General features: G+C 68.1%; 125 protein-coding genes, 2 tRNA genes and 2 pseudogenes (2 of these 129 running past the window's edge). 48 read left to right on the top strand and 81 right to left on the bottom strand.

The genetic code is table 11. The features are described 5' to 3' along the window. Together rlmB and cysS are read right to left on the bottom strand one after the other, a co-directional pair. Window positions 1-751, bottom strand: partial view of a 23S rRNA (guanosine(2251)-2'-O)-methyltransferase RlmB gene (gene rlmB / locus Pph01_RS23550; protein ID WP_204075313.1) — the 5' portion only. Its footprint begins 209 nt before the window's first position; the window shows 751 of its 960 coding nt (coding positions 1-751); its start codon is at window positions 749-751; the stop codon falls past the left edge of the window. 22 nt (window positions 752-773) lie between these two features. Continuing rightward, window positions 774-2,168, bottom strand: a complete 1,395-nt coding sequence (cysS, locus tag Pph01_RS23545) for a cysteine--tRNA ligase (RefSeq protein WP_204075312.1) — start codon at window positions 2,166-2,168, stop codon at window positions 774-776. Between the two features lie 359 nt (window positions 2,169-2,527). Here cysS and Pph01_RS23540 point away from each other — a divergent pair, with 359 nt between their 5' ends. Beyond that, a complete protein-coding gene (locus Pph01_RS23540) occupies window positions 2,528-3,898 on the top strand; it encodes a DUF2637 domain-containing protein (protein ID WP_204075311.1) in 1,371 nt (456 codons plus the stop codon). A 92-nt stretch (window positions 3,899-3,990) separates the two neighbouring features. Here Pph01_RS23540 and Pph01_RS23535 read toward each other — a convergent pair whose 3' ends face one another. From Pph01_RS23535 to Pph01_RS23525, 3 genes are all read right to left on the bottom strand, one after another. After that, window positions 3,991-4,260: a GlsB/YeaQ/YmgE family stress response membrane protein gene (locus Pph01_RS23535; RefSeq protein WP_204075310.1), complete on the bottom strand. Its 270-nt coding sequence runs from the start codon at window positions 4,258-4,260 to the stop codon at window positions 3,991-3,993. A gap of 178 nt (window positions 4,261-4,438) precedes the next feature. After that, a complete protein-coding gene (ispF, locus tag Pph01_RS23530; RefSeq protein ID WP_204075309.1) occupies window positions 4,439-4,909 on the bottom strand; it encodes a 2-C-methyl-D-erythritol 2,4-cyclodiphosphate synthase in 471 nt (156 codons plus the stop codon). 17 nt (window positions 4,910-4,926) lie between these two features. Then, complete coding sequence (locus Pph01_RS23525) at window positions 4,927-5,409, bottom strand: CarD family transcriptional regulator (protein WP_030510364.1); 483 nt, start codon at window positions 5,407-5,409, stop codon at window positions 4,927-4,929. A gap of 257 nt (window positions 5,410-5,666) precedes the next feature. On the opposite strand from Pph01_RS23525, the gene Pph01_RS23520 reads away from it, so the two are divergent. Then, the gene (locus tag Pph01_RS23520; protein ID WP_239116947.1) at window positions 5,667-6,290 is read left to right on the top strand and encodes a copper chaperone PCu(A)C domain-containing protein; all 624 of its coding nucleotides are present in this window, start codon (window positions 5,667-5,669) and stop codon (window positions 6,288-6,290) included. 78 nt (window positions 6,291-6,368) lie between these two features. Here the strand turns inward: Pph01_RS23520 and Pph01_RS23515 are convergent, their stop codons facing one another. Beyond that, complete coding sequence (locus tag Pph01_RS23515; RefSeq protein WP_203887062.1) at window positions 6,369-7,058, bottom strand: response regulator; 690 nt, start codon at window positions 7,056-7,058, stop codon at window positions 6,369-6,371. Further along, entirely contained in the window at window positions 7,055-8,194 is a 1,140-nt protein-coding gene (locus tag Pph01_RS23510; protein ID WP_204075361.1) for a sensor histidine kinase, read from the bottom strand. Before Pph01_RS23510 ends, Pph01_RS23515 begins: the two co-directional genes overlap by 4 nt. A 153-nt stretch (window positions 8,195-8,347) precedes the next feature. Between Pph01_RS23510 and phoU the strand changes: the two genes are divergently transcribed. Beyond that, window positions 8,348-9,007 carry a phosphate signaling complex protein PhoU gene (phoU, locus tag Pph01_RS23505; protein ID WP_204075308.1) on the top strand — a complete coding sequence of 220 codons (660 nt, stop codon included), beginning with the start codon at window positions 8,348-8,350 and terminating at the stop codon, window positions 9,005-9,007. A 265-nt stretch (window positions 9,008-9,272) separates the two neighbouring features. Here phoU and Pph01_RS23500 read toward each other — a convergent pair whose 3' ends face one another. The 3 genes from Pph01_RS23500 to mshA are packed head-to-tail and all read right to left on the bottom strand — an operon-like array spanning window position 9,273 to window position 11,846. Beyond that, the gene (locus tag Pph01_RS23500; protein ID WP_204075307.1) at window positions 9,273-10,016 is read right to left on the bottom strand and encodes a phosphoglyceromutase; all 744 of its coding nucleotides are present in this window, start codon (window positions 10,014-10,016) and stop codon (window positions 9,273-9,275) included. A gap of 51 nt (window positions 10,017-10,067) precedes the next feature. Further along, the gene (locus tag Pph01_RS23495; protein WP_204075306.1) at window positions 10,068-10,553 is read right to left on the bottom strand and encodes a type III secretion system chaperone family protein; all 486 of its coding nucleotides are present in this window, start codon (window positions 10,551-10,553) and stop codon (window positions 10,068-10,070) included. A gap of 9 nt (window positions 10,554-10,562) precedes the next feature. Next, window positions 10,563-11,846 carry a D-inositol-3-phosphate glycosyltransferase gene (gene mshA / locus Pph01_RS23490; protein WP_204075305.1) on the bottom strand — a complete coding sequence of 428 codons (1,284 nt, stop codon included), beginning with the start codon at window positions 11,844-11,846 and terminating at the stop codon, window positions 10,563-10,565. 134 nt (window positions 11,847-11,980) lie between these two features. Here mshA and Pph01_RS23485 point away from each other — a divergent pair, with 134 nt between their 5' ends. From Pph01_RS23485 to Pph01_RS23475, 3 genes are read left to right on the top strand one after another with little or no spacing between them, the layout of a single operon-like run. After that, complete coding sequence (locus Pph01_RS23485; RefSeq protein ID WP_204075304.1) at window positions 11,981-12,730, top strand: SDR family NAD(P)-dependent oxidoreductase; 750 nt, start codon at window positions 11,981-11,983, stop codon at window positions 12,728-12,730. Next, window positions 12,727-13,536 (top strand): class I SAM-dependent methyltransferase, encoded by an 810-nt coding sequence (locus tag Pph01_RS23480; RefSeq protein WP_239116946.1) that lies wholly within the window; start codon window positions 12,727-12,729, stop codon window positions 13,534-13,536. Before Pph01_RS23485 ends, Pph01_RS23480 begins: the two co-directional genes overlap by 4 nt. Before the next feature lie 35 nt (window positions 13,537-13,571). Beyond that, the gene (locus tag Pph01_RS23475; RefSeq protein ID WP_239116945.1) at window positions 13,572-14,075 is read left to right on the top strand and encodes a GNAT family N-acetyltransferase; all 504 of its coding nucleotides are present in this window, start codon (window positions 13,572-13,574) and stop codon (window positions 14,073-14,075) included. A gap of 37 nt (window positions 14,076-14,112) precedes the next feature. Here the strand turns inward: Pph01_RS23475 and Pph01_RS23470 are convergent, their stop codons facing one another. Continuing rightward, window positions 14,113-14,628, bottom strand: a complete 516-nt coding sequence (locus Pph01_RS23470; RefSeq protein WP_204075302.1) for an O-acetyl-ADP-ribose deacetylase — start codon at window positions 14,626-14,628, stop codon at window positions 14,113-14,115. Window positions 14,629-14,679: 51 nt separating this feature from the next. On the opposite strand from Pph01_RS23470, the gene Pph01_RS23465 reads away from it, so the two are divergent. From Pph01_RS23465 to Pph01_RS23440, 6 genes are all read left to right on the top strand, one after another. Further along, entirely contained in the window at window positions 14,680-15,036 is a 357-nt protein-coding gene (locus Pph01_RS23465; protein ID WP_204075301.1) for a BlaI/MecI/CopY family transcriptional regulator, read from the top strand. Next, the gene (locus Pph01_RS23460) at window positions 15,033-15,950 is read left to right on the top strand and encodes a M56 family metallopeptidase (protein WP_204075300.1); all 918 of its coding nucleotides are present in this window, start codon (window positions 15,033-15,035) and stop codon (window positions 15,948-15,950) included. Before Pph01_RS23465 ends, Pph01_RS23460 begins: the two co-directional genes overlap by 4 nt. Window positions 15,951-16,019: 69 nt before the next feature. Then, entirely contained in the window at window positions 16,020-16,454 is a 435-nt protein-coding gene (locus Pph01_RS23455; protein ID WP_203958447.1) for a helix-turn-helix domain-containing protein, read from the top strand. 3 nt (window positions 16,455-16,457) lie between these two features. Continuing rightward, window positions 16,458-16,919 carry a hypothetical protein gene (locus Pph01_RS23450; RefSeq protein WP_204075299.1) on the top strand — a complete coding sequence of 154 codons (462 nt, stop codon included), beginning with the start codon at window positions 16,458-16,460 and terminating at the stop codon, window positions 16,917-16,919. Window positions 16,920-17,081: 162 nt separating this feature from the next. Beyond that, entirely contained in the window at window positions 17,082-17,426 is a 345-nt protein-coding gene (locus Pph01_RS23445) for a DUF2516 family protein (protein ID WP_204075298.1), read from the top strand. 69 nt (window positions 17,427-17,495) lie between these two features. Then, entirely contained in the window at window positions 17,496-18,230 is a 735-nt protein-coding gene (locus Pph01_RS23440) for an alanyl-tRNA editing protein (RefSeq protein ID WP_204075297.1), read from the top strand. 8 nt (window positions 18,231-18,238) lie between these two features. On the opposite strand, the gene Pph01_RS23435 is transcribed toward Pph01_RS23440, so the two are convergent. Together Pph01_RS23435 and Pph01_RS23430 are read right to left on the bottom strand one after the other, a co-directional pair. Beyond that, complete coding sequence (locus Pph01_RS23435) at window positions 18,239-19,210, bottom strand: magnesium transporter CorA family protein (protein ID WP_204075296.1); 972 nt, start codon at window positions 19,208-19,210, stop codon at window positions 18,239-18,241. Between the two features lie 59 nt (window positions 19,211-19,269). Continuing rightward, complete coding sequence (locus Pph01_RS23430; protein ID WP_204075295.1) at window positions 19,270-20,217, bottom strand: asparaginase; 948 nt, start codon at window positions 20,215-20,217, stop codon at window positions 19,270-19,272. A gap of 45 nt (window positions 20,218-20,262) precedes the next feature. On the opposite strand from Pph01_RS23430, the gene dtd reads away from it, so the two are divergent. Next, the gene (gene dtd, locus Pph01_RS23425) at window positions 20,263-20,697 is read left to right on the top strand and encodes a D-aminoacyl-tRNA deacylase (RefSeq protein ID WP_204075294.1); all 435 of its coding nucleotides are present in this window, start codon (window positions 20,263-20,265) and stop codon (window positions 20,695-20,697) included. A gap of 79 nt (window positions 20,698-20,776) precedes the next feature. Here the strand turns inward: dtd and ygfZ are convergent, their stop codons facing one another. The 3 genes from ygfZ to Pph01_RS23410 all read right to left on the bottom strand — a co-directional run bounded on the left by ygfZ (window position 20,777) and on the right by Pph01_RS23410 (window position 23,200). Beyond that, window positions 20,777-21,817: a CAF17-like 4Fe-4S cluster assembly/insertion protein YgfZ gene (gene ygfZ, locus Pph01_RS23420; RefSeq protein ID WP_204075293.1), complete on the bottom strand. Its 1,041-nt coding sequence runs from the start codon at window positions 21,815-21,817 to the stop codon at window positions 20,777-20,779. Window positions 21,818-21,868: 51 nt separating this feature from the next. Continuing rightward, window positions 21,869-22,279, bottom strand: coding sequence for a Fur family transcriptional regulator (locus Pph01_RS23415; RefSeq protein ID WP_204075292.1), 411 nt, complete (start codon window positions 22,277-22,279; stop codon window positions 21,869-21,871). Window positions 22,280-22,702: 423 nt separating this feature from the next. Then, a complete protein-coding gene (locus Pph01_RS23410) occupies window positions 22,703-23,200 on the bottom strand; it encodes a heme-binding beta-barrel domain-containing protein (protein WP_204075291.1) in 498 nt (165 codons plus the stop codon). 125 nt (window positions 23,201-23,325) lie between these two features. Between Pph01_RS23410 and Pph01_RS23405 the strand changes: the two genes are divergently transcribed. Then, a complete protein-coding gene (locus tag Pph01_RS23405; protein WP_204075290.1) occupies window positions 23,326-23,688 on the top strand; it encodes a DsrE family protein in 363 nt (120 codons plus the stop codon). Window positions 23,689-23,758: 70 nt separating this feature from the next. On the opposite strand, the gene Pph01_RS23400 is transcribed toward Pph01_RS23405, so the two are convergent. From Pph01_RS23400 to Pph01_RS23385, 4 genes are all read right to left on the bottom strand, one after another. Further along, window positions 23,759-24,472 (bottom strand): type 1 glutamine amidotransferase, encoded by a 714-nt coding sequence (locus tag Pph01_RS23400; protein ID WP_204075289.1) that lies wholly within the window; start codon window positions 24,470-24,472, stop codon window positions 23,759-23,761. After that, window positions 24,462-25,718 (bottom strand): Mur ligase family protein, encoded by a 1,257-nt coding sequence (locus Pph01_RS23395; protein ID WP_204075288.1) that lies wholly within the window; start codon window positions 25,716-25,718, stop codon window positions 24,462-24,464. The genes Pph01_RS23400 and Pph01_RS23395 overlap by 11 nt, the downstream gene beginning before the upstream one ends. Before the next feature lie 192 nt (window positions 25,719-25,910). After that, entirely contained in the window at window positions 25,911-29,003 is a 3,093-nt protein-coding gene (locus Pph01_RS23390; RefSeq protein ID WP_204075287.1) for an ATP-binding protein, read from the bottom strand. A gap of 96 nt (window positions 29,004-29,099) precedes the next feature. Then, window positions 29,100-31,028, bottom strand: coding sequence for a hypothetical protein (locus Pph01_RS23385; RefSeq protein WP_204075286.1), 1,929 nt, complete (start codon window positions 31,026-31,028; stop codon window positions 29,100-29,102). Window positions 31,029-31,173: 145 nt separating this feature from the next. Here Pph01_RS23385 and Pph01_RS23380 point away from each other — a divergent pair, with 145 nt between their 5' ends. From Pph01_RS23380 to Pph01_RS23370, 3 genes are read left to right on the top strand one after another with little or no spacing between them, the layout of a single operon-like run. Then, window positions 31,174-31,830, top strand: a complete 657-nt coding sequence (locus Pph01_RS23380) for a hypothetical protein (protein ID WP_204075285.1) — start codon at window positions 31,174-31,176, stop codon at window positions 31,828-31,830. Beyond that, window positions 31,830-32,498: a DUF4352 domain-containing protein gene (locus tag Pph01_RS23375; RefSeq protein ID WP_204075284.1), complete on the top strand. Its 669-nt coding sequence runs from the start codon at window positions 31,830-31,832 to the stop codon at window positions 32,496-32,498. The genes Pph01_RS23380 and Pph01_RS23375 overlap by 1 nt, the downstream gene beginning before the upstream one ends. Window positions 32,499-32,553: 55 nt before the next feature. After that, the gene (locus Pph01_RS23370; RefSeq protein ID WP_204075283.1) at window positions 32,554-33,441 is read left to right on the top strand and encodes a hypothetical protein; all 888 of its coding nucleotides are present in this window, start codon (window positions 32,554-32,556) and stop codon (window positions 33,439-33,441) included. Here Pph01_RS23370 and Pph01_RS23365 read toward each other — a convergent pair. The 10 genes from Pph01_RS23365 to Pph01_RS23325 all read right to left on the bottom strand — a co-directional run bounded on the left by Pph01_RS23365 (window position 33,425) and on the right by Pph01_RS23325 (window position 39,448). Beyond that, on the bottom strand, window positions 33,425-34,723 hold the full coding sequence (locus Pph01_RS23365) for a hypothetical protein (RefSeq protein WP_204075282.1): 1,299 nt from the start codon (window positions 34,721-34,723) through the stop codon (window positions 33,425-33,427). The genes Pph01_RS23370 and Pph01_RS23365 overlap by 17 nt on opposite strands. 133 nt (window positions 34,724-34,856) lie before the next feature. After that, window positions 34,857-35,162: a DUF1416 domain-containing protein gene (locus Pph01_RS23360; RefSeq protein WP_204075281.1), complete on the bottom strand. Its 306-nt coding sequence runs from the start codon at window positions 35,160-35,162 to the stop codon at window positions 34,857-34,859. Further along, window positions 35,162-36,001 carry a sulfurtransferase gene (locus Pph01_RS23355; RefSeq protein ID WP_203887031.1) on the bottom strand — a complete coding sequence of 280 codons (840 nt, stop codon included), beginning with the start codon at window positions 35,999-36,001 and terminating at the stop codon, window positions 35,162-35,164. The genes Pph01_RS23360 and Pph01_RS23355 overlap by 1 nt, the downstream gene beginning before the upstream one ends. Continuing rightward, complete coding sequence (locus Pph01_RS23350; protein WP_204075280.1) at window positions 35,998-36,408, bottom strand: DUF4395 domain-containing protein; 411 nt, start codon at window positions 36,406-36,408, stop codon at window positions 35,998-36,000. The genes Pph01_RS23355 and Pph01_RS23350 overlap by 4 nt, the downstream gene beginning before the upstream one ends. 55 nt (window positions 36,409-36,463) lie before the next feature. Further along, complete coding sequence (locus tag Pph01_RS43725; protein ID WP_372446775.1) at window positions 36,464-36,547, bottom strand: putative leader peptide; 84 nt, start codon at window positions 36,545-36,547, stop codon at window positions 36,464-36,466. 32 nt (window positions 36,548-36,579) lie between these two features. Then, window positions 36,580-37,044, bottom strand: a complete 465-nt coding sequence (locus Pph01_RS23345; RefSeq protein WP_373315681.1) for a thioredoxin family protein — start codon at window positions 37,042-37,044, stop codon at window positions 36,580-36,582. A 107-nt stretch (window positions 37,045-37,151) separates the two neighbouring features. Further along, window positions 37,152-37,919: an anti-sigma factor family protein gene (locus Pph01_RS23340; RefSeq protein WP_204075279.1), complete on the bottom strand. Its 768-nt coding sequence runs from the start codon at window positions 37,917-37,919 to the stop codon at window positions 37,152-37,154. After that, complete coding sequence (locus Pph01_RS23335; protein WP_275412860.1) at window positions 37,916-38,431, bottom strand: sigma-70 family RNA polymerase sigma factor; 516 nt, start codon at window positions 38,429-38,431, stop codon at window positions 37,916-37,918. The genes Pph01_RS23340 and Pph01_RS23335 overlap by 4 nt, the downstream gene beginning before the upstream one ends. Window positions 38,432-38,480: 49 nt before the next feature. After that, a complete protein-coding gene (locus Pph01_RS23330; protein WP_204075277.1) occupies window positions 38,481-39,158 on the bottom strand; it encodes an LmeA family phospholipid-binding protein in 678 nt (225 codons plus the stop codon). A 41-nt stretch (window positions 39,159-39,199) separates the two neighbouring features. Continuing rightward, complete coding sequence (locus tag Pph01_RS23325; protein WP_204075276.1) at window positions 39,200-39,448, bottom strand: MoaD/ThiS family protein; 249 nt, start codon at window positions 39,446-39,448, stop codon at window positions 39,200-39,202. A 243-nt stretch (window positions 39,449-39,691) separates the two neighbouring features. Here Pph01_RS23325 and Pph01_RS23320 point away from each other — a divergent pair, with 243 nt between their 5' ends. After that, a complete protein-coding gene (locus Pph01_RS23320; protein WP_204075275.1) occupies window positions 39,692-40,405 on the top strand; it encodes a winged helix-turn-helix transcriptional regulator in 714 nt (237 codons plus the stop codon). Between the two features lie 68 nt (window positions 40,406-40,473). On the opposite strand, the gene Pph01_RS23315 is transcribed toward Pph01_RS23320, so the two are convergent. The 3 genes from Pph01_RS23315 to Pph01_RS23305 form a co-directional block, all read right to left on the bottom strand. After that, entirely contained in the window at window positions 40,474-40,929 is a 456-nt protein-coding gene (locus Pph01_RS23315; protein ID WP_204075274.1) for a hypothetical protein, read from the bottom strand. A gap of 14 nt (window positions 40,930-40,943) precedes the next feature. Beyond that, window positions 40,944-42,605 carry a vanadium-dependent haloperoxidase gene (locus tag Pph01_RS23310; protein ID WP_204075273.1) on the bottom strand — a complete coding sequence of 554 codons (1,662 nt, stop codon included), beginning with the start codon at window positions 42,603-42,605 and terminating at the stop codon, window positions 40,944-40,946. A 226-nt stretch (window positions 42,606-42,831) separates the two neighbouring features. Next, complete coding sequence (locus tag Pph01_RS23305; RefSeq protein ID WP_204075272.1) at window positions 42,832-44,649, bottom strand: bifunctional metallophosphatase/5'-nucleotidase; 1,818 nt, start codon at window positions 44,647-44,649, stop codon at window positions 42,832-42,834. 130 nt (window positions 44,650-44,779) lie between these two features. On the opposite strand from Pph01_RS23305, the gene mshD reads away from it, so the two are divergent. After that, entirely contained in the window at window positions 44,780-45,697 is a 918-nt protein-coding gene (mshD, locus tag Pph01_RS23300; protein ID WP_204075271.1) for a mycothiol synthase, read from the top strand. On the opposite strand, the gene Pph01_RS23295 is transcribed toward mshD, so the two are convergent. From Pph01_RS23295 to dcd, 3 genes are all read right to left on the bottom strand, one after another. Next, on the bottom strand, window positions 45,698-46,696 hold the full coding sequence (locus Pph01_RS23295) for an inorganic phosphate transporter (protein ID WP_204075270.1): 999 nt from the start codon (window positions 46,694-46,696) through the stop codon (window positions 45,698-45,700). Further along, on the bottom strand, window positions 46,697-47,314 hold the full coding sequence (locus Pph01_RS23290) for a DUF47 domain-containing protein (RefSeq protein WP_204075269.1): 618 nt from the start codon (window positions 47,312-47,314) through the stop codon (window positions 46,697-46,699). 167 nt (window positions 47,315-47,481) lie between these two features. Then, window positions 47,482-48,057: a dCTP deaminase gene (gene dcd, locus Pph01_RS23285; protein ID WP_204075268.1), complete on the bottom strand. Its 576-nt coding sequence runs from the start codon at window positions 48,055-48,057 to the stop codon at window positions 47,482-47,484. 178 nt (window positions 48,058-48,235) lie between these two features. On the opposite strand from dcd, the gene Pph01_RS23280 reads away from it, so the two are divergent. Continuing rightward, window positions 48,236-48,309, top strand: a tRNA-Gly gene (locus Pph01_RS23280). 92 nt (window positions 48,310-48,401) lie between these two features. Here Pph01_RS23280 and Pph01_RS23275 read toward each other — a convergent pair. The 7 genes from Pph01_RS23275 to Pph01_RS23245 form a co-directional block, all read right to left on the bottom strand. Beyond that, window positions 48,402-49,565 carry a tyrosine-type recombinase/integrase gene (locus tag Pph01_RS23275; RefSeq protein ID WP_204075267.1) on the bottom strand — a complete coding sequence of 388 codons (1,164 nt, stop codon included), beginning with the start codon at window positions 49,563-49,565 and terminating at the stop codon, window positions 48,402-48,404. Continuing rightward, window positions 49,565-49,816, bottom strand: coding sequence for an excisionase family DNA-binding protein (locus Pph01_RS23270; RefSeq protein WP_204075266.1), 252 nt, complete (start codon window positions 49,814-49,816; stop codon window positions 49,565-49,567). Before Pph01_RS23270 ends, Pph01_RS23275 begins: the two co-directional genes overlap by 1 nt. A gap of 23 nt (window positions 49,817-49,839) precedes the next feature. Continuing rightward, window positions 49,840-50,136 (bottom strand): replication initiator, encoded by a 297-nt coding sequence (locus Pph01_RS23265; protein WP_204075265.1) that lies wholly within the window; start codon window positions 50,134-50,136, stop codon window positions 49,840-49,842. Between the two features lie 948 nt (window positions 50,137-51,084). Further along, window positions 51,085-51,660: a DUF4240 domain-containing protein gene (locus Pph01_RS23260; RefSeq protein ID WP_204075264.1), complete on the bottom strand. Its 576-nt coding sequence runs from the start codon at window positions 51,658-51,660 to the stop codon at window positions 51,085-51,087. 303 nt (window positions 51,661-51,963) lie between these two features. Further along, complete coding sequence (locus Pph01_RS23255; protein ID WP_204075263.1) at window positions 51,964-52,110, bottom strand: hypothetical protein; 147 nt, start codon at window positions 52,108-52,110, stop codon at window positions 51,964-51,966. A 77-nt stretch (window positions 52,111-52,187) separates the two neighbouring features. Beyond that, entirely contained in the window at window positions 52,188-52,607 is a 420-nt protein-coding gene (locus Pph01_RS23250) for a VOC family protein (RefSeq protein ID WP_204075262.1), read from the bottom strand. A 428-nt stretch (window positions 52,608-53,035) separates the two neighbouring features. Continuing rightward, window positions 53,036-53,542: a tyrosine-type recombinase/integrase gene (locus tag Pph01_RS23245; protein ID WP_204075261.1), complete on the bottom strand. Its 507-nt coding sequence runs from the start codon at window positions 53,540-53,542 to the stop codon at window positions 53,036-53,038. 409 nt (window positions 53,543-53,951) lie between these two features. On the opposite strand from Pph01_RS23245, the gene Pph01_RS23240 reads away from it, so the two are divergent. Next, entirely contained in the window at window positions 53,952-54,341 is a 390-nt protein-coding gene (locus tag Pph01_RS23240; protein ID WP_204075260.1) for a hypothetical protein, read from the top strand. A gap of 328 nt (window positions 54,342-54,669) precedes the next feature. On the opposite strand, the gene Pph01_RS23235 is transcribed toward Pph01_RS23240, so the two are convergent. Next, window positions 54,670-55,098, bottom strand: coding sequence for a tyrosine-type recombinase/integrase (locus tag Pph01_RS23235; protein WP_204075259.1), 429 nt, complete (start codon window positions 55,096-55,098; stop codon window positions 54,670-54,672). 361 nt (window positions 55,099-55,459) lie between these two features. Between Pph01_RS23235 and Pph01_RS23230 the strand changes: the two genes are divergently transcribed. Further along, complete coding sequence (locus Pph01_RS23230; protein ID WP_204075258.1) at window positions 55,460-55,609, top strand: hypothetical protein; 150 nt, start codon at window positions 55,460-55,462, stop codon at window positions 55,607-55,609. A gap of 353 nt (window positions 55,610-55,962) precedes the next feature. After that, window positions 55,963-56,499 carry an SMI1/KNR4 family protein gene (locus tag Pph01_RS23225; protein WP_204075257.1) on the top strand — a complete coding sequence of 179 codons (537 nt, stop codon included), beginning with the start codon at window positions 55,963-55,965 and terminating at the stop codon, window positions 56,497-56,499. Between the two features lie 196 nt (window positions 56,500-56,695). Here Pph01_RS23225 and Pph01_RS23220 read toward each other — a convergent pair. The 7 genes and pseudogenes from Pph01_RS23220 to Pph01_RS42895 all read right to left on the bottom strand — a co-directional run bounded on the left by Pph01_RS23220 (window position 56,696) and on the right by Pph01_RS42895 (window position 60,994). Next, window positions 56,696-56,792 (bottom strand) — tRNA-OTHER (locus Pph01_RS23220). A gap of 45 nt (window positions 56,793-56,837) precedes the next feature. Beyond that, window positions 56,838-57,041 (bottom strand): annotated as a pseudogene (locus Pph01_RS43835) (transposase); the annotation flags it as partial. 137 nt (window positions 57,042-57,178) lie between these two features. Beyond that, complete coding sequence (locus Pph01_RS23210) at window positions 57,179-57,694, bottom strand: cupin domain-containing protein (protein ID WP_204075255.1); 516 nt, start codon at window positions 57,692-57,694, stop codon at window positions 57,179-57,181. 159 nt (window positions 57,695-57,853) lie between these two features. Continuing rightward, on the bottom strand, window positions 57,854-57,982 hold the full coding sequence (locus tag Pph01_RS43410; protein ID WP_275412859.1) for a hypothetical protein: 129 nt from the start codon (window positions 57,980-57,982) through the stop codon (window positions 57,854-57,856). Window positions 57,983-58,866: 884 nt separating this feature from the next. Next, entirely contained in the window at window positions 58,867-59,511 is a 645-nt protein-coding gene (locus Pph01_RS23205; protein ID WP_204075254.1) for a hypothetical protein, read from the bottom strand. Then, window positions 59,508-60,041, bottom strand: a complete 534-nt coding sequence (locus tag Pph01_RS23200) for a SigE family RNA polymerase sigma factor (RefSeq protein WP_204075253.1) — start codon at window positions 60,039-60,041, stop codon at window positions 59,508-59,510. Before Pph01_RS23200 ends, Pph01_RS23205 begins: the two co-directional genes overlap by 4 nt. Before the next feature lie 314 nt (window positions 60,042-60,355). Then, window positions 60,356-60,994 carry an aldo/keto reductase gene (locus Pph01_RS42895; protein ID WP_239116944.1) on the bottom strand — a complete coding sequence of 213 codons (639 nt, stop codon included), beginning with the start codon at window positions 60,992-60,994 and terminating at the stop codon, window positions 60,356-60,358. On the opposite strand from Pph01_RS42895, the gene Pph01_RS23190 reads away from it, so the two are divergent. Next, window positions 60,964-61,704 (top strand): hypothetical protein, encoded by a 741-nt coding sequence (locus Pph01_RS23190; protein ID WP_505866655.1) that lies wholly within the window; start codon window positions 60,964-60,966, stop codon window positions 61,702-61,704. The genes Pph01_RS42895 and Pph01_RS23190 overlap by 31 nt on opposite strands. Window positions 61,705-62,035: 331 nt before the next feature. Here Pph01_RS23190 and Pph01_RS23185 read toward each other — a convergent pair whose 3' ends face one another. From Pph01_RS23185 to Pph01_RS23175, 3 genes are all read right to left on the bottom strand, one after another. Continuing rightward, on the bottom strand, window positions 62,036-62,956 hold the full coding sequence (locus Pph01_RS23185; RefSeq protein ID WP_204075251.1) for a DUF6891 domain-containing protein: 921 nt from the start codon (window positions 62,954-62,956) through the stop codon (window positions 62,036-62,038). 113 nt (window positions 62,957-63,069) lie between these two features. Then, window positions 63,070-63,978: an NAD(P)-dependent oxidoreductase gene (locus tag Pph01_RS23180; protein ID WP_204075250.1), complete on the bottom strand. Its 909-nt coding sequence runs from the start codon at window positions 63,976-63,978 to the stop codon at window positions 63,070-63,072. Continuing rightward, window positions 63,975-64,844, bottom strand: a complete 870-nt coding sequence (locus tag Pph01_RS23175; protein ID WP_204075249.1) for an NAD(P)-dependent oxidoreductase — start codon at window positions 64,842-64,844, stop codon at window positions 63,975-63,977. Before Pph01_RS23175 ends, Pph01_RS23180 begins: the two co-directional genes overlap by 4 nt. A gap of 140 nt (window positions 64,845-64,984) precedes the next feature. Here Pph01_RS23175 and Pph01_RS23170 point away from each other — a divergent pair, with 140 nt between their 5' ends. Further along, window positions 64,985-65,344 carry a winged helix-turn-helix transcriptional regulator gene (locus Pph01_RS23170; RefSeq protein ID WP_239116942.1) on the top strand — a complete coding sequence of 120 codons (360 nt, stop codon included), beginning with the start codon at window positions 64,985-64,987 and terminating at the stop codon, window positions 65,342-65,344. 73 nt (window positions 65,345-65,417) lie between these two features. Here the strand turns inward: Pph01_RS23170 and Pph01_RS43405 are convergent, their stop codons facing one another. The 5 genes from Pph01_RS43405 to Pph01_RS23145 form a co-directional block, all read right to left on the bottom strand. Continuing rightward, complete coding sequence (locus Pph01_RS43405) at window positions 65,418-65,708, bottom strand: UTRA domain-containing protein (RefSeq protein WP_275412862.1); 291 nt, start codon at window positions 65,706-65,708, stop codon at window positions 65,418-65,420. Between the two features lie 260 nt (window positions 65,709-65,968). Continuing rightward, window positions 65,969-66,364, bottom strand: coding sequence for a VOC family protein (locus tag Pph01_RS23160; protein ID WP_204075247.1), 396 nt, complete (start codon window positions 66,362-66,364; stop codon window positions 65,969-65,971). A gap of 333 nt (window positions 66,365-66,697) precedes the next feature. Next, the gene (locus Pph01_RS23155; protein WP_204075246.1) at window positions 66,698-67,582 is read right to left on the bottom strand and encodes a phosphotransferase family protein; all 885 of its coding nucleotides are present in this window, start codon (window positions 67,580-67,582) and stop codon (window positions 66,698-66,700) included. Window positions 67,583-67,692: 110 nt separating this feature from the next. Further along, window positions 67,693-68,205 carry an isochorismatase family protein gene (locus Pph01_RS23150; RefSeq protein ID WP_204075245.1) on the bottom strand — a complete coding sequence of 171 codons (513 nt, stop codon included), beginning with the start codon at window positions 68,203-68,205 and terminating at the stop codon, window positions 67,693-67,695. Between the two features lie 207 nt (window positions 68,206-68,412). Further along, window positions 68,413-68,742: an alpha/beta fold hydrolase gene (locus Pph01_RS23145; protein WP_204075244.1), complete on the bottom strand. Its 330-nt coding sequence runs from the start codon at window positions 68,740-68,742 to the stop codon at window positions 68,413-68,415. Window positions 68,743-69,027: 285 nt separating this feature from the next. Between Pph01_RS23145 and Pph01_RS23140 the strand changes: the two genes are divergently transcribed. The 3 genes and pseudogenes from Pph01_RS23140 to Pph01_RS23130 all read left to right on the top strand — a co-directional run bounded on the left by Pph01_RS23140 (window position 69,028) and on the right by Pph01_RS23130 (window position 71,633). Further along, entirely contained in the window at window positions 69,028-69,567 is a 540-nt protein-coding gene (locus Pph01_RS23140; RefSeq protein ID WP_239116941.1) for a DUF1062 domain-containing protein, read from the top strand. Window positions 69,568-70,006: 439 nt separating this feature from the next. Further along, a pseudogene (locus tag Pph01_RS23135) lies at window positions 70,007-70,422 on the top strand (YciI family protein). Then, window positions 70,422-71,633, top strand: a complete 1,212-nt coding sequence (locus Pph01_RS23130; RefSeq protein ID WP_204075241.1) for an RNA polymerase sigma factor — start codon at window positions 70,422-70,424, stop codon at window positions 71,631-71,633. Before Pph01_RS23135 ends, Pph01_RS23130 begins: the two are co-directional and overlap by 1 nt. Here the strand turns inward: Pph01_RS23130 and Pph01_RS23125 are convergent. Further along, window positions 71,598-71,759: a hypothetical protein gene (locus Pph01_RS23125; protein WP_204075240.1), complete on the bottom strand. Its 162-nt coding sequence runs from the start codon at window positions 71,757-71,759 to the stop codon at window positions 71,598-71,600. The two genes, Pph01_RS23130 and Pph01_RS23125, sit on opposite strands and share 36 nt — an antisense overlap. A 241-nt stretch (window positions 71,760-72,000) precedes the next feature. On the opposite strand from Pph01_RS23125, the gene Pph01_RS23120 reads away from it, so the two are divergent. The 5 genes from Pph01_RS23120 (at window position 72,001) to Pph01_RS23100 (ending at window position 77,088) form a co-directional block, all read left to right on the top strand. Further along, window positions 72,001-72,765: a phytanoyl-CoA dioxygenase family protein gene (locus tag Pph01_RS23120; protein ID WP_204075239.1), complete on the top strand. Its 765-nt coding sequence runs from the start codon at window positions 72,001-72,003 to the stop codon at window positions 72,763-72,765. Then, complete coding sequence (locus tag Pph01_RS23115; protein ID WP_204075238.1) at window positions 72,762-73,670, top strand: helix-turn-helix domain-containing protein; 909 nt, start codon at window positions 72,762-72,764, stop codon at window positions 73,668-73,670. The genes Pph01_RS23120 and Pph01_RS23115 overlap by 4 nt, the downstream gene beginning before the upstream one ends. 399 nt (window positions 73,671-74,069) lie before the next feature. Then, window positions 74,070-74,936, top strand: coding sequence for an alpha/beta fold hydrolase (locus tag Pph01_RS23110; protein WP_204075237.1), 867 nt, complete (start codon window positions 74,070-74,072; stop codon window positions 74,934-74,936). Beyond that, complete coding sequence (locus Pph01_RS23105) at window positions 74,933-76,036, top strand: GlxA family transcriptional regulator (protein ID WP_239116940.1); 1,104 nt, start codon at window positions 74,933-74,935, stop codon at window positions 76,034-76,036. Before Pph01_RS23110 ends, Pph01_RS23105 begins: the two co-directional genes overlap by 4 nt. Before the next feature lie 134 nt (window positions 76,037-76,170). Then, window positions 76,171-77,088 carry an aminoglycoside phosphotransferase family protein gene (locus Pph01_RS23100; RefSeq protein WP_204075236.1) on the top strand — a complete coding sequence of 306 codons (918 nt, stop codon included), beginning with the start codon at window positions 76,171-76,173 and terminating at the stop codon, window positions 77,086-77,088. Between the two features lie 13 nt (window positions 77,089-77,101). On the opposite strand, the gene Pph01_RS23095 is transcribed toward Pph01_RS23100, so the two are convergent. Then, window positions 77,102-78,067, bottom strand: a complete 966-nt coding sequence (locus Pph01_RS23095; protein WP_204075235.1) for a zinc-dependent alcohol dehydrogenase family protein — start codon at window positions 78,065-78,067, stop codon at window positions 77,102-77,104. Window positions 78,068-78,233: 166 nt separating this feature from the next. Between Pph01_RS23095 and Pph01_RS23090 the strand changes: the two genes are divergently transcribed. Beyond that, a complete protein-coding gene (locus tag Pph01_RS23090; protein ID WP_239116939.1) occupies window positions 78,234-78,896 on the top strand; it encodes a TetR/AcrR family transcriptional regulator in 663 nt (220 codons plus the stop codon). 121 nt (window positions 78,897-79,017) lie between these two features. Here Pph01_RS23090 and Pph01_RS23085 read toward each other — a convergent pair whose 3' ends face one another. Then, window positions 79,018-79,968, bottom strand: coding sequence for a patatin-like phospholipase family protein (locus Pph01_RS23085; protein ID WP_204075234.1), 951 nt, complete (start codon window positions 79,966-79,968; stop codon window positions 79,018-79,020). Between the two features lie 205 nt (window positions 79,969-80,173). On the opposite strand from Pph01_RS23085, the gene Pph01_RS23080 reads away from it, so the two are divergent. Beyond that, window positions 80,174-80,965: a helix-turn-helix domain-containing protein gene (locus Pph01_RS23080; RefSeq protein ID WP_204075233.1), complete on the top strand. Its 792-nt coding sequence runs from the start codon at window positions 80,174-80,176 to the stop codon at window positions 80,963-80,965. 184 nt (window positions 80,966-81,149) lie between these two features. Continuing rightward, entirely contained in the window at window positions 81,150-81,869 is a 720-nt protein-coding gene (locus tag Pph01_RS23075; protein ID WP_204075232.1) for a VOC family protein, read from the top strand. Window positions 81,870-82,225: 356 nt separating this feature from the next. Here Pph01_RS23075 and Pph01_RS23070 read toward each other — a convergent pair whose 3' ends face one another. The 5 genes from Pph01_RS23070 to Pph01_RS23050 form a co-directional block, all read right to left on the bottom strand. Next, window positions 82,226-82,777: a GNAT family N-acetyltransferase gene (locus Pph01_RS23070; protein ID WP_204075231.1), complete on the bottom strand. Its 552-nt coding sequence runs from the start codon at window positions 82,775-82,777 to the stop codon at window positions 82,226-82,228. A gap of 206 nt (window positions 82,778-82,983) precedes the next feature. Further along, window positions 82,984-83,451, bottom strand: coding sequence for a DUF4260 domain-containing protein (locus Pph01_RS23065; RefSeq protein WP_204075230.1), 468 nt, complete (start codon window positions 83,449-83,451; stop codon window positions 82,984-82,986). A gap of 29 nt (window positions 83,452-83,480) precedes the next feature. Next, window positions 83,481-84,047: a TetR/AcrR family transcriptional regulator gene (locus Pph01_RS23060; protein ID WP_204075229.1), complete on the bottom strand. Its 567-nt coding sequence runs from the start codon at window positions 84,045-84,047 to the stop codon at window positions 83,481-83,483. Continuing rightward, a complete protein-coding gene (locus Pph01_RS23055) occupies window positions 84,040-84,873 on the bottom strand; it encodes an alpha/beta fold hydrolase (RefSeq protein ID WP_204075228.1) in 834 nt (277 codons plus the stop codon). The genes Pph01_RS23060 and Pph01_RS23055 overlap by 8 nt, the downstream gene beginning before the upstream one ends. Continuing rightward, window positions 84,870-85,307, bottom strand: a complete 438-nt coding sequence (locus Pph01_RS23050; protein ID WP_204075227.1) for a hypothetical protein — start codon at window positions 85,305-85,307, stop codon at window positions 84,870-84,872. The genes Pph01_RS23055 and Pph01_RS23050 overlap by 4 nt, the downstream gene beginning before the upstream one ends. Here Pph01_RS23050 and Pph01_RS23045 point away from each other — a divergent pair. The 7 genes from Pph01_RS23045 to Pph01_RS23015 all read left to right on the top strand — a co-directional run bounded on the left by Pph01_RS23045 (window position 85,300) and on the right by Pph01_RS23015 (window position 91,901). After that, entirely contained in the window at window positions 85,300-85,713 is a 414-nt protein-coding gene (locus tag Pph01_RS23045; protein ID WP_204075226.1) for a cytidine deaminase family protein, read from the top strand. The two genes, Pph01_RS23050 and Pph01_RS23045, sit on opposite strands and share 8 nt — an antisense overlap. 183 nt (window positions 85,714-85,896) lie before the next feature. Next, entirely contained in the window at window positions 85,897-86,784 is an 888-nt protein-coding gene (locus tag Pph01_RS23040; protein ID WP_204075225.1) for a LysR family transcriptional regulator, read from the top strand. 141 nt (window positions 86,785-86,925) lie between these two features. Then, window positions 86,926-87,306, top strand: coding sequence for a VOC family protein (locus Pph01_RS23035; protein WP_204075224.1), 381 nt, complete (start codon window positions 86,926-86,928; stop codon window positions 87,304-87,306). Between the two features lie 285 nt (window positions 87,307-87,591). Beyond that, window positions 87,592-88,824: a serine hydrolase domain-containing protein gene (locus Pph01_RS23030; protein ID WP_239116938.1), complete on the top strand. Its 1,233-nt coding sequence runs from the start codon at window positions 87,592-87,594 to the stop codon at window positions 88,822-88,824. 253 nt (window positions 88,825-89,077) lie between these two features. Next, window positions 89,078-89,485 (top strand): hypothetical protein, encoded by a 408-nt coding sequence (locus Pph01_RS23025; RefSeq protein WP_204075223.1) that lies wholly within the window; start codon window positions 89,078-89,080, stop codon window positions 89,483-89,485. Window positions 89,486-90,027: 542 nt separating this feature from the next. Next, window positions 90,028-90,792: a hypothetical protein gene (locus Pph01_RS23020; protein WP_204075222.1), complete on the top strand. Its 765-nt coding sequence runs from the start codon at window positions 90,028-90,030 to the stop codon at window positions 90,790-90,792. 101 nt (window positions 90,793-90,893) lie between these two features. Next, on the top strand, window positions 90,894-91,901 hold the full coding sequence (locus Pph01_RS23015; protein WP_204075221.1) for a hypothetical protein: 1,008 nt from the start codon (window positions 90,894-90,896) through the stop codon (window positions 91,899-91,901). Between the two features lie 24 nt (window positions 91,902-91,925). Here the strand turns inward: Pph01_RS23015 and Pph01_RS23010 are convergent, their stop codons facing one another. After that, window positions 91,926-93,152 carry a PAS domain-containing sensor histidine kinase gene (locus Pph01_RS23010; protein WP_204075220.1) on the bottom strand — a complete coding sequence of 409 codons (1,227 nt, stop codon included), beginning with the start codon at window positions 93,150-93,152 and terminating at the stop codon, window positions 91,926-91,928. A 596-nt stretch (window positions 93,153-93,748) separates the two neighbouring features. Here Pph01_RS23010 and Pph01_RS23005 point away from each other — a divergent pair. Beyond that, window positions 93,749-94,150: a hypothetical protein gene (locus tag Pph01_RS23005; protein WP_204075219.1), complete on the top strand. Its 402-nt coding sequence runs from the start codon at window positions 93,749-93,751 to the stop codon at window positions 94,148-94,150. Window positions 94,151-94,408: 258 nt separating this feature from the next. Here the strand turns inward: Pph01_RS23005 and Pph01_RS23000 are convergent, their stop codons facing one another. Next, window positions 94,409-94,879, bottom strand: coding sequence for a hypothetical protein (locus Pph01_RS23000; protein ID WP_204075218.1), 471 nt, complete (start codon window positions 94,877-94,879; stop codon window positions 94,409-94,411). Between the two features lie 42 nt (window positions 94,880-94,921). After that, on the bottom strand, window positions 94,922-95,419 hold the full coding sequence (locus tag Pph01_RS22995; protein WP_204075217.1) for a hypothetical protein: 498 nt from the start codon (window positions 95,417-95,419) through the stop codon (window positions 94,922-94,924). A 635-nt stretch (window positions 95,420-96,054) separates the two neighbouring features. Here Pph01_RS22995 and Pph01_RS22990 point away from each other — a divergent pair. Beyond that, window positions 96,055-96,624: an RNA polymerase sigma factor gene (locus tag Pph01_RS22990; RefSeq protein ID WP_204075216.1), complete on the top strand. Its 570-nt coding sequence runs from the start codon at window positions 96,055-96,057 to the stop codon at window positions 96,622-96,624. Further along, a complete protein-coding gene (locus Pph01_RS22985; RefSeq protein WP_204075215.1) occupies window positions 96,621-97,721 on the top strand; it encodes a hypothetical protein in 1,101 nt (366 codons plus the stop codon). The genes Pph01_RS22990 and Pph01_RS22985 overlap by 4 nt, the downstream gene beginning before the upstream one ends. 172 nt (window positions 97,722-97,893) lie before the next feature. Here Pph01_RS22985 and Pph01_RS22980 read toward each other — a convergent pair whose 3' ends face one another. After that, window positions 97,894-98,145: a hypothetical protein gene (locus Pph01_RS22980; protein WP_204075214.1), complete on the bottom strand. Its 252-nt coding sequence runs from the start codon at window positions 98,143-98,145 to the stop codon at window positions 97,894-97,896. A gap of 209 nt (window positions 98,146-98,354) precedes the next feature. Further along, entirely contained in the window at window positions 98,355-99,005 is a 651-nt protein-coding gene (locus Pph01_RS22975) for a LysE family translocator (protein ID WP_204075213.1), read from the bottom strand. 146 nt (window positions 99,006-99,151) lie between these two features. Between Pph01_RS22975 and Pph01_RS22970 the strand changes: the two genes are divergently transcribed. Then, window positions 99,152-99,904 carry an MBL fold metallo-hydrolase gene (locus Pph01_RS22970; RefSeq protein WP_486357940.1) on the top strand — a complete coding sequence of 251 codons (753 nt, stop codon included), beginning with the start codon at window positions 99,152-99,154 and terminating at the stop codon, window positions 99,902-99,904. Window positions 99,905-100,025: 121 nt separating this feature from the next. Here the strand turns inward: Pph01_RS22970 and Pph01_RS22965 are convergent, their stop codons facing one another. From Pph01_RS22965 to Pph01_RS22940, 6 genes are all read right to left on the bottom strand, one after another. Then, window positions 100,026-101,054, bottom strand: coding sequence for a WD40 repeat domain-containing protein (locus Pph01_RS22965; RefSeq protein WP_204075211.1), 1,029 nt, complete (start codon window positions 101,052-101,054; stop codon window positions 100,026-100,028). Further along, on the bottom strand, window positions 101,051-102,085 hold the full coding sequence (locus Pph01_RS22960) for a CobW family GTP-binding protein (protein ID WP_204075210.1): 1,035 nt from the start codon (window positions 102,083-102,085) through the stop codon (window positions 101,051-101,053). The genes Pph01_RS22965 and Pph01_RS22960 overlap by 4 nt, the downstream gene beginning before the upstream one ends. A gap of 41 nt (window positions 102,086-102,126) precedes the next feature. After that, window positions 102,127-102,588, bottom strand: coding sequence for a Fur family transcriptional regulator (locus Pph01_RS22955; RefSeq protein ID WP_204075209.1), 462 nt, complete (start codon window positions 102,586-102,588; stop codon window positions 102,127-102,129). Window positions 102,589-102,737: 149 nt separating this feature from the next. Further along, on the bottom strand, window positions 102,738-103,772 hold the full coding sequence (locus Pph01_RS22950; protein ID WP_204075208.1) for an ABC transporter substrate-binding protein: 1,035 nt from the start codon (window positions 103,770-103,772) through the stop codon (window positions 102,738-102,740). After that, entirely contained in the window at window positions 103,769-104,557 is a 789-nt protein-coding gene (locus Pph01_RS22945) for an ABC transporter ATP-binding protein (protein WP_204075207.1), read from the bottom strand. The genes Pph01_RS22950 and Pph01_RS22945 overlap by 4 nt, the downstream gene beginning before the upstream one ends. Continuing rightward, on the bottom strand, window positions 104,554-105,663 hold the full coding sequence (locus Pph01_RS22940; protein ID WP_239116937.1) for a FecCD family ABC transporter permease: 1,110 nt from the start codon (window positions 105,661-105,663) through the stop codon (window positions 104,554-104,556). The genes Pph01_RS22945 and Pph01_RS22940 overlap by 4 nt, the downstream gene beginning before the upstream one ends. Before the next feature lie 201 nt (window positions 105,664-105,864). Here Pph01_RS22940 and Pph01_RS22935 point away from each other — a divergent pair, with 201 nt between their 5' ends. Continuing rightward, window positions 105,865-106,368 carry a nucleotidyltransferase domain-containing protein gene (locus Pph01_RS22935; protein WP_204075206.1) on the top strand — a complete coding sequence of 168 codons (504 nt, stop codon included), beginning with the start codon at window positions 105,865-105,867 and terminating at the stop codon, window positions 106,366-106,368. A 39-nt stretch (window positions 106,369-106,407) separates the two neighbouring features. Here Pph01_RS22935 and Pph01_RS22930 read toward each other — a convergent pair whose 3' ends face one another. The 3 genes from Pph01_RS22930 to Pph01_RS22920 form a co-directional block, all read right to left on the bottom strand. Continuing rightward, complete coding sequence (locus Pph01_RS22930; protein WP_204075205.1) at window positions 106,408-106,797, bottom strand: cupin; 390 nt, start codon at window positions 106,795-106,797, stop codon at window positions 106,408-106,410. Window positions 106,798-106,864: 67 nt separating this feature from the next. Further along, entirely contained in the window at window positions 106,865-108,310 is a 1,446-nt protein-coding gene (locus tag Pph01_RS22925; protein WP_204075204.1) for an MFS transporter, read from the bottom strand. Between the two features lie 154 nt (window positions 108,311-108,464). Beyond that, window positions 108,465-108,615, bottom strand: the 3' portion of a protein-coding gene (locus tag Pph01_RS22920; RefSeq protein ID WP_204075203.1) for a VanZ family protein. The gene runs 368 nt beyond the window's last position; 151 of the gene's 519 nt are visible here — the last part of the coding sequence; its start codon lies off the right edge, out of view — the gene reads right to left on this strand; it ends in the stop codon at window positions 108,465-108,467.

Below are 108,615 nucleotides of genomic sequence, written 5' to 3'. Positions count from 1 at the left end.
TGCCGTCCAGCCCGATGACGAACAGGCCTTCCTCCCGGTACGCCTGGAGGGTCTGGGTCAAGTTCGCCGCCCGTGCGACCCTCAGGTTGGCGAGGGTCCCCGCCGAGGTCTTCCATGCTCCGGCGGTGACGCCGGCCGAGCGGCGCGACGGGACCACGAGCCCGTGGGCGCCGAACGCCGTCGCCGATCGCGCGATCGCCCCGAGGTTGCGCGGGTCCGTCACACCGTCGAGAGCGACGATCAGCGGCACCTCCGCGGCGTCGCGCGCCCTCTCGACGAGCTCTTCGGGGTGGGCGTAGTCGTAGGCCGGGACCTGCAGCCCCACACCCTGGTGGACTCCGCCGTCGGTCAGCCGGTCGAGCTTGTCGCGGGAGACCTCGAGCAGTGCGATCCCCCGGTCCGCCGCGATCCTGATCGACTCACGTACCCGGTCGTCGTTCTCGATCCGCTGCGCCACGTAGAGCGCGTTGGCGGGCACACCGGCGCGCAACGCCTCGAGCACGGGGTTGCGCCCGCCGATGACCTCGGGCGCGTCCTCCCGACGGGGCTTGGCCGCGGCACGTGCGGGCCGACCGGGACGGCCGGCGGCCTCACGCTCGAGCCGCTCGGCCCGTGCCTTGTCCTTGTACCAATGCCTCATGTGCGCAGGGGGGGTCGCGCCCCTGCCCTCCAGGGAGCTCCGGCCCTTGCCGCCCGTGCCCCTGGTGGGGCCCTGCTTCTTCGAGGGCTTCCCTGAAGCCTTGCCAGCCATGGTCTCTAGGGTACGGGCACGCCTAGCGTGCCAGTTCCCAACGAGGACCCTCAGGGGTGTCCTCGACGACGATCCCCGCGGCGGCGAGTTGGTCACGGATCGCGTCCGCGGCGGCGTAGTCCTTGCGCGCCCGCGCCGCCTGGCGCTGCTCGAGCGCGACGGCGACCAGCGCGTCGACGACCTCCCGGAGACCGTCGTCCCCGGTCGTACGCCACTGCTCGGACCTCGGGTCGAGCCCCAGCACGTCCAGCATGTTCTGCGTCTCGGCCAGCAGCCGGGCGACCTGCTCCTTGTTGCCGTGTGCCAGGGCGACGTTTCCCTCGCGCACCACCTCGTGGATCACGGCGAGCGCCTGGGAGACGTTGAGGTCGTCGTCCATGGCGTCCACGAAGGCCTGGGGCAGCGGGGCGGCGGCGTCCACGTCGTGGATCACCTCGGCCGCCCGCGTGACGAACCCCTCGATGCGCCGGTAGCCGGCCGCGGCCTCCTGGAGCGCCTCCTCGGAGTAGTCGATCGCCGAGCGGTAGTGCGCCGCGACCAGGTAGTAGCGCAGCTCGACCGGCCGCACCTTGCGCAGCATCTCGGGGATCAGCAGCGAGTTGCCCAGCGACTTGCTCATCTTCTCGCCGCCGAGCTTCAGCATGCCGTTGTGCAGCCAGTAACGGGCGAACCCGTCGCCGGCCGCCTGCGACTGCGCGATCTCGTTCTCATGGTGCGGGAAGATAAGGTCGACGCCTCCGCCGTGGATGTCGAAGGTCCCGCCGAGGTACTTGGTGGCCATCGCCGAGCACTCCAGGTGCCAGCCGGGACGGCCCCGGCCCCATGGAGTCGGCCACGTCGGCTCACCCGGCTTGGCGCCCTTCCATAGGGCGAAGTCGCGGGGGTCGTGCTTGAGCGAGTCGGTGTCGGTGTCGGCCGCCGCCCGCATGTTCTCCAGCTTCTGGTTGGAGAGCTTGCCGTACCGGTCGGCGTAGGACATCACGTCGAAGTAGACGTCCCCGCCGGCCGCGTAGGCGTGTCCCTTGTCGATCAGCCGCCGCATCAGCTCGACCATCTCGGGGACGTGGCCCATCGCACGCGGCTCGACGGTCGGCGGAAGGCAGCCGAGCTGGTCGTACGCCCAGCTGAACGCCCGCTGGTTGCGCTCGGCGACGACGAACCACGGCACGTCCTCGGCGGCGGCCACCTTGATGATCTTGTCGTCGAGATCCGTCACGTTGCGGCAGAAGGTCACGTCGTACCCCTCCCGCATCAGCCACCTGCGGAGCACGTCGAAGTTGACGCCGGACCTGATGTGGCCGATGTGCGGCGGAGCCTGAACGGTCGCACCACACAGGTACATCGAGACCCGGCCGGGCTCGACCGGTACGAATTCACGGACCGTACGCGTGCTGGTGTCGTAGAGGTTCAGGCTCACGAAGGCAAGGCTAACGCCTAATGCCACAGCACAGAGCTACTTGCGTGCCCGTGAGCGGTCCATGAGCCGCCTTTCCCTCACCTGCGGCTGACACTTCTGACTCATAAGTCACGTTATAAGCGGCGATAACTCCGTTAGAACAGATTTACTTTCCGTCGACGCGGGCCGAACGATCACGCCAGCGGTGTCCGGATGCGGCTCTCCGCGCCCCTCCGGCGACGCGAAGCCCGCCGTACGGCGGAGCCCCGGGGGCGGGCACCCGAGGATCGCGGACCCCGACATGACGCCGCATTTCAGGAGACATCCAACCTCACAGGGCCGGTCAAACGGTCGGCGTGATTCTGTAGGCTCGGAACGCCATGGACGCGAATCCCCCCGGAGCGGCAGGCACCACCTCCCGCCCGTCCACATCGACCTCCGCCGGAATCCCGCTCGTGCTACGCCGTCTGGTGATCGGCCTCGCCGGCCTCATCGTGGCGGTGCTCGCGGGTGCGGCCTGCGCGCTCTCCTTCGACGATCTTCGTGCCCTCGCCGTCATCGGTAAGGCGGAGCCCCGACTCGCCTACCTGTATCCGACGGCTTTCGACGCCCTGCTGGTACTCTCCCTGGTCAGCGTGCCACTGCTGCGCGGGGGGCGCTTCCTCGTCCGGGCGCAGGCCGCTCTCGTCCTGCTCGCCCTGTTCGCGGCGGCCGCGTCGGCGACCGTGACGACGGCCACAGACGTGACCTTCGACCAAGGCAAGGCCGCGATCGTCGTCGCGCTGCTGCCGTGGGCGTTGCTCGCGGTCGGGCTCTGGATGCTCCTCCTCCTTCTGAAGCACGCGCGGGCGTCCCGGACCGCCCTGGACGGCCTCGTCGAAGAGAGCGACATCGTGCCCTTCGCCGAGGAGCGCGGTTCTCGGGACCGAGGTGAGAGCGAGGAACCTACCGCGCCATATTCGGTCGTCCCCGCGGTCGCGACGTCGCCCGAGCAGGCTCCGCCGCTTCCGGTGGCGCCGCATCCCTACAGCGCCGGCGTCGTCGACGACACGCACGCGGGCTCCGACTCGGCGCAGGAGCCCGAGGCCCTGCCCGTGGTCCCTCCCACGGCCGCGCCCGAGACGCCGGAGGTCACCGAGCCCTCCTCGCCGCCCGAGCCCGTACGGCCCCCCTCGCCCCGGCGCAACCGGCCCAACCGGCCCATCACCTGGGGAGACTTCGTCCGTCCCTCCACAGGCGACGTGCTGGTCCACCCCCGCCTTCCGCAGCCCGGCGCGCCCGTGGCCGAAGAGCTGCCTGCGCCGACATCCCCGGTCACCGAGGAATCCACACCGGAGCCCGCGGCGCCGGCGTTCGGCGAAGGCACGCGCGAAGCGTCCTCTCCGGTCACCTGGGAGGCGGCGACGCTCCAGAACGCCCCCGTGGCCGATCCCCCGCATGAGGACCCTGCACCCGTCGCCCCGGCTGAATCCCCGCATGAGGATCCTGTGCCCGTCACCCCGGCCGATCTCTCCGAGGCCGACGTGGCCGAGGTCGAGGCGGCCGAGGTGGACACGCAGCCGTTACGCCTGCTCGAAGACGATCCCGACCCCGCCCATAAAGCCGAGCTCGCCGACCCGGAGGAGAGCTCGGCGGCGCGGCGACAGCCGTACGGCGCTGAGGCCGGCGGCGGGGAGAACACCGTCCCGCTCGCGCCTCCCTCAGGACGGATGCGGAGCACCCCGCTTCCGCCCGACGAGGAATCAGACTGAGGTACGACATGTGACAGGCCCCTCTCGGAGCTCCGAGAGGGGCCTGTCACGTTTGGTCATGTCTTGAGCGGTGAATCCCGCCTACGGCGGTCCTACACGCGTGTCCGGCCACGGATGGCGGCGACGAGGCCGACACCGACAACCGCCAGCACCACCTGCATGATCAGTTCGATCCAGTCGATGCCCGGGGTGGTGGCCACGCCCAGGTGCTGGGCGATGAACGTTCCGATCAGCGCCGCCACGATGCCGACGACGATGGTCAGAATCAAGCCGATCGGCTGCCGGCCCGGCAGGAACAGACGGCCCAGGGTCCCGATGATCGCACCGATGATGATGGCGCCAATGATGGACTCGATTGTCATATCGACCTCCCGTTGGGGGGGTTGCCCCCTTCACTCTCAGGAGATGAGCTACCCTGGCCCGGCGAAATATGCGCCCATGGGAGAGAAAAGAGGACGGCGACCCGTTCCGCGCCTGGTTTGAGTCGCCGCCCACGTGCTAATGAGACGCAGCTGAACCCATTCCGGTTGACATGTCCGATTAGGCGGAGCCGTCCAACGGGAAAACGATCGCGTTGGCGATCGCCGCGATGCCCTCTCCACGGCCGGTGAGGCCGAGCCCGTCCGTGGTGGTGGCGCTGACGCTCACAGGAGCCCCCGCAGCGGCTTCCAGGGCCTTCTCAGCCTCTGTACGGCGGGGTGCCAGCTTGGGCCGGTTTCCGATGATCTGAACCGCGACGTTGCCGATTTCGAAGCCCGCGGCCCGTACCTGACGTGCCGTCTCCTCGAGGAGGGTGACACCCGACGCGCCGGCCCACCGAGGGTCCGACGTCCCGAAGAGCCCGCCGATGTCACCCAGGCCGGCCGCCGAGAGAAGGGCGTCGCAACACGCATGCGCGGCGGCGTCCCCATCCGAATGACCGGCGAGCCCGGTCTCACCGGGCCAGTGAAGCCCCGCCAGATGGAGCTCCCTACCGAACGCAAAAGGGTGGACATCGATACCGACGCCCACCCTTGGCGATGTCGTGTTCAGGAGTTCAGCACCTCGTCGAGCAAGGCCTCGGCCTTGTCCTCATTCGTCTTCTCCGCCAGCGCGAGCTCGCTGACCAGTATCTGCCGCGCCTTGGCGAGCATTCGCTTCTCACCCGCGGAAAGGCCGCGCTCCTTGTCGCGTCGCCACAGGTCGCGGACGACCTCGGCCACCTTGTTGACGTCGCCGGACGCCAGCTTCTCGAGGTTGGCCTTGTAGCGGCGGGACCAGTTGGTGGGCTCCTCGGTGTGCGGCATGCGCAACACGTCGAAAACTCTCTCGAGCCCTTCTTGACCGACGACGTCGCGTACACCGACGAGTTCGGCATTTTCTGCTGGCACTTGGACGGTGAGGTCGCCCTTGTCAACCTTCAACACCAAGTAGGTCTTTTCCTCACCCTTGATGGTTCGGGTCGTGATTGCCTCGATCCGAGCAGCCCCATGGTGGGGGTAGACGACAGTGTCGCCGACCTGGAAAGTCATGTGACGAGTACCCCTTCCGCTGTACTTAAGAGTACCACGCGATTACAGGGTCCCGGAACAGTGAAATGAACATAACTGCAGGTCAAAGCCCCGTTTTGGGACTTGACAACCGGTCGGCTCTGTGAATGGCATTCCCGACATACCGGGTGACCTGCGTCGCAGCCGACCCGGCGACGGGGTACCGAGTGAGGACCGCCGGAGTGCACAGATAGGCTGATTCCCGCCCATATACGTGCGCACCAAGGAGTACTCGAACCGTGACCAGCACCAGCCATCGCAGGGCGATCGCCGTTGCCGCGTTCCTCGCCTCAATCCCTGCCCTGGCCGCGTGTGGCGCCGGGTTCGACGCCAACACCAACAAGGCCTACGCGCCGACCGAGGCCGGCGTCCTCATCCAGGACGACGGCACGACCAGGAGCTACGGCCAGAACGGCGTCATGATCAGCCAGGCGTTCATCCTCGGGCCCGACTCGGGTGGACAGATCGCCGCTGGAGGCTCGGCACCGCTTTACCTCAGCATCGTGAACCGCGCGAGCACGCCCGACACCCTCACCGGAGTCGTATCCGACGGCCAGGAGGTCACCTCCGTCAAGCTGCCGGCCCCGGTGCCGCTGGCCACCGACCAGCTCGCCAAGGCGCCTCAGGCCGCGGTCGAAGGCCTCAAGCAGCCTCTGCTCGGCGGCGAGAGCGTGCGGCTGACGTTCCAGTTCACGAACGCCGGCGACGTCACCATGTGGGTGCCCGTCATCGCCCGGAGCCGGGAGTACGCCACGCTGCCGCCCGCTCCTCAGCCGACGCCGACTCCCACCGCCACGGCGAGCCCCTCGGCGACGGCCACCGAGACGCCGACCCCGGACACCACGGAGACCCCGCAGACGTGACACGGGGCTCCGCGAACGTCTGAGGCCCTGTCCGGTACGGCATGCCGTACCGGACAGGGCCTCAAGCGTTTCAGGCGATCATTCCTCAGTGGGGTCGAACTTGTAACCGAGACCGCGCACGGTCAGGATGCAACGCGGGTTCGACGGGTCGGACTCGACCTTGGCCCGCAACCGCTTCACGTGGACGTCGAGCGTCTTGGTGTCGCCGACGTAGTCCGCACCCCAGACGCGGTCGATCAGCTGGCCTCGGGTCAGCACCCGGCCGGCGTTGCGCAGCAGCACCTCGAGCAGCTCGAACTCCTTCAGCGGAAGCTGCACGTGCTCGCCGCGCACGGCCACGATGTGCCGGTCGACGTCCATCCGCACCGGCCCCGCGGCGAGGATCGCCGACTCGAGCTCCTCGACGTCGCCCTGACGGCGCAGGACGGCCCTGATGCGCGCCACCAGCTCCCGCGACGAGAAGGGCTTGGTCACGTAGTCGTCGGCGCCCAGCTCGAGCCCCACGACCTTGTCGATCTCGCTGTCCTTCGCGGTCAACATGATCACGGGAACCTTGGACCGCTGCCGGAGCGAGCGGCACACCTCCGTGCCCGGCAGACCCGGGAGCATCAGGTCGAGCAACACGATGTCGGCACCGTTCCGGTCAAAGGTGTCCAGAGCCTCAGGACCGGTGGCCGCGACCGCGACCTCAAACCCTTCCTTGCGCAGCATGTAGGACAAGGCGTCGGAAAACGACTCCTCGTCCTCCACGACGAGTACTCGAGTCACTTCGTGGCCTCCAGGGGGCTGGTAGTGCGTGGTGCGGCGATCGCCGTCCCGCCGAATGCGGGCAGGCGAAGCGTGAAGGTCGACCCGGAGCCTTCCTTGCTCCAGACCGTCACCTCGCCGCCATGGGCGACGGCGACGTGCTTCACGATGGCGAGCCCGAGCCCCGTGCCACCGGTCGCTCGGGACCGGGCCGCGTCGACCCGGAAGAATCGTTCGAAGATGCGCTCCTGGGCGCTCTCGGGAATCCCGATGCCCTGGTCGCTGACGCTCACCTCGACGGAACGGCCCGCGGGCCTGGCGCTCACCACGACCCGGGTGTGCTCCGGGCTGTAGGCCACGGCGTTGTCGATGAGGTTGCGCAGCGCGGTGACGAGAAGCTCGTCGTCACCCCAGATCTTCAGGCCCTCGGCGCCACCGGCCACCAACGTGATGTCCTTCGCGGACGCCTTGGTGTTACACCGGTCGATGGCCTCGTGGACGGCCTCGTCGATCGGGACAGGGCCGGGAGTCGGCACCGGCTCTCCGCCCTGGATCTTGGACAGCGTGATCAGGTCCTGCACCAGGTACGTGAGGCGGGCGGCCTCGTGCTGCATCCGGCCGGCGAACCGGGTGACGGCCTCGGGGTCGTCGGCCGCGTCCTGGATCGTCTCCGCGAGCAGGCTCAGCGCGCCGACGGGCGTCTTGAGCTCGTGGCTCACGTTGGCGACGAAGTCCCTGCGGACGGCCTCGACCTGGCGGCGCTCGGTCTGGTCCTCGGCGAGGACGAGCACCTGCCCGTTGGAACCCAGCGGGGCCACGCGGACGGCGAAGGTCGTCGACGCCTGGCCGAACTTGCGGCCGGCGGTCTCGATCTCGCTCTCGCGGATCTCGCCGTCCCTGCGGACCTTCCTGGCCAGGGCCAGCAACTCGGCGGCCATGAGGGAGTCGCCCCGCACCAGCCCGAAGGCTCGGGCCGCGGAGCTGGCCCGCAGGACGCGGTCGTCGCGGTCCAGGACGACCGCGGAGGAGGGGAGGACGGCCAGTACGGACGCCACACCCGGGGACAACATGTCGTCGACGGGCTCGGGATCCTGGTCCTTGTCGGTCTGGCGACGAATGGCCAGCATGACGAAGGAGCCGAGGACGAAACCGCCCATCGCAGCCAAGCTCGCCAGCAACTCGTTCACGCTTGAATGCTAGGCGGCGTTTCCCGTTATCTGACCAGTGGGATAGCCCATGACCATGCTGTTTCCAGGAATGTTCATTTGACGGCAGGGATTCGTTCACGAAATCCCGCGTAGCGTGGCCGCATGCGCGACGCCTATCACGATGAGCTGGAATCCCTGACGGACCGGCTGGTGGAGATGACCCGGCTGGTCAGGTCGGCCATGTCCCGGGGCACCACTGCACTTCTCGACGCCGACCTGCAGCTCGCCGAGAGCGTGATCTCTCAGGACGCCGAGGTCGACCGGATCTACAACGAGCTCGAGTCCTCCATTTACGAGTTGATGGCGTTGCAGCAGCCCGTCGCCGTCGACCTGCGCACCGTGGTGACGGCCCTGCGGATGGCATCGGACCTGGAGCGCATGGGCGACCTGGCCGAGCACATCGCCAAGATCGCACGGATGCGCCACCCTGACTCGGCCATCCCCGCCGAGCTCCGCGACACGATCGTGGAGATGGGCGCCATCGCCGAGAACCTGATCACCAAGACGGGCAGCTGCATCGCCTCCCGCGACATCGAGCTCGCCAAGGAGCTCGAGGAGGACGACGACGCGATGGACCGCCTGCACCGGCGGCTGTTCCGCGTCCTGCTCTCCGACAACTGGAGCCACGGCGTCGAGGCCGCGATCGACATCACGCTGGCCGGCCGCTACTACGAGCGCTACGCCGACCACGCCGTACGCGTCGCTCAGGACGTGGTCTACCTGGTCACCGGATCGCGTACGGACGACGTCGCCGCCGACTGACCTCCCTCAAGGGCTCGAAAGCCCCGGTCCTCGGGGGGCCGGGGCTTTCGCGTGTTTGATTGCCTCGCCTTCGGCGAGGCGGGCTCAGTACTTGATTGCGCTCGCTCCGCTCGCGCGGGCTCGGGGCGCCCTTAAGGCCCCTCGCATCCAGCCTGACCGCCGCAGGCCCCACGAACGCCACAGCGCGACGGCGCGACGGCGTCGAGCCTCCCGGGCCTCGCGGGCCTCGCGGGACCGTGTCCTGGTCCCGCGAGGGGGAAGTGGGCTACTTCTTGCCTTGGTTGGCGACGGCTTCGATCGCGGCCTTGGCCGCCTCGGGGTCGAGGTACTCCCCTGCGCCCGTCGGGCGGAAGTCGCCGTCCAGCTCGTAACGGAGCGGGATGCCGGTCGGGATGTTCAGCTGTGCGATGTCCGCGTCGCTGATCCCCTCCAGGTGCTTGACCAGTGCGCGCAGCGAGTTGCCGTGAGCCACCACGAGCACGGTCTTTCCGGCCGCCAGGTCCGGCACGATCTGGTCGTACCAGTACGGCAGCATGCGCTCGACGACGTCCTTCAGGCACTCGGTCCTGGGCATCAGCTCAGAGGGGAGCTCGGCGTAACGGGCGTCGCCGTACTGGGAGTACTCGTCGTCGTCCGCGATCGGCGGCGGGGGCACGTCGTAGGAGCGGCGCCACAGCATGAACTGCTCGTCGCCGAACTCCGCCCGGGTCTGGGCCTTGTCCTTGCCCTGGAGGGCGCCGTAGTGGCGCTCGTTCAGCCGCCACGAGCGGCGCACCGGCAGCCACGACAGGCCGGCCGCCTCCAGCGCGAGGTTGGCCGTCTTGATCGCGCGGGTGAGCACCGACGTGTGCACCACCTCGGGCCTGATGCCCGCGTCGAGCAGCAGCTGCCCGCCCCGCCGCGCCTCGTCCTCACCGGTCGGCGAAAGGGTCACGTCCACCCAGCCCGTGAACAGGCCCTTGACGTTCCATTCGCTCTCGCCATGCCTCAGCAGCACCAAAGTAGCCATGCCGGCAATCCTAACGGCGCGCTGCTTTCGTCTCCCTTGACGTCGGCCCCGTCAGGAGTCGATCACCCGGGCGAAGGGACGCAGGTTCGCGAGGGACTCGCCCCGCTTGACCCGCCAGTCCCACTCGCGGCGGATCGAGGACGCGAAGCCCAGCTCCAGCGCCCGGTCGAACGACTCGTCCGAGTAGGTCAGCACGCAGCCGAGCACCCGGTCGATCTCCTCCTCGGTCACGGCGTCGAGGGGCAGGCGGCCGACCAGGTGGACGTCGCCGATGGGATCGATCGCGAAGTGCACGCCGTACATCGAGCCGTTCTTGAGCAGCAGCCATCGATAGAACTCGGCGTGGTTCTCATCAGGCTGGCGGCAGAAGAACGCCTCGACGTTGAGCGCCTGGTCGCCGATGATGAGCCAGGTCAGCGTGGCGAGCTTGTGCTGGCCAGGCAGTTTGACGAGGAAGGCGCCCGGCTTGGGCCGCTCGTAGGAGAGCTCCGCGGACACGAGCGCGGACGCCACCACGCCTTCCAGATCGGGTCTCATGGTCCCAGCCTACGAGTTGACCGCGACGGGAGCCCATTGCCGCTGGGCCATGGCGCCCGCGTACACCTCGGCCAGGCGGGCGGCCGTCTCCGACCAGCCGAAGCCCACGGCGTGCCGTACGGCGTTGGCGGACAGGAAGTCCAGCCATCCCGGGCGGTCGACCAGCCGGGCCAGGGCCCGCGCCCAGGTGTCCGGATCATGGCCGTCGACGAGGAGGCCGGACAGGCCGTCGCGTACGGCCGTGCGCAGGCCGCCGACGGACGCGGCGACGACGGGTGTGCCGCAGGCCTGCGACTCCAGCGCGACCAGGCCGAACGACTCGTTGTAGGAGGGCACCACGGTCATGTCGGCCGCCCGGTACCAGTCGGCGAGCTCGTCCTGGGGGGCCGGCGGGGCGAGCCGGACGATGTCGCTGATGCCCAGCTCGGCGGCGAGGTCGGTCAGCAGGGCGGGGCGGGCGAGTCCGTTGCCGCTGGGACCGCCCACGCAGGCGACGATCAGGCGCGAGCGCAGGGCCGGATCGTGCTCGATCATCCGTGCCGCGGCCTTGAGCAGGACGTCTGGGGCCTTCAGCGGCTGGATGCGGCCGACGAACAGCAGCACGTGGGCGTCCTGTGGCAGGTCGAGCCTGTGCCGCGCGGCGCCCTTGGACGCGGGCTGGAAGACCTTCAGGTTCACTCCGGGGTTGACCACGGCCACCCGGTCGGTGGGCGCGTCGTAGAGCTCGATCAGCTCCTGGGCCTCCGCGGCGGTGTTGGCCACGAGGCGGTCGGCCACGTCCACGACCTGCTCCTCGCCGAGCACCCGAATGCCAGGTTCGGGCTTGTCCCCCGCCGCGAGCAGCGCGTTCTTGACCTTCGCCATGGTGTGCATGGTGTGCACGAGCGGCACGCCCCAGCGCTCCTTGGCGAGCCATCCGACCTGGCCGGACAGCCAATAGTGGGAGTGGATGACGTCGTAGTGGCCCGGGTCGTACATCGCCTCGGTGCGCAGCACGCCGGACAGGAAGCCGCAGAGCTGACCGGGGAGGTCGGCGCGGTCCAGCTCCTCGTACGGCCCGGCGGTGACGTGACGGACCAGGACGCCGGGAGCGAGCTCCGCCACGGGAGGCAGGTCACGGGCCGTCTGGCGGGTGAAGATCTCCACCTCGATGCCCAACTCGGCCAGCCGTTTCGCGACCTCGACGATGTAGACGTTCATGCCTCCCGCGTCGCCGGTGCCCGGCTGGTCGAGCGGGGACGTGTGGACACTGATCGTCGCGACCCGGTTGACCCGACGCCGTCTGAGCGTCACCCGAACCACCTCCGAGATCGTTATAACCGAAAGGATCTCAGCGAGATTCCCTGGCCCCTCAGCGACCGACTCCGGGGCGCGACCCTGAGAGAATGTCGGCCCTTGACGGATTTTTCCAGGGGCGCGGAGGGGACATGACGAAGACCGCAGTGGTGACCGGGGCGAGCAGCGGCATCGGCGAGGCGACGGCCCGCCGCCTGGCTGCCGAGGGGTTCGACGTCGTCGCGGCGGCACGGCGGCGTGACCGGCTCGACAAACTGGCCACCGAGGTCCCGTCGATCCGCCCCGCCACGCTCGACGTGACCTCCGAGGAGTCCGTGGCCGCCTTCGCCTCCTCGCTGGACCGTTGCGACGTGCTGGTCAACAACGCCGGCGGGGCCTTCGGCCTGGAGTCGGTGGCGCAGGGCCGGCTGGACGACTGGCAGCGCATGTACGACGTGAACGTGCTCGGCTCCCTGCGGATGACGCAGGCGCTCCTGCCCAAGCTGATCGAGTCGGGCGACGGCGTCCTGCTGATGCTCACTTCGGTGGCCGGGCTCGTCTCCTACGAGGGCGGCGGCGGCTACTGCGCGGCCAAGCACGCCCAGACGTCGATGACCGAGACCCTCCGGCTGGAGCTCGTCGGCGAGCCGGTACGGATCATCGAGGTGGCCCCGGGGATGGTGCAGACCGAGGAGTTCTCGCTGACCCGCTTCCGCGGCGACGCCGAGAAGGCCGCCAAGATCTACGAGGGCGTCCCGAACCCGCTGACCGCCGACGACATCGCCGACGTGATCGCCTTCGCCGTCACACGGCCCTCCCACGTGAACATCGACCGGCTGGTCGTCCGGCCGCGCGCCCAGGCGGCCCAGCACAAGGTGTACCGCGTCCCACAGGGCTCGTGACGGCGCGGCCGGTCCGGCGGCCGGTCGGGGCGATCACCCGCGGGACCACGGGCCACAACAGACTGCGGCGGTCCGATCGATGGATCTCCGCCGTCTGCGGCCCGCTGCTCCGGTCCTCGTCGGATGCGCGGCCGCTGGTGGTGGATCTCGGCTACGGCGCCTCGCACATCACGACCTACGAGTTGTTCACCCGGCTGCGGCGGGTGCACCCGGCCGTCGAGGTCGTCGGCGTGGAGATCGATCCCGCGCGGGTCACCGCGGCCAAGCCGTACGAACGGGAGGGGTTGTCGTTCAGGAGGGGCGGCTTCGAGCTGCCGGTCTCGCGGTCCCCGCTGGTCGTGCGGGCGTTCAACGTGCTCAGGCAGTACGGCGAGGCCGAGGCCTGGGAGCACTGGGACCTGATGCGGTCGAGGATCGACCCCGCCGGAGTGATCGTCGAGGGAACCTGCTCGGAGGTGGGTCATCGCGCGGTGTGGGCCGCGCTCGGCGCGGAGGGAGCCAGGACGCTGACCTTCGCGGCCCGCTTCACCGGCTTCGAGCGTCCTTCCGACCTCGCGGAGCGGCTCCCCAAGACGCTCATCCACCGCAACGTGCCCGGCGAGCGCGTCCACGCGTTCCTGACCGACTGGGACCGCGCCTGGGCCGCGTCCGCCCCCTACGGTTCGTACGGCCGGCGCCAGCGCTGGATCAGGACGGCCGAGGCGCTGACGGGCGACTGGCCGATCGTCACGGCGGCCCCGGCCGGGGGTCCCGGACGATGGCGGCTCGGCGAGCTCACGCTGCCCTGGACCGCCGTCGGCCCGTAGTTCGCCGTTCACCATCGATTGGTAACGTCCGATTCATGCGTTTCGTCCTTGCCCCCGAGATGACCGCCGAGCTGTTCGAGGAACTCCTCGACTGCTGGACCGAGGTCACCAACGCGGGCGGCGCCGTCGGATTCGTCCCTCCCGTGACACCGGACGACATCAGGCCGACGGCCGAGAAGGCGTTCGCCCGGACCTCCGACGATCTGCTGGTCGGCTTCGACGACGAGGGCCGCGTGGCCTGCTGGCTCATCCTGGCGGACAACGGGTCCGGGTTGCGGGCGCACTGGCGGTGGGTGGTGCGGGTCATGGTCCACCCCAAGCACCAGGGCAGGGGCTACGGCAGGGCACTGATGCTGGCGGCGGACGACGCCGCGAGACGGCTCGGACTGGAGGCGCTTCAGCTCACCTGCCGGGGCGGCACGGGCGTGGACGGCTTCTACGCGAGCGTGGGCTACCACGAGGTCGGCCGGGTCGCGCGCTCCATCCGGCTCGCGCCCGGCGAGGAACGCGATGAGATCTACCTGATCAAGTGGCTCTGACCGTTTCGATACCCAAAGACGAGACTTGGCAGAACACTTACCCCATGTCCCCCAAGGCCTGCTCGAACTCCGCATAAGCTGCGGGACTGAATAGCACGAAACGGACCTCGGTGACACTGGACCCGGCCTGCCGTACCGCCGTGAGGGCGATGCGGGCGGCGTCCGCCATCGGCCATCGGTAGATTCCCGTCGAGACGGCGGGGAAGGCCACGGTCGAGGCGCCCAGCGAGTCCGCGACGTTCAGCGACTCCCGATAGCAGGAGGCCAGCAGATGGGACCGGTCCTCGCTCCGCGAGTACACGGGCCCGACGGTGTGGATCACCCACCGGGCCGGAAGCCGGCCGGCCGTGGTGGCCACCGCCGCGCCCACGGCAAGCCCGCGTCCGTACTTCGAGGCGCGCAGCGCCCGGCACTCCTCCAGGATCTCCGGACCACCGCGCCTGTGGATCGCGCCGTCGACCCCGCCGCCCCCCATCAACGAGGAGTTGGCCGCGTTGACGATCGCGTCCACGCGCTGTTCGGTGATGTCGCCCTCGACCAGAACGAGCTTCATCTGTCTTACCTCTCTACGGGACGTAGTACTACCCCGGGTAGGCTGAACGTCGTGAAGGGTCTCGGCGAGCTTGAACGCAGCATCATGGACATCCTCTGGGCGGAGAACGCCCCACTGACCGCCCGCGAGGTCGGGCGCATGATCGAGGACCGCGATCTCGCGCCTACCACTGTGATGACCGTACTCGATCGGCTCTCTCGCAAGGGATTCCTCACCCGCACCAGGGACGGGCGCGCCTGGCGCTACCAGCCCGCCGCGAGCCGCGACGCCTACGTCGCCGAGCTCATGCTCGAAGCCCTGGACATGACCGGTGACCGCGACGCGGCGCTGACGCGCTTCGCGCAGGCCGTCTCCGGCTCCGAGGCCGAGATCCTGCGAAAAGCCCTCACGGAGCTGGAGGAGGAGTGATCGCGGCGGCGGTCTTAGCGGCCCTGGCCACGATCTGCGCCCTGGCCGCCTGGCGGCTGACGTCGGCGCGCTGGACGTGGCGTGCCCCGCGCACGGCCATCCTCCTGTGGCAGTCGCTCGGGGTGACCTGGGGGCTCGCCTCCACCGGGGCCCTGCTGGCCTACGCGCTCGAGCCGTACAGGCGGGGTGTCGTCCACGGTCTCGCCGCCCTGCTCACCACGCTGGAGTACGGCGTCGCCGAACCGCACGACGTGGTACGGCTCGGCTCGCTCGCCGCAGGGCTGGCGCTGCTGGCCGTACTGGTCGTCGTCCTGCTCGCCGCCGGAACCCAGACGCTGCGTGCCAGGCACCGGCACCGCGTGCTGCTCTCGCTGATCGCCAGGGACGAGCCCGCCGTGCCGGGAGTCCGCGTGGTGGACTTCCCCGGCGCCGCCGCCTACTGCCTTCCGGGGCTGAAGAAGTCACACGTGGTGATCAGCGACGGGACGCTGAGCCTGCTGTCGCCCGACGAGCTCGACGCGGTGCTCGCGCACGAGGCCGCCCACGTGCGGGAGCGGCACGACCTGGTGCTGCTGCCGTTCGCCGCGCTTCGCCGGGCGCTGCCCTGGTCGGCCGTGGTCCGCGACGCCCACGCGTCGGTGAGCCTGCTGATCGAGATGGCGGCCGACGACCGCGCCCTGCGCCACTGCTATCCCAAGCCCCTGGCGACGGCCCTGCTCCGGTTCGGCTCCGCCTCGTCGCTGCCCACCCCGCAGGGGGCCCTGGGCGCCTCCGCCGTGTCGAACGTGATGGCCCGCGTCAACCGCCTCGTCAATCCGGCGGTGGAGCTGCCGGCCCACACCCGCTACCTGATCCTTTTCGGGTCGGCCCTGCTGACCGCGTCCGCCCCGCTGCTTTGGCTGATTCCTGGCTGACCGTTGGGTGCTAGCTGGTGTTTATCAGCTAGTTTGCAATTGCAAGCACCCTGCGGCAGACTTTGGGGCATGGAACTGCCCAAGGTCGGCTCGCTCGGCGAGTACATCCGCCAGCAGCGGCAGCAGGCGAAGATCTCTCTCCGTCAGCTCGCCGCTCAGGCGGGGGTGTCGAACCCCTACCTGAGCCAGGTCGAAAGAGGCCTGCGTAAGCCGAGCGCGGAGATCCTGAACCAGATCGCCAAGGGGCTGCACATCTCGGCCCAGGCGCTGTACGTGCAGGCCGGCCTCATCGAGGACCGTGAGCCGCACAGCGACGTGCTCGCGGCGATCCGAGCCGATGTCACACTCACCGGGCGGCAACGCCAGGTGCTCATCGATATCTACGAATCGTTCCACAAGGAGAACCGGGCCGCTGATTCCGCTCGGCCGCCGCAATCGGCCGATGATCTCGGGGACGACCCGGTTCCCCCACGTAACGGCATCACGCCGGAGAAGGAAGGATAGTCCATGACCCTCGCGACCGAGGTCAAGAAGATCACCGAGTCCAAGCCCTTCTACGCGCTGACCGGCGCCGGGGACTTCGCCGTGGAGAAGATCCGCGAGCTGCCCGAGCAGCTGCAGAGGTTCCAGTCCCGTCAGGGCGACCTGCGGGAGACCGCCAAGGACCTCCCCGTCAAGGCGCGGGAGTACGCCACCACCGTGCAGGACAGGGCCGAGGCCGCCGCCAAGGACTTCCCCGAGAAGGCCAAGGCGTACGCCGACACCGCCGCCGCCAGGTTCACCGAGCTCTACGAGGAGTTCGCGCTGCGCGGCCGCAAGATCGTGAGCAAGGTGAGCGGCGAGGCCGCCCACGAGCTCGCCGAAGTCTCCGAGTCCGCGAGCACCACCCGCGCGACCGCCAACGGCGCCCCCAAGCGGACCACCACCGGAACCGCCAGGAAGTCCGGCGCCAAGCGCTCGCACTCCTGACGACGGAACCGCGATGCGACGCGTCGCCCGGCCCGCCCCTAACTGACCCGGGGGCGGGCCGTTCGCCGTTTCCGGGGTGATACGGCTCTCTCGCTCGCGACACGGGTCCTCTCCGCGCATTAGTGTGGGGACGACAGCGTCGATGACCGTCTGGGAGAGTCCATGCTCGGGAGCACGTACAGCGTGCTGGATCTCATTTTCTGGCTGCTCAGCGTCCTCGCGTTCATCATGTCCGGGTGGGCGCTGATCCATGCGATCCGCATCCCCAAGGGCGCCTTCCCCGCCGCCGGCAAGCAGACCAAGCCGCTCTGGCTCGTCATCCTGGGCCTCGCGGCTCTCTTCACGTTCGCCGCCGCCGTCAACTGGCGGGGCGCAGGGCTTGGGCTGCCGAACATCTTCACGATCGCGGCGGTCATCGCCGCGGGCATCTATCTGGCCGACGTCAAGCCCGCGGTGAACGGCTACCGCAGGGGCGGCGGCAACCAGGGTCCCTACGGTCCCTGGTAGGCCACTGGCAGGTCTCCCCGGCAGGCCTCGGCGGGCGAGGCGTCCGGGGTTGGCCCTAGGCTGCCGACCATGGGAACCGATGCTCTCGGGCGCACCGAACGCCTCGAACTCGCCGACCAGAACCTGCGCGACTGGGAGGCGGTCGTCCTCGCCTCCTCCCCTGACGGGATCGTGCTCGACCGCTCGGCGTTCTATCCGGGAGGCGGCGGCCAGCCCGCCGACGAGGGCACCCTCCTCTGGCAGGGGGTGGAGACCCGCATCGCGGGCGTGCGCAAGGGCGACGACCTCTACCTGATCCCCGCCGAGGACGAGCCGCTTCCCGTTCCCGGCACCGTGGTCAGGGCCGCCCTCGCCGACGACAGGCGTTCGGCGCTGATGCGCACGCACTCCGCGCTGCACGTGCTCTGCGGGGTCGTGTTCCGGGACTTCGGCGCGCTGGTCACCGGCGGCAACATGGAGCCGCTGGTCGCCCGGATGGACTTCAACCTCACCGAGGTGCCCCCCGGCTTCAAGGAGGCCGTCGAGGCGGCGTGCAACTCGGAGGTGACCGCCGACCGGCGCATCGACATCCGGGTCCTGCCCCGAGCCGAGGCGTTCGCCATCCCGGACATCATCCGCACCGCGACGAACCTGGTGCCCGAGTCCGTCCAGGAGGTCCGCATCGTGGACATCGTCGGTCTCGACTGCCAGGCGGACGGCGGCACCCACGTGGCCTCGACCAAGCAGATCGGCAGGATCCGGGTCGCCAAGATCGAGAACAAGGGCAAGGGCTTCCGGCGGCTAAGGATCGCCGTCGAGGAGTGACGCTTCCGTCAGAGCCAGTCGCGCTTGCGGAACGACCGGTACAGCACGGCTGACACGAGCACGATGGCGACGCTGGACACCCAGAAGCCCCAGGAGTGCTCGAATCCGGGGAAGGGGACGTTCTGCCCGTAGAAGCCGGTGATCAGAGTGGGGACGGCGATGATGGCCGCCCAGCTCGTCACCCGCTTCATGATCAGGTTCATCTTGTTGCTCTGCATCGTGAGGTGCGCCTCACGGATGTTGCTGAGCAGGTCCCGTAGGGACTCGGTCCACTCGGTGGCCCGCAGCACCTGGTCGTACACGTCCTGGTAGTACGGGGCCATCGCCCCGTCGCCTATCTCGTCGTTCCTGCGGATGAGGGTGTTGACGACCTCGCGCATCGGCATGACGACGCGGCGCAGGGTCACCAGGCTCTTGCGGATCTCGAACGTCCGGCGCTGGTCGCCCTGGGTGATCGCCCGTTCCCCGAAGACGCTCTCCTCCAGCACCTCGATCTGCTCGTCGATCGCCTCGACGGTCTCGAAGTGAGTGTCCACCACATAGTCGAGCAGGCCGTACAGCAGGAAGGCGATGCCGTGCTCGGTGAGGCCCGGCGCCTCGTCCCACCGCCTGATGACCTCCTCGATCTCGAACCGGCGAGAGTTCCGGACGGTCACCAGGGCGTTGGGCGTGATGAACGCCGCGGCCTCGGCGACGTCCAGCCGGCCCGAGCCGGTGTCGAACCTCACGGCGTAGACGTTGAGGAACTTGTGGCTTTCGTAGACGTCCAGCTTCGGGCGCTGCTTGTGCTGCAGGGCGTCTTCGACGGCGAGCTCGTGGATGCCCAGTTCCTCGCTGATCGCCCGCAGGTCCTCCTCGTTCGGCTCGCACATGTCGAACCACACCACCGCGGACGGGTCCTTCACATGCTCCGACACATCGGCGACGGGAAAGCCCTCGGCCTCGAGCTTCCCGTTCCGATACAGGCGCGTACGTCCCATGTCCAGCAAGCGTAGTCAGTGATCCTGGCCGTACAAGGTGGGCCGTTCGAGAGGGTTCGTCACTGGGAGGCCGGCCGGACCCGGATCTCACCGACGGGCTCTCCCCCACCCTTCACCGGGGCGGTGGCGAGCTCGGTCAGCTCGGGGGCGTCGAGACCGAGGGCGCGCAGGGCCGCGACGGTGACGGGGACTCGGGCCCGCGTGCCGCCGTCGTCGACCTTCACCGCGCCGGCGCTCCCGTCCGTGAAGGCGAAGGCGTCGAACGCCTCCGCGCCGGCCTTGACCATCAGGCCGGGGATCGCCCGCATGAGCACGGCCTCGGGCCGCGCCGTGCCGCTGGTCCACTCGGGATACGCGCGCATGGCGTCGGCGATGCGGCGCTCGGGGCTGCCGGGGTCCGCCAGGGTGAACCGGCGGAAGGCCCGCACGACGCCGGTCATGGAGACGAAGAACAGCGGGGCGCCGCACCCGTCGACGCCGGTGGCCGCGACGCGCTCCCCGGTGAGCTCCTCGACCGTGGACCTGATCGCCCGCTGCAGGGGATGGCCGGGGTGCAGGTAGCCGTCGACGGGCCACGCGTTCGCCACGCAGGTGGCGAGCATGGCCGCGTGCTTGCCCGAGCAGTTCATCAGGATCCTGCTCGGCCCACCCTGTTCGCGGAGGACCTGGTGAAGTGCCTCGGTGTCCAGGGGCAGGTCCTCCGGACAGCGCAGGGCGGACTCGTCCAGGCCGGCTCCGGCGAGGATCTTCCGTACCCCGTCGATGTGGAACCGCTCCCCGCCGTGGCTGCCGCAGGCGAGCGCGAGCAGTTCGTTCTCCACGGGCAGGCCGGCCCGGACCATGGCGAGCGCCTGCAGCGGCTTCATCGACGAACGGGGGGACACCAGGCTCGACGTGTCACCGTGAACCATGACGGGAGAACCGTGGGCGTCCACCGCGTACACCCGGACGCTGTGGACGGACTCGACGAACCCTGAGCGGACCACTTCGACGATCAGATCGGACATAGCGGGCAGTCTACGAAGCGCCCGGACGTGGCAGAATGCGGGGCCATGCGTGCGGTGGTCCAGCGAGTCAGCTCAGCGTCGGTCACGGTGGACGGCAAGGTGGTCGGGGCGATCGACGAGCCCGGCCTCCTCGTCCTGGTGGGCGTCACCCATTCCGACGGGCCCGCCGAGGCGGCGCGGCTGGCCGGCAAGCTGTGGGGGCTGCGGATCCTCCACGGCGAGAAGTCCTGCTCGGACGTCGGCGCCCCCCTGCTCGTGATCAGCCAGTTCACCCTGTACGGCGACGCCCGTAAGGGGCGCCGCCCCACCTGGCAGTCGGCGGCCCCCGGGCCCGTCGCCGAGCCACTGGTGGAGGCCGTCGTCGCCGAGCTCAGGGCGCAGGGGGCACGCGTCGAGACGGGCGTGTTCGGGGCCGACATGCAGGTCTCCCTGACCAACGACGGCCCCATCACGCTCGTGCTGGACGTCCCCGGGCTCTGAAGCAGGGCCGCTCACGGCCGGTCGCTCTGGGCGGGCCACTCACCGGCCGGTCGCCCTGGGACGGGGTGCTCTCGGCCGGTCAGCGAAGCCGGCGCCGGAGGGCCGGGTCGATCTTCACGTTGCGACCGGCGTCCGGCGGCACGATGACCTCCTGCGTCGCCGCGACGCCGCCCGCGAGCAGTTCGGCGTCGACGGGCACCGTCCGCTTCACGACCGCGAGGGCGATCGGACCGAGCTCGTGGTGGCGCGCCGAAGAGCCGACGAAGCCGATCTGACCGGGCACGGCCGTCTCCGCATCCGCCTCGGCCGGAGTCCCGGAGCCGAGCGTGACCGGGGAGCCGTGGGCGGGCAACGTGTCCACACTGCCGTCGAGGTGCAGGAAGACGAGGCGCCGCGGCGGATGGCCCAGGTTGTGGACCCGGGCTACGGTCTCCTGCCCGCGGTAGCAGCCCTTGTTCAGGTGGACGGCCTGCTCGATCCAGCCGACCTCGTGCGGGATCGCCTTGTGGTCGGTCTCGAAGCCGAGTCTCGGCTGGTGCGCCTCGATGCGGAGCGCCTCGTACGCCCAGATTCCGGCGAGTCTCAGGCCCAAGGGGGCCGGGACGTCCGCCAGCGTGGCCCGCGGCACCAGGAAGTCGCCGCCGATGGCGATCGCGCCCTCGGGCGGAGCGGTCATGGGAGAGGCCCCGGGCGCGGCGACGGAGACCACGGCGTAGTCGGGGGTCATGTCGGCCACCTCGACCCGCAGCATGAACCGCATCTTGTCCAGGAACGCGACCAACTCGGCCGAGGTCCCCGGCTCCACGTGCGCCCACACCGCGTCGCCGTCGTCAACGAGCGTGAGGTGGTGCTGGACGCGGCCCTGCAGATCGAGGAGCAGGGTCTGGGTGGGCACGCCCGGCGCGAGGGTGTCGAGCCGCTGGGAGCTCAGGTCGTTCAGCCAGGTCAGCCGGTCGGGCCCGGAGACCCGGACGATCTCCCTGTTACTCCGGTCGACCAGCGCCTGCCCGGCCGCGAGCGCACGTTGCTCGGCGTAGGGCTCCCCGTAGTGCGCTGCGATCGTCTCGTCCGGCGCCACGGCGGCGACCGCTCCCGGTGTGTCAAGCAATGGGCTCCGCATGCCTCAAGGCTATTCGGTCCCGTACAAACGCGGTCCGGGCGGACCCGTCGATCAGCGGCAGTCTCCGCACCGGCCGAAGACGGTGAGATGGCGGACGTCGGTGGCGAAGCCCAGCCGGTCGTCGAGGATGTCCACCAAGCTGTTGACCAGATCCGGGGCGACCTCCGTCACCTTGCTGCACGAACGGCAGACCAGGTGGACGTGATCGGCCTCCGAGGCGAGGTGGTAGGTGGGCGCGCCGTGCCCCAGATGGGTGTGGGAGACGAGGCCCAGCTCCTCGAGCAGTTCCACGGTGCGGTAGACGGTGGAGATGTTCACTCCACGGGCGGTCTCCTGGACGCGCGAGCAGATGTCCTCGGGCGTGGCATGCCCGAGCTGGGTGATCGCCTCCAGCACCAGCTGGCGCTGAGGAGTGATCCGGTAGCCGCGTGAACGCAGCTGCTCGTGCCAGGTCTCAGCCATGAACAGAGTCTACGAGCCCTCACGGACACGTGCGTCTCGCCGTGATTTCGGCCCCCCGCATAATCGCTTGCCGCCGCCTCCGGGGCTCGCATAACGTACAAGCACGCAGAAGGGAGGTGGTCCGAACAATGGTTAATCATTATTGGACTAGCGAGGTGGCTGTCCGCTAGGACGTCGTCCATTCGGACCTTCCGTCTGGATGTCTTCGACGTCCTGGCGAAATCCTCAGCAGACACCGGAACCCCGGGCTGCCGGCGGCCGAGGCGCATCCTCGGCCATTGGTCCAGCCGGCCCGCCTCATCGTGAGGCGGAGGCCGCCCGGGGTTCTTTTCCTTTTCTGGAGACTTCAGGCCTTCCCTGCCGGCGACGCCTCCGCGTATCCTCGCCTCCCGCCTGATCGACCGCGTCCGCCCGGACTGACGTTCAGTCCTCCGGCTCGAAGTCCGCGACCTTCTTGAGCTCAGCGGAGGCATGCGACTGCAGCGGCTGACCCACGGCCGCCATGTCGTAGGCGTACATCAGGCTGCCGTTGACCAGACCGTAAAGACGGTGGCCCGCCGTGTACTCCTTGGCGGTGGCCGTACGGGCGACGACGTCGGTCCGCAGCTCGATCTTGTGGAAGACGACCTCCCCCACGTAGATCTCCACGATGCCCGTGGGGTGGGCGAGGCAGACCTCGAGCTGGCGCTCGGGCTGGATCCGCCAGAAACCGGTCTCCGTGGCGAGCGGGCGGACCTTGGCGCCCTCGGCGTCGAGCAGCCAGGTGCGGCTCCGGTAGGTCAGGAACGGCTTGCCGTTGTGCCCGAACTCCACCTCCTGGCCGAAGTTGGCGCTTTCCATGGTGGGGTAGCCGATCACGCCGGCCCCCTCCCAACGGCCCAGGAGGAAGGCGATCGGTTCGAGGTCGGGATGTGCGTCCATGGAACACGAGCTTAGATGCCCGGAGGCGAGCCGGATCGCCGGGGCGACAGGCACTCTCATGACTTGTGCGGACTTATCCGGTATGCGCTGACGCGGGGGCATCGGCCTCGGACTAGGCTGCCACCATGGCACGATCACTGGTGATCAAGGTGACGGCCGGTGCGGACGCGCCGGAGCGGTGCAACCAGGCGTTCACCGTCGCGGCAGCCGCGCTGGCCAGCGGTGTTCCCGTGTCCCTGTGGCTCACCGGCGAATCCGCGTGGTTCGCGCTGCCCGGTCGCGCGAAGGAGTTCGTCCTCGCCGAGGCCGCCCCGCTGGCGGACCTGCTCGACGCCGTGCTCGCCGCCGGACGCGTGACTCTCTGCACCCAGTGCGCCGCACGCCGCGAGATCACCGTCGACGACGTCATCGACGGTGTCCGCATCGCGGGAGCCTCCACCTTCGTCGAAGAGGTGCTCGCCGAGGACGTCCAGGCCCTGGTGTACTGACCGGCGGGAGCCGTACGGGCCCCTGCCGGGGCCCTTGCGCGCCGGTCGGCGGGAAACCCCCGACGGGTCGTCAGGCCTGCTCGCCCAGGACGGCCGCGAGCCGCTCGTCGCGCAGCCGCTGATACCACTCGTCGTTCACCGGGGGCAGCGGCCCGATCGCCCACGAGAGCAGCAGGTCGGCGAGCGCGGGGTTGCGGGCGAGCGCCGGGCCGTGCAGGTACGTGCCGATGATCTTCCCGGCGACGCATCCCTCGGTGCCGTCGCCGTTGCCCGTGCCGACGATCGTCCGCGACAGGGCCCGCACCCCCGGGCCCAGCTGGGTGACGCCCATGTGGTTCTCGAAGCCGGTCAGCGTGGGCAGGCGAAGCACGGGATCCACCTCCGCGGCCAGCTCGCCCACCGCGCGCTGCTCGCCTCGTCTCGAGCTGATGTCGAGCAGTTCGAGGCCGGGCACGGGCTGGCCCTCCTCGCCGCCGAACACCGAGCCCATGATCTGGTAGCCCGCGCAGACCGCCAGCAGCGCGGCCCCGCGGGCGATCGCCAGCTGCAGCCCGCCGTCCTTGCGCAACCGCTCGGCCCCGAGGATCTGCGGACGGTCCTCGCCCCCGCCGATGAGGTAGATGTCGCCCTGCTGGGGCACCGGGTCGGACGACCGGACGTAGTGAATCCTCGCCGGGACGCCCCGGGCGCGGGCCCGCTGCTCCAGGACCAGCACGTTGCCCTGGTCGCCGTAGGTGCTGAGCAGGTCCGGATAGATCCAGACGATTGACAATTCAGACTGCACGACCGAACTCCGTCCGGATCTGCTGGAACGCGGTGTAGTTGGCGATCACGTCGATCCTGCCCAGCGGCAGCGCGGCCACCGCCTGGTCGAACGAGTCGCAGAGCTGGAACGGGATGCTGGCGACGTCGAGCCGCAACGCCAGGTCGAGGCGCCGTTCGCCGGTCACGAAGACGGGCCGGCCCCGGAGGATGCGGTAGTCGACGTCCCAGAGCCACGAGGTGTCCCGGCCGTCCGGCCCCTGGGCGTTGACCGACAGGATGATCGGAAGCCTCGGGTCGGAGACCTCGAAGGCCTCCAGCCAGCCCGCCGGGTTCTTCGCCAGCAGGAGCCGCATCGCACGCCCGTCGCGCTCCACCGTCGTGTAACGGCCCGCCACCGAGGTGACCGTCCGCAGTCTCGGGATCGCCCGGGCCGGGTCGAGGCCGAACGCGTCGACCGTGGCGAGCGCGATCGCGGCGTTGGACCGGTTGGCCTCGCCGGGGAGCTGCAGATCGAGCCGCCAGCGCCGGCCGTGCGGGTCGATCACGTCCTCACCGTCGAGGATCCAGTCGGGCTCGGGCCGGTGGAAGGTGCATTCTCGGCACGCCCAGTGGACCGACCCCTGCTGCCCCATCTCCCGGGAACCGCCGCGGTCGAGCGGGCCGCCGCACTCGGGGCAGCACCACGAGTCCTCACGCCAGCGCTGCCCGCCCGACACCCACGTCACCCGGGCGGCCGTCGACGCGCCCCACGTGACCAGGGGGTCGTCGCAGTTGGCGATCACATGCGCGGGCTTGCCCGCGAGCGCGCGGCGCCACTTCTGGGCGAGCAGCCAGATCTCGGCCGCGCGGTCCATCTGGTCGCGGCTGAGGTTCATGAGGGTGACGATCCCGGCGTTGGTCGTGTCGAGCACCTCGGGGAGGTACTTCTCGTCGACCTCGAGGACGGCGAAGGGCGCGTGCTTCTGCCCCGACAGCGCCGACACGTGCCCGGCGGGCATGTTCGCCCCGAAGGCGTTGGTGGCCACCTCGCCCAGCTCCATGAGCGCCGAGGCGATCAGACGTGTCGTCGTGGTCTTGCCGTTGGTGGCGCTGACCAGGGCGAGCTTGCGGTCCGACGCGAGCTTGCGCAACAGGTCGGGCTCCAGCATGAGCCCGACCCTGCCGCCGATGACCGACCCGTCGCCGCGTCCGGTGGCCCTGGACAGCGTCGCGGCCGTGCGGCCCAAGGCACTGGCGAGCTGCGCCCGCAACGGAAGCTGACTCATGCCTGAGATCCTATCCGCGCTCCACCACCGGCCGCCTCGCCGCTCGGGGCCGTACGGCACTGCATGATCACGAACCGTGAAGACGCAGGCAGGAGGTGTCATCGGCGAACCTGTGCATGATCACGGACTGCGATGTCGCAGGTGAATGTGGGTTTCCCCGAACCTGTGCATGATCACGCCCGGGGGGCTGGGTCAGGTGGGGATGAAGGACAACTCCGGAGGGGTGTCTCCGTCGAAGGGGAGCACGAACCGGCGGGGCCAGGACAGGACGGTCTCCAGCCAGCCCGCGCCCATCGTCTGGGCGACGTGCTTGACCCGGTCCTTCGGCTCCACGCCGATCGCGACGGTTCCCACGTCCCGCTGGATGCCCTCGTGCTCGTCGTCGCCGAGGATGACCCGCCACGCGAGGGCCCGGTTGCGGTCCACCTCCATCGACAGGGGGTGATGGCGCAACGCCTTGGCCCGGTGCCCGAGCAGCTCGGTCCTGACCCCCACCGCGACGCCGCCCTCGCTCGCCGCCGCGGACCCGTTCACCCCCTGATGCGCGTACGGCCGGCCGACGGGATCCGTGCCGAACAGGGCGTACTCCATCGCCGGAGCGGCGCTGCGCAGGTCGGGCGCGGGATGGCCGAAGGGGAACAACCTGTCGACCTCGTGCAGCCAGCGGACCTGCGGGATGACCCAGGCCGCCCCGGGCCGCTCCCCGGCCTGCATCGGCTGTTCCCGGTCCTCCGGGTCGAGCAGCCCGGCGGCGACGTCGGCGGCCTTCTCCGTGAGCAGCGTGGGGTCGAACCAGGTCCGCAACGACCACGACCTGCGGGCGACCCCGCGCTCGGTGAGGGTGGCGAGCAGGCACTCCCTGCGCTTGACCGGCAGCTCGCCCCAGATGTCGGCGAGCACGCGCGGCACACCGGGCAGGGAGCGGTTGGTCACGAAGGAGAGGATCACGGTGTCGGTCCAGATCCGCAGCCACGCCCATTCCGGCGCGACGGCGAGCAGGTCGGCCTCACGCAGCTCCACCAGCGTGCAGGCCTTGCCCGTACGGCACTCGCGGCCGCAAGCGGCCGAACGGCGGCCGCAGATGGGCGGCACCGGGCTCAGCATGGCTCGCTCGCGGTCCTCCCCCAGCGGCACCTGGATGCGCAGCGGGCGGTCCATCCCGTCGGCGAAGACCGCCGCGTAACCCGGCTGGAGCGAGACGACCTGCCGGGACTGGTCCTCGCTCAGGTTCATCGCGGCGCCCACGAGCCGGCGGTCGTCCTCGGCGGGCAGACGGTGGACGACCTTCAGCGCGGTGTTCTTCACGACGTCGGAGACCAGCTTCGTGGGGATCTGCTCGGCGACGATGATGCCCTCGCCGTACGCCCTGATCTCGGCGAGCATCCCGGCGAGCAGCTCGACCGCGTGGGTGGAGGCCCGCTGCGAACCGCGGTCGCGGAGCAGGCGGTGGGCCTCCTCGATCACGATGACGTGCCGGAGGCCGGGCGGGCCGTCCTCGCCCCGCGGGTCCTGCCTCGCGCGCATCCGCAGGTGCTCGACGATGCGGATGATCAGCGTGCCCATCAGGAACGCCTTGTCCTCGTCGTTGGCCACGTCCTCGATGGCGAGCACCACGTTGCGCTGGAGCAGTCCGCCGATGTCGGCCGGGTGACCCCCCTCGAAGAAGCGGCCGGCGCTGCCCACCCGCAGGCTCCGCAGCCGGAGGCTGATGAACCCCTCGACGTCGGCCTGTACCTCGTTGCCGTAACCGATCTCCTGGATGACCTCCAGGGCGTGCTGCTGCAACTGCTCGAGGGTCGGCACGGCCGGCTGCACCGCCGCGCCGGGGATCCCGCCGCCGGTGACGACGTCCCAGCCGTTGGCCTCGTAGACCCGCTGGAGGGCCAGGGACATGATCTGCGGGAACGGCTCCTCGGCGTCGAAGGCCGCCATGAAGAGCGCGCGGACCATGTCGATGTGCGCCTGCACCGGATACCCCGGCTCGGGCGCGAGCGGGTTCACGCTGAAGGGCACGTTGTCGGGCGCGGACGGGTTGATGACGGTCAGCGGCGCGAGCTTCTCGACCCGGCCGGCCATCGCGGCGTACTCCGACTTGGCCGGCTCGATGGCCAGCCACGGGATCCCGGCCTTGGTGAGCTCCTCCAGCAGGTGCCTGACGGTCTGCGACTTGCCCGAGCCGGTGGCGCCGGTGATGAAGGCGTGCCGGTTCAGCGTGGCCAGCGGGACCCGGAACGCCCCCACCGCCCGGTCCTGGCCGTCCACGATCGCCCCGAGGTCGATCAGTTCGGACGAGCCCTCCGTCTCTGCCTCGCTCGTCACGTCGAAGTAACCGGCGTCGACCACGCGCACGCCCGGGACCTCACGGCGCGGCAGCCCCGCGAGGGCGGCGAGGGCTCCCGCGGTGGCGGCGAACGGCGCGGCCGCCCCGTCCGCGGAGTCCTGCAGGTTGACCGCCAGCGCCTCGGCGAAGCCGTACACGGACTCGCCGCCGGCGATGCCGCGCTCGGCCCCGGACAGGGCCGGGACGGACATGGCGCTGCGGAGCCGGTAGGGGTGGTGGCTCATCTCGACCGAGCCGACCAGGACGGGGGCGAGCTGCCGCAGTTCGTCGGGGCCGGCGGCCCCCGCGAGCACGCGGACGTTCCACAGCCCGGCCTCGCGGAAGGCGTCGAGCTCCTGCATCCTGCGCTCGGCGCGCTCGGCGTCGAACCGGGACCGCTCCGACGCGTCGCCGTACTGGCGCAGGACGTTCAGCTGAGTCCGCAGGTGCGCCACCTCGGTGTCGAGGAGGTCGGTCGGCTCGGCCACGACCACCCAGCCGAACGGCCGCGACATCAGCGTGACCAGCGTCGACTCGAACAGCGTCGGCCGCTTGTGCTCGTCGGCCTCGGGCTCGCGCCTGCCGTACAGCGGGGGCGCCTGCCTGCCGGGGCAGGGCGTCCAGACCAGGTCGGCAAGGTCGGCGAGCCACTCCTCCCCGATCTCGACCCCGCGGGCGCCGCCGGGGAAGAGCAACGGCTGGGGTCCGGTGACGGGCGCCTCGTCGCTGGCGACCGCGCGCTTCGGCGGTCGCGGCGGCGTCAGCGGCCCCGCGTTCGTGATGAGCTCGAGCGGCGCCCCCGACCCACGCGACAACCAGCCGATGACGAACGGGCGGTCACGCTGAGCGGCGGACAGGACTGCTGGAAGAACGGTGACGAAGTCCCACTCCGCGGACGAACTCCGCGACGGCGCGGCGATCGCCTGGATCCGGTACCACGGCCCGCTCAGGGGGAACGGATGCATGAGACCCCTCACTTGACGACGAACAGGGGAGAGACTCCTTCAACGATCACGCGCTCACATCCCTGTTGACGATGCCCTTACCGGATCCGGACGGTGTCATGGCCGCTTGCGCCAGTCGAGTCTGGGCGGCGGAGGACCGAGGTTCGGGGGCGGTGCGTCCTCGTCGAGCTCGACGGTCTCGGGCTCCTCGGGCCGCAGCGCGACCCGGCGGAGCTCCTGGAACTCACCCAGCGTCGTCTTGGGGAACGTGAGGATCGCGGGGTTCGCGTCCGCGAGCCTGACCTGCCGTCCCTCGGCGGTCGCGTGGGTGACGATCACCGATGTGGTGGGGAGCTGCTGCAGTTGGTGCGGCTCGACGAGGAACTCGCGCGAGCGCTGCAGCACGCCCTCGGTGACCTGCGGAGCACTGCGCCCCCACTCGGTCGACTCGGTGATGTCCTCCTTGAGGTCGCCCTCCCCCTTCTCCTCCGGCCCGGTACGGCCACCGCCGACGGTGGAGGTGTAGAACCCGCTCGGAGGGCGGACGGACGAGCTGAACGTCTCGGTGAGGTGGGCCAGCTCCAGGCGGTGCTCAGTGCCGACGTGCTCGCTCGCGACCCTGGCGTCCTCCGCGTTGCCCAGGCGCATGAACGCGACGGCGGCGTGGCCCCTGCCCAGCCGTTCCCGGACGGTCGGGGTGAGGCTGCGGTAGGTCAGCACCAGGCCCGTGCGGGACGTCTCGCAGGCGTCCATGAGCCGGTCGAGCACGTCGCCGCGTAACTTGTCCGCTCCGGCCACGATGATCGTGTGATACCAGGGCCGCTCGCTCGCCGGTGACTGGCGCAGGATGTGCGTGAGCGCGGTGGCCACGTAGGTGCCGAGCACCCGGTTGCCGAACACTCCCGCCTGCCGGTCCATGCTCACCACGCGCAGGCGTGCCGGCGGCAGCCGTACGGCCTCGGAGCCCAGCGTCTCCAGCTTGCGCAACTGCGACTCGAGCGCCCAGGCGCGCTCGATCACGACCCGGTCGGCGACGCCGCGACCGAAGAGCGTGCCGATGCGTTCGAGCTGGCTCGCGGTGAGCAGGCCGTACTTCATGTCGTCGCGCGGGTCGCCCACCTGCGCGAGTGCCCTGAGCGCGGCGGTGACCTGGCTGATCGTGGCGTTCTCCCCGAGGACCTCGAGGACCCGCTCCAGGATGGCGTTGTCGAAGCCGATGTCCCTGCTGGTCTCCTCGCTCACGCTCACGACGTGGGCGAGCACGTCGGCGAACGCCTCCGGCTTGAGCGTGGCGCCCAGGTCGAGCCGCGGCAGGTCCACGGGAAGCACCCACACCAGCGGGTCGTCCCCGCCCCGCTTGGCCAGCTCGATGAGGTCCTTGGCGATGGCGCCCTCGGACAGGTCGAGCACGGTGAGGTGACCGCCGCTGTAGAGCCGGGTCGCGCCGAGCAGGGTGATCAGCGCCGACCAGCCGGGAAGCGTCCCGCCTGCGACGTCGACGCGGTCGATCTCGTCGGGCACCGCAACCGCGTACCAGTTCAGCTGCTTGTCGAACGTGCTCTTCTTCTCGGCCCAGGCGCGGTACTCGGCGGCGTGCGCCTCCTGCGCCGCCTTGATGTCGCGCTCGCGCCGCTCGTGCGTCCGCTGCTCCCGCGCGCGTCGCTCGTTCACCCGCACGCCGACGGCACGGTTTCCCTGGGCGATCGCGTAGGTGCAGATGCCGGCCACGCCGCCCGCGGCGACCAGCCCGATCATCACGAACGACCACGCGAGCATCTGCGTCACCCCGAGGGCGAAGATGCCCGCCGCCACGACGGCCATGAAACGGCGGAAGATCCGGACCGGGCGGTTGAGCATGTCCTCCTGGAGCCGCTCCCGCTGAGCCCACTCCTCGTCGACCGGAGCCTGGGCCGCCGTCTCGTCGACGTCCTCCCGGGCGGGGCGTTTGGGCGGGGGTCCCGGATCTGGATGCAGCAGGGCGTACTGCCAGCCCAGGTAGATACGGTCCGCCTGAAGCTGTGCATGCTCCGGGTGCGGGTCGCCCACAAGCCCTCCATGTCCGCCTGGGTCACAGCGTAGGAGCTGTAAGCCCTATCAGGACGGGCTTCTCGGCATTCGGGACGCAATTCCGGCCAGCGATGGGACGAATGCGGCCAATGGTGTGACTGTGGGCGTACTACCATCCGGTGCCATGATGTCATCCCCCCGTGGCAGCCGTCGTCGACGCCCGGTCCTGGTTCCGGTCGCCTCAGCGGTGGTGGTGGCGGGCATCGGCCTCACCGCCGCGACAGGCGGCCTCGCCCAGGCGTCCGAGGAGCCACCCCCGAAGGTCGCCCCAGGCAAGGTGATCGACCAGGGCCAGTTCCGCACACAGTTCGTCAAGGCGGTCGACACTACCGAAAAGGACTCCTACGGAGGGTCCAAGCGATATCTGAAGCTCACCGTCCAAGTCACGAACCTGGGCGACGAGACCGTCGGCGTCGGCGTCATGCGAAAGCCCGGGGACAAAGTCATGCAGATTCCCTTCAGCTTCGCCGGTTCCATCCTGCGCGTGCGACCCGAGCCCAAGACCAAGTACGGCCCTGACATCAGCGTCATGAGCTTCGGCATGGAGAGCAAGCAACTCCTGCCCGACCTGATGAAGAACGTGGTGCTGAAGTACGAGCTCGACCCCGCGGCCACCGCACCCTCGACGGTGACCGTGGACGTGGGCCGGTTCGTCTACGAACAACTCGGAATTCGGGACCAGGCGCATTACTGGCAACTCGTCGGCGACGACGACGGCGACACGTTCGTCCCGACCGTGGCCGCGGAGGTCACCCTGCCCGTCACGCAGGAGCGCGGGTGATGGCGGTGGCAGGACCGGCGAGCGCGCCGCGGCCCGCGCCAAGGCCGCAGGTCCACGGGAGCATCGTTAGGCGTATCACGGGAATCGCGGCCGGGATCGCTCTGGCGGCGGCGGCGGTCTGGGCGCAGACGAACGCCATGCCGTACGAGGAGCGCGTCTCCTTCCTCACCACCACGGGCAGGATCGGCCAGGTGGTGGAGACGAACCGTTACAGCGTCAAGGTGACCTCGGTGTCATCCGCCCTGGCGGTGGACACCAAGAACTTCAGCGGCCAGACGCTCAAGGTGAAGGCCGCCTACCTGTTCCTTCTCGTGAACGTCTCAGCGACCACCGTTCGCCGGCCCATGGATCTGAGCGTGTCCAGCCCGCCCGTTCTGCTCGCCGCGGACGGCCGGCGCTACAACCCCACCGACAGGGTCGACCAGAGTCTCACCCTCTTGAGCAAGCGATTCCAACCGGGATTGTGGTCCAGCGGCGTCCTCGCCTACGAAGTGCCGAAGAATGCCGTGGCGGGAGCCCGTTTCGTCTTCGCCCCGTCCGCCGGCGCGATCCCCGTGGACACCTCGACTCCCGAAGCGGAGATCGACTTGGGGCTCACCCCCAGTGCCGCGGCCAAGCTGATCTCACATACCCCGGCCTACGTCTCATTGGTGAACAAGACCCCATGAGCCGACGGAACCGGAACGCACCCGACAGACAGACGTCCCTGAGCGAGGTTCTGACGTGAGCGAGACGCCTACGGGCGGAGGCCGGCCGGGCCCCGGCTCTCCGGACTCCCGGGACTGGTTCGCCCCTCCGCTGGACCAGCCTGCGGACATGGACATCACCTACACGGGCCCGCCGCCCCAGCCTCCCTCGATCCCCATTCCGGGAACGCTCCGGCCTGTCGGGGACCTGCGGGTCTGGCCGGCTCCGTCGGAGGAGGAGCACACCATGACGGTGCCCTTCCCCGCCGTCCCGGGCACCCGCGTCGAACTGCCGGCCCACTACCGGCGGCCCTCTCAGGCGGCCGCGCCCGCTCCTCCCCCGCGCACGTCGATGTCGCGCGGCAAACGCCGTGCGCTGTTGGGATCCGGCGCGTTCCTCTCGGTGGTGGCCGCCGTCGCCCTTCCCGGCTGGTTCGCCTACGGGGTCTATCAGTACGGCCGGCCGAGCGACCACATCCACATCGTCAAGCCCGGCCAAGCCGCGACCTGGCAACACGTGTCGTGGAAGGTCAGTCTGGCACCCATCCCCGATCCGGTCCCGAGTGCGAAGCCGGACGCTTCGCGCCAGTGGATGAAGGTCGTGGTGACGAGGACGGCTCTGGACGAGGAGGGGACCATCCGGCACTACCCGCCCGAAGTACGGCTGACGGACAAGTCAGGCCGTCTCTGGCTCGCCGAGGTCGTCAACGAGACCACACCGAACGAGCCCCAAGCGAACAAGATCGGCACGCCGTACCAGATCGACCTGATGGGTGTGGTGCCGCCGTCGGTCGCCGGCCAGGTCGAGGTCCTGTTGCGGCCCAGCATCTCCCGCGACGTGCCCGGCCAGTCGGTGGCCGACATGATGAAGGAGTCGGTCACGACCGAGGAGAAGAGCGACCAGGTGCTCAGGTTCGTCCGCTGACCCGCGGACGGCGAAGCCGGTCACGGGTGGCGGCCAGGTCGAAGGTGGCGGCGATGAGGCACATGGTCAGGGTCGTGACCAGCAGTTCGGCGACGAAGAACACCGGAACGTCTGTCACGAAGTAGAAGTACGGCTCGTCACTGGCCAGCAGGTACTGCCCCGCCCTGCCGAGGTAGTCGCCGCCGATTTGCAGACCGACGTAGCAGAGCGCGAACAGGCCGAAGAGCGGGGCCCCTCCTCTCACCGTCAGCCGGAGGGAGTTGAGCAGGGGGATCCAGCGCTCGGTCCATCCCGCCGTCAGCTTGGAGAGGGCACGCCGGGTCAGGCTGTGGGTGTCCTGCAGCCGGGCGGCCGCCGTCTCGAGAGGCGTGCCCCTGATCGTGGTCTGCGTGTCCTCCGCGTAGGCCCCGTAGACGAGGATGCCGACGGTGAGCCACGCCAGGGGAAGGGCGAGTCCGGAGATCACATGAGGCCAGACGTCCGACCAGAACCATTCCCACCCGGGAATGGCCGCCTGCGCGTCCCCCCACAGCTTCTCGCCGCCCGCGACGACGGCCCGGTCGCCTATCCAGGCGGAGCGGGCACCCCCCAGCGTCCAGACGGCGTTGAGCCCGTAGAAGACGAACGCGAGCTCCCCGAAGGTCGCCATGATCCCCGAGAACCTGCCCTGTCCCGCCTCGTGCCGCCGGCCGAACAGCGTCTTCAGCAGGTACGCCACCACGGCCGCGGCGACGGAGACCTTGAAATCGAGATTGACCAGGCCTGCCATCACCCCGCTGTCCTGACCGGCGAAGGCGTCGACCGCGAACGCGTCCGGCTTGCGAAAGAGGTCGATGTTCATGAAATCGCGGACGTCCTGGTCGATGAAGCTCCAGGTCATGTAGATGCCCGAGAAGACCAGTGCGGTCCGGTTGAGAGCTCCGAACAGGCCTTCCTTGGCCTCGTCACCCGTCCTGCGCGCCCGGGTCTCCATCAGCGCGCCCCGGATCACGTACAGCATGCCCACCGTCGTGGCGAGCGACGTCATCACAACGAGTGTGAACAGGAACACGACGACGACCAGGCGCACCTGGTACCACGAACCGTGCGAGAGGGTCGCCGCCAACAGCAGCAACGCCCACCGTACGAGCCGCCCGGCCGAGAACCAGATGATCAGCGGCAGAGCGCAACTCGCCGCGATGCGCAGCGTGTGCAGCGGGAGTGCGTATGGCGACAGTGTCCAGGTCGCCTTGGGGGCGGCGGCAGCCTGGGCCGGGACAGGGGGCGCGGACGTTCCGGACATCTGCCGCATGCTATCGGGTTCGATCGGCGCTGAGCACCCTGCCGCAGCGGGGAGACCGTCACGGGAGTGGCGCCGCCGAGAATGCGAAAGGCCGGCACTCGAGGAGAGTGCCGGCCCTGCGGTGACGCGAGGGTCAGACGGCGACGGCGAGCTGGGAGACCTCGCCGATCTTGGCCTCGACCGAGACGTCCTTCGTGACGCCTCCGCCCGCGATGATGCGGACGGTCCACTGGCCGGGGGCCGCGAAGAAACGGAAGACACCCTCGTCGGAGACGACGACCTCACCGGTGAACTCACCGGAGTGGTCGAGCAGCCGCGCGTAGGCGGTACCGGCGCCGGAGACGACGCCCTGGATCACGGCCTGCGTGGACAGGTCGATGCCTGCCGGCAGCGCGACGGTCTGCTCCGGAGCTGCGCATCCTTGAGCTTGTACGGACATCAGCGGGCCTCCCCCAACTCGATCGGCACGCCCACGAGCGAGCCGTACTCGGTCCACGAGCCGTCGTAGTTCTTGACGTTCGCCTGGTCGAGGATCTCGTGCAGCACGAACCACGAGTGCGCCGAGCGCTCCCCGATGCGGCAGTAGGCGATGGTGTCCTTGCCGAAGTCGACACCCTCACCCGCGTAGAGGTCCTTCAGCTCGTCGTCGGAGCGGAAGGTGCCGTCGTCGTTGGCCGCCTTCGACCACGGGATGTTGCGGGCGGTGGGCACGTGGCCCGCGCGCTGCGCCTGCTCCTGCGGAAGGTGGGCCGGGGCGAGCAGCTTGCCGGTGAACTCGTCGGGCGAGCGGACGTCGACCAGGTTCTGCTTGCCGATCGCGGCGACGACGTCGTCGCGGAAGGCGCGGATCGACAGGTCCTGCTCCGAGGCGGTGTAGGTGGTGGCGGAACGGGGCGCCACGTCCTCGACCAGCTCGCGGGAGTCGAGCTCCCACTTCTTGCGGCCACCGTCGAGCAGCTTGACGTTCTCGTGGCCGTAGAGCTTGAAGTACCAGTACGCGTAGGCGGCGAACCAGTTGTTGTTGCCACCGTAGAGGACGACGGTGTCGTCGTTGGCGATGCCACGGGCCGACAGCAGGGCCTCGAAGCCCGCCTTGTCGACGAAGTCGCGGCGGACCGGGTCCTGCAGGTCCTGACGCCAGTCGATCTTCACGGCGCCACGGATGTGGCCCTTGGCGTAGGCGCTGGTGTCCTCGTCGACCTCGACGAGCACGACACCCGGCGTGTCGAGGTTGGCCTCGACCCAGTCGGCATCCACCAGGACGGCGGAGCGGCTCATTGTGTTCTCCCAGGTTGTAGACGGCGGATGATCAGGTACATCTCGCAGCCCAGGCAGAAGCCGAAGGCGGCGTTGAGAAAGGCGGCCAGCAGTGCCGCTGCTGTCGCACCCAGAGCCAGCGGAGTGATTCCTGCCGCGAACCCGATCAACCCCACGATCGCGAACCCGAACCCGACGCCCTGCGCGAAGCGCGGCGGCGCGGCGTCCTCCAGTTCGCCCGGCGGTCCCAGCCTCGGCCGCACCAGCCTCCGGTAAAGGAGCCCGTACGGCGAGGCGTCGAAGGCGCCGAACGCGAACACGATCGCCTGCAGTGCCAGCAGCCAGGGGCTGCGCGTCACCAGAGTGATCGCGAGAACCAGGGTCGTGACGGCCGCACCGAACCGGGGGCCTCGAGGGTCGATTTGCATCGCGGGATGCTCCTGAACGATTCACGGAATGCGGCGAAAGCCGCGGGAATCACCCTCAGGCCATGCGACAGAGCGATGTGGCCACGCGGCAGAAGTCCACCGCGCGCCGCTTCGTGAGCAGCTCTGTCGTGGGAGTCATGACCACGACAGTACCTGCCGTCTCGCCATCTGTCACACGCTGTCCGATTGATGAGACGAATCATGAGACGAGCCGTCGACCGCCGCGCCGAGGGCCGCGATGACGTCGGCCTTCCTGGGCAGGCCGGAGGCCCTTTTCACGACGTTTCCGGCACCGTCCACGACCAGGACCGTCGGCGTCCGCATCACGTCGAACCGCCTGACGAGATCGAGCCGTGACTCGGCGTCGATCTCGACGTGCCGGACCCCGGGCACCATCTCCGCCACGTCGTGGAGGACGCGCCTGGTCGCCCGGCAGGGCTGGCAGAAGGCGGTGGAGAACTGCACGAGGGTGGCGCGCTCACCCAGGGCCGAGCCGAGATCGTCCCTCGTCACCACCGGGCGGGTCCCGGAGACCACCTGCTTCACGGCACGCACCTTCCCGTCGCGGCGCCTCATCAGGAATCCGATGATCACGCCGACGACGAGCGTCACGCCCAGGACCACGATTCCGGCCATCGTGCTGTGCAACCCGCCTTCCCCGCGGATTCATTCCCGTCATGCCTACCCGAGAACGAACGTCCGTCACACCGGTTTCCCACAGGGCGACCAGTCACGGCGACAGGTCACACGGTGAGGGTCACGAGTCCCCCGTCGGAGGTGGTCAGCTCGAAGCGTGCGATCTTCCCCACCGGGAGCTCCGTCGAGCCGTCGTACCCCTGGCCGGGGCGATAGCCCCCCGGGGGGACCTCCCAGCTCCCGGCAGGCGACCTGGTGCCGTCCCTGCCGATGGCGTACAACCGGCACACGGTGCCCGCGGGGACGCCGCGGACCCAGGCCACGACCTTCGTGCCGCCGTTCTCGGTGGTGAGCCGGACGCCGAGCCGCACGTCACCCTGCGTGACCTCTCGTCTCACCGTCGCCCCCGCGTCCTCCACCTGCGGAGCGCCGGAGGCGATCTTGGGGGCGGCCGCGGCGCTGCCGTCGCCCGCCGACGCGGCGGCCGGGGTGCTCTGCCTGCCCGCGGCGACCTCGTTCTGGGACGTCGTCGACGCCGTGTCCTGTGTGCCGCGGTCGACCGCCAGCCAGGCCGTACCGCCGAGCGCCGCCACCACGACGGACGCGGCCAGGGACAGAAGGGCCCGCGACCAGCGGCTGCGCCGGACCGAGGTGGCCACCAGCCGCTCGAGCACGGCCCGCGGGGGCGCGGCGGCGTGCCGGATGTCGTCTTCCGAGACGAGCGCGAGCACGGGCGGCAGCCCGGACAACTCCGCCAGCTCGGCCCGGCACTCGGGGCATCCGTCGAGATGGGCCTCCACCTCGGCGATCTCGTCGTCCTCCAACGCGCCCAGGACGTAGACCCCGAGCGACATGCGCGCGTCGTCGCAGGTCATGGCGCAAGCCCCCGTTCCTCCAGGGCGAGCTTCAACGCTCGGAGCGCATAGTAGGTCCGCGACTTGACCGTGCCGGCCGGTATGCCGAGGACCGCTGACGCCTCCTTCACCGATCTCCCCCGGTAGTACGTCTCCCGGAGCACCTCGCGATGCTCCGGCCTGAGCGAGGCCAGCGCCTCCGCCACCGCCCACGACTCGACGGCCTTGTCCAGCTCGTCGTCCGCGGGAACCACGGCCAGGGCCTCGTCGCCCGTCTCCTGCGGCCGGGACTGGCGGGCCCGGTGCTGGTCGACGACCAGGTTGCGGGCGACGGTGAACAGCCACGCGCGCACGGGCCGCCCCCCGAGCACGGACGGATGGCGCCAGGCTCGCAGCAGCGTCTCCTGCACGACGTCCTCCGCCCTGCCCGGGTCTCCGGTCAGGCGGAGCACGTAGCCGTACAGCGGCCCGCCGTGATCTTCCACCAGCGCGCGCATGAGCTCGTCGGCGGCGGCGGTTCCGGCTGGACTCACACCCTCATCACGTACGGCCGGGCCGTCGGGTTCAGGAGTGTGTTCCAGGTCACCGGAGGGGGACATCAGAGGCGGAGCCCTCGACCGCGAGCCCCTCGGGGGTCGTCTTCACGCTGGTGATTTTAAGGCCGAGTGGCAGGTCCTTGACAGGCACGGTGAAGCTGATGAACCTCTCCGGGTTCGGGACGGACAGGCCGCCCGCGACCTTCACGCCGACCGGTGTCAGCTTCACCGCCCCGGATGCGACGGCGATCTTCATGTCGGCCGTGACCGGCACGGAGCGTCCCAGCGCCTTGATGGTGCCGGACACCCGCACCTTGTCCCCCGCGCCGTCGATCTCGATGCCGCGCGGGGCCCGCTCGGCGATGGTGTCCCAGGAGATCACCACGGTGCCGGACACGTTCTCGGCCCGGATGTCGGCCTTCGAGGGGTCCTGGATGAGGTCGCCCAGGGCGGCCGTCACTCCGGCCAGGGTGGCGTCGATCTTCGACAGCTTGACGTCCTCGACGGTCATCGGGCCGATCCCGACGGCGATCTCGTCGTACCGCCCGAGAAGCGCCTGAGTGAGGAAGGGGATGCCCTTGATCTCCACCGTGGGAGGCGTCGTGAGGTCGTACTTCGCCGCGACCTGCTTGGCGATCTCACTCTGCACGCCGGTGACCGCGACCCTGTCCACGATGGCGAGCAGGACGGCAAGCACGATCAGGGTGACGACCAGCTTGCGCATTCGGCTCCTTCGGGGGCTCGCCTGCCGTCGAGACTAGCGCCTCATCCCCCGGCAAAAGGCGGTAAAACTTCGACAATCGCACCTTCAGGGAGGAGCACGACGCCCGGATCGCGTGTGCCCGCCGGATGACCGTCGATCAAGAAGGACGATCGCCTCAGCACCCGCTCGAGCTCCGGCCTGCCTCCGATCGCGGCGAGCAGATCCTTCAGGGTCTCCGCGTCGAACGGTTCCTCCGCGACTCCGGCCGCCTCCTTGGCCGCCGCCCAATAGCGGACCGTCCCGGTTGCCATCGGCTTCCCAGCCCCCTTCCGCCACGCGGGCGACCACCGAATGTGAGCGCCAGGTTACGGTGGTAAACCACGTGACATGGTGTTCACACGATGGACCCACATTGGACCTCAATGTGCTGTGAGCTAGCCTACGGATTATGGACCTGGGCAGCGTGGCCCCCGGGTCCTTCCGTGTTTGTACGGCTGGCGCAGGTTTCATCCGAAGCAGCGGACAAGCCGATCGAGGTGGCAAGGAGGCGGAAAGTGAGCAACCTGCTCCTGCTGACCAATGCTTTGGAGCCCTCCGCGGAGGTTCTCCCGGCGCTCGGACTACTCCTCCACTCGGTGCGGGTGGCGCCCGCCGAGGCGTCCGCGCTGATCGACACCGCGCCCGCCGACGCGGTCCTGGTCGACGCGCGCCGCGAGCTCGCCCAGGCCAAGAGCCTGTGCCGGCTGTTGCGGACCACCGGGATCGACTGCCCGCTCATGGTGATCGTCACGGAGGGCGGCCTGGCCGCGATGACGGCCGAATGGGGGCTCGACGACGTGCTCCTCGACACGGCCGGCCCCGCCGAGGTCGAGGCCCGGCTCCGCATGGCCGTCGGCCGGCGGTCGCTCGCGGCGGCCGAGGAGGTGCCCGACGAGATCCGCAGCGGTGAGCTGTCGATCGACGAGGCCACCTACACGGCGCGCCTGCGCGGCCGCGCGCTCGACCTGACGTTCAAGGAGTTCGAGCTGCTCAAGTACCTCGCGCAGCACCCCGGCCGGGTCTTCACCCGGGCCCAACTGCTGCAGGAGGTCTGGGGTTACGACTACTTCGGGGGCACCCGCACCGTCGACGTCCACGTCCGCCGCCTGAGGGCGAAGCTCGGCGCGGAGCACGAGGCCCTCATCGGCACCGTACGCAACGTCGGCTACCGGTTCGTCCCCGACCGTGGCGGCGAGCATGCGGAGGAGGCCGAGCCGGCCCGCCGCTGATCTTTTCGCGGTACGGCTCACGCCCGGGAAGGGCGTGAGCCGTACGTGTTTCCTGCGTCTTTCCTGCGTCAGCCGTTCACGGCGAACCCGCACCAGGTGGTCCACCCCGAGACTGCGTTGCCCTGTTCGGCCCGCAGCCGGAACCTGTATGTCCCCGGAGCCAGCGCGTTGGGATCGAGGGTGAGGGCCAGCACCCGGCCGCTCGGCCAGATTCGGCTGGTCCTGGTGATCAGCGGCTCTCCTCCCGCACCGCTGATTTCGAACGTCGCGCGCATTGTCGGGTGCTTGCCGAAGGGCGTGGGACTGGCAGCGAGGACGATCGTGTCCTTCGTGGACACGCCTGGAGTGCCGGCGCTACAGAGTTGGTTCGGCGTGAACGCGTCGGTCTGAATTCGCGGCGCGGCGGGAACGCCCGGTGTCGCTCGATCGGCGAACGCGGGACTGACGGCGTACAGCGTGGCCACTACCAGGGCGAGAAGGCCTGCGACGAGGGCCGCGACGCGATATCTGTGGGGAATGTGCACCTTCTTCTCCCGATCTAGAAGATGTAGAGGAAGATCTTGCCGTCGTACTGGACGTTGCAGGCCCAGGAGTTGCCCAGTCGCTGCCCCTGGACCATGTCGGCGCCGTCGTAGTCGCACTGGTTGAACGCGTCCCTGATGGAGTCGTCTCGCGACAGGTCAGGCGAGTACGTGTAATAAGGGGCGGCTGTCGACGACGGAGCCGGATAGGTGTACCCCGTGGTGACGCCGAGGGTCGTGTGCGTCCGGGTTCCGTCCGCGAGCAGCTCACCGCCGTTGCCGACGAGCTTCTGCCCGGTCGCGTATCCGTAGTCGCCGTCCCAGGAGTAGTGAACGCCAAGATAGATCCGGCTTCGCGCATCCTCGATGCCCGCCTGGCTGAAGCTCGTGAAGGAACGCGTCAGGAAATTTCCGGCCGCGTCGACGGCATGCGGGTCTTCCGTTTCGGCGGTGAAGCTGATCGAGTCCGTCCCGAAATACGCCTTCATCGACGCGGCCCAGGCGCCGCCGAAGGTGGCGTGCCCCGAGACGTACGCGGGGAACGCCGGGCTGAAGTGGACCCCCGCGGTGTCCGCGGAGAGCGGCTGCCATGAAGGATCGGCGACGGTGTTCGCGTTGCCGTCGTCGGCCGCGAGGCGGATCGCGGTCTCGGGCCGCCACAGGTCGATCGGAGTCTGGTACTTCGAGTCCCAGGACGCGATGCCGGCATCGGCCAGCGCGAGACTGACGCTCCCGAAGAGCTTCGCGTTCTGCAGTTCTCCCAGGCCACGCTGCACGGACACGTCACGGGTCATGTCGAGGAGCTGTCCTGGCGGCTTGTAGGTGCCGTTAAGGTCGTTGGCCCAGAACCAGGCGATCTGTGTCTGCTCGGCCGTCCGGGTGGTGCTGTCGACCCTGCCGAGCTCCTTCACCTCGTTGACCTGGTCGGCGTACGCCTGACTGGCCAGCATGGTGGTGATGTTGGAGAACCCTCCGGGAAGCTGCGGCCGGGCGGATGACGAGGAGACCGGGCTCCGGTCCAGCGTTCCGTTGGCGCGGTAGTCGACGGGATAGCTGAAGTCGGGGGGCGGCTGGGGGGAACCGAACCGGCTGAATCTGCGCACCTTCCCCCAGTTCGGGGTGGCCGCGTCCCCGGATCCCGTGGGCCGCCATTGGCCGGGGGCCGTGCTCGGCACGTAGGCCGTGGTGTCGGTCGAGCCGTCACCGGTCCGCGTAGCGATCATGACAGTGGCGGCCTGCTCACCGATGCTCCGTCCCGCCTTCTCCGCGTCGGTCGCAGGCGCTGCCGGTTCGGCTTGGGCGAAGAAAGTACTGAAATCGACTGCGGGGAAAACCGAGGTGAGCACCTTGAACGCGGCGTAGTCGATTGCGGTCTGCGTGTCAGGATTGGCCGATTTGGGGCTCATACTGATCCCCGGATTGTAAATGCCCCCGATGCAGTCGTCCGGCCGCAAATCACGCCCCTGCTTGTAGCACTGGGTGTAATTGGCGGCGTCGTACATCGCGAGGTGCACCATCGCGCCGGCCCGAGACAGCGGCCCCGGAGCCCCACCCACCTGGCGATACGCCTCGAGGAGCACGTCGTTCCAGTAGAGGACCCGGTCTCCCACGTCGGCGGCGGCCCGTGCCGGTGCCCGCACGCCGAGCACCGAACAGAGCACCACTAAGAGCACCACCATTGGCACGGTTATGGTGCGAATTGCCGAGCTTCTACCCATGGCCACCTTCTCCCCGATATGTCCGATTGACCTGAGGCTAGGCAGAAGATCGCGCTGAATCAACAGAACATGTCGTGAAATTCAAATGACAGAGTCAGAATGGCTGTCCGCATAAGGCTATAAAGCCATGCCGAAAATGGGCGGGGCCCGCACCTGGTGGATGCGAGCCCCGTTCAGCGGTTCGGAGTCAGCTGACCTTGGTGATGTGGGTCAGAGCCGGCGGGGAGACCGGACTGTTGGCCCCGAGGTACTTGGTGAAGGCGTCGACGTCGAAGCCGCCGCTCCACGTCCACAGGTCGGTGCCGAGGGTGAACGCCGGGAAGGTGTCACCTCCGCCGACCAGGAAGTTGTTGGCCGCCACACGGACCGACTGGGTGTCCGTGACCGGCACCCCGTTGATCGCGATGTTGGAGACCTTCCCACCCAGCGGCGCACTCGCGCTGTAGGTGTAGGTGAGGTTCGACGACGGCTGGAGGATCAGCGGCGACCGCGCCACCAGCGATCCGGTGTAGAACTGCTGCTCCAGCACCGTCTTGAGCTGGGCGCCCGTCAACGTCACCGCCTGCAGCAGGTTGTTGAACGGCTGGACCGCGAAGGCCTCGCCGTACGTCACGACGCCGTCGCCCTCGGACCCGCTCTGCGCGTAGGTGAGGGAGGTACGGATGCCGCCGGGGTTCATCAGCGCGATGTCGGCGTTCCCGCCGTCGCTCTTCGCCGCGGCGAGTTGAGCGTCGGCGATGAGGTTGCCGAGCGGAAGCTCACCGGCCGGCGACGCGGACGCCGACGTGTTGCTGATGTCCCCCGTGATCTTGCCGATGGGCGCGTCGGCCTTCTCGGAGACCGCGTCCTTCCAGTAGTTCACCAAGTTGTTGATCTTGGTGTCGGCAGCGTATGTGGCGCCCGTATAGGGACCCGAGTTGACGGAGCCCGCAGCGTTGGTGATGAAGGCGGATGTGGCCGCGACGACCTTGTTGTCAGCCTTGACCGAGGACCTGTCGACGTCCTTGGTTTTGAGGTCGACCTTGAAGTCGATCTGCGTGAGCACCCTGCCGAAGGACGAACCTTGCGTGAAGTAGCGGGTCTGGCCCTTGGGGTCGGTCGTGGTGCAGACGTAGGCCTGGTGCGAGTGGCCCATGATGACCACGTCGACCGCGGCGTCCAGGTTCGTAGCGATCGTCTTGCCCACCGTGGTGGTCAGCGGGCATGCGTCGGGGCTGGCGCCCGAGGACACCGAGTCGCCCTCGTGAACGAGCACGACCTGAGCCTTGACGCCCTGCCGCGTGAGCCACTGCGAGGCGCGGTTCCCCGCCTCGACCTCGTCCTGGAACGTCAGACCCGCGACGCCGGCCGGGGTCACGATGTTCGGCGTGTTCTTGGTGACCAGGCCGATGTAGCCGATCTTGACACCGTTGACCACCCGGATGGCGACTGGGGGCAGCGGGTGCTTGCCGTTCTTGTCGACGACGTTGGCGGCGAGGTACTGGAACTCGGCGCCCTTCCACTTGCCGGCCGGAGAGCAGCCGTCGGTGGGGTTGCAGCCGCCGTTCTGGATGCGGAGCAGCTCCGCCATGCCCTCGTCGTATTCGTGGTTGCCGACCGACGAGACGTCCAGCCCCATCTCGCCCAGCGTCTGGACGGTGGGCTCGTCGTGGTAGGCCGCCGAGAGCAGCGGCGAGGCGCCGATGAGGTCGCCCGCGGCGACGACCTGCGTCTGGCCCGCGGCCCAGCTCTTCTTGATGGCGGTGGCCAGGGTGGCCGCGCCTCCGGTGCCCTGGACGAACACGCCGTTCTCGTCGGCGATCCGGCCGCTGGAGCCGGTCGGTGCCTCCAGGTTGCCGTGGAAGTCGTTGATGGACAGCAGCCGGACGGGCACCGTCTTCGGCTTGGGTTGGTGGTGCGAAGGATGATGTGAGGATGTCGCGCCGGCCGGTGCGACGGCGAGCGCCGTAAGGCTCACCGCGGCGACTCCTACGAGGGCCAGACGCGTGAGAGATGCAGGGGTCATGGCCACGACAGTAAAGCCGTGATCTACACATCAAATGGCTCGAAGGTAACGATTCAGGGGGGCCTGAGATGGCGAACATTGCCAGAACCCGAGCGTGCCGAGATGACGGAGGTCACCTAACGTTCAGGGCATGAACGTGCGCGTGGATGTCATGGAACGGCTGGATGAAGAGACGGTTGCGGCCGTGCTGTCCCTCGTGGAGGCGGCGGCGGAGACGGACGGCGTCCGCCCGCTCAACGAGCAGGCGACGTTGCGGCTGCGCCACGGGGGCGCGACGGGGGCGAGAGCCGTACTGATCCGCGAGGGCGCGGACCTCGCCGGATTCGCGCACCTGGACCCGGCCGACCCCGCCCGCCCGGACGAGGGGCCGAGCGGCGAACTGGTCGTCCACCCGGCGTTCCGCGGCCGCGACCTGGGACGGCGGCTGCTCGATGCGGTCCTCGAGGAGAGCGGCGGCCGGATCCGGCTGTGGGCGCACGGCGACCACCCGGCCGCGTCCCGGCTGGCGGCGTCGGCAGGTCTGACCCGCAGCCGGTCGTTGTGGCAGATGCGCCGGCCGCTGGACACGCCCACGCCCGACCCGGTGATGCCCGCCGGCGTACGGCTGCGCACGTTCGAGACGGGCAAGGACGAGCACGCATGGGTGGCGCTCAACGCGCTCGCCTTCGCCACGCACCCCGAGCAGGGCGCGTGGACGATCGACGACATCGAGCAGAGGGAGCAGGAGCCCTGGTTCGACCCGGACGGGTTCTTCCTCGCCGAACGGCGCGACGGCACGCTGGCCGGCTTCCACTGGACGAAGGTGCACCGTGAAGGCGAGGACGGCGAGCGGGAGCCCGTCGGCGAGGTGTACGTGGTCGGGGTGGACCCCGCCGAGCAGGGGACGGGTCTGGGCCGGGCCCTGACGCTCACGGGCCTCGCCCATCTGCGCTCGCTCGGCCTGCCCCAGGTGATGCTCTACGTGGACGAGGACAACCACGCGGCGGTCAGGCTCTACGAGTCGCTGGGCTTCGGCAGGTGGAAGACCGACGTCATGTACAGCCGGTGACTAGCCGATGATCGCGTTCAGAATGAAGTAGGAGATCGCCGCGACCAGGGCGGCCGCCGGAATCGTGAGGACCCACGCGGTCACGATGCTTCCGGCGACGCCCCACCGCACCGCCGACAGGCGCCGGGTGGCCCCCACGCCCATGATCGCCGTGGTGATCGTGTGCGTCGTCGAGATCGGCGCGCCGTATGCGATCGCCGCCGTGTAGAGGACGGTCGCCGCGGCGGACTCGGCCGCGAAGCCCCGCGGCGGGTCCAGGTGGATGATGCGGCGGCCGAGAGTGCGCATGATGCGCCAGCCGCCGGCGTACGTGCCCAGCGAGATCGCCGCCGCCGACGCGGTGATGACCCATTCCGGGATGCCGGCCGTCGGCGAGACGTATCCCCCGACGACCAGGGCGAGGAAGATCACACCCATCGTCTTCTGGGCGTCCTGCAGACCGTGCCCGAGAGCCATCGCCGCCGCCGAGACCGTCTGGGCGTACCGGAACCCGCGGCTGGTCTTGTGCGGGTTCGACCTGCGGAAGATCCACAAGATGGCGATCATGATGATCCCGCCCAGGAGGAAGCCGACCACCGGGGAAAGGACCATCGGGATGACGACCTTGTCGAGCACGCCCTTCCAGTGCACCGAGACGCTCGCAGCCAGGGCGGAGCCCACCAGCCCGCCGATCAGGGCATGGCTGCTGGAGGAGGGCAGCCCGAAGTACCACGTGATGAGGTTCCAGACGATGGCGCCGGCCAGCGCGCCGCCCACGACCACCAGGCCATGCCGCCCCTGAGGGGCGTCGATGATCCCGCTGCCGACCGTCTGAGCCACCGACAACCCGAGATGCGCCCCGATGAAGTTCATGACCGCGGCCATGAGAAGCGCGGTCCGGGGCGTCAGCGCCCGCGTCGAGACGGAGGTCGCGATCGCGTTGGCGGCATCGTGGAAGCCGTTGGTGTAGTCGAACGCCAACGCGACGACGATGACGCCGATGACAATAGCGAGATCCACTTAGCTTTCCTTGACCGCGATCGACTCGATCGTGTTCGCCACGTGCTCGAAGGCGTCGGCGGCCGCTTCCAACTGCTCGATCACCTCACGCATCTTCATGACGGTGAGCGTGTCGAACTCCCCGCTGAACAGCTTCGCGAGCAGTCGGCGATAGATCTGGTCGGCCTGGTTCTCCAGCCGGTTGATCTCGATCCAGTATTCGTTGAGGTGCTGCATCGACCGCAGCCTCGGCATGGCGTCCGCGGTCAGCTCGGCGGCCCTCTCGAGGACCTCGACCTGACGGACGACCTCCTTCGGCAGGTGGTCGATCTGATAAAGCACGATCAGGTCCGCGGCTGCTTCCATGAAGTCCATCACGTCGTCGAGGTTCGACGCGAGGCGATAAATGTCCTCGCGGTCGAACGGCGTGATGAAACTCTCATTCAGACGATTCATGATCGCGTGAGTGCGCTCGTCGCCCGCGTGTTCGCAGGCTCGCATCTTCTCGGCCAGGGCCTCCCTGTCCGAGTCGTCGCCGATGATCTCGACCAGCAGACGGGACGCGGTGACGAGGTTGTTCGCGGAGTCTGCGAACAACTCGTAGTAGCTGTCCTCACGGGGCGTGAGACGCAGTCGCACGTCGTTTCTCCAGAAGTGCGGGAATGGTCCGCAGAGAAGAGTACGGCCTACCAGTGGAAATGCGAACTTAAGGTATCGCACACCTACTTGTAACCTGCTCTTCCCCTTGCGGTTGCCCTCTTGTCCGCTGTTGACACGTTTTGGGGCGCCGGGTCGCCGGGGCGGCCTCAGATCCGGGTGCGGTGGAAGTTGAGGTACGAGCGGCTCGGCGTCGGACCACGTTGCCCCTGGTAGCGGGAGCCGTACCGGCCGGAGCCGTAAGGGAACTCGGCCGGCGAGCTGAGCCGGAACATGCAGAGCTGACCGATCTTCATGCCGGGCCACAGCTTGATCGGGAGCGTGGCGACGTTGGACAACTCGAGGGTGACGTGCCCCTGGAACCCGGGGTCGATGAAGCCGGCCGTGGAGTGGGTGAGCAGCCCCAGCCGGCCGAGGCTCGACTTGCCCTCGAGCCGTGACGCTATGTCGTCGGGCAGGCTGATCACTTCGTACGTGCTGGCCAGGACGAACTCGCCGGGGTGGAGGATGAACGGCTCATCGCCGTGCGGCTCGACCTCCCGGGTGAGGTCAGGCTGCTCCGTAGCCGGATCGATGTGCGGGTAGCGGTGGTTCTCGAAGACCCTGAAGTAGCGGTCCAGACGCACGTCGACACTGGACGGCTGGATCATCTCGGGGTCGAAGGGGTCCAGCTTGACCCGCCCCGATTCGATCTCTGTACGGATGTCACGATCGGAAAGCAGCACGGTGCAAGGCTAATGGGCGCCGCCGCGCACGTTACGACGTGTTCCACAAGGCGCCGAGACCGCCCCCTGGAGGGCCGGTGCGCCCGGGCCCGGCGGATCAATGACGCCTGGGGACTGCAGGAGTACGCCGAGTTTCCGCTACAGTAGGGACGCGGTCACCGTTCATGGTCGGCCTCACGCGGGTGTAGTTCAATGGCAGAACATCAGCTTCCCAAGCTGACAGCGCGGGTTCGATTCCCGTCACCCGCTCCAACAGCAAAGGCCCAGGTCAGAGGTAGTTTCTCGGCTCGGGCCTTGATCTTTGTGGGGGTTGTTTCTCGCTCGCGTGCCAGATTCGTGCCAGATCAGTTGATCTTGGCTCCGACGTGGGGCGAATCATCGCCACCGTCCTTCGCGCCGAGCCCCTGCTTGACGATCTCCCCCATAGCGTCGGCAATGGCACGATCCCTGTCCTTGGCGGCATGCAGATAGACCGTGGCAGCTTTCGTGCTGGAGTGGCCCATGCGAGTCATCAGCTCCTTGAGCGTCGCGCCCGTCGCAGCCGCGAGTGTGTTACCTGTGTGTCGAAGGTCATGGATGTGGATCTTCGGGAGTCCCGTCTTGGCCAGTGCCTTCGCCCAGACCTTCGTGAAATTGCTGCGCCTAAGCTGGGCGCCCTTCTCCCCCACGAACACCAGACCATCGGGTGCCTGTTCACTGAAGCGCTGAAGGTGCCAGGCGAGATCACCGATGATCACCTCCGGTAGCGCGACCACCCGAGCACCCGCATCCGACTTAGGACGCCCCGTGATCAGCTCGCCCGTCTTCATCTCCGACAGCGAAGCCTCAACCTTGACCGTCCGTGCTTCCAGATCGAGGTTGTGCCGGCGCAGGGCCGCCAATTCGCCCCAACGCAGACTGCCGAAAGTGGCGAGGAGCACCAGGGCGCGGAATCGGGGAGGCACGGCAGCGGCCAGTACGAACACCTCGGGCACGGTCAGCCCTGGTCGTTCCTCAGGGCGCTCAACCCCCGCGTTCTTGATCTGACACGGATTCCTCTTGATCAGGTCATCCTGTATTGCGGTGTTGAGAATCGCGCGGAGCAGCCGATATGCCTTCGCAACGGTAGACGCACCAGGACTCCTCTCGACGAGCCTTGTATGCCACTGCCGGACGTGCCGGCTGGTGATCTCGGCGAGCGGCTTGCTGCCGAGTGTGGGGTTGATGTGCAGTATCAGCAGACCCTCATAGAGCTGAGCCGTCTTAGGTGTGAGCGTCCGCTCAGCCATCCAAGCCGCCGCGTAGTCGTGAAATGCGATCTTCCCGGCGAGCGGGTCGGTCCGCTCCTGCCCCAGGATCTCGGTTTCCTTCTTGCCCAGCCAGACCTCTGCATCCCTCTTGCTGGTGAAGGTCTGAGGAGCCGTGCGTTCAATCTCATCGGGTCCGACGTAGCGCGCCTGGTAGCGCCCAGACGGCAGCTTACGAACAGCGCCGAACCGACGCCGGTAACCCTTGGTGTTCCCGCCCATCAGGCAGCCCTCCTCTTTCCCGCACGCGTCGGCTCTGTAGCCGCAGTGATGGGCTGGACCAAGCCCTCAGCGATGAAGGCGTCAAGGGCCGATTCCGGGATGCGTACCTTGCGACCGAGACGGACGAAGGCGATGCGCCGCTCTTCTATGAGCCGCCGGGGGAATCGTTCGGTGGTGCCGAGCCGTTCCGCTACTTCCGCAACCGTCAGGAGGCGGTCAGCGGAACGCTCTTGTTCTCGTGGATGTGCCATCGGTTCCTCCTTATCAATTGCGGTCAGGCAGCGATCGGCGTTTCTTCTGTGGCGAGTTGGTGGGCGATCTCTTCGCGGCCGGCGACGCGGCGTTTGCGGGCTTGGTCGGCGGCGGTGTTGGCCAGGAGCGCGTCTCCGGTGGTTCTCCACCCGGATCCGGCATAGGACAGGTCGCCGATGATGAGCGTCGTTTCGTCGTCAAGGTCGCCTTGACGCTGAATCGCGTCCGGGTCGTACTCGCGACCGACCTGCTGGGTACGGCGGTACAGCACGCGTGCTCCGCGTAGGGCGGCGAAGGTGGTGGAGTAGCGGCGGGCCATGAAACGACAACCGCCATGCCGCCGATGTATGAGTGCACACCGGATGCTCATCGCCTGACAGATTGGCCTGGTGCAACATGGCGCAGATTGAGATCTCTCGCGAAAGGAGTCTTAGTGGATCCCTTCGCACTTTAAAAGTACGCGTGGACGGTCGCGATGTTGCTCGGCTAAAACAAGGGCAAACTGCAATTATTGCCGTTTCGCCGGGCACGCATCAAGTTCGATGCGTTATTGATTGGTGTGGTAGCCGCGTATTGGATATTGAAGTCCGCGAAAGTGAAACCGTCTCGCTCACATGCCGCTGCCGACATTCCTCCAACCCGCTTGACATCCTTAACTGGCTTACCATCGGGAGAAACGATTGCGTTGAATTAAGTAGAAAGTGATACATCTACCGCGTCGCCATCGCGCCCACAACAGGCGCCGGGACGGACTACAGCGTTGGGGTGACGGCAAGCCGTGAGTATGACATCGGGCCAATCTTCCACGCCCTCGACAAACCACGAGCGCCCCCGCTGCCCAGCTCCACGACCGCAGGCACCTCTGCGGAGCCATCTCCGTCACAGGTCGTAGATCGTCCCCGGGCACTCAGGGCGCCCTCCACACGGGAAGCGTTCGGCGTGCCCGTTGCGTGCCCGTACGGACGGCGACCGGCGGGGATTCACGAGGACTCACGGTCACTCGACCGACATACGCCCAGGTCAGCGTTTTCCCAGCTCAGGCCGCATGGTGTTGAAAGACTTCCCAAGCTGACAGCGCGGGTTCGATTCCCGTCACCCGCTCCAATAGCGAAGGCCCAGCTCAGGACAGGGATCCAGCGCCAGATCGGTTCTTGGCTTCTGGGACCGCCTAGCCCTGATCCGCTTCCCCTGCGGGTGGGTCCACGGCAGACGGGATGAGCAGGGGCGGAGTGCACGCAGGTGCGTAACCGCGTCTCCCTGCATCGGATCACGATTCATCTCGTTGGAACATGCGGCTCAACCGGGGCAACCTCTGAGCCACCGCTTCGGGGTCGCGGAGTCTCCACGGAAGCCCTGAAGGCTGGGGATCGCTCTGGTCGGTGTGCCCGCGTTCTTCCATGGCATCGTAGACACCCTCCTCTTCACCGGTCACCTCTGCGTATGCGTCGGCGGCCACGTAGCTCAGCGCCTCCCATCCCGGCCACTCGTCATCGGCCCACCCGCCCATCGGGCGCTCTGCCAACCGCTGCACCTCCGGGACCTCGGCCAGGTTGTCGGGGTCGGCCACGACACGCTCGAAAATGTCGCGGCCGAGCCCAATCAGCCACGCCTGGAAGTACCAGAAGCCGTCGGTGGAGCAGCCACCGCCGATGAGGTTGGCGGCTTCCCACATGTCGTAGGTGTCGGATCGCCGGCGTACCTGGTTGAGGAGGATCTGAAAGTCGACGATCTTGGTCGGCGGACGCTGTGCGAGGTGGAGGGCGAGCCACCGCAGACGCTCATTGGGATCACTAGTCACCTGTCGGGACCGTTGAAGGAAGAGCCAGAATTCATCGATATCCACGACGGTGCATGATGCCAGGCTGGGCCGACAGCGCCACGACACGGAGATCTTGATCGCGTGCCAGATGCGTGCCAGATTGAACGGCGATCAGCGGGGACTGACGGGGAGTCACGGGGACTCGACCACGCCTGAGCTGCACCCCCTGTCTCCCAGCTCATAGAGGGTAGATCACTAGCCGATTCCCAAGCTGACAGCGCGGGTTCGATTCCCGTCACCCGCTCCAACGACAAAGGCCCAGGTCGGAGATAGTTTCTCGACCCGGGCCTTGATCTTTTCTGGCGCCATTTCGATCTTCCGTGCCCGTTACGTGCCCGATCCATCTGGATCTTCCTTGCTCAGCGCCTCCTTGGCGGGCTTGCCCAGCGCATCGGCGATGGCCCGGTCGCGTTCCATGGCGGTGTGCTGGTAGATCAGCGCGGCCCGCGTGGTCGAGTGGCCCATGCGGTTCATCAGCTCGCCTCCGCTGTTCTCGATCAATCCAGCGCGACAGCGCTCGACCTCTGTACCTCCACCAACCCTGTGACCAGTCAGCCGTTCCGGATGTCGTGTTTCCTGAGCGGGGATCTGTCGCCGACAAGCCACAGATGGCCGAACGGGTCGATGAAGCCGCCCTGCCGGTGAACGCCCCATGGCGCCTCGTGGTCGCGAATCTCGTCAACACTGCCGTCCGCTCCGGCCGCAACGGCGCGCTCGATGAAGCTGTCGGGATTATCCACGAAGACCTCGACACGTACCGTTCTGGAGCCGAGGACGGCAGGGGTGTCCCACTTGTTGTTCGTAGGTTCGCCGAGAAAGAATGGGGCGCCCTCGACGGTCAGTCCCACCACGCCGCCAAGGTTCCACAACTCGATGGCCCCAAGCGCCTGGGCATACCATCGCGCTGCGGCTGAGGCGTCAGGCACGGCGAGCATCAGCGAAATCACGGGAGGCTGGTCGTCGGCTGCCATCGGGTGTCCTGCCTTGTCTGTAAGGCGCCCTGATCACGCCAGTTGAGTCTGACACGATTCGATCCACCCGTGCACAAGGATGCCGAGTCCGACGAGCCGGCCACGACCGCCCCCGCAGACGCCGTACTACTCTTCGACGGCGTCTTCGTGCTCGGCACACGAGAAGCGTTCGGCGTGCCCGTTGCGTGCCCGTACGGTCGGCAAGCATCGGGGAATCACGGGGACTCACGGTCACTCGACCGGCATACGCGCAGGTCACCGTTTCCCCAGGTCACCCGGCATGATGTTGAAAGACTTCCCAAGCTGACAGCGCGGGTTCGATTCCCGTCACCCTCTCCACACACAAAGGCCGAGGTCAGAGGATGATTCCCGACCCGGGAATTGATCTTTTGGACACCTTTTCGATCTTCCGTGCAATTAACGTGCAATTAGCTCACGGGGACCAGGACCACGGCCGAACCACCCTCGTCGTCATCAGCCCTGCTGATGTGCTTGTCGATCGCATCCGTGATCGACTTATCGGCACCCCGGACCGCATGCTGATAGATCATCGCCGCCCGGACGTTGTCGTGCCCCATCCTGGTCATCAGGTCCTTGAGAGCCGAGCCGGACTCGGCGGCGAGCATGTTGCCCGTATGCCGAAGATCGTGGAAGTGCAGGCCGGGCAGCCCCATGTCTTTGACCACGTCCACCCAGCGCGTACGCGTGTTGAATCCGCTCCGCCGCAAGGCACCGCCCTTGGCCCCGGGAAAGAGCAACGCGCCCGGCTCGTCCTGAACGTAGGTGTTCAGGTGCTCTCGCAGCGCGGGGACAATGGCCTGCGGGATGCCGACAATCCGCCGGCCCGCCTTGGACTTGGGAGCGCCGAGGACCAGCTCACCCGTTGACCGTTCGACGAAGGCCGCCCGGATTCGGACCGTACCCGCGACGAGCACGTCAACGAGCTGGCGGCCTACGTTGGCGCCCGGTTACGTGAGCGTGGCGTTGCTCGGCCGACGATGGCCATGTTCGCGCGATTGCCACGATGGATGAAGAGGTCTGGCAATCGCTCTGATGTCCTCGCCGGCTTGGAGAGGCTGCGAGTTCTAGCCAAGCGGTCGGCGCCTGCCGACCGGTCTGACGTCGCACATGAGCGCCGCGACCGTCCGCGGCCACACTAGAGCATGTATTTCCGGGGCGGTTCTTACTAGGCATGAGGTTCAGAGCAGGAGTCACAGGCACGCGGTGACATCCGGGACGGAACCGCAGCCTCACAGGAAGTAGGCTCTGATCACCATTACAGTCCTTATGAGGCACACGACCAGACGCCCAGTGCCTAGGCAGACTGCGCCCCCAAGAGGTCCTGTGGCTGAGGCAGAGAAGAACGAGCGTATGTCGCTCGCGGTTAAAAGCGCCCAGTTCATCATGATCGTCCAAGGGGCGCTGGGACTCTTGTCCGGCGTGCTGCTTATCGCTCCGCTAGCGGCATTGGGCGGCAAAGGTGATGTCCTGACATCACTGGTTCTCGGCCTCAGCGTTGTGATCGCAGTGCTGATCGGCTGGTGGGCAGGCAAGTGGATCTCGCGGAGAAGACGGGTCAGGATCGCCGCGCTTGGACTCGAGTGCCTCATGGCTCTCACCTATGTCTCCGGACGTACGCTCGACCCCCCTCCCAACATGTACAGCCTGGTCCTGCCCGTCGTCGTACTCCTTCTGTTGCTCCTACCCTCTGCCAAAGCGTGGTTCGACCGCTGACCCGGTAGGGAAGGGCTGCGCTCATCAACCACTGGCCCGCGGTGTGGGAGTTGAGCAGCAGCTACGCACGTCAAGCCGCGGGTGAACCGCCTGATCGTCGTGCAATTAGCGTGCAATTACACAGGGGGACAAGGGGTCAACCACGGTCACTCATGACCGACCCGAAGCCCAGCTCAGCGCTCCCAGGAGGCGTGATCCATACACTTCCCAAGCTGACAGCACGGGTTCGATTCCCGTCACCCGCTCCACACACAGAGGCCCAGGTCAGCGGACGATTCCCGACCCGGGCCTTGATCTTTTTGGACACCTTTTCCATCTTCCGTGCCCGTTACGTGCCCGATCCATCTGGATCTTCCTTGCTCAGCGCCTCCTTGGCGGGCTTGCCCAGCGCATCGGCGATGGCCCGGTCGCGCTCCATGGCGGTGTGCTGGTAGATCAGCGCGGCCCGTGTGGTCGAGTGGCCCATGCGGTTCATCAGCTCTCGCAGAGTCGCACCGGATTGCGAGACGAAGGTGTTTCCCGTGTGCCGCAGATCATGAAAGTGGAAGCCCGTGAGCTTGGCTGCGCTGATCGCCTTGCTCCATGTCCGGGTGAAGTTCGTCCGCTGTAGCTGGGCGCCCTTCGGCCCGATGAACACCAGGCCCTCATCCCCCTCCCCCGCGTACGTGTTCAGGTGCGTCCGGAAATCCGGCAGGAGGAGTTCGGGCACGGAGACGATGCGCTTGCCAGCCTGCTGCCGCTCCGCGGTGGGCTTCACAGTAGAATTTTCGACGGAGATCACTACCCGCGAAAGAAGAGTCATGCCCCGCAAGTCGGCGGCTGCTCTACGTCTGGATGCCATCTGCCGATCCCACCTGCGGGAATATCGGCGCCGACCATCGGAACTCTCACCTCACACGCGTCGCAAAGTTGCTCGCTTCGAGGCTGAACGCGGCCTGCCTGCCCGGCGGATCGCCGATGCCATCGTCCGCTGGCGACTCTTCCTACGTCATCCTGGGCGGCTACTCTACCTGCCGAAACCTCACCTCCCCGGATACGACCTCTGGGACGACCGACTTCTCATCGATTGCGCCATCGCTGCCCTCGACAGACGGGCAGCTCGGGAAATCGCGTCAATCGTGAAAGACCTCGACTGTGACTTCCTGGCGCGCACCCTGCCCAACCCGCACGCCCCGAAGACCTGGCCGTGGTGGCACCGCAGGTGCGGGGACCTGGGCGACATCCTGCTGGTTCCCTCGCAGGAGCATGATCGGCCGGACATGGCATAGACGGTCCTGATGCTGGGCCGTACCCGGTCAGCCCATCACGGAACGAAACCTTCTGGCGTCAAAGGGCGCTGATCGCTGCTGCCGTGCCCGTTGCGTGCCCGTACGGTCGGCAACCCACAGGGAATCACGGGGACTCACGGTCACTCGACCCGCCTACGCCCAGGTCAGCCTTTTCCCAGCTCAGACCGCATGGTGTTGAAAGACTTCCCAAGCTGACAGCGCGGGTTCGATTCCCGTCACCCGCCATCATCGCGAAAGACCAGGTCAGGGGTGGTCTCGCGACCCGGACACTGCTTGTTGTCGGCGCTTGGTCCCATGAGGCGTCCCGCAGAGGCATCTGGTACCACTGGGCCATGGATGCAACCAATGACGCGTCCCTTACCGGGGACCTCGAAGCGCTTCAGGCCGCGTTTCCCGCTGAGTGGCGAGAGCCCCCGTTAGGACTAGAAGGCGTTGCAGCCTGGGAGGGCGAGAACGGTGCCCGCCTGCCTGAGCCCTATCGCACGTTCATCGCCGAGGTCGCCAATGGTTCCTCCTTGGGCCCCCCTGAGGATGGCGGCCTCCTGCCCCTCGGCTGGCTTCCACCGGGTTGGCCTGACCAGGGAGATCGCATCCCGGGGGCCGCCTTCCCTCTCGACCACGCATGGCACTGGGAGGACGAAATCGACTCCATACCTGATTCCGACCAACGCATCGCCGACGTCTACAACCACGGCTCCATCGTCTTGGGCACAGACGATGAGCTCTCATACTGGCTCCTGGTGCTCACCGGCACGCAACGCGGGAAGATCTGGTTTGTTGCCGACGTCGGCGCCTCCCCCTACCCCGGTCCAGAAGCCATCGGCTTCATCGAATGGGTTCAGCGCTGGCAGACCGGTGCCGGCTGGTAGGACTCCGTTGGAGATCGTTTGGGGACCTTGTAAACAGAAGGCTCACGGAGCACCTCTCGCGCGTGGGTACGAGCTTGATCACGTGCCACAGGCGTGCCATATCCCACGGGAAACAGCGGGGAATCACGGTCACTCACGGATCATGAACAAAGAAGCCCCCGACCGGCATCTCTGCTGATCAGGGGCCTCTTTTGGCTGGTGTGGCAGGTGCAAGGTTCGAACTTGCGTAGGCTGAGCCGACGGTCTTACAGCACGTGACCTTTCCCGTCCGCTCATAGATCCTGACCTGCCACATGCCCTGCGCGCCGGGTCCCGCCACCAAGATCTCGCACCTATATTGCAAGCAGCCGGTCTCGGTGCCCGTTGCGGTGCGTAATGCGTTGATCGGTGCGCTGGTGCGAGGCGGCGCCGATCACAGCGGTCGCCTCCGCCTCGATCAACGCTTACAGCACTGCTTACAGAGCGTGGCGGATGGCATCGTCGGCGTCGGCGGCTTTCAAAGACTCCAACAGGTCGAGCAGGGCAGACTGATCCAGAGCCATCGTGTGGTGTCCTCCGCGAGAACCTTTGGTCGGGAACTCGCTGACCGTCACACGATGGCTCGCCCCATGTCCGGGGCTGCTTCACCAGCTTGGAGTTACACCACCCCAGGGGACGTCACCATGCTCCGCGGGGACGTTCAGCCTTCAGGCAACGCCTCCAGGCCGTACTTCGCGAAGAGGTCGAGCACGTGCCCTTGGAAGCGTTCTGGGCCCCAGGTCGGGACCTGGACGCCCGGCTCCGGGTCGTCGCCGCCGTCCAAGAACAATCCCTCGGAGCCTCCAGGTGTGTAGAAGAACAGCATCCTGGCTGTGTGGAGTCCGACGTTCTTGAAGCGGTGGCGCACGCCGCGCGGGCAGTGGACCAGGTCACCGACCCCTGCGGTGAACGTCCTATCACCGTCCAGGAACTCGAGTTCTCCAGCAAGCAGGTAGAACGTCTCGTCCTGGTCGGCATGGGTGTGTGCTACCGGGCCGCCGCCTGGCGGAACGGAGGCTTCCACGACACCCAGCGATCCTTTCGTCTGCGCGGCCGTCAGCTTCACCGAATAGACGTCGCCGGAAAACCACTTGGTACGCCCGCCGTTGACGGGTACATAGATGCCTCCGGGAGTGGTGGCAAGGTCATCCGCTTCTGGGGAGATGTAAAACGTCATGTTCATCCTCTGTGAGTAATCGAAGGAATCAAGTGCTGCAGCAACGGCAGACCGGTGGCGGCCAGCGAAACCCGAACGCGGCTCTCAAAACATCACTGGTTCAACGTGAGGCACATATGTGACAGGTGTCGCCCGCAGCTGGGTGTTGCAGTACGGGCACTACGCGCCCCGGTAGTCCAGCAGCACGCCGTAGTCGCCCGACAGCGCGTCGGGCAGGGTGAGTTCGGCGCCCCTAGACAGCGAGACGGTCAGCTCCGGGAACCGGTCGTCGGGGTTCAGGACGGTCATGAGGGCTCCTCAAGGTCGCACCACGCCGGGTCGCGACCGGCACGGCTGGCAGACAAACGGCGGAAGGGCACGGCCCCACCCGGACCTCCGCATCGTTAGCATCCGCCGGACCGCGGTTCTTACCTTGAGATCGCCGAGCTTCGGCTCCGAAGGTCTTACGAGGCGCGAACACCGCACTCAGATGCGCTGTCATGGGCACGGCGCGGCATGGGTGGCCACGCTGGTGCGGACCCATCCGCGACCAGCTGACCGCTGGGGGCTTCGCGCGCAGCACGCCTGGGTCATCGATGCCCTCCGGGCGAATATCCGGCCGCCTCCGACCCCCCTCGGCCAGACACGACAGGGACTAGCCCTTCCCTACGTGCGGGGGCCTCGTGCATCGGAGACACGGCATGACCGCCGGGCCATTAGCGCGCCATTAACCAGGGTGAAGAGGGGTCAACCACGGTCACTCATGACCGACCCGAAGCCCAGCTCAGCGCCCCTAGGAGCCGTAATCCATACACTTCCCAAGCTGACAGCGCGGGTTCGATTCCCGTCACCCGCTCCACACGAAAAGGCCCAGGTCAGAGATAGTTTCTCGACCCAGGCCTTGATCTTTTTCGGCGCCATTTCGATCTTCCGTGCCCCTTACGTGCCCGATCCGTCGTGATCTTGCTTGTTCAGCGCCTCCGTGGCGAGCCTGCCCAGCGCGTCGGCGATGGCCCGAACGCCAACAACGCTGGGGCTGACCCCGGCCCAAGACTGCATGATCAACCCCGGCCAAGGTTGGTGGTCGGCGCACTAGGTGGCCGCGGCCTGGACCGTGAGCCCGCTGGCACGGGGTTCACGGTTCAGGCCGTCGTGTGGTCGGCCGTTCTGGCTTGCGGCCAGTGGGATGGGAGCTAGTTGGTAGCTGCTTTGGGCTTTCCGGGGCAGTTCAGCGGGGACCCCTTCTTTTGCAGGTCGAACGCTGCAGCAGGCCCCTGCTGGGACCCGATCCGGAGGGTGCCGATCCCGATCACCAGTTCCGTTCCGGCTGGCATCGCCTTCGGGTTGATGCTCATCACAAGGCCGCCGGGCCCGGGCAGCTTGCGCACCACCTGGGAGACCTGCAGTTCCAGTTGGCCGTCGGAGGATGCGCACACGGGGCCGGACGTCAGCACCACGGGGACGCCGGCGTCAGCCAGGGTCTTGGCCAGCCTCGCTGGGTCCTTCAGCTCGCGGATCGTCACCTCCACCAAGCCGTTCGGCGACGTATTGACCGACCATGCGGCCAGGTTGACGTGGACCGCCCGGGTGGCAGACGAACTGCTGGGAGCGCCAGGGTGGCCGCCGGAAGCTACAGACGTACCGCCGGACAAGGACAGCGCCAAGCCAATTGCTAGGGCCAGGCCGCCCGTACCCACCCCCGCCACGCCGCGCAGCCGGCGTCCGCGGGCCCGGGCCATGATCGCTTCGGGCCGCCGGTCCATGTGCACGTGGGTGAGGGCATCTTTGGTGCCGGTGAGGGAGCTTCGCATCGCCGCCAGCATGTCGTCGTCGTTCATGAGGTGACCTCCTGGTCGCTGAAGGATTGTGTTTGCGTGCGGAGCGTGGCCAGCGCCCGGTGCAGGTGCGCGCCAACGGTCCCCGGGGAGATGCCGAGCAGCTTCGCCGTTGCATCGGTATCCAGGTCGAAGAAGACCCTTAGCGTGATCACTTCGCGCTGCCTGAGCGGAAGCAACCGGAGCGCCGCAACCAGCGCCTGGTCGAGGCCCAGGTCCGCCGAACGCGCCAACTGGCTGCCCTCCAGGCCTGTCAACGCTGTTGGATCACCCACTGTCAGCTCGCGCCGGCGGCGCCTCCACCAGGACACGTGGGCGTTCAGCGCTGTCCGCACCACCCAGGCGCGTGGCACAGGGTGCTCGCGCACCTTGCGCCAGGACATCCAGGCCCGGGTGAACGCCTCCGCCACCAGGTCCTCGGCGAGCTGCCCGTCGCCGACATTGATCAGCACGATCCGCAGGCAGTCATCCTTGGAGGCGGTGTAGAACTTGGTGAATTCTTGTCCTCTTTGTTCCACGCCCCAATAACGCATGAAGGCCCGGATCCCTTTACCTGGGCGGCCACGGCGTCTCGGAAGCACCACACCCAAGCTGCGCGCCGCCGCAAGCCCGGCGGCGACCGTTGGCGTCCAATCACCGTGGAAGGTGCACAGCGTAGGGACACGTCAAGCCGGGCTTGCCCCTCCGTCACCGGCCCGCTGCCGCTCCGCGGTGGGTCGATGGCAAACGGGATGAACAAGGGATCGAGGAGATCAGGGCAGGGAGGAATTACTGCGGCACCCCCCTGCCGCCAGACCGCTCACCCGGCCTGCCGCGCGTTCGCCAAACAGAGGGCCCCGCCGCCAAATCAGGCGAGCTTATTCACAGCGACGAGGTCTTCGTCCGAAAGGACCAGATCGGCCGCCGCCATGTTCTCCTCCAGGTGGGCGAGTGAGGAGGTGCCCGGGATGGCCAGAGTCACCGGTGAATGGCCGAGCAGCCAGGCGAGCGCCACCTGAATTCGGGTAGCGCCATACCGGTGGGCGATCTCGTCGAGCGCGGCGAACTGCTCGGCGGAGGGAGCCATGCCAGGCGGGGCCTGCGATAGGTCCAGGCCGGGACGGAGCATTCCAGCGGCGAGTGCGCATCTCGCCGTACCGCTGGACCCGCAACCGATAGGTCCCGTTGGTGAGCTTCTGGACGTTGCCGACAGGACGGCGACCCACACGATCATCGAGGTCGAAGACCTGGGCGACGGTGAGCACCGGACGTTCTTGAGCGTGCTCGTCGCCGGCCCCGCGGATTCGGCACGGTTGGTCGAAATGATGTTGTCGTCTTCCGCCGCCGTCATCAACACCGCCCGAAGCAACCGATATGCCTTGGCCGCTACGGAGATCGAGACGCCGACGGCGAGTAGGTCGGCCCGCCACAGCGGCCGCATACCCGGCACCACGGGATGCAAGCGATCATTACAGGATGGCCATTCCACCACCCCTGCGCGAGTCATTGCATAGTCCAGTGTTCTGGGCGCGATACATGTTCGCCCATGAGGACGGCCCCGGAGCCGATCGGCTCGGCGACCTCGAAGAACTGCTCGGCGATGACCTCGACGACAAAGGCGACCAGGATTCGGACGATACGGCGCTCGATGTGGAGTTCTATGTCGGCGGCGGCCACCGCGTGCTGCTGACTGTCGACGGCTCGGCCGACTCCTACACCCTGGCTGTCGCCGCCCCGGACTCGGCCGACACCACGGAGTTGGGCTGGGACGACCTTGCGCACTGGCACCCCTACGCGTTGCGCTGGGTAGAACTCGACCTGATCTGCCGGGCGGTCGCAGCCCTCGACCCACAGTTGCATCACCCCGGGGCGCCGCTGGCGCTGCTCTGCCGGTTCGCCGCAGTCTTCGAGGACGACGACGTGGACGGCGCCCTCGCCGCCGTAGACGCGGCGTTCGCCTCGCTACGCCCGCAGAAGTGGGACGGCTATTGGCCGAGTGGCACCGACTGGCTCGAGCGTGCGGATTTCCGCGGTCAGAACGTGGTCTGGCAGCGCGACGAAGCCGGCAACCTGTGGGCCCGTCAGGAAGACGACCACGAGGCGGACTTCTACAGCACCCGCGTGGAACCGGCAGCCGGGGCGGATCACTTTCCGCACAACCGGCTACAGGCCCTGCTGTCCGCCGCCGCCACCACGCTGAAGACCAGCGCGGCCTGATCAACGCGATCGCCGGGTGCGGTCAGGCACCGAGGCGCGGACGCGCACTCATCCGCCGCGAGTCGCACACCCGGCACGACTCCGGGTTGATCACGTCAACCATCAACCGAGGCCGCAGTATCAAGCATCATCCGAAGCAGGACACCGGGCACGGGCTTGTCTTGCCGAATTGTGCTTATAGAGATCAAGGGCGGCGCTTCGCACCGCCTCGCGGCCCTACGCCCGCTCGGCGGCCGGGCATGCGGCCTGGGGGCCGGTCCCGGCCGCCGGCAACTCGGGCCGCCAACTCAAGACGGGCCAGGTCCCAGGCGAAGCCGGAAGCCACGCGCCCCTAGCCGACAAGTCGTCTGCGCCAGTCCAGCGGCGTGATCGTGATGGCTTGCTGGGGTTCGCCATTCCACTCCACCGACAGCCCGCTCCCCTCAAGCGCCGCCACGACCTCCCGGCCGATAGTTGCCGTCGTCTCCGGTGAACCGTCGAATCCGCCGTACAAGAGCATCAGCCCATGGCCGCCCGCAGCCGCGTCTGTGCACTGGGAGTGGAAGTAGACGAAGCCACGGGCGTCCGAAGAGCCCACTCCGCCGATCTCCTCCTGACCACACGAACGGCAACAGGTGAAGTCCTCCCGTGCCGTGATGCCGGCCGTCTCCAGTGCCGTAAAAGCCCGGGTGAGCCGCTCCGGGTCCGTCTCGCCCTCCCAGGCGGCTTGTTCCTCAACGCGCTCCAACCACATCCGGTCGGCCAATGCCCGCGCCTGCTCGGGCGAGACCGGCCGGTAGTCTCCAGAGACGAGATAGTCCTGCGCGATCTCGGAAAGCTGTGCTCGCGTGACATAGCCGCCAACCAGCACCTCACGGACGCGCTTTTCAAGCTGCTCACGCTGGCCCTCGTCGAGTTCGAGCGGGGGCACCGGATCCGGTGCCGGCCCCAAATCCACCGGCACCCAGTCCAACCCAGAGTCCCAGCCGCGGTCCGCGCGAACCCAGCCGGTCATCGCCACGATCACCGGCTCTGGTCCGTCGAGCATCACCTCGAAGTGCCGGTCGGGCGCGCCGTCGCGGTACTCCAGCGTGTAGTCGCCCCCTGCCTGGTGCCACACCTGGATGAAGACATCGGGCAGATCGGGGATCCGCTGAACAACGAGGAACTTGTCGTCCTCGCCCCCAATCCGGCGGACGAGGCCGGCCAGCTCCTGTGCGGCTATCCGGACGTGCCGCTGCCCGTCCTCAGTCTCTACCGTGATCGCAAGCATGCTGCTCACTCTGACATAGGCGACCAACAACGCAGGGCGGGCCTTTCCCCGACGGCGGACACATCCGACACGGATCGTAAGTGATTCAGCGAAACGAGTCCTACGTGTCTCCGTCAGCTCCGCGACTTGATCACTTCGTAGAGGGCTGTCCAGTTCTTGCTGCCGTGACCTGCGGCGATCGCGCGGTCGTAGTGCGACTTAACCGCGTTCGGCAGTTCGACGTCGATGCCGACCGTCTTACTGGTCCGCAGAATGTGGTCCGCCGTGGCACCCATCATTGCCGCCGTGCTGAGCTCGCCCGGGTGGTCGGCCGCCTCCAGCCGGCGGGCCAGCTCCAGCCCGTCGCCGATCATTGCCGGGATACCGGTAAGCGTTGTCAGGGCACCGGGCAGAAACTTCGCCGCCGGCACGCCGGCCGCGGTGATGAGCGCCGTGGCGTGGAGCAGACTCGACAGTGCGGTGAGGAACACGTCGAGGTTGGCTTGGTAGAAGAGCTGGGCCAGTCCCGGATCGTGACCGAGGTATCGCGGCTTGCCGATCATCCTCAGCACCGGTTCGTGCACGTCGAACACCTCCTTGGGCCCGCTGTAGAACACGTAAGCGTGTGGTGTGCCGACCGCGGGAGCGGGCACCATCACGCCACCCGTCACGAAGCTTGCGCCGTGTTTGGCGGCCCAGGCCGCCGCCTCGCGGGAGGCATCAGGCGTGTCCGAGCTGAGGTTGACGAGGACCTTGCCCCCTAGGACACCGGCCTGCTGCGGGTCTTCCACAACCGGGCCGAGGATGTCGTACATCGCCTGGTAGTCAGTGAGGCTGAGGATGGTCAGCTCGCCGGCAGCAACCGCGGCCGCGGGTGTGACCGCCCGCTGGGCGCCCTCTGCGACGAGTTCGTCGGCGCGGCTCGGCGTACGGTTCCACACGGTAACGGGATGCCCGGCCTTCATCAGGGTGGCGGCCATCGCCCTACCCATCGGGCCGAGGCCGATTACCGTCACGGGAGCGAGACGGCTGGTGCTGCTCATCGGGTGCTCCTCAGGTCCTCGAAGATGCGGGCGGTTCCTTGCTTGCCGAACCCAGCGGCGATCTGCCGGCGAACGATGTCGTGCACAGGCTTGAGCACTTCGACGTTGACGCTTTGGTCGATGCTCGCCCGTGTCAAAGCGGCGAGAGCGGTTTCGGTGAACTCCAGGCTCTGTTGGCCCTCGCCCGCATAGTCCTTGGCGTCGATGACGGCGGCGAAACCAGCGAGCCCCCCGGTCATGGCGGCGAGAAACGGAGTCGCCCATGTCGCGAACTCCGTTGCCGACACACCCTCCGAGCCGACCATCGCCGCGCCGTGCATGAAGCCGGCGAACATCGTGTACATGCCGGCGAGAAGCGCCATGTCGTAGAGCGAGGCCATGCCGGCGTCGGACCCGAAGTAGCTGCTCTCACCCCAGAGGTCGAGCAGTGCCCGGTGCTCCTCGAAGGCGGTGGCCGAGCCGCTGTAAAGGATCGCTGAACCAGGACTGCCAATCATCTGCGGGACGGCCATGATCGCGCCGTCGAGGTAGGTGATGCCGCGCTCGGCGGCCCACAAGGCGAGCTCGCGAGCCTGTTTCGGCGTCGTGGTGGTCAGGTTGATCACGGTACGCCCGGAGAGGCCAGCGGTGGCCGGATCCAGTACGTCATGCACCGACCGGTGGTCGAACAGGCAGGCGACGATCACTCCGTCGCCTGCGACCGCCTCTTTGACCGTGTCAGCAACGGTGGCGCCGCTCTCTCCGAGGGCCTGTGATCGATGCGGCGTGCGGTTCCAGATGGTGATCGAGTGGCCGGCGTCGAGTGCCGCAGCCGCCAGCGCGGTGCCCATCGCTCCCAATCCCAGGAACGTGGTTCTGGTGTTCATTCGGATCTTCCTTCGCTTCATGCGTTGGGTCTGGTTGGCGCGCCGCTCGTCATCCTCCGCGAGTACATTCCAATCGACAAGTACTCACTAATTTGTGCAATACTTACTAATTTGTAAGTATTAGAATTTAGGAGGATTGGATGACATCCAGCGCACGGCGCGGCCCATACATCTGTGGCATCGACGCCGCCATGGACGTGGTGTCGGGGAAGTGGAAGTCGCTGATCCTCTGGGAGTTGAACAACCACGGCACCCGCCGTTTCGGCGAGCTCAGACGCGGCCTGCCCGGCGTCAGCGAAAAGATGCTCATTCAGCACCTGCGGGAGATGGAGGAAGACGGGCTGATCCACCGCGAGGTATTCCGTGAAGTCCCGCCCAGGGTCGAGTACTCCCTGACCGAGTACGGCAGGTCACTCAACGAAGCCCTTCGCCCGTTGGGCGCGTGGGGCACCGAGCGACGCAAACGCCTCGCCGCCCAAACGCCGCAGGCGTCAGCGTGACCACCCGATATGAGCGAGCACCGCATCCATCTGGGCCCACGCTCGTAGGTGGAGAGGCCTTTCTCAACACTCCCTAGCCGATCGGATAGGCGTCTTCTCGCTCGTGACGGTCGGCGGGCAGCACGACGGCCAGCACGGCAAAGGGACACCTTCCCGGGTCCCGTACGGCCGCACAGACGTCGAGGACGGGCGTGCTCTTGGGCATGCCCAGCCGCTTGGCCTCGTCAGCCGTCGGCATCCGCGCAGTGATCTGCTCGATCACGTGGTCAAAGCGGACACCGTTGCGCCCCTGGATGTGAGGCTCTGTCTTCAGACTCCCGCGGACCCTGATCTCATCAGGCTCAACGCGGAGCCGCGCTGTCATCTCCGACTGCCGAAAGGTTGCGAGGAGGACCAGGGCGCGAAATCGGGGAGGAACCGCAGCGGCGAGCACGAACACCATGGAATGTGCCAAGGCGCAGGGACACGTCAAGCCGAGCTTGCCCCCTCCGTCGCCGGCCCGCTGCCGCTCCGCAGTGGGTCGACGGCAAGCGGGATGGGAGGTTGGCAGGAACTTGTGACTTATGGAGCAGGGGCGGTGACTTCACTCGCGGGACCACCCGGCCCGGCATGGCTACGCCGGGGCTAGATCAGGCCCTGGTCGGTCCAGATGACGCCCTTGTTGCGGCACAGGCAGAAGGGGTGGCCGATCGGGTCGGTGTAGACCCGCCAGCCGTAGCCGTCGGTACCGATTAAGTCCTGCTGCAGCGTCGCGCCGAGGTCGAGGACGCGGCGCTGCTCGGACTCGATCTCGTCCACTTCGAAGTCGAGGTGGAACTGCTTGGGGTGCTCGCTGTCGGGCCACTGCGGAGCGCGGTAGTCGTCCACCCGGATGAAGGCCAGCTCGACCTCACCGAACTTGATGCCGGCCCAGTTCTCGTGGCTGCCTTCCTTGATCGGGCGGCCCGTCACCTCGGAGTAGAAGGCCGCCAGCTTCATCGTGTCCGGGCAGTCGATGATGAAATCGGTGAGTTGCAGCATCCCGCGATCTTGGCACAAGATCAATGGACGGTACGTTCGGACCTCGATGCATTGCGGTCAGCGGTGTCTTGACATCGAGACTTCGTGCCAGATGCGTGCCAGATCGAACGGCGATCAGCGGGGACTCACGGTCACTCCACGATCGCAGAGCTGCAGACCCGTTTTCCAGGTCACGGGGGAAGATCACTAGCCGATTCCCAAGCTGACAAGCGCAGGTTCAATTCCCGTCGGCCGCACCACACACGAATGCCCAGGCAGGGAGCATTCCCGACCCGAGTATTGATCTTTTCTGACGCCATTTCGAGCGCTCACTGGCGTCGCAGCGGTTGTTACTCAATTGGAGTGCCGCTCTGCGAGTTCGCGTGCCCTGGAGCGGACGCGAGCGATCCCCGTCGGGCTGTTGAACGCGGCGTAGGGCGGCCAGAGGAAGACCAGGACGGCGAGTTCTTCCGCCACCAGGGCGCGTTCCAGAAGGCCGCGGTCGCCGGGGCGATGGTCCAAGTAGGCATCGATCAGCACCCGGGGCACGACCGTGCCTGAGGGGGTTGCGCGCACACTGAGGAAGGCCAGGTCGGAGACAGGCCGGCCGACTCCGGCCGACTGCCAGTCGCAAAAGACCGGCGAGCCCGCGGCGTACACGATGTTGTCGGTGTGGCAGTCCCCATGGACGAAGACCGGCGGTAGCGCACTGATCTGATCCCGGAGTTCGGCACGACGGGCGATGAGCTCGGAAAGCTGGGGAAGCGGGGCCGCCCAGAAGGCGGTGATCTCCGTGAGGTTCGGGGTGGCGAGGGCCTCCAGCAGCGCATCGGGCCGGTTCCAGTCGCCAGCTGTCGGCAGAGGCATGCTGTGCAGGGCCGCCAGGTGCCTGCCCAGGCTGGTCCACATGCCCGGCGTCCATGACGGGGCGTCTTGAGGCTGGCCCGCCGCCGCGAGAAGTACGGCCACGCCCTCCTCGGTGTCCAGAAAGTTGAGGAGGCGTGGGGTGCACACGGGGGCGGTCGGTGCGAGGTACCGGTAGAAGCGCAGCTCCCGCCGGGCAGCCGCCAGCGCCTGAGCACCCAGCGTGGCCGGAGTCGCCTTGAGGTACGCGGCCTCGCCGTTGATCGTCCGCACGACATGGACACCGGCGCCGGACCGGGACTCGACCCGCGCGTCGTATCGCTCGGCGACCACGCGAAATTCTCGTAGCGCCAATTCCACGAGTTCGCTCGGCACGAGAACAGCTCCTTCTTGAGGCGTGCGTGGGCGACCCTGCCTGATGCGTTACTAGATCACGTGCCAGATTGCCGGTGATCAGCGGTGTCCCACGCGGACTCACAGTTATCTCAGTCCAGCGCTGCCACGACCTCGGCCGTCGTACAGACGGTAGCGATACGCGGGAAGATGTAGTCGAAGGCGAACTCATGGGCGCGCGCGTCGAGTGCCGTGACAGCGTCCTCGGGCAGGATCACCTTGAAGCCGAACTCGTCGGCGAAACGCGCGGTCTGCTCGACGCCGAAGTTCGTGGCGATCCCGGTGATGATCAGGGTGTCGATGGTGTGCTTACGCAGCGCCTCCTCCAGCCCGGTGTTGTGGAATGCACCCCAGGTGCGCTTCACGATCTCCAGGTCGCCGAGTACCCCTTCCACCAGCTCGCTGCCCGGTGGCTGCTCCGCAACGCCTGGCCGCTCGACCCGCACGGAGACGACCAGACCGCCCGCCTTTCGCACTGCGTCGGCCAGAGCGAGGGAGCGGGCGACCACGGTAGGTCCGGAATGTGGTGCCGTGGGCTGCTCAACGATGCGTGTCATCAGGTCGATAAGGAGCAATGCGGTGCGGCGGGGATCCAGTTTTTCCATGATCGGCATCGTAGCGATCGAAGTCGGCCTTCGACCTTGTGGACCTGGACCTGGACCTGGACCACGATCGCCATCGCTTGGTGGCGGGCCGGCGAGGCGGCAGCATCGGGCTGAACGCGGCAGGCCGACGACTCGTGGGTGAGTGGGCCTTGATCTCTTTGAGGCTGTTTCTCACTCGCGTGCCAGATCAGTTGCCCTTGACTCAAGTCACAGCGTGTCGAGGAATGCGCGCACCGTTGCAGCGAACCCGGCGGGATCGGTCTCGTGCACGGTGTGTCCGGTCGCGAGTTCATCGAGGTGGGTGTTGGGACGGCGGACTGCCATCTCCTTGGCGTGTTCCGCGGTGAGTGTGTCGCTTCGGGTGCCGTGGATGAGCAGGGCGGGGCAGTCGGTCGCCAGCCAGTCGTCCCAGTGGTTGCCGTTGACCTGGCCGACGGAGGTGACCATGTCCTGTGGGCGGAAGGCCAGGCCCCAGCCGTCGGGGTATTCGCGGATGGCGTCGCACTGCCCACCCGTATGAGCAGACCCACGGTGCAACAGCCCCCCACGGACAGACTCGGCGCTATTCGTCATCGGCCGAACATCCGATCCAGTTCCTGAACCCTCCTGCTGACGGCGGTCGCGGAAAACGGGTGGATCTTGTGGATGGTGGTCGCCTAGCTTGGGTTCTCACCCCAAACGTGAGGACTTCGCGCGCATGACGCCGCCTGCTCTTTAGACCTGACACTTCCCTGCGCATCGGTCGCCGACGACGCCGTCGGCTCTGTTTCCCATGCTCTTCGTCAGGTCTTCAGAGAGATCATGTCTTCACATCCTCATATCGTGCTGCCCTGGGCGGTGCGGCGCACCCGCCTGCCTCTGCTCGCCCTCCGGTGCGTGGCCTGCCCTTCCGGCCGCGCCACCATCGGCAACGGCAGATTCCGCATCAACGCCAACGGCAAACTTCTCGACGTCTGGCTCCTGGTCAACTGCGTTTCCTGTGGCTGGACCAGCAAGCTCACCGTCCACGATCGCGTCCCGGTCCGCTCACTGCCCGCTGACCTTCTGGCCGGTTACTCGGCCAACTCGCCTTCCCTCGTCGTGGATACCCTTCTCGACACGTTGATCGCCCGGCGCAACCGGTTCACGCTCGATTGGGACGGGTGCTGGGAACTCCACGCACCTCCCGTTCCCGAGGATCCGTGGCCTCTTCAGATCACGGTCATCTTCGACGATCCCGTGCCAGTCCGTCCCGAGCGGCTCATCGCTCATGGATTAGGCATCAGCCGCAATGAGATCGCTCGCAGAGTAAAGATCGATATCCCGCTGAACCGCAGGACGAAACTGGATTTCTCATTCGTCCTGGTGTGGTCGGTTCAGTAGGTCCAGGTGTCGGTGCGATGCTCTCCGCCAAGGCAGAAAACGGCTGTGCCGGGTTCTGCCTTGGCAGTCGGGGTCGCCGCGACTCTGTAACGCCCGGTGGCGGCACGAGAGTGCGTCGCGGGCTAAATGCCGCTACAGATTCCCGTCGCGCTCTCTTCAGCCCGGTAGCGGAAAGAAATCACTGAGCGCGTCCCGAATGCTTTTCCCCAGATCTGTGTGAGCATCGCCGCCTTCCAAAGATGCGACATAAGCTTTCTGATCAGCAGGGCGTCCGCGTCAGCCATCGCTCAGGGGCCGCTCTGACGGGCGAAACGCGGGTCGGAGGGATCGGCTGCGTCGCAGCGAGAGATTTCTCCGGGGCCGTGTCGATCCGCGGGCCGCTCGTTCGACGTGTGGGTGCGAGGGCCGAGAGGCGGCCCCGCCGGACGAGGAGAACGCGATGCCGAAGTACCTGCTGATCATGCGGGGCACCGACGAGTCGAACGCGGCCATGATGGCCGACATCGACGAGATGATGGCCACGACCCGCCAGTTCATCGAGGAGATGGTCAAGGCCGGCGTTCTCCTCGCGGCGGAAGGGCTGGACGATCCGGGCCAGGGCGTCGTGGTCGACTTCAGCGGCGAGACCCCGGTGGTCACGGACGGGCCGTACGGCGAGACCAAGGAACTGTTCGGGGGCTTCTTCCTGCTCGATGTCGCCTCGAAACAGGAGGCGGTCGAGTGGGCCAAGCGGGTCCCGGCGGCCCCCGGGTCCAAGATCGAGGTCCGGCGGGTGCCCGAGAGCGACGAGGTCCCGCAGGTCGACGAGTGATCATCAAGGACCGGACCGGGCACGAGAGCAACGGCCAGATCTGATGGGTACGGCCGATGTCGAGGCCGTCTGGCGGATCGAGTCGGCGCGGATCGTCGCCGCGCTGACCCGGTTCACCGGCGATTTCGGGCTGGCCGAGGACGCGGCCCAGGAGGCGGTGGCCGAGGCGCTGGTGTCGTGGCCGCTCGCCTCTCCGGCGAATCCGGCCGGCTGGCTGATGGCCACGGCCCGGCGGCGGGCGATCGACGCGATCCGCCGCCGGACCGCCCTCCATGACCGATACGCCCTGCTGGCGGCCGACTCGGCGGTCGACGAAGAAATCGATCCCGACAAGATCGACGACGTGCTGGCGCTGATGTTCATCAGCTGCCACCCGGTGCTCTCCCCCGAGGCCCGGGTGGCGCTGACCCTGCGCGTGGTCGCCGGCCTGTCCAGCGAGGAGATCGCCCGCGCGTTCCTCGTATCCGTGCCGACCGTGCAGGCCCGCATCACCCGGGGCAAGAAGACGATCGCGGCGGCCGGGGTGCCGTTCGAGCTGCCGCCGGCCGCCGAGCGCCGGGAGCGGCTGGGCGGCGTGCTCAGCGTCATCTACGTGATCTTCACCGAGGGGTCGACGGCCACGTCGGGCGACCGGCTGCTACGCCCCGACGTCGCGTACGAGGCGATCCGGCTGGCCCGCACGCTGGCCGCGCTGCAACCGGCCGAGCCGGAGGTGCACGGCCTGCTCGCGCTGTGCGAGCTGACGGCCGCGCGCTTCCCGGCCCGGACCGGCCCGGACGGCTCGCCGATCCTGCTCGAGGACCAGGACCGGCGGCGGTGGGACATCTCGGCGATCCGCCGTGGGCTGACCGCGCTGTCCAAGGCATCGACTCGCGGCCTCGGCGCCTACGGCCTGCAGGCCGCGATCGCCGCCACCCACGCGTCGGCGCCCTCGGTCGAGGCGACCGACTGGGACCGGATCGTGGTGCTCTACGAGGCACTCGGCCGGGTCGCGCCCTCGCCGGTGGTCGAGCTCAACCGGGCCGTCGCGGTGGCCATGGCCTCGGGACCGGCGCAAGCCCTGGCCATCGTGGACGAGCTGATCGCCTCGGACCGGCTCCCCGGTTCGCATTTGGTGCCGACCGTACGCGGTGAACTGCTGGCCCGGCTCGGACGGCGACCGGAGGCGCGCGCCGAGCTGGAGCTGGCGGCCCGGCTGTGCGCCAACCAGCGCGAACGCTCAGTGCTGCTGCGCAAGGCGGCCACGCTGGGCTGACTTCTCCAGCTCGGCCGGCCGGGACTCAAGCGCGGCCCGGATGCCGTCGATCGCGTCGGCCACGTCGGCCGAATCCCTGAACGCGGACGGCGGGAGCGCGGCGAACCCGGGGAGAAACTCGCCCACGATCGGCGCGTAGACCTCGTCCGGGACCGGCCGTGGCCCAGGTGCTTTGTCCGGCCGGGGTGGATCCTCCCCGTGCTCGACCTTGCCGCCGCCTGACGCCTCGGCAGGTCGGAGCAGGTGCCGATCGCTTGTCCGTTTTACGAACATCGCTGTCCGCTGTGAGCATGTCGCGGCGAGCACCGGCTTCCTAGTGTCGATGTCGACCACGAAGTGTCGATTTCGATCACGACAGGAGGACGCGATGACCGTGACCACGATCGATCTGCGAACCCTCGCCGGCCACTACGCCGAGCACGGGTACGTCCTGGTGAAGGGCCTTCTGACCAGGGATGAGGCGGCGGCGTACCGCCGGGTCGCCCATGACCTGCTCGAGCAGCAGGACCGAGACGAGGACCCGACCTGGGGTTCGGCGGCTGAGCTCGCGGCCGGTGCGCCGACGCGGCTGCAGCACCTGCATGACGCGCAGTTCTACGCGGCGGCGTTCTCCCGGTTGCTGGTGGATGAGCGGTTCACCTCCGTCGCCGCGGCCGTGCTGGGGGTGCCGAACGTACAGCTGCACCACACCAAACTGTTCGTGAAACCGCCGGAGAACGGCTCGCCGTTCCCGCTGCACCAGGACCACCCTTTCTTCCCCCACACCCATCATCGGGTCGGCGCCGCGATATTCCACCTGGACGACGCGCCGGAGCACAAGGGCTGCGTCCGCGTCGTGCCGGGCAGCCACCTCCAGGGGCCGCGGGAGCACGACCCCGAGGATGGCCATCACCTCACCGACGTACCGTTCGAGGCCGCGATGCCACTGCCCGCGGAGGCGGGGGACGTGCTGTTCTTCTCCTACCTGACCGTTCACGGCTCGGGTGTGAACGTCAGCGACGAGGCCAGGACCACCTGGCTGGTGCAGTTCCGCGACCCGGCCGACCCGCCGGCGATCCAGGCGCACGACTCGTCACTGGGGCAGGGCATGATGCTGTCGGGAGTGGACCCGACAGGCAGGAGACAGGCTTGAGCTTGGCGGACGTGGCCGGTGCCGGTCGGCTGCCCGACCTGACCGGCCTGCTGGACACCTGCCAGGTCGGAGGGTTCAGGGCTGACTTCGTCAGCTGGGGGTTCTACACCAAGCCCGCCTGGCGCAACTACTGGCACCGGCACTCCTTCCACGAGGTTTGCCTGGCCTACACCGGTGCAGGCCGGTTCAGCGTCGGCGGGGAACACCATGACGTCGGCACCGGTGAGGTGTTCCTGGCCAGGCCGGGTGATGTGCACGAGATCGAGTCGAGCCGGGAGGACCCGCTCGGCATCGCCTTCTGGGGCTTCACTCTGCGGGGCGGCCGGGAGGCTCCGGGTCCGGACGAGCGTGGCTGGTGGTCCGGCCTCACCGACCCCGCCGGTCCCGTGGTGTCGCGCCGTACCGGCTCGCTGGCCGAGGTCGTCACCGCACTCGCCGGGTACGCCGACCCGGTGCGGTCCGGGTACGACGCCGGCCTGGCCGGTCTCGGCGCCGCGCTGGTAGTGGACACCGCCAGGGCGTTCGCGAACGAGGACGACCTGCAGGTCGAGCCGCCTCCCAGGGACCGGCCGTCCCAGGTGGTGGTGGCGGCGATGCGGCGGCACCTCGCCGACAACCTGTGCCGGCCGGTCAGGGTCAGGGATGTGGCCGCCACCGTCCACCTGTCCGAACGGCACGCCGAGCGGCTGTTTCGCGAGCAGACAGGCGCGTCCCTGATGGCGACCCTGCGCAGGATGCGGCTCGAGCTGGCCGCCGCCCTGCTGCTGGACACGGGTCCCACGGTGACGGAGGTGGCCAGGGCGTGCGGCTATCCCGACGTCCGCGCCTTCAGCACGGCTTTCCGCCGCCTGCACGGACACTCACCGCTTGAGCACCGCGCCCGCAGCGGAACCCTGCACCTGTAGCGATCTCCAAAGCGGGCCGGCGCCTACCCACGGGGTGCCGACGGATCATTGGGTAGGGGGTTGGGCCCGCAACGAAACCGGATCGCACGCTAAGCCGGTTCGGGCAGTTCAGTGATGGTGTCCAAAGCCGCATGCAAGCAGGCCGCACCGCCGTACCGGTTCCAATAGATGACACCCGTCGGCGCCTCGATGCCTGACCAGGCCTACTTGTGAACACCCCTGTCTCGACCTCGTGGTCAGGCCCGCGACGTGGCCGGCATGCCGTTCGGGTCAGCCTCTGACTGGAGCGGCTGTCTGTCTGACCGATCCTGCCCGCGGTTGTCCCGTCGGGGGTCCTCCGGCGTTCAATCGACGTGTCGCGGATGTCGCGGCTGATGGAGCGCCAGGAAGGTACGGCAGATGACCGAGTTTGTGACTCTCGACGGCGGGCGGATCGCCTGCGATGTGATCGGTGATGGCCCATTGGTGGTGCTCTCGCATGGCATTGGTAGCGGGCGGCACGACTATCGCCATCTCGTACCGTTGCTGGCCGCCGCGGGCTACCGCGTGGTGAACGTGGACATGCGCGGGCACGGAGAGTCCAGCCTCGACTGGCCGTCGGTGACCGGGAAGGCCGCCATCGGCCGCACCGATGTCGCCGGTGACCTGCTCGGGGTCATCCGGTACTTCGGCGGACCCGCGGTGATCGTCGGGCACTCGTTGTCCGGCGGCGCCGCCACCATCGCCGCGGCTCAGGCGCCGGAACTCGTCACCGCGATCGTGGAGATCAACCCGGTCACCAAGTCCCAGCGGCTGGATGTCGGCGCGTTGTTCACTGTTCGGCGGTACCGCCGGGGTGTGACGCGGTTGATGGGGACGCTGCTGTTGAAGTCCCCGAGGTCGTGGCGCAGCTACCTCGATGTCGCCTATCCCGGCAAGCCGGATGAGTGCCGTCGTCATATCGACGGCCTGATGACGGCACTCCGACAGCCCGGCCGATGGGAGGAGTTCATGAAGACCGGCAAGACCACTCCGGCCGACGCCGAGGCGCATCTGCCTGGGGTACGGTGTCCCGCGCTAGTGATCATGGGCTCCGAGGACCCGGACTTCCCTGACCCGGTGGCCGAAGGCGAGGCGATCGTCGCGGCCATGCCTCCCGGCATCGGCCGGGTCGCCGTCGTCGACGGCGGGCACTACCCACACTCGCAGTTCGGCGATCAAGTCGCCGAATTGATCATTCCCTTCCTGCGGAATCATGCCGGTAAGCCGGTGCGGCAGGTTGGGTGATCGGCCCGGCCTACCGGTCTCGTGATTCACCGGGTGAGCTGTTCCACCACGATCACACGCGTGCGACAGTCATGCCGGATTACGGCAAAGCCCTTGATAACCACCAAAATAGGGACATGCCAGCGCTTCGCACCGTTGTCCTCGTGGTCTACGACGGCATTCAGCTGATCGAGCTGGCCGGCCCGATGGACATCTTCGGTGCGGCGAACACCGCGACCGGAACCACGGTCTACCGTCTGGTGACGGCGTCGCCGCGTGCCGGTGTCGTCACCGTCGACAATGGCCTGACGGTGCAGGTCGAGCACTCACTGCGGGAGATGGCGTCCGGCAACGACGAGATCGACACGATGATCGTGATCGGCGGCAACGGGGTCTTCGACCCGACGGTGTCCGCCGAGGTGGTCCGGGAGCTTCCGGCACTCGCTCGGCGGTCGCGCCGCGTGGCCTCGGTCTGCGCAGGCTCACTGCTCCTGGCCGCGGCCGGGCTGCTCGACGGCTACCGTGCGACGACACATTGGCAGTCGACCCGGCTGCTCGCCGAGCGTTTCCCACGCGTGCTCGTCGAACCGGACCGGATCTATGTGCGCGACCGGAACCGGTGGACCTCGGCGGGGGTGACCGCCGGCATCGATCTCGCGCTGGCCCTGGTCGAGGACGACCACGGCACCGAGGTGGCACAGTTGATCGCCCGCTGGTTCGTCGTCTTCACGCGAAGGCCCGGGGGCCAGGCACAGTTCAGTACCCAACTGCGTGCGCAGCCCGCACGGACCCCAGCGATCCGGGCTGTACAGCAATGGCTGCCCGACCACCTGGGAGAAGATCTGAGCGTGGCCGTGCTGGCACGACGGGCGGGAATGAGCGAGCGGAGCTTCGCCCGTGCCTTCCGCGCCGAAACCGGCAGCACCCCGGGCGCCTTCGTGGAAAGCCTGCGTGTCGAAGCGGCCCGCCGCCTGCTGGAGACGACGGACCTGACCGTCGGCGTCATCGCCAGGACGGTCGGCTACAAACACGGCGAGACACTGCACCGGGTCTTCGCCCGGCACCTGACCACCACCCCGGAGCGATATCGGCAACACTTCTCGAACAACGCCTCGACCTGACCACGGCGCAATATCGAGTGCTCTGATTCCCATGGCCCGGAGCAGGAAGGGCTGCTCGGCGCACGCCTTTCACGAACTGGTTCCCTCTCCGGCAACCGGAATGGGCGGCCGCCATCCGGCTACCGTTGCTCCGCATGACCCACACCGAGATCGAGATCAGCGCGGAGCTCGTCCGGGATCTGCTGCGCGACCAGCACCCCGACCTGGCCGATCGCCCGTTGCGGCTCGGCGCACGTGGCTGGGACAACCAGCTCTGGCGGCTCGGTGACGACCTCGCCGTCCGGTTGCCCTGGGCGACGCAGTCTGCGGACGCGCTGCTGCGTAAAGAGCACACCTGGCTGCCCGTCCTCGCCCCGCGCCTTCCTCTGCCGGTTCCGGTCCCGCAGCGTCTCGGCGAGCCCTCCGCTCTGTTTCCACGACCCTGGATCGTCACCACGTGGGTGCCGGGGGAGCCTGCCGACCGCGCCCCCGTGACGCGCGCTGCCGAGGCGGCCGACGTCCTGGCCGCCTTCCTGACGGCTTTGCACCAACCCGCCCCCGATCAGGCGCCTGCTGGCCGGGACCGCGGAGGGCCGCTGGCCGACTACTCCGAGGGGTTCGTCAAGGGGCTCGCGTCGGCCACCGAGATGGGGTTGATCCCCGACCCGGACGCCGTCCGCGCGGTCTGGGACGACGCCGTCGCCGCGCCGGACTGGGCCGGCCCGGCGCTATGGCTCCACGGCGACCTGCATCCGGCCAACGTCCTCACCGCGGACGGCACCATCTGCGGCGTGATCGACTTCGGCGACCTCTTCGCGGGCGATCCGGCCGGCGACCTCGCCGCCGCCTGGAGCCTGCTGCCGGACGGCGCCGCCGACCGCTTTTATGACACCTACCAGCCGGCCCCGGACGCCGCGACCCTGCGCCGCGCCCGCGGATGGGCGGTACGCCGCGCCCTCGGCGGCATCCATATCGGAGAAGCCGGCGTCCGCGGCCGCCCAGGCGGCAAGGCCACGTGGGGCCCACCCGCCCACGCCACACTGCGACGCCTCATCGCAACCGCCCATCGCTGATCAACCGCTCGATTCAGGGGGCCAGCACGACCCGGCCGAACACCTCACCCGCATCCATCTTCCGGTGGGCCAGCACCGCCTGGTCCAGCGGCAGCACTTCGTGCACGACCGTGCGCAGGTCCCCATGTACGGCATCCGCGAACTGGGACGACCGCACGGCCTGCCTGTCGGGGGCGGGCACGCTATCGGAGCTGAAGGTGGCGAACGACAGCGACTTGCGGAAGGCATCCATCAGTCGCATGCCGAAGTCCGCCGGCGGCTGCCCGCCGACTACGCCGACGGCCACGAACCGCCCGTTGGCGTTCAACCTGTCCAGCAAAAGGGGAAGCTGGGGACCGCCCACCACATCGATGACCACGTCGAAGCCCGACGGTGCGTCCGAGCCGCCGCCCTCGCCGGAGCGGTCGAGGACATGAGTCGCGCCCAGGTCCCTCAGGCGGGCGCCGCGCTCCGCCGATGAGGTGGTCACCACCACCGCGCCCGCGCCGCCCCTGGCTGCGAGCTGGACCGCCGTGATCCCGATGCTCCCCGCCGCACCGCGCACGAGAACCGCCTCGCCGGGCGCGAAACGAGCGCGGTCGAGGGCGAAGTGGGCGACCACGCCGGAGCCGCCGAGAGTCACCGCGTCGGCGCCGGTCAGGCCGTCGGGCAGCGGAAGGACGTCCTGAACCGCGGCGACGGCCTGCTCGGCGTACCCACCGGACAGACCGGTGAACGCCCACACCCGCCGACCTATCCACGAGGCGTCCACGCCGTCTCCCACGGCGGTGACGCTTCCCGCGACCTCGCTGCCGAGGAGATGGCCCTCCCGGAAGCCGTAGGCAGCGAGGGTTCCCCGGCGAATCACGGCGTCCACGCCGCCTACCCCGATCGCCTCCGTGGCAATCCGCACCTGCCCGGCGGCAGGAACGGGCACGGGCAGGTCGACCACCTCCAGACCGTCGGGGTTTCCGAATGTCCTGATCAAGACGGCTTTCATTTGCACTCCTCGGGTCCGTGGAGGGACGGGTCACAGCTGCGACGGCCGTGGGCGGCGAACCGGCTCCCACAGCCGAGACATCACCGGCGAAGTGCCGGGACGGGGCGGCGCCACCGCCATCGGACCGTAACGGACGCATCCGTCCGCTTAGCTAAAGTGAGAAGCAATGACCGCTCGTTTGCCTCACACTGTGCGCTCCGACGCCCGCGACAACCGAGCCCGCATCCTGGACGCTGCCCGCGCTGTGTTCGGCGAGGAGGGCCTGAGTGCGCCCATGCGCGAGGTCGCCCGGCACGCCGACGTCGGCCCTGCCACGCTGTACCGGCACTTCCCGACCAAGCGTGACCTGATCGTGGAAACCTTCGCCGAGCAACGGCGAGCCTGCCACGCCCTCGTCCGCGACGCGCTCGCGGACTCCGACCCGTGGCACGGATTCGGGAGCCTGGTCGAGCGGATCTTCGAACTCCACGCCTACAGCCGGGGCTTCGCCGACGCCTTCATGACGGCATTCCCCGAGGCCATGGATTTCACAGCCGACCGAGAGCGGACCCTGCGCGCGGTCGCCGAACTGGCCCGCCGCGCCCAGAAAACCGGACAACTGCGCCCCGGCTTCGTCATCGACGACCTGATGCTGATGCTCATGGCCCACCGGGGTGTCCAAGACGCGCCGCGTGCCGCCCGGCTCACTGCCTCCCGCCGCTTCGCCGCCTACGTGATCGAGGCGTTCCGTGCCGTACCAGAGACGGGAGCGCCTGCGCCGCTGCCGCCGGCTCCACGCCTGCAGGCAGCAGAGCACCAAGGGTGGAATCCGGATCAAGCCCATCTGTGATCGTTGGCGTCCATGACCGAGGAGCCGCGCTCGGTGTAGGCGAGCCGGCCGCGGGGCAAGGCCACGGTCTTGCCGGTGCCAAGCGCTGTGTCGAGCATGCGGGCGTCCTCGGGGATCGATGTCACCTCGGGGCGAACCTCATAGAGGCGTCTTCGACGCAGCGCAGTTCGTTCAACGCCGCCTGCCGACCTGTGTCGACGGCTGCGCGGAGCAAGTCTGGGCGCCGTTCGGTACGGCCGATCTTCGCGCTGCCCATCGGCGGGCGGATCTGCAAGGTCGCGGGGTGCGACGCCAGAAGCCCCTCTTCCTCCGCTCTGATGGCCTCGCGGCGCAGCCATGTCTCGCGGGCTCCTGGTGCGCGCCGGGCGAACCATCGCGACAACAACAGGCGTTCGCCTCGGGACGGAGCCGACGCGGTCTCGTCAATACGTCGAGTGCGAAGCGCGACGACGTGCGTGGCCCTCTGAGCCAGTGCCGTCCGTACGGGGATCGCCTCGCTCACCCCGGCGTCGACGAACGGCCGCCCGTCGATCTCGATCGGCTCGCCTGCGAGAAGTGGCATCGCACTCGACGCGCGGAGTGCGGCCTGCAAGCTTGCTTGGTCACGGATCTGCTCGTGCAGATCGACGGCCTGGCCTGTGAGGGCGTCTGTGGCGATCGGGTGGAATTCAACGGTGCTGTCGAGGATCTCCTGAAACCCCATCGGCAAGATCTCGGTGTACACGGTGTGGACGAGGAAACGAGTGTCCACGACCGGCCGCCGGAGCAGTGCGCGCCTTGGGTCGATGGTCGTCCGCATGATGATCGGATCCCACCATGCGTGCATGCTGCTTTCTGCGCGACCACACAGCAGCCACGCTGCGTTCAGCGCTCCCGCGGAACTGCCGTAGACGGCATCGAACATCGGCAACAGCCCCAGTTGTTCGATGGCAATCGTCATACCGCTCGAGTACGCACCACGAGAGCTTCCGCCTTCGACCAGTAGTACCAGGCGCGCGTCGTCGCTGCGATTTCCGGGAGCACTTCCTTGTTGCTTGCGGTCACGTAGCAACTGAAGGACAGTGGCGGTCACCGTTCCACCTTCTTTTCTTGTGTGACGCCGAGATCGGCGGCGAGCAGTGAGAGTCGGGTTCCATCCGTGGTGACGAGGAGCGGCATTCTCGGTTCCTTTCACGACTTGAGGGAACGTCGCCATCCTGCGCGCTTGGTGGACACGGATGCGACTACCTGGCAGGTACTCGTTCTGGCGCGTGCCGCCCCGGCTATCGTGACGTCTCGTGACACCTACGAACGTCGGTCACCTGATCCGCCGGCAACGGGGACTGGCCCGGCGTAGCCAGATGGATCTGGCGCATGAGATCGGCATCTCGCCCCGCCACCTGAGCTTCGTCGAGCTGGGCAAGTCGAAGCCGAGTCCCGACGTGCTGATGAAGATCGCCCAGCATCTGGATCTGCCGCTGCGGGAGCGGAACGACTGGCTTCTGGCGGCCGGATACGCTCCCCGCTATCCGGAAACGCCCCTGACCGAGTCGGCTCTTTCCCGGGTCCGGGCCTCGTTGCAGGCCCTGCTGGACACGCACGACCCGTTCCCCGGCATCGCAATCGACAGGCAGTGGAATGTGCAGCTCAGCAACCACGCTGCGCGCCGACTGGTCTCCGGCATCTCCGAGGAAGTGCTCGGCGTGCCGGCCAACGTTTTCCGTATGGCCCTGCACCCCGCCGGACTCGCCGGCCGTACCAGAAACTTCCCGCAATGGTCCGCCTACCTGCTGCGCCGGCTCGACCGGGCCGTGGTGCGGACCCAAGACCCCTGCCTTGCGGCACTCGCCGACGAGATCGCGACCTGGCCCGCAATCCCGGAACGCCACACGTGGAGCAGCCTTTTTCCAGACGAAGCGGACGACCCGGTCTTGTCATGGCGGCTGGAGCTCGACGGCGAGGAAGTGTCGATGTTCACCGTCCTGAGCACATTCGGGACCCCGATGGACGTCACCCTGTCCGACCTGTCAATCGAGCTGTTCTTTCCTGCCGACGAGCAAACCGAGACCATCCTGCGCCGCCACGCTTGAGTCGACTTCGAGGCGAACGCCCACGAGCCTGCACTCCTTGTCGGCACCCGGGCGCTGTGTACGGCGAGCGCCACGGCGCCCGCCGCCCTGATTCCGGAGCAGGCTCCAGTGGCCAGCCGGCATTCCCGGCGGATGTCGGACCCGTGCGCGAGGATGGGGCGGGTTACCGGACGAGGGGGCAAACATGATCGCGAAGCTGAAGACGGTCGCGTTCGACGCCAGGGACATCAAGGCGCTGGCCGACTTCTACGCCGCGCTGGCTGGCTGGAAGCAGTCATACGAAGAAGAGGAATGGATCACGATGCTGACCGACGACGGTTGGCGCATCGCGTTCCAACTCGCTCCGGACCACGTGCCGCCGCGGTGGCCCGACCCGACCGCACCGCAGCAGGCCCACCTCGACCTGCGCGTACCGGACATCGACACGGCAGCCGACCGCGCCGTCGATCTCGGCGCCTCCCTGCTGCGCCGCAACGAGCGGTGGCACACGCTCGCCGATCCGGCCGGGCACCCGTTCGACCTGTGCCTCAAGGAGGACGACCCGAACACCACACTGATGGGCGTGATGCTGGACGTGCCCGACGCGGCGGCGGCCAGCGACTTCTACTTCAAGCTGACCGGTAAGCCGGTGACGTTCCTGGACGCGGACATGGGGGTCGCGATGATCGGCGAGGACGGCCGGCAGCCGATCCTGTTCCAGCAGATCGAGGACTACCGCGCGCCGCAGTGGCCGGATCCGGCCCACCCGCAGCAGGCCCACCTCGACCTGCTGGTCGACGAGTCCGAGATCGACGCGGCGGAGCGGGCGGCCCTGGCCATCGGCGCGACGAGGCTGCTCGGCGAGGGCGACAACTGGCGGGTCTACGCCGACCCGTTCGGCAAGCCGTTCTGCTTCACCTGGTGACCGGCGACGTCGCGACCGACGACCGACTGTCGACCCGCCCTCGTCATCGTCAGACCTGCTGATGTGCTTGTCGATCGCATCCGTGATCGCCTTGTCCGCGGCCCCGGACCGCGTGCTGGCTCTGCGTCAGCGTCCCCGCGCTGCGCTGCGACCTGGGAGCCGGTCGCAGCGCGAGCGCCACGCAGGGCATCGCCGTAGGTACACCGCGCCGTACCGAACCAACTCGTCGGCCATCGGCACACCGCGCCAGGTCGCTCGGGCCGCCGGCTCCAATCGCGGCACGGCGCCTCCGGTGCTCTCCGGGTTGGTGCCGTCCACTCTGCCCGTGCGTCAGTGCCCTCGCGCCGGGCACGGGATCAAGCGACGACTTCGTCCGCGAGAAAACTGAATACGAGCAGATCGTGCATGCCGTCATGTCCGCGCTGCGCCTGTCGCAACGTGCCCTCGTAGGTGAATCCGGCCTTGGCCGCGACACGCTGGGACGCCTCATTCTCGAGAGTGGTGCGTAGCTCCACCCGATGGAGGCCCAGTGAGAAAGCCCAACGCGTAACCGCGCGAACCGCCTCGGGTGCGATGCCCTGTCCGCGAGACTTGGGACCCACGCCGTAGCCCACTTGAGTGATCCCGGTGTTCCAGTCGGTTCCATGCAGGCTGATCCCGCCGACCAGTTCGCCGTCCTTGGTGAAGATCGCTAGCTGCACGCCCTTGCCGGAGCGTCGCAATCCATGAACGCCGTCAGCGAGCCACTCCTTGACTTCCTCAACAGCAGAGGGACAGCCCGGCGGAAGGGCACTAGACGCATCCCCGTTCATGACGAGCGCGGCTACCTGGTCATGATCGACTGGTTTGTGTGGCCGTACCACAAGGCGCTCGGTCTCCAACCGAACGGGAACATCGAAGGTGGTCACGCACACTCCTCACTGGACAAACGCGCCTTGTGACGCTTTGCCGCGCGACCATACACGGGGCCACACCATCGACGGCAAGGCATTTATCCCTGCACCCGCCGCCCCATCGACCGGGGCAGGCGAGAGGTCTGTACGGAGTTCGTGTTTCGTCGGGTGGTGTTGCCCATGGTCCGCCCGCAGAGAGCGGCCGGTGCCGAGCCGGTCGTTCAGTGGCCGCCGTGCACGCCCAGGTGCGTCATGCCGAAGCTGTGGTCGTACTTGACGCCGTACTTCATGAGGCGGTCGAGGCCGAGGTGGAGCAAGCCGACGGCACCGGCGACGGTGAGCGCGCCGATGTGCCATCCGGCTCCCGCGGCGAGCAGTGCCAGCGGCAGTGGCGCAGTGTGCGTGAGGTTGTAGGTCCAGGCGCCCACCTGCCGGCCTGCGAGGTAGGCGAGCCAGGACAGGTCGGGGACGAGGACCAGCGCCGGGATCAGCCACCAGGAATGCCCGGTGGTGGCGAAGATGACGAGAGCGGCTCCTGCGACGGCCAGACCTTCGATCCGCAGCCAGGTCAGTGGTCGGCCATTGACCACGCCCGGCGTTCCAGAGGTGGCGTCGGGCGAGGCCAGGGCTGGGGTCTTCGCGTCAGCGGGCGGCTTCGTGGTCCCCAGGAGTGGGTCGGCGGCGGTCATGGCGGTCCTTCTTCGGGGGCGTGGAGTGGTCAGGGCTGGTCGGACCGCAGGCCGGCGATCAGGGTGTCGACGAGGAAGCGGTAGCTGCGGGAGACCTCGCGGGGCAGTCCGAAGCCACCGGCGCTTTCGAGGCTGACGAAGCCGTGAAGCGCCGAACGCAGCGTGCGGGCGGCGTCGATGGCGCGGGCGTCGCTCAGTCCGAAACCGGAGAGGACGTCAAGGAGGATCTGCAAGGCCTCGTCGCTGGCGCTGCGGTCTTCCTCGTCATCGGCTGCGGGTGCACGGACGGTGGCGACGTAGCGCCCGGGGTGGTCGAGGGCCCAGCGGCGGTAGGCGTCGGCGATGGCGTGGACCGCGTCCGGGCCGGACCGGCCGGCGGCTGCCCGGGCCAGTGTGTTCCCGAGTTCGCGTTTGGCCTGGACGGAGATGCCGTGCCGGAGCGCCTCCAGGGAGTCGATGTGTTTGTAGAGGGACGGCGTCCGCACACCGACCCGCTCGGCCAGCAGACCCATGGTCAGGCCCGCGAAGCCGACCTCGTCGGCGAGCGCCGCGCCGGCCGCGACGACCGCCGCCGCGTCCAGGCCGGCCCTAGGCACGGACGGAGCCCAGGAACGACTGCACCATGGTGACCACCTGTGAGGGGAATTGGACGTGCGGGTAGTGCCCCGCGCCGGGAATCATTTCAAGGCGCCCCAGACCGGACGGCAGCGCGGCCACGATCGCCTCGCCCTCGGCCTGCGGCGAGGCCCAGTCGGGGTCGAGCGTGCCTTCCACGACCAGCACCGGGCACCGGACGTTGCCCAGTTGGGCGTCGGCGTCCACGGGAGCGGACCGGCCCATCATCTGCAGAGCCTTCATCCGGCCCGGCTCGCGCATCATCGCTTCGATCCGGTCGAGGCGCGCGTTCCAGTCCGCCGGCTTCGGCCCGGGGTACGCGATGTCCAGGTACTTCTTCCAGAGCCGGACGCTGCCGAACAGGCCGGTGCCGAGCAAGCGGAACGTGCCGCGACGATAGCGGGTCACCCGCAGGTCGCCGAGCGAGATCTGCTGTTTGCGGGTGAAGGGCGCCAGCTCGACCACCGCGGTGATCAGCGACGGGGCCTTCGCCGCGGCGATCGTGGCGGCGCCGCCTGAGAAGGAGTGGCCGACCAGCACCGCCGGGCCACCCAGGTGGTTCACCAGGGCGATCAGGTCATCCGCGATGTCCGTACGCGTATAGGACGCCCACCCCACGCTGGACTCACCGCAGCCCCGCAGGTCCACGGCGGCGACCCGGTATCCGGCCGCCGCCAGGGCCGGTGCGGCGAAGCGGTATGCCTCGCGGCTGTCGCCAATGCCGTGGGCGAGCACGAGGAGCGGCCCGGAATCGCCGGTCACCTCGTAGGCGAGGGTGCCACCGTCGATGGTCAGGTACTCGGTCATTGCAATCTCCAATTGGCTAACTTCGTTAGCTTTAAGCTAATCCAATTAGCCAAGCCTGTCAACGTCGATCTGACGTGCACCGGGATCGACACAGAGGCGCCCCGCGCGGTGCCGCTCGCGTCGAGCGCCTCGGCCACCACGTACTCGTGCACGCCTTGGGTCTGCGGCATGGTCTCGAAGCCGAAGCGGGCCGCCTCGGCCGAGCCCGCGAGCGCGTTCGGGCCGGTTCCCGACCGGGTCCGCCACTCGACCGCGGGACGCATCCCGTCACCCGCTCCACGAGCAAAGACCCAGGTCAGGGACACGATTCCCATTAGAGCCTTGATCTCTTTGGGGCTACTCGCGTGCCAGATTAGTTCGATGAGTGGCGGATCATCACCGTCGTCACTCGCCACCATCGCCTGACAGCTGACGAAGGCAGAGAAGATGACCACGCAGACCCACCACGTCGACCACGAACTCATTCAGGCCGCAGCACATGTCGCTCGCACTCGCTGCCGGGGTGACAACCACACCGTGGCAGCCGCAGCCCGTGCCCAGGACGGCCGGATCATCACCGCGGTGAACGCCTACCACTTCACGGGAGGACCCTGCGCCGAACTGGTCCTCATCGGCACGGCAGCCGCCCAGGGCGCCTACGAGCTGAACACGATCGTCGCCGTGGGCGACCGCGACCGAGGCATCGTCCCCCCATGCGGCCGCTGCCGTCAGGTCCTTCTCGACTACTTCCCCGACCTCAAGGTCATCGTCGGCAATGACGACCGCACCCGAACGGTCCTCATCACCGATTTGCTACCCGAAAGCTACGTCTGGGCCGACCACCAGCTCGACGCCGAGTAAACCGCGCCACTCAGCACGGGCTGACACCGTCAGCCGACAACAGGGCGAACGTCGCCTGATGCCGCAACCCACCCCGTCACCCGAGGCCGGCACCACCATGAAGGAAGATCACCCCCTCTTAGAATTCGTCCTGATATGTCAGACTTGTCCACCGCCTGAGGCTGGACGGCGGAACGGGGCCATGTGGAGCTGCGCGACATCGAGATCTTCCTGACCCTGGCGGAGGAGCTGCACTTCGGCCGCGCGGCCGAACGCCTGCACGTGTCCGTGGCCCGCATCAGCCAAGCCATCAAGAAGCAGGAACGGGCCATCGGCGTCGACCTCTTCGCCCGCAACAGCCGCAATGTACGGCTCACGCCGATCGGCGAGCAGCTCCGCGACGACCTGCGCCAGCTACACCAGGGACTGACGCAGAGCCTGGAGCGGGCCCGGCTGGCCGCCAGAGGCAAGACCGGCACACTCCGAGTGAGCCTGTTCCCCGCCAACGTCTTGGAGCTGCGCCGGTACTTCGAGAGCTTCCGGTCCCGCCACCCGCAGTGGGAGCTGCGCCTGCGGACGGCGACGTTCACCGACCCGTTCGCCCAGTTGCGGAACGGGGATGTCGACATCCTGGTCACCTGGCTGCCCGTCGAGGAGCCCGACCTGACCATGGGCCCCCTGCTCTTCGCAGACCGGCGAGTGCTGGCCGTATCGAACGAGCACGTTCTTGCCCGACGGTCCACGGCCTCCGTGGAGGCGGTCAGCGACTATCAGCACCTCAGTGTCGATGCGGTGCCGGGTTACTGGTTCGACCGTTATGTTCCGGAGCGCACCCCCGGGGGCCGGCTCATCGAGCGCGGCGCCCACGTGAACAACATCGAGGACATCTTCCTGCACACGGTCCTGGGAGAGACCGTCACGCTCTTCCCGGTCCACGTGGCCCGATACTTTCCCCGCCCCGACATCCTCTACCTGCCCGTCCGCGACATGGAGGCGCTGCCGTACGGCCTGGTGTGGCACAGCGAGTCGGAGAACGAGCTCATCCGCGCCTTCGCCCGCGTCGTCCGCGAGCTGGGGCCGCTACCCGACTGAATCGTCAACTGCGGGGTTAACGACCGTTGCGATAGTCGCCGTTGTTCCCCGCGCCGCCGGGCTCGATGCTTGATCCATCCGAGAAATCAAGCAGCTCAGGGAGCCGGACATGTCTCTACCTGACACCGCGGCAGACGTGCAGTGAACATCGTCTCCTCCGCGGTGTCCCTGAAGGTCACCGATCCAGCTACCTCCAGCCGGTTCTTCACCACCCACCTGGGATTCCGCGAGGTCCTCATCGGCGAGGAGTTCGCGGCACTGGGCCGTGACGACGCCGCCGTCGACCTCGTCCTGGTACGGCACGACCCCGAGACGGACCCGCCCGGCTTCGGACCAACGGGTGTGATCGTGTCGTTCGCGGTCACCGGCATCGCAGCCGAGTACGAGCGGCTGCAGAACGAGGGGGCCGGCATCTCCGTCCCGCTCTACCGGGAGCCCTGGGGCGAGCTGGCGATGCGGCTGGTCGACCCCAACGGCGTGGTCGTCCAGCTCACCGAATGGGTGCCGCCGGCAGGCGCCTGATCCACCCCCTGGGATGGCGCTTGGACGGCGCCACTCTCAGTCGATCACTTTATGTACACGAAAGAGCGCTGAACGTATGCAACCGCATCCCCGCAGATGGCCGCTGTGTCGTGTCAGCGGCCGTGTCAGTACGGCAACGGCCCGGTATCAGAGCGGTCGGCGATGGTGAATGCCATGAACGGTTCAGACATTGCGGCCTAGGCAGACCCATGCGTCGCTCCTCGAAGTCGTGAGCGAGAGGCCGGGGCGGATCTTGAAGATCGAACACTGTACGCAAGGAGATTCATGATGGGAACAAGCAACAGCGGCTTCTCCGAAACAGGGCTGCGCCGACTGCGCCAGGTGCTGGCGCGGCATGTCGAGTCTGGGAAGATCCCTGGCCTGGTCGCCCTGGTCAGCCGGGGCGGTCAGACGCACGTCGAGGCGCTCGGCACGATGCAGCATGACGGTGGCGCGCCGATGCGGCGGGACACGATCTTCCGGATGGCCTCCACGTCCAAGCCGGTCTCGATCGCGGCGGCGATGGTGTTGCTGGATGAGTGTCGGCTGCGGCTGGATGACGTGGTGGATGCGTGGCTGCCGGAGCTTGCCGACCGGCAGGTGCTGACGCGGCCCGACGGCCCGCTGGACGACACCGTGCCGGCGCGGCGGCCGATCACCGTACGGGACGTGCTGACCTCTACCTTCGGGCTCGGCATAGACTTCACGGCGCTGGGCCGGCCGATCATGAACACGGTCTTCGAGCAGGGGCTCACGCCCAACCTGCCGGTGGAGGTGCCCGAGCCGGATGAGTGGATGCGCCGCCTGGGCGAGCTGCCGCTGATGTACCAGCCCGGCGAGCAGTGGCAGTACCACATCAGCAGCGACCTGGTCGGCGTGCTGGTGGCCCGGGTCAGTGGCCAGTCGTTCGAGGAGTTCCTGCGCGAGCGCATCTTCGAGCCGCTGGGCATGAAGGACACCGGCTTCCACGTGCCCGCCGACAAGATCGACCGGCTGCCCACCCTGTACGCCCCCGACCCAGCCACCGGCGAGTTCCTCGCCTGGGACGAGCCCAAGGGCGGACGGTGGAGCCGGCCGCCGGCGTTCCAGGGCGGCGGCGGCGGGCTGGTCTCCACCGCCGATGACTACCACGCCTACTTCCAGATGCTGCTCAACGGCGGCACCCACCAGGGCAAGCGGATCCTGTCCCGGGCTGCGGTCGAGCTGATGACCACCAACCGGCTCACGCCCGAGCAGAACGCCGCGCGCACCGCCCTGGCCACCGGCAACGTGCACATCTCTTTCGGTCAGGGGCAGCAGGGCGGCTGGGGCATGGGGATGGCGGTGCGCACCTACCGCGGCGACTACGCGCCGATCGGCCAGTTCGGCTGGGACGGCGGCAGCGGCACCTCGGCCTACGCCGATCCGGCCAACCAGCTCACCGGCATCCTGCTCTGCCAGCTCGGGTATTCCGTGCCGAGTCCGGCGCACCTGATGAACGACTTCTGGACCACGCTCTACCAGGCGCTCGACGACTGACACCGAGCCCGCGCCTGGTACACCCAGCCCTCAATCCACGGCACCCGACGGTCAGCCCCTGGCGGCCGAACCGTCGACGATTCCGCGCGGGGTCGGGCCTGGCCCCTGTCGGCCTCAGGCCGGGTCGCCGAGGGTGCGATCCCCTCGGGCGGCCCGACCTGAGCAGTCGAGACACCCCTGGCACCACCAGGACCGCATTCCATCCCCCGTCCGTTCAACTGCATTTCGTAGCAGATTCAAAGGAGCACACCCCATGTCCGTCACCCTTACCGACCAGGACAAGCTCACCCTGCGGACCGCCGCCTACGGCGCCGTCACGCTGATGTCCGCCGCCGATGCCGCCGGCAAGCCCCACAAGGCCGCAACCGAAGGCTCCATCGCCCTGACCTCCGCCACCGGGCTGGTCGGGCACGTGCTCGCCGAGTATCCAAAGGACATGAAGCTGGACAGCAAGTCCGTAGCCGCGATCGCCGACCAGGTGCTGCCAGCCCTGACGGCGGCCATGAGCCTGCTCAACAAGCAGGATCCGGCAGAGGCCGACAACTTCCGCAGCACCGTCATCGTCGCCGTCGAAGCAGCCGCCCGCACCCATCAGGGCCAGCCCAGCCCCACCCTGGCCGAGATGACCCGCAAGATCACCGCAGCGCTCGACGCCGCTTGATGGGATGTCGACCTCTTGTCACGGGGCCCGCTCCGGACCCCGCGACACGGCGGCGTGACGGATTCGCTTGACCTCGATGCATGGCGGTCAGCGGTTGGCGTGACACCGAGACCTCGTGCCACGTCACCCGTGCCAAGCGAGAAGGCCCAGGTCAGAGGATGATTCTCGGTCTGGGCCTTGATCTTTTTCGGGGGCCGAGGCGCCGCACGATGATCGGCCAGGTTGCGCGGGGAGAACCCGACCCTTGAGGTCCAAACCGAACATTCCACTAGAAGATCGCCTTTATGCCACAATCAACCCACCCAATCCGTGGGAGTTGAAATTTGAGAGCAACGCTACGGCCGGTGGTGGATCCATCGCTGCCCGCCGCTGACCGCGGGCTACTGGAATCGGCTGTGGGTGAGCTCACCCCTGCGGGTGCGCCCCCTCCGACCGCCCCGCGCTGGGGAGGCCGTACTCGAGGTGATGCCGTAGCCGCTGTTCAGCTGGCGACGCTGTGCGGCTTCCTGCCGGTCGTAGGCGCGTCATTCCTACTGGGGCGGGTGGGGCTGGCGCTCGGAACGATCGCTCAGGCCGGACTGCTGTCCGTCTGGTGGTGGGGAGGCCTGGGGTACTTCCTGCTGGCGGGGACGGTTCTCCAAGCCGCGAGCTGGGTGTTGATCTTCATTCTCGGTTGCGGGGAGGATGAGAAGGCCGAGTTGGCCAGGCGCCATCACGGCCGCTACTACGTCGACGCCGACTTCGGCACTTCGCGCTTGCGGCCGTTCGTCGGGGTCTCCTTGCTGGCGCAGATGCAGCGGGCGCAGGCCTCCATCACCACTGTCGTCGCGTCCGAGGTCAACGCGGCAGGGCTGCTGGACGACACGGCCAACGCGGTGACCCTGCCTCAGCAGGAATGGGAGATCGCACAGGCACTGGCCGAGCTCACCCGAATAGCGAGACAGGTACGGAAGACCCTGGGAGACGGCAAGCCCAGCCCTCAAGTGACGGAGATCCTCGAACCTCAGCGGCAGGCGCTGAAGACGTCGGCCGATGCGCTGGTGCTGCGAGTGAACGCCTTGGAGCGGTACGCGCAATACGCCCAGAGCGCCGACGAGGCGTACCGCGAGTGGCGGAGGGTGCAAGAACTCGAGGAACTCAACGACGACACCCGCGACATTCTCGCGCGCACCGTGCGTGACGAACTCGCGGTCGCCGAGATCGATGAACTCGCCGAACGGAGCGGGCTGCTGCAGCTGCGCCGTACGGTCGAGGAAGCACGGCAGGCGGGGCAGGGGCTTGCCCTTCCCACCGCAGAGCGGGCGTGAGGACGGGCATGGACACAACCAGGACGTTCTCCGCCGCCGGGCGGCGGACCTTCGGTCGCGTTCCCGCGGGGCTACGCGTCGCCGGAGGCCTGCTGACGCTGTTGCAGATCTTCGTGGGTGCCGCTCTGATTCTCGGGCCGGCGATAGCCGATGACACCCCCGGACAGCGGGCCGGCTCGATTGCCGACGACAAAGGGACTGACGGTGATGTCGAGATCACGTACCTGATCACTGGTGACAGGCGCACCGCCGACGTCTCGTACCAAACCCCGCACGGCCAGGAGAGCAAGGACGGCGCCGCACTGCCGTTCCGGGTGACGTTCCGGTTCCACCGGGAGGATTACACCTCTGTGCAGGTTGAGAACCTCTGGCGTAACGGCGCAGGGAAAGTCATGTGCACAGTCCTGGCCAACGGTGTGGTCGTACAGCAGTCCTCCGAGTTCGGGGACAACGCCACCGCCAGCTGCGGCGGTTCCACCGGCGAGTACAAGCCGCTGCCCGGTGCGACGGTGCCCCCGACCACGGCTCCATCCGGGATTCTCCCGGGCGAGGTCCGGCTCACCAAGGTCGTCGCAGTCAAGCGTTACGGTGGCACCGGCTCACCTGTCGTGCGGCGGGTCACCGATCCCGATGCGCATCTGTCCTACGCGGAACTGGGCGGTGCGTGGAACGACAGTCGCCGGACCGACCCCCAGCTGGACGGGTTCAGCCGCCAGCAGAGCTTCGACACGGAACCGAAATGGCAGGCGCTCATTGCCTCCGGAGCGGTGGACGGGGATCTCATGGATCAGGCCACCGGACGGGATCGGTTGCGCGTATTGACCTCGGCCGTGCAGGACAGCCGGCAGATCTACAACTTCGACGAAAGCGTGCGGGGCCGTGATATCGCCTCCCAACCGATCAAGGTGAGCGGCCGGCCGGGCTGGGTGATCGTCCGTGAGATGCATTTCGACAAGCCCGGAGTCCAGGCGAAGATGGATCTGTCGGCCGTCATCGTGGTCGACACCGGCCGCGTGCGGCCCTCCTATCTCTGGGTCGACCTGCCCGAATCCCACAAGAAGCTCTGGCCGGACATCAACACCATGATCAGCTCTCTGCGCGTGGCCTGAATGACGCGCGCGGTCGACCTTCTCCTAGGCGGCGAGCGGGAGGCGGAGGACGAAGCGGGCGCCGGTGGGGTGGTCGGCGGCGTACAGGTGACCGCCGTAGCTCTGGGCGATCTCGCGGGCGATGGGCAGGCCGAGACCCGAGCCGCCGGGGTCCTGGCGATAGGCGTCGTCCAGGCGCAAGAGCCGCTCGAAGACTCTTTCGCGGTCGGCCGGGGCGATGCCGGGTCCGTTGTCGATGACTTCCAGGACCGCGTCGGGCGGATCGGCCGCGACGACGATGTCGATCGTGGTCCTGGTGTGCCGTTCAGCGTTGGCGAGCAGATTGTTCAGCAGCCGGACCAGCCGGATCCGGGAGGCGCACACCAGCACCCGCTGGTCGAGCTGGGCGGCAACGGTGGTGGTCAGAGTCCGGCGTTCCAATTCGTCCATCACAAGGTCGGCCAGGTCGACCAGCTCGGTGGCGACGGGTGTCGCGGCGTCCAGGCGAGCGAGTTCGAGCAGATCGGCGACGATGTCGTTGAGCCTCTCGCAGCCCAGCATCAACTTGCGCAGGATCTGGTGCGGGTCGGAATCCGGTTCTGAGATTGCGACCTCGAGCTCGGTCAACAGCCCGGTGATCGGGCTGCGAAGATCGTGGGAGGCGTCGAAGACAAACCGCCGCTGCCGTTCGAAAGCCGCTTGCAGGGCCGACATGGTCTCGCGCTGTTGCCTGTGTGTCCGCTGGAGCCGTTCGTTGAGGTCATGGAGTTCACGGGCGCGAACGTAGACGTCGGATCTCATCGCCTCCAGCTCCGCCTGCGCCCCCGTGACGCCGCCTTCGCCGGACCGCTTCAACTGCCGGAGGAACTCAGTGACGTCCTCAGTACGGAGAACGATCAATTTCACCTTGCCGTCCGGGCCGAGGACGGGCACGTTGATCGTGCTCCAGTACCGCTCCTCGTACACCCCCGGTCTGCCGCTGACCTCGATGTCGTAGCGCTGCAACGCCATGTAGTCCCGTTCCCCCGTGGCCAGCACCCGGGCCAGCGAGGCGCGCAGAGCCTCCGCCCCTTCCTCGTTGGGGTTGTCGGGAGCGTTGGGATTGCTGGGGAAGACGATGAAGAAGGAGCGGCCGACCAGGTCGGCCTCGCTCCCACCGGTCAGCTTCAGGAATGAGTCATTGGCCGCCAGCATGACGAAGTCCGGCGTGAGCACCAGCAACGGGGCCGCGAGCGCCTTGAACACCGCCCTGAAGTCGACCTCTCGGTCCATCACTCTCCGCCTCGCCTCAACTCCTATACGTACAAAGCTAGGTGAGCGGAAGAAAGCCCAGACCACCGGCCCGGTTCACCCGCCTAGCGCCATGTCGATCATCCTTATGCGCATACGCGCGATCGCACGATCTCAGTCCTTGGCCGCGTGCAGATAGACCGTGGCCGCATTCGTGCTGGAGCGGCCCATACGGGCGGGTCATCAGCTCCTTGAGCTGTCCTGGCGGTAACTCCATGATCGAGATCAACCGATTCTGAGACTGCCACCGCGTGGCCGTACGGCCGCCAGGCCCGCTCTCGCTCCGCAGTGCCGGGCGGGCGTCCCGGAGCAGGGCGGTGTACTCGAGGCCGGCGATCGCTCCAGGCCCAGCGGCATCCACTCCTTGCCACTCCTCCAGCCTGCCGCTGAACCCCTCAAGGACGTCGTCGACCAGCCCTCGCGCTCGCCATCGATCATGCGGAGTCGTGTGTCAGCGGCCGTGTCAGCACGACAACGGCCCGGCATCAGAGCGGTCGGCGATGGTGGATGCCATGAACGGTTCAGCGATTGCAGCCGTCCGTTCAATTGGATTCCCACCAGATTTGAGGAGCACCACCATGTCCATCACCCTTACCGACCAGGACACGTTCACCCTGCGGACCGCCGCGTGGGGCGCCGTCTCGCTGATGGCCGCCGCCGCTGTCGCCGGGTCGCCCCACAAGGCCGCAACCGAAGGCGCCATCGCCCTGGCCTCCGCGACCGGCCTGGTCGGGCACGTGCTCACCAAGGCGCCCAAGGGCCTGAACAGCAAGTCCACCGCCGCACTCGCCGACAAGGTGCTGCCGGCCCTGACGGCGGCCATGAACCTGCTGAAGAAGCAGGCTCCGGCAGAGGCCGACAACTTCCGCAGCACCGTCATCGTCTCCATCGAAGCATCCGCCCGGCCTCAGAAGGGCGAGCCCAGCCCCACCATGGCGGAGATGGCCCGCAAGATCACCGGAGCCCTCGACGCCGCTTGATCCGATGTCGACCTGCGCAGCTACAGCTCGTCACGGGGTCCCTCTCCGGACCCCGTGACACGGCGGCGGGTCGGAGCAGGGGAAGGGGCCGAGCATCAATTCATCGACTGCCTGCATTACGTCCGCAAGCGCGCCTAGGCGTACTGCCCTGTGATCAACAGCGTTGCGCTCGGTGTGCCATTCGCCGACTGATCATGGGCTGAGGTCGTGCCTGAGGCGAGGCGTGCGCGCCGCGCAGGAGACCAGGTGTTCCAGCCGTCAGCTTTTATCCGGGCAGTCGGCCTCAGTCCAGGTGGCCGTCAGGTCTCGGCAGGTCACCATGATTGTTCCTGGCCGCAACGCGATCTCATGAGTGCATCCGCGCGGGTGCGGAAGTATTTCGTCGAGGATGACTACGTCGGGACGTCCGGCGGCCTCGGACATGTCCAGTGCGTACGCGGACACACCGAGGTAGCGGATGGTCAGGTCTTCCTCATGCTTCCAACAGTTATGCCGGAAGCCGAGTTCCATCCACCGCTCTTCGCCCTCCTCGCCGAAGCGAATTCGTTCGAGAGCCAGATCCTTCGTGCATCGTTGACTGTAAAAGTCGTAGTGCTCAGCAGCCATCGCGAACGTCCGAGCGCCTACAGGCAGCAGAGCACCGAATGTGTGGAGCTGTTGGAGGTACTCAGAGGGATCGAGCACCCCTTCGATGCCATTGATCGTGGCATTGAGATTGACGTACTTCATGCCTGATGACCAATCGCTCAGGTGGCGAGTGCGGCCAGGACGTCAGAGCTCCCGGTCTTCGGCCAGGTTCTCCCACGCCAACTCCCGGAACGCCGGCAGCGCATCCTCCCCGACCGGCAGCGAGACGTCGGCCTGAAACCACGCCACGACGAGCACGGATTCGCAGAGAACGGAGTCGCTGTCCTCACTCACCGGCGACGCGCTGAAGACACCCACACAGCTCACGGCCGGCAACACCTCAACCGGCCCGAAGTGGCCGGGCTGTGTGTCCGGGTAGGTCCGCGGCGGGTCGATGAGGTGGAACGGCATCGACGGGTAGTGCGTTCGCGCCCAACCGCCGAGTCCCGAAATGACTCTGTCGTTCAACCGGGCGCACGGGTAACCCTCCAACAACCCGCCGTAGGTGGAAGAGAGCTCGACGGTCGACAGCGCAAGCTTCCTTCCCGAGGCGAGCTGAACGTACGCCGGGCCATGGAACCGACTTCCTGTGAGGAGACACCGCAACAGCGCGCTCTCACCAGCGGCGCCATACGTGGTCATTTGCCTCGCAATCGAACCACCATGCGGACAGCAGCGGCTACTCGTTAACCGAGCCGTAGACGTCATGCAATGGGGTAGGCGTCTTCACGATCGGCTGCCGGCACGGCAAGCGTAAGAACGCCTGGGCTACGCACGGCCGCGTACACATCGAGGACGGGCGTGCTCCTGGAATCAAGGGCGCCTACGGTGTCGCCACGCGATCGACTTCGCAAGCCCTCGACATGGCGGCCTCACTCTGGGGATCGGCAGCCACGAGGCATCCCGCCCGCCATCGCCCCGGTGAAGTTGCCGCGCTACGTTGGTTCGAGCCAAATACCCGCCACCACCTGCGGAAACGACTTGCCGACTGCGCATACACGGCTACGCGGACCGTTCTTGCGTGTCCCGCTGTGTGTCGCCTTGTAGCGCCGCGGAACGGTGGGTTGCGGGATCGGGCAGGTTGAGCCCGGGCTGCGGCGATCACTCGCCGCCGTTCGGAATGACAAGGAAATCAGCACGACCGGAGACGCGGTCCCCCATACCCCCAGCAGCATTGCCCGGCCGATGGGTCCGTCCCGCACCTCGCTCTTCTCGGCTCTGAACGCTTTGGGGGGCGAATTGACAATCCCAGGGTGGAAGGCAAGGCAAGGAGGAACATGACGTCAGACGCAGAACTGATCGGCAGATCGCTCGCTGGCGACGGGGAAGCCTTCGTGGAGGTGATCTGCCGCCACGAGGGTGCAGTCGGGGCCTACCTCTCGCGGCGAGTGGGGCGTGAGGCGGCCGAAGACCTGCTCGGCGATGTATGGGTGGCGGCCTTCGAGTCGCGGAGGACCTATGACCAAGCGTTCCCCGAGGCGCGGCCGTGGCTGTACGGGGTGGCGCTGAACACGCTGCGGCGTTACTGGCGGTCCCGGCCGGCCGAGGATCTGGTGCCGGACGTGACGAGCATGGCGAACGGGTGGGATCCATGGCCGGCGGTGGACGCCCGCGTGGACACTCAGGCGGTGCTCCGGGCGGCCCTGGCCAAGCTCAGGCAGGAAGAACGAGAAGTGCTGACCCTGGTCGCCTGGGAGGACCTGACCGCCGCCGAGGCCGCGCGGGTGCTCCGGATGCCGGCCGGGACGGCACGCCGCCTGCTGCATCAGGCCCGGATGGCGCTGCGGAACGCGCCGGAAGTGGCCGCGCTATTGACCGATCTCAACAGTGTGAAGGAGAGCAAGTGATCGTGGACGAGATGGACCTGGTCAGTCAGCTGAAGGAGGCCGCACCCCTGCGGCCCGAGGCGTACGAGCGGGCGCGGATGACGCTGCGGGGGGCGATGACCGAGTCCGGGCCCGCACCGGTGCAGGAGATGGCTCCAGTGCTTGACGCGGCTCCGGCGCGGAGAAAGAGACTTTCCGGGCCGCGTAACCGCCGCGTGGGCATTCTGGGCAAGATCACCATCGGCGCCGGCATCGGCGCGCTCGCCGCGGCGACGGCCATCGTGCTCGTCGCTCCGTCGACGCCCCGGCCCGCGGCGCCGACCGGGTCGACCTCCCAGGCACCGGCGGCCAACATCAAGCTGGTGTCCCTGGCGACCGACATCAACGCAAGTGACGGCTCGCTGTCGGGAGACGCGTCGCTGGTCGTCAACACCCAGGCCATTGTCGGCAGATCGCCATATGTCACGTACAGCCTGTACACCGACAGCGGCGAGTACTACGTGACGGACACCCAGAACGCCCTCCCGGGAGCGATCGCGGGTCACGACAACCTCGCCGAGGACGTGAACGCCCGTGAGGTGGCGGCGGCGCGCTACGCGGCGACCGGCAACCTCGACACCGCCCGGAAGCAGATGATCAACGCCACGCCCAACCCGTTCGGGCTGGGCCTCAGCCCCGCCGAGCAGAAGGCGGCGTGGGACAAGGCCCTGGCCGAGGAGGCACGCATCCTGCAGCAGAAGGGGGTCAAGACCCCGCCGAAGCGGCCCACCGGCAAGGCCCTGCAGGGTCTCATCAACAACCACCTCTGGACCAACGCCGTTGACGCGCTGGCCCGGGGGGCGGCCAACCCGAAGATCCGGGCGGGCGTGCTCCGCCTGATTTCCACCATTCCGGACGTCACCGTCAAGGATTCGACGACCGGCGGGCAGCCCACGCTGACCCTCACGGCGGGATCGGCACTGTTTCAGGGCAGCGCCGAGCAGGTGCTGACGATCAACGCCAAGACCGGGATGCCGATCCGCTCCGCGGTGGGTGCCCCGGGGAAGAAGCCGGATTCCGTGACCACCTTCAAGGCGTCCCGGGTATCGGTGGCCGACGTCAAGGCCGGCAAGTTCTGATCCCACCCGACGCCCCGGAACTCAGCCGGGCTTGACCGTACGGGCCGCCCTTACCGGGGGCGGGCGGCCCGTACGGTCGCGTCGTTGTCCCGCCATCCACCTGGGACAAAGCGCTAAGGCAGGTCTGCGCGCGAGGCCTGGAGGTGTTCCCCTGCGCGGCCACCCGGGGACGCTACGCGGTATCCGCCGGCCGATTCCCAACGTCATACGGGTAGTGACCGTAGTGCCGTTGACGCATCCGCTCTAGGTACCCGATGGCCGTCATGGAAAGCCCGGCAAACATGGCCATCACTGCACCCACAGCCAGAGAATTCCAGGTCAGGGCGTATGGGGCACCCAAAATAGCTGCGATCATCACGAAGAAAGCCTCGACACCGCCGACGCTCAGACCAGCGATCAACCCGATCTGAAGAGATCTTGCCATGGACACAGCCTCCCATCGCCTCCGGCAGGGGCACTCCGGCTCCGGCGTGATCAGGCGAATCGTACGCGGCGTGCCCCACGTACTTCCCCCAACTGACGGCGCGGGTTCGATTCCCGCCACCGCTCTACACACAAAAGGCCCAGGTCAGCCGATGCATTCGGGACCTCGGCTTCGATCTTTCTCGAGCTTGTGGCCGACCGCGGTGGCCGTCACCGGGTCGAGGTGGCCACGCGCACGCCCAGGGCAATGAGAACGGCGCCGCTGACAGCCTCCAGGCGACGACGGATGACCGGCCGGCGGAACCAGGTTCCGGCACGGCCCACCGCGGCCGCCAGGGTGAGATAAAGGGCGGTCTCGATCGCCACCTGTGCCAGCGCCAGCAGGGCGGTGGTGGCGAACAGTGGCCGGTTCGATGGCACGAACTGCGGATAGAAGGCGATCATGAATACTGCGGCTTTCGGGTTCGCGAGCATCACCACGATGCCCTCGCCGAAGGCCGCCCACCAGCCCCGCGCGCGGCGCAACGGCGCCTCTTCAACGACCTCCGGCGTCGATTCGACCCCACGGCTGCGCCAGGCTGTACGCCAGGCCTTCACCCCGAGATACAGCAGAAACAGCCCACCGATCACCCGGAGAACGACGAAGGCCACCTCCGAGGCGGCGACCAAGGCGGCCAGTCCTCCCGCAGCGCACAGCGCCCAGACATACAGACCCGCCTCCAACCCCAGCACCGTGGGCACGGCTCCGGTGAAGCCACGCAGCGCGGCACGACGGAAGATCAATGCCATCGCAGGCCCCGGCGAGGCCGAGATCAGCACGACGGCGACCACGAAGGCGGGCAAAGAGGCGACCAGGTCCATACGGTGATCGTGCCAGCACACATTTCACGAGCTCAATATGTTTGCCTACGCGGAGGTCCCAAGCTGACCGCGCGGGTTCGATTCCCGTCATCCGCCACGAGTGAGGGTGCCGGCCACCAAATGGAAGCGTCTGACATTCTGTGCGAATGCGACAGGTCACCGTGCTTGGCAGTTGCGGCGCTTTTCCGGAACCCGGCCGTGCCTGCAGTGGTTTCGCGGTGGACTGGGATGGCTACCGCTTGGTGCTCGACCTCGGATACGCCACGCTGCCACGGCTGCTCACGCACTGGCCAGACGGTGCCGTAGACGCCGTCGTCATCACCCACGAGCATCCCGACCACTGCGTCGACCTGCACGGGCTGTTCCGGATGCGGTTCTACGGTGACTCCAATGGACCGCGACTGCCGTTGTACTGCCCGCCGGGCGTGCTCGACCGCATCAGCGGCCTGGAACCCGATGTCGACCTGGAAACGGTCTTCGAAGTGCATTCACTGCCCGGCAGCTACCAGGTGGGACCGTTCGACCTGATCGGACTGTCGCTCCCGCACTACGTGCCCAATGCAGGTGTCCGCCTACAGGCCGACGGGATCACCTTGGCCTACTCCGGGGACACCGGCCCGACCCCCGCGCTGGCCGAACTCGGCCGCGACGCCGACCTGTTCATCGTCGAGGCCACCGACCGCGACGGCGAGACCAGCCGCCTCGAACGCAATCTCCTGACCTCCACCGAGGCCGGTCACTGGGCCCGCCGGGCGGGCGCCCGCCGGCTGATGCTCACCCACTTCTGGCCAGGCAACGACCGGGCTGCCTCAGTCGCCGCCGCTCAACTGGCGTTCGACGGGGATGTGCTGGCCGCCGAGGAAGACCTCACCGTCACGCTCGGGACAACAGATCACTGAAGGCTGCCCACACCCCCACTCGCCATGCCGTCCGACACGTCGTACGCGCGATGACGACGTCCGACTCGAACCAGCCGCCGCGGTGCCCGACTCTGGTCGACGACGAAGCCGTCACTGGACATCACAGACGGGCCCGATGGGGCAGCCGGTGAGCCCGGACACGACCGTCGCGATGGGCGGCGATCAGCAGGTCACGCCCGGCCCATGTCAGCGCGGTCACGGCGGCCCCGCCGTCCATGGTGCGGGCTGGGCGCAGCCGCGCCTTGGGCAGCCCCGACGTGGCATGCCACAGGGCGATGGTGCCGTCGTGGCCACCGCTGGCCAGATGCCCGGCCGAGCCGGGGCGCCAGGTCAGGGCGGTGATGGTCTCGTGAGCGCTCAGCGAGCGGGGCGCGGTGCCGGCCGGGCCCTTGCCGGAGAAGTCCCACACGGTCACGTCCGGAGCGCCGTCGGCGGCGAGCCAGGTACCGGTGTCGTCGAAGGCGAGGCGGGAGACCTTCTCCGGATAGCCGGACATCGTCAGCTCGGATCCGTCACGGGTACGCCAGATGTGGATGGAGGCGTCCTGGTTGCCGCTGCAGATCCACCGGCCGGTGGAGGAGATGGCCAGCGCCAGGTGCGAGCCGACGTAGGGATAGGTGACCACCGGCGTACGGCTGTGCCGTTCGTAGCAGCGGACCGCGCCGTAGGCGGCCACGGCCAGGCGGCGGCCGTTGCGCATCCACGCCACATCGGTGACGGTGCTGGCAGCGGGTTCAGTGGACCACAACTCCCCGCCGTCCGAATCGAGAACCAGGGCACGCCGGCCGGACGTGATCGCGACCCGCCCCTCGTCGGCCCATGTCGCCCTCGATGACCAGGCGCCGGTGTCGGAGACGGTCGTGAGGCCGTCGTCGCGTCTCCACAGCGCGTGTCCGAAGGGACCGGCGGCCGCCAGATGCCGCGCATCGGGGGCCAGGGCCACGTCCAGCAGCCCTCCCGGCAGGTCGAGTGCCCTGGTCGTGGCGCCGGTGGCCATGTCCAGCACCCAGACCGTGCCCTCGGCCCCGGCGACGGCGACGAGGTCGCCCTGGGCGCTGAGCGCGACGGGTGCGTCGTCGACGGCGACATCCCAGGCGGTGTCGAGATCGGCGGACGTGATGCCGCTCATGCAGCGGTCCCCACGGTGGTCAGGCAGTCGGCGAAGGCGCGCTCCAGCGCCTCCCGGTCGAGGTTGCGGCCGATGAACACGAGCCGGTTCCGGCGGGCCTCGTTCTCCCGCCAGTCCCGCCCGAACTCTCCGTCCAGCAGCATGTGCACTCCCTGGAAGACGTACTGCCGGGGTTCTCCCTCGATGGCGAGGATGCCCTTGGAACGGAAGATGTCGGCGCCCCTGGTGCGCAGCAGGTTTCCCAGCCACCGGTTGAGCCGGTCCTCATCCACCTCGCCCGGCACGTCGATGCCGACCGAGGTGACGGTGGAGTCGTGCTGGTGCTCGGTCTCGGTGAGGAAGGCCGGGTCGTCCTTCAGCACCCGGTCCAGGTCGAACGCGCCGACGTCCAGGACCCGGCGGAGGTCGATCTCGGCGTGCCGGGCGGGGATGATCTCCACCGGGGCGTTGACGGCGCGGATGCGGGACACGACCTCGTCGATGGTCTCCTGGCGTACGAGGTCGGTCTTGTTGAGCACGACGCGGTCGGCGAAGGCGATCTGTTCCACGGCCTCGTTCTCCACCCCCTCGGGTTTCTCCTCGTCGAGGTGCCGCAGCACGTGGGCCGCGTCGACCAGCGTGACGATGGCGTCCAAGCGCAACTGGGCGGCGATCTCGTCGTCCATGAAGAAGGTCTGGGCGACGGGCGCCGGGTCGGCCAGACCGGTGGTCTCGATCAGGATGTGGTCGAACCTGTCTCGCTTGCGCATGAGAGCACCGAGGATGCGGATGAGATCGCCGCGAACCGTGCAGCAGATGCATCCGTTGTTCATCTCGAAGATCTCTTCCTCGGCGTCCAGCACGAGGGCGTCATCGATGCCGACCTCGCCGAACTCGTTCTCGATGACGGCGATCCGCAGGCCGTGCTGCTCGGTGAGGATGCGGTTGACCAGCGTCGTCTTGCCCGAACCGAGAAATCCGGTCAGGACGGTGACGGGAACGCGGCCGTCCCCCGCATCGGCGGGTTGCGGAGCGGAGGTGGATTCGCTCATGAGGTCAGACTCCTTCTGGTACGGAGGGGCGGTTTCCCACGTCATAACGGCTCTCCGTCGTCGGCGACGGCTGGTGCGTCGGTACGGCAGGTGGCGCAGATTCCGGTGAGTTCGACGGTGTGCTCGACCGCGTCGAATCCGGCGGCCTCGCCGATCAGGTCGACCCACGCCTCCACCGCGTCCGCTTCCACCGGCCGGCTGCGACCGCAGGCTCGGCAGACCAGGTAGTGGCGGTGCCGGCCGAACGGCCTTATCCGGTACAGCCGTTCTCCGACGTCGTCGCGTACGACATCGACCCGGCCGCGTGCCTCCAGTTCTCGCAGCGTGCGATAGACGGTGGTCAACCCCACCCCGATCCCGTCGGCGGTGGTCAACGCGTGCAACTGCTGGGCCGAGACGAAGTCCGGGCAGTCCAGCAGGACATGCAGGACCGCGCCCCGCTGCCGCGTCCGGCGTCCTGCCGGCAGGGCGCGCGCCAGTTGCTCGGCATTCCGGCAGCTCATAGCGATATCACCCCCAGCTGGACATTCGTCGCCGAATCCGGCCACAGCACACTATATGAAAATGAATACCATTTCCATTCAGCTCGAGCCCGCACCACTGCGCTCGACCTACATCGCACGGTCGCCCGACAGACCACCTGCTCGCGGCTTCAGCCACCGGCGACACGGTCGTCGAAGCGCGGGACGATCGTGGACTCCGGCACCAGATGCCAGCGTTCGAGCGCCTTGCGTATCTGTTCGGCGGCGTCGATGTTCAGGGGACTGCTGGTCCACAGGGCGTAGGGCAGATTGAGGAATCGTTCCTCGGTCACCGCGGGCAGGCTGTCGATGCCCGGCCGCGACTTGAGCAGGTGGACCTTCTGCTGAAAGGTCTGCGGGGGATAGTCGACGAAGACGAACGCGTCGGGTTTGGCCGCGGCTACCCGTTCCCAGGACACCTTGGTCCAGCTGTCGTCGACGTCCTCGATCGCGTTGCGGCCCCCCGCGCCGTCGATGATCGCCTGGGGCGCGCCGAACCGGCCGCTGGAGAACACCGTGTCGCTCGCGCTGTCGAACAGGAAGATCGTGGGCGGCTTTTGTGGCCGTGGCGCGTCCTCGAGCGCGTCGAGCCGTCGAGTGATGTCGTCGACGACCGCTTGCGCCTGCCGCCCACGGCCGGTGATCGCGCCCAGATTGGTCAGGTCGTCGCGCAGCGCCTGCCACGGTTCGACGACTCCGCGCCGCTGCTCGCCGTGCTGCCGGCAGCTCTCGGTGAGCGCGTAGGGCGCGATTCCCTGTGCCCGCAGAGAAGCCGGGGTGAGCCGTGTGTCTTCGCTGTAGCCGTAGTTCCAGCCGGCGATCATGACATCCGGCCGTTGCGCGAGCACGGTCTCACTGGACGGGTACTGAGGTGCGACGACGTTCAGCCGGTCGACGACGTCGCCGTAGTGGCGACGCAGCGTGTCGGCGTCACGTTGCAGGCTCGACACCGCGGCGATCTCGTCGGCAGCCCCGATGGCGAGGGTCATGGCGATCATGTTGCCGTCGTTGACGAAGAGCCGCCGCGCGGGAGAGGGGAACTGCGCGCGCTCACCGCAGTTGGTGATCGCGATCGCCGCGCCGGCCGGCTGCGTGAGGGTGCTCGTACCGCAGGCGGCGAGCGAGACGGCCGCCGCGAGGGCGACGACGGGAATGGCCAGCCTCATGGCATGTCCTCCGGACGGAGGGGGGTGATCAGCAGGTGCGTGTCACCGGTGACGGGATGGCGGATCGGGGTCGCGTCGACGCCGAAGACGGCGTTGACGACATCGGGAGTCAGCGCCTCGCGGGGTGGCGCGAGAGACAGCGCGCGGCCTTCGTGCAGCACGAGTACGCGGTCACAGGTGGTGGTCGCCAGGGCGAGGTCGTGCAGTGCCACCACCACGGTGCGATCGAGCCGGCGCACGAGGTGCATCAGGTGCAGCTGATGCCGTACGTCGAGGTGGTTGGTCGGTTCATCGAGCAGGAGCAGGGGCGTCTCCTGCACCAATCCCCTGGCCAGCAGAACCCTGCGGCGTTCGCCACCGGACAGCCGGTCCACGGGCCGGTCCACGTGATCGGCAAGATCGACCTCGGCGAGCGCGGCTGCGACGGCGGCACGCTCATGGGACCCACCGCCACTCCACGGGGAGCGGTAGGGCGTCAGGCCCAGCGCCACGAGTTCACCGGCGAGCAGATCCGAGGGCAGGTCCTGCTCCTGGCCGACCAGCGCGACCTTGCGTGCTCGCCGGCGGGCGCCGAGGCGGTGCAACGGGACACCGTCGAGGAGCACGCGACCGGCCGAGGGGGCGCGGATCCCGGCGAGGATGCGCAGCAGCGTGGATTTCCCGCATCCGTTCGGCCCGACGATCCCGACCGTCTCCCCCTCGGCGATGTCGAGCTCGACATCCCGGAGGATGACGCGTTGCCCCACTGAGCAGGCAAGCCCTTCGGCGAGCAGGTGGACGGTCACCCGTTCCCCCCGAAGCGATAACGCCGGCGGCCGAGCAGGACGAGGAACGCCGGTGCGCCGACCAGCCCCGATACGACACTGAGCGGAATCTCGGTGGGCCGCACGAGGATTCGGGTGACCACGTCGACCCACAGCAGGAACAGGGCGCCGCACAGCGCCGAGGCCGGCAGCAGGACCCGGTGCCGGGCTCCGACCAGCAGTCGCGCGGCATGCGGCACGACCAGACCGACGAAACCGATGCCGCCGGAGACCGCGACCAGCACGCCGACCAGGATCGCCAGGAGGACGAACAGGGTGATGCGCACCGCGCGGACCGGAACGCCGAGCGATGCCGCCGTATCGGAACCCGTCGCCAGCGCGTCGAGCCAGCCGCTGCCGGCGAGCAGCGCCGCGGCGACGGCCCCCACCGTGATCGCCGGCATCGCGAGTTGGTGCCAGTCCGCGCCGGCCAGGCTGCCGAGCAACCAGAACAGCACGGATTGCGCCGCGGCCGGATCGGGACTGCGAAAGACCAGGTAGCTCGCGATCGCCGAGAACGCCGAGCCGAGAACCGTGCCGGTGAGCACCAGCCGCAACGGGGTCAGCCCACCTTGGGCGGTGGCGACGACGAAAACCAACACCGCGGCACCGAGCGCACCGACGAGCGCGCCCCCGGACAGGGCCAATGCCCCGGCGCCGGCGAACAGCCCTGAGGTGATCACCGCGGTGGCGCCGACACTCGCGCCCGAGGAGACGCCCAGCAGGTACGGGTCCGCGAGGGGGTTGCGCACGAGCGTCTGCATTCCGGCCCCGGCCAGCGCGAGACCTGCGCCGACAAGGGCCGCCAGCAACGCGCGGGGCACCCTCAACTGCCACACGATGGTGTCGTAGGCGAGGTCCGCGGCCGGCCCGCCGGTCACCCGGCCGACAAGCACGTCGAGCACCGTGGCCGGCGACAGCGACTCCGCCCCGAACGCGGTCGACAGCACAAGACTTGCGAGCAAGGCGAGTGTGACGAGGAAGAGGGCCAGTGGGGTGCGGAGCCGGTGCCTGCCCTGCGGGGTGCCCGTCACCATGGCCGGTTGCGGAGGGCTGGATCGAGCCGGCGCGAGTTCCACTGATGACACAACAGCCTCCTCGGGCTCACACGACCAGGCGGGAAACCCGGCTCCGGTCCTTCGCAGTGAGGAGACCTTATCGACAATGGTTTTCATTTTCAAAATGCTGGGCGCAGGCTTCGGATCCGGGCGAAGCCCTCCGTCCACGTGGCGCCGCACCCGGCGCAAACGGCTCGCCTCGACCGAGCGCCGGCAAGTAGGGTCTCCGTCGTGTTCGACGCCACCGACGTCATCGAGATCGTCCGGCTGCTCCACGACGGTGGATGCGCGGTGTGGGTCGGCGGCGGCTGGGGCATCGACGCGCTCGTCGGCGAGGTCACCCGCCCTCACCGGGACCTGGACCTGATGCACGACGCCACCCGGGAGCCCATCCTGATCAAGCTCCTGGAGAACGCCGGCTTCGCCGAACGGCACGACATCGTCCCCGGACGACCTGCCCGGTTCGTCATGCGCCATCCCGACGGGCGGGAGCTCGACCTGCACCCGCTGACCTTCCGGCCGGACGGCTCCGCCGTACAGCCGGCCAACGACCAAGGGGACGTCTTCCCCTATCCCGCCGACGCCTTCACCACCGGCACGATCCTCGGCGTGACCGTCGCCTGCCTTTCGGCCAAGCAGCAGGTCCACTTCCACCAGGGCTACGAGCCGACCGACCGGGACCGGCACGACATGGCCCAACTGCGCAGGGTGTACGGCATCGCCACCCACTTCTGATTCCCGCAGGTCCTGCCGCGCAGGGTCGAGAGGACCGGCCTAGGCTTCGGTCCGCTTCTCCAGCCGGCTGCCACGCGGCAGAGTGACGGCCATGATGTTGCTGGGAATGTCCAGCTCGATGCGGTGCCATCGCCCGCGCGGAATGATGGCCGCGGTTCCGGCCCACAACCTGATCTCTTCCTCCTCCTGTCCCGGCTCCTCCGGACGGAGGTAGACGCTGATCTTCCCGACGAGGCAGGACACGACCTCCTCGGCCTCGGGATGGACCTCCCAGTGGTCGCCGTGAACGTCGGCGACGGTCTTCGCGTGGAAGGCCGTCAACCGCCAGCCGTCCTCGTCCGAGTCCATCGCTTGTCTCGCGGCGTGAACCTCGCCGCCATGGTGAAGGCTGATGTGGGACGCGAAGAGATCGATCGGGATGACAGTCATGCCGAGACGCCCTTCCTACGGTGATCTTTCATCTGGGTTGAGTCACCGGCGTGGGGTGGGTCGCCGGTCAACCCCGGACAGGGAGCGAATCGCGGTCATCGGCCTGCTCGGCCCGTGCCGGCGGGCTGGTCCGGCGCAGGACGGTGAGGGCGACAAGGACCGCGGCCACCAGGAGCACCGCATCGAGTGTCAGGCCGAGCGCGTACCCGTCGTTGAGTGCCCCGGGTGTGACGGCGTGGCCGGTGCGGTCGTGCGCGGCGGTGCCGAGGGCGGCCAGCCCGAGCGAGGCGCCGATCTGGCGTGAACTGTTGAGCAGGCCCGATGCGGTGCCGACCTCACGAGGCGCGACGCCGGTGGTGGCGGTTGAGACGAGCGGCCCGAGGCAGAGTCCGAAGCCGATGCTGGCGACGATCGAGGGCCCCAGGAAATCCGTGGTGAAAGAGCCGTCTGAGCTGATCAGGCCGAACCAGGCCAACCCGGTCGCGGTCAGCAGCCCGCCGATGACCAGCAGAGTCCGCGGCGCGAGACGGTAGCCGAGTTTGACGGCGAAAACCGAGCCGGCGACCACGCCGAGGGCGAACGGCAGGAACTCGACCCCGGTCAGGGCCGGCCCGATCCCGAGCACTCGTTGCAGGTAGAGGGACGCGAAGTAGAAGGACGAGGCCATGGCCGCACCGACCAGGAGGCTGTAGGCGTTCGCGCCGGCGACCGAGCGGTTGGCGAACAGGCCGAGCCGGAGCAGCGGTTCGCGGGTGGTGGTGCGCTCGACGTAGACGAACGCGGCCAGCAGCGCGGCGGCGACCGCCAGGGTCGTCACGGTGATCGGTGAGGTCCACGAATACCGGTCGGTGCGGACGATGCCGAACACCAGCAGGGTCATGCCCGCCGTGGCCAGGACGGCACCGAGGACGTCCGGGCGGCCGCCGCGAACCGGGGGCGGGCCGGCGACGACACTCCGCCAGACCATGGCCAGCGCGCAGGCGGACATCGGCACGTTCACGAACATCACCCAGCGCCAGCTCGCGTACTCGGTGAGCAGGCCGCCTATCAGGACGCCGAAGGCGCCCCCGGCGGCGTTCGTCGCGCTCCATATTCCGAAGGCCCGGACGCGGGCCCTGCCCGAGGGGAAGGTCGCGGCCAGCAGCGCCAGCGCGGCCGGAGCCAGTGCCGCGGCCCCGACGCCCTGTACGGCACGAGCCGCGACGAGATGGCCGGGTTCCTGGGCGAAGCCGCCGGCGAACGAGGCGAGACCGAACAGGCCGAGCCCGAGCAGCAGGACCGGCTTGCGGCCGTACCGGTCGGCGGCCTTGCCACCCAGCAGGAGCAGCCCACCGAAGGTGAGCGCGTAGGCGTGGATCACCCAGGTCAGCCCGACCGCGCTGAAGCCGACGCCGACGGCGATCTGCGGGAGTCCGACGTTCACGACCGACAGATCCAGCGACACCATGAACTGCACGACGGCCACCGCGGCGAGGATGACCCCCGGCCGAGCACCTACTGAATGGGTTCTCATGACCGCAATCGTCTTCCGGCCACTGTTCAGAGGCGTCCCACTAGCGAAGTCATCTGCCGCTACCGAACGGGGATCAACGACCGGCCGGACTACGACGCCGGGAGTAGTCCCGCGACTCCGGCATCGCGGGGATGCGCCCGGTCGCCGAGCACCTTCACCTGCGGGCCCACCACCTGCGCGTGACGAGCGCCGCGAGTACGGCACCCGCCGTGTTGAGGATCACGTCGTCCACGGAGCTCACCCGGCCGATCCGCAAGGCGTACTGGAGCACCTCGACGGTGAGCGAGGACGTCGCCGCGACTGCG

This window comes from Planotetraspora phitsanulokensis (assembly GCF_016863295.1).
Taxonomy (GTDB): Bacteria; Actinomycetota; Actinomycetes; order Streptosporangiales; family Streptosporangiaceae; genus Planotetraspora; species Planotetraspora phitsanulokensis.
The sequence above is the reverse complement of the archived record's forward strand: the minus strand, read 5'-3'. Positions and strand labels throughout refer to the sequence as shown.

What these genes read in the sequence shown, in the direction of transcription:
- Pph01_RS23540 (WP_204075311.1), top strand. Translation starts at nt 2,528, where the DNA reads ATGGACGCGAATCCCCCCGGAGCGGCAGGCACCACCTCCCGCCCGTCC.
- Pph01_RS23535 (WP_204075310.1), bottom strand. Translation starts at nt 4,260, where the DNA reads ATGACAATCGAGTCCATCATTGGCGCCATCATCATCGGTGCGATCATC.
- Pph01_RS23525 (WP_030510364.1), bottom strand. Translation starts at nt 5,409, where the DNA reads ATGACTTTCCAGGTCGGCGACACTGTCGTCTACCCCCACCATGGGGCT.
- Pph01_RS23510 (WP_204075361.1), bottom strand. Translation starts at nt 8,194, where the DNA reads ATGGGCGGTTTCGTCCTCGGCTCCTTCGTCATGCTGGCCATTCGTCGC.
- phoU (WP_204075308.1), top strand. Translation starts at nt 8,348, where the DNA reads ATGCGCGACGCCTATCACGATGAGCTGGAATCCCTGACGGACCGGCTG.
- Pph01_RS23500 (WP_204075307.1), bottom strand. Translation starts at nt 10,016, where the DNA reads ATGGCTACTTTGGTGCTGCTGAGGCATGGCGAGAGCGAATGGAACGTC.
- Pph01_RS23495 (WP_204075306.1), bottom strand. Translation starts at nt 10,553, where the DNA reads ATGAGACCCGATCTGGAAGGCGTGGTGGCGTCCGCGCTCGTGTCCGCG.
- Pph01_RS23485 (WP_204075304.1), top strand. Translation starts at nt 11,981, where the DNA reads ATGACGAAGACCGCAGTGGTGACCGGGGCGAGCAGCGGCATCGGCGAG.
- Pph01_RS23475 (WP_239116945.1), top strand. Translation starts at nt 13,572, where the DNA reads ATGCGTTTCGTCCTTGCCCCCGAGATGACCGCCGAGCTGTTCGAGGAA.
- Pph01_RS23470 (WP_204075302.1), bottom strand. Translation starts at nt 14,628, where the DNA reads ATGAAGCTCGTTCTGGTCGAGGGCGACATCACCGAACAGCGCGTGGAC.
- Pph01_RS23455 (WP_203958447.1), top strand. Translation starts at nt 16,020, where the DNA reads ATGGAACTGCCCAAGGTCGGCTCGCTCGGCGAGTACATCCGCCAGCAG.
- Pph01_RS23450 (WP_204075299.1), top strand. Translation starts at nt 16,458, where the DNA reads ATGACCCTCGCGACCGAGGTCAAGAAGATCACCGAGTCCAAGCCCTTC.
- Pph01_RS23445 (WP_204075298.1), top strand. Translation starts at nt 17,082, where the DNA reads ATGCTCGGGAGCACGTACAGCGTGCTGGATCTCATTTTCTGGCTGCTC.
- Pph01_RS23440 (WP_204075297.1), top strand. Translation starts at nt 17,496, where the DNA reads ATGGGAACCGATGCTCTCGGGCGCACCGAACGCCTCGAACTCGCCGAC.
- Pph01_RS23435 (WP_204075296.1), bottom strand. Translation starts at nt 19,210, where the DNA reads ATGGGACGTACGCGCCTGTATCGGAACGGGAAGCTCGAGGCCGAGGGC.
- Pph01_RS23430 (WP_204075295.1), bottom strand. Translation starts at nt 20,217, where the DNA reads ATGTCCGATCTGATCGTCGAAGTGGTCCGCTCAGGGTTCGTCGAGTCC.
- dtd (WP_204075294.1), top strand. Translation starts at nt 20,263, where the DNA reads ATGCGTGCGGTGGTCCAGCGAGTCAGCTCAGCGTCGGTCACGGTGGAC.
- ygfZ (WP_204075293.1), bottom strand. Translation starts at nt 21,817, where the DNA reads ATGCGGAGCCCATTGCTTGACACACCGGGAGCGGTCGCCGCCGTGGCG.
- Pph01_RS23415 (WP_204075292.1), bottom strand. Translation starts at nt 22,279, where the DNA reads ATGGCTGAGACCTGGCACGAGCAGCTGCGTTCACGCGGCTACCGGATC.
- Pph01_RS23410 (WP_204075291.1), bottom strand. Translation starts at nt 23,200, where the DNA reads ATGGACGCACATCCCGACCTCGAACCGATCGCCTTCCTCCTGGGCCGT.
- Pph01_RS23405 (WP_204075290.1), top strand. Translation starts at nt 23,326, where the DNA reads ATGGCACGATCACTGGTGATCAAGGTGACGGCCGGTGCGGACGCGCCG.
- Pph01_RS23395 (WP_204075288.1), bottom strand. Translation starts at nt 25,718, where the DNA reads ATGAGTCAGCTTCCGTTGCGGGCGCAGCTCGCCAGTGCCTTGGGCCGC.
- Pph01_RS23390 (WP_204075287.1), bottom strand. Translation starts at nt 29,003, where the DNA reads ATGCATCCGTTCCCCCTGAGCGGGCCGTGGTACCGGATCCAGGCGATC.
- Pph01_RS23380 (WP_204075285.1), top strand. Translation starts at nt 31,174, where the DNA reads ATGATGTCATCCCCCCGTGGCAGCCGTCGTCGACGCCCGGTCCTGGTT.
- Pph01_RS23375 (WP_204075284.1), top strand. Translation starts at nt 31,830, where the DNA reads ATGGCGGTGGCAGGACCGGCGAGCGCGCCGCGGCCCGCGCCAAGGCCG.
- Pph01_RS23365 (WP_204075282.1), bottom strand. Translation starts at nt 34,723, where the DNA reads ATGTCCGGAACGTCCGCGCCCCCTGTCCCGGCCCAGGCTGCCGCCGCC.
- Pph01_RS23360 (WP_204075281.1), bottom strand. Translation starts at nt 35,162, where the DNA reads ATGTCCGTACAAGCTCAAGGATGCGCAGCTCCGGAGCAGACCGTCGCG.
- Pph01_RS23355 (WP_203887031.1), bottom strand. Translation starts at nt 36,001, where the DNA reads ATGAGCCGCTCCGCCGTCCTGGTGGATGCCGACTGGGTCGAGGCCAAC.
- Pph01_RS23350 (WP_204075280.1), bottom strand. Translation starts at nt 36,408, where the DNA reads ATGCAAATCGACCCTCGAGGCCCCCGGTTCGGTGCGGCCGTCACGACC.
- Pph01_RS43725 (WP_372446775.1), bottom strand. Translation starts at nt 36,547, where the DNA reads ATGACTCCCACGACAGAGCTGCTCACGAAGCGGCGCGCGGTGGACTTC.
- Pph01_RS23345 (WP_373315681.1), bottom strand. Translation starts at nt 37,044, where the DNA reads ATGGCCGGAATCGTGGTCCTGGGCGTGACGCTCGTCGTCGGCGTGATC.
- Pph01_RS23340 (WP_204075279.1), bottom strand. Translation starts at nt 37,919, where the DNA reads ATGACCTGCGACGACGCGCGCATGTCGCTCGGGGTCTACGTCCTGGGC.
- Pph01_RS23330 (WP_204075277.1), bottom strand. Translation starts at nt 39,158, where the DNA reads ATGCGCAAGCTGGTCGTCACCCTGATCGTGCTTGCCGTCCTGCTCGCC.
- Pph01_RS23325 (WP_204075276.1), bottom strand. Translation starts at nt 39,448, where the DNA reads ATGGCAACCGGGACGGTCCGCTATTGGGCGGCGGCCAAGGAGGCGGCC.
- Pph01_RS23310 (WP_204075273.1), bottom strand. Translation starts at nt 42,605, where the DNA reads ATGGTGGTGCTCTTAGTGGTGCTCTGTTCGGTGCTCGGCGTGCGGGCA.
- Pph01_RS23305 (WP_204075272.1), bottom strand. Translation starts at nt 44,649, where the DNA reads ATGACCCCTGCATCTCTCACGCGTCTGGCCCTCGTAGGAGTCGCCGCG.
- mshD (WP_204075271.1), top strand. Translation starts at nt 44,780, where the DNA reads ATGAACGTGCGCGTGGATGTCATGGAACGGCTGGATGAAGAGACGGTT.
- Pph01_RS23275 (WP_204075267.1), bottom strand. Translation starts at nt 49,565, where the DNA reads ATGGGCGGGAACACCAAGGGTTACCGGCGTCGGTTCGGCGCTGTTCGT.
- Pph01_RS23270 (WP_204075266.1), bottom strand. Translation starts at nt 49,816, where the DNA reads ATGGCACATCCACGAGAACAAGAGCGTTCCGCTGACCGCCTCCTGACG.
- Pph01_RS23265 (WP_204075265.1), bottom strand. Translation starts at nt 50,136, where the DNA reads ATGGCCCGCCGCTACTCCACCACCTTCGCCGCCCTACGCGGAGCACGC.
- Pph01_RS23255 (WP_204075263.1), bottom strand. Translation starts at nt 52,110, where the DNA reads ATGAACCGCATGGGCCACTCGACCACGCGGGCCGCGCTGATCTACCAG.
- Pph01_RS23250 (WP_204075262.1), bottom strand. Translation starts at nt 52,607, where the DNA reads ATGGCAGCCGACGACCAGCCTCCCGTGATTTCGCTGATGCTCGCCGTG.
- Pph01_RS23225 (WP_204075257.1), top strand. Translation starts at nt 55,963, where the DNA reads ATGGATGCAACCAATGACGCGTCCCTTACCGGGGACCTCGAAGCGCTT.
- Pph01_RS23210 (WP_204075255.1), bottom strand. Translation starts at nt 57,694, where the DNA reads ATGACGTTTTACATCTCCCCAGAAGCGGATGACCTTGCCACCACTCCC.
- Pph01_RS43410 (WP_275412859.1), bottom strand. Translation starts at nt 57,982, where the DNA reads ATGACCGTCCTGAACCCCGACGACCGGTTCCCGGAGCTGACCGTCTCG.
- Pph01_RS23205 (WP_204075254.1), bottom strand. Translation starts at nt 59,511, where the DNA reads ATGAACGACGACGACATGCTGGCGGCGATGCGAAGCTCCCTCACCGGC.
- Pph01_RS23200 (WP_204075253.1), bottom strand. Translation starts at nt 60,041, where the DNA reads ATGCGTTATTGGGGCGTGGAACAAAGAGGACAAGAATTCACCAAGTTC.
- Pph01_RS23190 (WP_505866655.1), top strand. Translation starts at nt 60,964, where the DNA reads ATGGCCATTCCACCACCCCTGCGCGAGTCATTGCATAGTCCAGTGTTC.
- Pph01_RS42895 (WP_239116944.1), bottom strand. Translation starts at nt 60,994, where the DNA reads ATGACTCGCGCAGGGGTGGTGGAATGGCCATCCTGTAATGATCGCTTG.
- Pph01_RS23185 (WP_204075251.1), bottom strand. Translation starts at nt 62,956, where the DNA reads ATGCTTGCGATCACGGTAGAGACTGAGGACGGGCAGCGGCACGTCCGG.
- Pph01_RS23180 (WP_204075250.1), bottom strand. Translation starts at nt 63,978, where the DNA reads ATGAGCAGCACCAGCCGTCTCGCTCCCGTGACGGTAATCGGCCTCGGC.
- Pph01_RS23175 (WP_204075249.1), bottom strand. Translation starts at nt 64,844, where the DNA reads ATGAACACCAGAACCACGTTCCTGGGATTGGGAGCGATGGGCACCGCG.
- Pph01_RS23170 (WP_239116942.1), top strand. Translation starts at nt 64,985, where the DNA reads ATGACATCCAGCGCACGGCGCGGCCCATACATCTGTGGCATCGACGCC.
- Pph01_RS43405 (WP_275412862.1), bottom strand. Translation starts at nt 65,708, where the DNA reads ATGACAGCGCGGCTCCGCGTTGAGCCTGATGAGATCAGGGTCCGCGGG.
- Pph01_RS23160 (WP_204075247.1), bottom strand. Translation starts at nt 66,364, where the DNA reads ATGCTGCAACTCACCGATTTCATCATCGACTGCCCGGACACGATGAAG.
- Pph01_RS23150 (WP_204075245.1), bottom strand. Translation starts at nt 68,205, where the DNA reads ATGGAAAAACTGGATCCCCGCCGCACCGCATTGCTCCTTATCGACCTG.
- Pph01_RS23130 (WP_204075241.1), top strand. Translation starts at nt 70,422, where the DNA reads ATGGGTACGGCCGATGTCGAGGCCGTCTGGCGGATCGAGTCGGCGCGG.
- Pph01_RS23120 (WP_204075239.1), top strand. Translation starts at nt 72,001, where the DNA reads ATGACCGTGACCACGATCGATCTGCGAACCCTCGCCGGCCACTACGCC.
- Pph01_RS23110 (WP_204075237.1), top strand. Translation starts at nt 74,070, where the DNA reads ATGACCGAGTTTGTGACTCTCGACGGCGGGCGGATCGCCTGCGATGTG.
- Pph01_RS23100 (WP_204075236.1), top strand. Translation starts at nt 76,171, where the DNA reads ATGACCCACACCGAGATCGAGATCAGCGCGGAGCTCGTCCGGGATCTG.
- Pph01_RS23095 (WP_204075235.1), bottom strand. Translation starts at nt 78,067, where the DNA reads ATGAAAGCCGTCTTGATCAGGACATTCGGAAACCCCGACGGTCTGGAG.
- Pph01_RS23090 (WP_239116939.1), top strand. Translation starts at nt 78,234, where the DNA reads ATGACCGCTCGTTTGCCTCACACTGTGCGCTCCGACGCCCGCGACAAC.
- Pph01_RS23075 (WP_204075232.1), top strand. Translation starts at nt 81,150, where the DNA reads ATGATCGCGAAGCTGAAGACGGTCGCGTTCGACGCCAGGGACATCAAG.
- Pph01_RS23065 (WP_204075230.1), bottom strand. Translation starts at nt 83,451, where the DNA reads ATGACCGCCGCCGACCCACTCCTGGGGACCACGAAGCCGCCCGCTGAC.
- Pph01_RS23055 (WP_204075228.1), bottom strand. Translation starts at nt 84,873, where the DNA reads ATGACCGAGTACCTGACCATCGACGGTGGCACCCTCGCCTACGAGGTG.
- Pph01_RS23045 (WP_204075226.1), top strand. Translation starts at nt 85,300, where the DNA reads ATGACCACGCAGACCCACCACGTCGACCACGAACTCATTCAGGCCGCA.
- Pph01_RS23030 (WP_239116938.1), top strand. Translation starts at nt 87,592, where the DNA reads ATGATGGGAACAAGCAACAGCGGCTTCTCCGAAACAGGGCTGCGCCGA.
- Pph01_RS23025 (WP_204075223.1), top strand. Translation starts at nt 89,078, where the DNA reads ATGTCCGTCACCCTTACCGACCAGGACAAGCTCACCCTGCGGACCGCC.
- Pph01_RS23010 (WP_204075220.1), bottom strand. Translation starts at nt 93,152, where the DNA reads ATGGACCGAGAGGTCGACTTCAGGGCGGTGTTCAAGGCGCTCGCGGCC.
- Pph01_RS23005 (WP_204075219.1), top strand. Translation starts at nt 93,749, where the DNA reads ATGTCCATCACCCTTACCGACCAGGACACGTTCACCCTGCGGACCGCC.
- Pph01_RS23000 (WP_204075218.1), bottom strand. Translation starts at nt 94,879, where the DNA reads ATGAAGTACGTCAATCTCAATGCCACGATCAATGGCATCGAAGGGGTG.
- Pph01_RS22995 (WP_204075217.1), bottom strand. Translation starts at nt 95,419, where the DNA reads ATGACCACGTATGGCGCCGCTGGTGAGAGCGCGCTGTTGCGGTGTCTC.
- Pph01_RS22990 (WP_204075216.1), top strand. Translation starts at nt 96,055, where the DNA reads ATGACGTCAGACGCAGAACTGATCGGCAGATCGCTCGCTGGCGACGGG.
- Pph01_RS22980 (WP_204075214.1), bottom strand. Translation starts at nt 98,145, where the DNA reads ATGGCAAGATCTCTTCAGATCGGGTTGATCGCTGGTCTGAGCGTCGGC.
- Pph01_RS22975 (WP_204075213.1), bottom strand. Translation starts at nt 99,005, where the DNA reads ATGGACCTGGTCGCCTCTTTGCCCGCCTTCGTGGTCGCCGTCGTGCTG.
- Pph01_RS22970 (WP_486357940.1), top strand. Translation starts at nt 99,152, where the DNA reads ATGCGACAGGTCACCGTGCTTGGCAGTTGCGGCGCTTTTCCGGAACCC.
- Pph01_RS22965 (WP_204075211.1), bottom strand. Translation starts at nt 101,054, where the DNA reads ATGAGCGGCATCACGTCCGCCGATCTCGACACCGCCTGGGATGTCGCC.
- Pph01_RS22960 (WP_204075210.1), bottom strand. Translation starts at nt 102,085, where the DNA reads ATGAGCGAATCCACCTCCGCTCCGCAACCCGCCGATGCGGGGGACGGC.
- Pph01_RS22955 (WP_204075209.1), bottom strand. Translation starts at nt 102,588, where the DNA reads ATGAGCTGCCGGAATGCCGAGCAACTGGCGCGCGCCCTGCCGGCAGGA.
- Pph01_RS22950 (WP_204075208.1), bottom strand. Translation starts at nt 103,772, where the DNA reads ATGAGGCTGGCCATTCCCGTCGTCGCCCTCGCGGCGGCCGTCTCGCTC.
- Pph01_RS22930 (WP_204075205.1), bottom strand. Translation starts at nt 106,797, where the DNA reads ATGACTGTCATCCCGATCGATCTCTTCGCGTCCCACATCAGCCTTCAC.
- Pph01_RS22925 (WP_204075204.1), bottom strand. Translation starts at nt 108,310, where the DNA reads ATGAGAACCCATTCAGTAGGTGCTCGGCCGGGGGTCATCCTCGCCGCG.